The 115,343-nt window shown below is 29.1% G+C and carries 123 protein-coding genes (2 of these 123 running past the window's edge); 50 read left to right on the forward strand and 73 right to left on the reverse strand.

Annotated elements, in window-relative coordinates:
• Both WG950_RS08810 and WG950_RS08815 read left to right on the forward strand, forming a co-directional pair.
• Positions 1-208, forward strand: partial view of a LytTR family DNA-binding domain-containing protein gene (locus tag WG950_RS08810; protein WP_340931727.1) — the end only. It extends 578 nt beyond the left edge of the window; only the last 208 of its 786 coding nucleotides appear in the window; the start codon falls outside the window, past its left edge; the stop codon is at positions 206-208.
• A gap of 103 nt (positions 209-311) precedes the next feature.
• Positions 312-1,526, forward strand: coding sequence for a hypothetical protein (locus WG950_RS08815; protein WP_340931728.1), 1,215 nt, complete (start codon positions 312-314; stop codon positions 1,524-1,526).
• 60 nt (positions 1,527-1,586) lie between these two features.
• On the opposite strand, the gene atpG is transcribed toward WG950_RS08815, so the two are convergent.
• The 18 genes from atpG to trxA all read right to left on the reverse strand — a co-directional run bounded on the left by atpG (position 1,587) and on the right by trxA (position 15,975).
• Positions 1,587-2,453 (reverse strand): ATP synthase F1 subunit gamma, encoded by an 867-nt coding sequence (gene atpG, locus WG950_RS08820; protein WP_079737840.1) that lies wholly within the window; start codon positions 2,451-2,453, stop codon positions 1,587-1,589.
• Positions 2,454-2,502: 49 nt separating this feature from the next.
• Positions 2,503-4,080 (reverse strand): F0F1 ATP synthase subunit alpha, encoded by a 1,578-nt coding sequence (gene atpA, locus WG950_RS08825; protein WP_340931732.1) that lies wholly within the window; start codon positions 4,078-4,080, stop codon positions 2,503-2,505.
• A gap of 21 nt (positions 4,081-4,101) precedes the next feature.
• Positions 4,102-4,659 carry an ATP synthase F1 subunit delta gene (atpH, locus tag WG950_RS08830; RefSeq protein ID WP_077810728.1) on the reverse strand — a complete coding sequence of 186 codons (558 nt, stop codon included), beginning with the start codon at positions 4,657-4,659 and terminating at the stop codon, positions 4,102-4,104.
• A 6-nt stretch (positions 4,660-4,665) separates the two neighbouring features.
• Positions 4,666-5,166 (reverse strand): F0F1 ATP synthase subunit B, encoded by a 501-nt coding sequence (locus tag WG950_RS08835; protein WP_077810727.1) that lies wholly within the window; start codon positions 5,164-5,166, stop codon positions 4,666-4,668.
• Positions 5,167-5,260: 94 nt separating this feature from the next.
• Positions 5,261-5,452 (reverse strand): ATP synthase F0 subunit C, encoded by a 192-nt coding sequence (atpE, locus tag WG950_RS08840; protein ID WP_013620961.1) that lies wholly within the window; start codon positions 5,450-5,452, stop codon positions 5,261-5,263.
• A 74-nt stretch (positions 5,453-5,526) separates the two neighbouring features.
• Positions 5,527-6,660 (reverse strand): F0F1 ATP synthase subunit A, encoded by a 1,134-nt coding sequence (gene atpB, locus WG950_RS08845; protein ID WP_077810726.1) that lies wholly within the window; start codon positions 6,658-6,660, stop codon positions 5,527-5,529.
• A gap of 78 nt (positions 6,661-6,738) precedes the next feature.
• Positions 6,739-7,128 carry a DUF6168 family protein gene (locus WG950_RS08850; RefSeq protein ID WP_340931744.1) on the reverse strand — a complete coding sequence of 130 codons (390 nt, stop codon included), beginning with the start codon at positions 7,126-7,128 and terminating at the stop codon, positions 6,739-6,741.
• Positions 7,121-7,339, reverse strand: coding sequence for an AtpZ/AtpI family protein (locus WG950_RS08855; protein ID WP_077810724.1), 219 nt, complete (start codon positions 7,337-7,339; stop codon positions 7,121-7,123). The genes WG950_RS08850 and WG950_RS08855 overlap by 8 nt, the downstream gene beginning before the upstream one ends.
• Positions 7,305-7,733 carry a bactofilin family protein gene (locus tag WG950_RS08860; protein WP_077810723.1) on the reverse strand — a complete coding sequence of 143 codons (429 nt, stop codon included), beginning with the start codon at positions 7,731-7,733 and terminating at the stop codon, positions 7,305-7,307. Before WG950_RS08860 ends, WG950_RS08855 begins: the two co-directional genes overlap by 35 nt.
• Entirely contained in the window at positions 7,733-9,961 is a 2,229-nt protein-coding gene (locus WG950_RS08865) for a tetratricopeptide repeat protein (protein WP_340931748.1), read from the reverse strand. The genes WG950_RS08860 and WG950_RS08865 overlap by 1 nt, the downstream gene beginning before the upstream one ends.
• Positions 9,962-10,103: 142 nt before the next feature.
• Positions 10,104-10,799 carry an ABC transporter ATP-binding protein gene (locus WG950_RS08870; protein WP_077810721.1) on the reverse strand — a complete coding sequence of 232 codons (696 nt, stop codon included), beginning with the start codon at positions 10,797-10,799 and terminating at the stop codon, positions 10,104-10,106.
• Between the two features lie 22 nt (positions 10,800-10,821).
• Complete coding sequence (locus WG950_RS08875) at positions 10,822-12,288, reverse strand: DUF5687 family protein (RefSeq protein ID WP_340931749.1); 1,467 nt, start codon at positions 12,286-12,288, stop codon at positions 10,822-10,824.
• A 51-nt stretch (positions 12,289-12,339) separates the two neighbouring features.
• On the reverse strand, positions 12,340-13,047 hold the full coding sequence (locus WG950_RS08880; protein WP_340931751.1) for a hypothetical protein: 708 nt from the start codon (positions 13,045-13,047) through the stop codon (positions 12,340-12,342).
• A 12-nt stretch (positions 13,048-13,059) separates the two neighbouring features.
• A complete protein-coding gene (locus WG950_RS08885) occupies positions 13,060-13,761 on the reverse strand; it encodes a hypothetical protein (protein WP_340931753.1) in 702 nt (233 codons plus the stop codon).
• A 3-nt stretch (positions 13,762-13,764) separates the two neighbouring features.
• Positions 13,765-14,439: a hypothetical protein gene (locus tag WG950_RS08890; RefSeq protein ID WP_340931755.1), complete on the reverse strand. Its 675-nt coding sequence runs from the start codon at positions 14,437-14,439 to the stop codon at positions 13,765-13,767.
• A 3-nt stretch (positions 14,440-14,442) separates the two neighbouring features.
• Entirely contained in the window at positions 14,443-15,090 is a 648-nt protein-coding gene (locus WG950_RS08895) for a hypothetical protein (RefSeq protein WP_340931756.1), read from the reverse strand.
• Between the two features lies 1 nt (position 15,091).
• Positions 15,092-15,430 carry a PadR family transcriptional regulator gene (locus WG950_RS08900; protein ID WP_340931758.1) on the reverse strand — a complete coding sequence of 113 codons (339 nt, stop codon included), beginning with the start codon at positions 15,428-15,430 and terminating at the stop codon, positions 15,092-15,094.
• A gap of 185 nt (positions 15,431-15,615) precedes the next feature.
• The gene (trxA, locus tag WG950_RS08905; RefSeq protein WP_077810714.1) at positions 15,616-15,975 is read right to left on the reverse strand and encodes a thioredoxin; all 360 of its coding nucleotides are present in this window, start codon (positions 15,973-15,975) and stop codon (positions 15,616-15,618) included.
• Between the two features lie 182 nt (positions 15,976-16,157).
• Between trxA and WG950_RS08910 the strand changes: the two genes are divergently transcribed.
• From WG950_RS08910 to WG950_RS08920, 3 genes are all read left to right on the forward strand, one after another.
• Positions 16,158-18,257: a prolyl oligopeptidase family serine peptidase gene (locus WG950_RS08910; RefSeq protein ID WP_340931762.1), complete on the forward strand. Its 2,100-nt coding sequence runs from the start codon at positions 16,158-16,160 to the stop codon at positions 18,255-18,257.
• A 135-nt stretch (positions 18,258-18,392) separates the two neighbouring features.
• Entirely contained in the window at positions 18,393-20,468 is a 2,076-nt protein-coding gene (locus WG950_RS08915; RefSeq protein WP_340931764.1) for a M13 family metallopeptidase, read from the forward strand.
• A gap of 240 nt (positions 20,469-20,708) precedes the next feature.
• Positions 20,709-21,635: an ABC transporter ATP-binding protein gene (locus tag WG950_RS08920; protein ID WP_340931766.1), complete on the forward strand. Its 927-nt coding sequence runs from the start codon at positions 20,709-20,711 to the stop codon at positions 21,633-21,635.
• On the opposite strand, the gene WG950_RS08925 is transcribed toward WG950_RS08920, so the two are convergent.
• Genes WG950_RS08925 through WG950_RS08980 form a run of 12 tightly spaced genes read right to left on the reverse strand, consistent with a single transcriptional unit; the run spans position 21,613 to position 31,069 of the window.
• The gene (locus tag WG950_RS08925) at positions 21,613-22,062 is read right to left on the reverse strand and encodes a 3-oxoacyl-ACP synthase (RefSeq protein WP_340931768.1); all 450 of its coding nucleotides are present in this window, start codon (positions 22,060-22,062) and stop codon (positions 21,613-21,615) included. The genes WG950_RS08920 and WG950_RS08925 overlap by 23 nt on opposite strands.
• Positions 22,037-22,624: a 4'-phosphopantetheinyl transferase family protein gene (locus tag WG950_RS08930; RefSeq protein WP_340931771.1), complete on the reverse strand. Its 588-nt coding sequence runs from the start codon at positions 22,622-22,624 to the stop codon at positions 22,037-22,039. The genes WG950_RS08925 and WG950_RS08930 overlap by 26 nt, the downstream gene beginning before the upstream one ends.
• Positions 22,617-22,868: an acyl carrier protein gene (locus WG950_RS08935; protein ID WP_340931773.1), complete on the reverse strand. Its 252-nt coding sequence runs from the start codon at positions 22,866-22,868 to the stop codon at positions 22,617-22,619. The genes WG950_RS08930 and WG950_RS08935 overlap by 8 nt, the downstream gene beginning before the upstream one ends.
• A 3-nt stretch (positions 22,869-22,871) precedes the next feature.
• The gene (locus WG950_RS08940) at positions 22,872-24,146 is read right to left on the reverse strand and encodes a beta-ketoacyl-[acyl-carrier-protein] synthase family protein (RefSeq protein WP_340931775.1); all 1,275 of its coding nucleotides are present in this window, start codon (positions 24,144-24,146) and stop codon (positions 22,872-22,874) included.
• A gap of 3 nt (positions 24,147-24,149) precedes the next feature.
• Complete coding sequence (locus tag WG950_RS08945) at positions 24,150-24,593, reverse strand: hydroxymyristoyl-ACP dehydratase (RefSeq protein ID WP_340931776.1); 444 nt, start codon at positions 24,591-24,593, stop codon at positions 24,150-24,152.
• A 10-nt stretch (positions 24,594-24,603) separates the two neighbouring features.
• Positions 24,604-25,656 carry a type III polyketide synthase gene (locus WG950_RS08950; protein WP_340931777.1) on the reverse strand — a complete coding sequence of 351 codons (1,053 nt, stop codon included), beginning with the start codon at positions 25,654-25,656 and terminating at the stop codon, positions 24,604-24,606.
• The gene (locus WG950_RS08955; RefSeq protein WP_077810704.1) at positions 25,657-26,367 is read right to left on the reverse strand and encodes a methyltransferase domain-containing protein; all 711 of its coding nucleotides are present in this window, start codon (positions 26,365-26,367) and stop codon (positions 25,657-25,659) included.
• On the reverse strand, positions 26,367-27,494 hold the full coding sequence (locus WG950_RS08960; protein WP_340931778.1) for an NAD(P)/FAD-dependent oxidoreductase: 1,128 nt from the start codon (positions 27,492-27,494) through the stop codon (positions 26,367-26,369). The genes WG950_RS08955 and WG950_RS08960 overlap by 1 nt, the downstream gene beginning before the upstream one ends.
• Entirely contained in the window at positions 27,487-28,599 is a 1,113-nt protein-coding gene (locus WG950_RS08965; protein ID WP_340931779.1) for an NAD(P)/FAD-dependent oxidoreductase, read from the reverse strand. The genes WG950_RS08960 and WG950_RS08965 overlap by 8 nt, the downstream gene beginning before the upstream one ends.
• A complete protein-coding gene (locus WG950_RS08970; RefSeq protein ID WP_340931780.1) occupies positions 28,600-29,052 on the reverse strand; it encodes a GNAT family N-acetyltransferase in 453 nt (150 codons plus the stop codon).
• Positions 29,053-29,056: 4 nt separating this feature from the next.
• Positions 29,057-30,169, reverse strand: coding sequence for a DNA polymerase IV (gene dinB, locus WG950_RS08975; RefSeq protein ID WP_340931782.1), 1,113 nt, complete (start codon positions 30,167-30,169; stop codon positions 29,057-29,059).
• A gap of 60 nt (positions 30,170-30,229) precedes the next feature.
• Positions 30,230-31,069: an alpha/beta hydrolase family protein gene (locus tag WG950_RS08980; protein WP_340931783.1), complete on the reverse strand. Its 840-nt coding sequence runs from the start codon at positions 31,067-31,069 to the stop codon at positions 30,230-30,232.
• A gap of 84 nt (positions 31,070-31,153) precedes the next feature.
• Between WG950_RS08980 and WG950_RS08985 the strand changes: the two genes are divergently transcribed.
• Entirely contained in the window at positions 31,154-31,423 is a 270-nt protein-coding gene (locus tag WG950_RS08985; RefSeq protein WP_340931784.1) for a hypothetical protein, read from the forward strand.
• 322 nt (positions 31,424-31,745) lie between these two features.
• Here WG950_RS08985 and WG950_RS08990 read toward each other — a convergent pair whose 3' ends face one another.
• The 3 genes from WG950_RS08990 to gdhA form a co-directional block, all read right to left on the reverse strand.
• Positions 31,746-32,366: a LysE family transporter gene (locus WG950_RS08990; protein ID WP_340931785.1), complete on the reverse strand. Its 621-nt coding sequence runs from the start codon at positions 32,364-32,366 to the stop codon at positions 31,746-31,748.
• Positions 32,367-32,371: 5 nt separating this feature from the next.
• Complete coding sequence (locus WG950_RS08995; RefSeq protein WP_340931787.1) at positions 32,372-32,995, reverse strand: LysE family transporter; 624 nt, start codon at positions 32,993-32,995, stop codon at positions 32,372-32,374.
• A gap of 86 nt (positions 32,996-33,081) precedes the next feature.
• A complete protein-coding gene (gene gdhA / locus WG950_RS09000; protein WP_375240786.1) occupies positions 33,082-34,437 on the reverse strand; it encodes an NADP-specific glutamate dehydrogenase in 1,356 nt (451 codons plus the stop codon).
• Positions 34,438-34,635: 198 nt separating this feature from the next.
• Between gdhA and pheS the strand changes: the two genes are divergently transcribed.
• From pheS to WG950_RS09015, 3 genes are read left to right on the forward strand one after another with little or no spacing between them, the layout of a single operon-like run.
• Complete coding sequence (gene pheS / locus WG950_RS09005; RefSeq protein ID WP_077810696.1) at positions 34,636-35,655, forward strand: phenylalanine--tRNA ligase subunit alpha; 1,020 nt, start codon at positions 34,636-34,638, stop codon at positions 35,653-35,655.
• Positions 35,655-35,915, forward strand: a complete 261-nt coding sequence (locus tag WG950_RS09010) for a hypothetical protein (RefSeq protein ID WP_340931789.1) — start codon at positions 35,655-35,657, stop codon at positions 35,913-35,915. Before pheS ends, WG950_RS09010 begins: the two co-directional genes overlap by 1 nt.
• Positions 35,916-35,940: 25 nt before the next feature.
• Complete coding sequence (locus WG950_RS09015; protein ID WP_079737810.1) at positions 35,941-36,336, forward strand: hypothetical protein; 396 nt, start codon at positions 35,941-35,943, stop codon at positions 36,334-36,336.
• A gap of 98 nt (positions 36,337-36,434) precedes the next feature.
• On the opposite strand, the gene WG950_RS09020 is transcribed toward WG950_RS09015, so the two are convergent.
• Positions 36,435-37,910 (reverse strand): Na+/H+ antiporter NhaC family protein, encoded by a 1,476-nt coding sequence (locus WG950_RS09020; RefSeq protein WP_340931793.1) that lies wholly within the window; start codon positions 37,908-37,910, stop codon positions 36,435-36,437.
• A 143-nt stretch (positions 37,911-38,053) separates the two neighbouring features.
• Between WG950_RS09020 and WG950_RS09025 the strand changes: the two genes are divergently transcribed.
• From WG950_RS09025 to WG950_RS09040, 4 genes are read left to right on the forward strand one after another with little or no spacing between them, the layout of a single operon-like run.
• Positions 38,054-38,710, forward strand: coding sequence for a hypothetical protein (locus WG950_RS09025; RefSeq protein WP_340931794.1), 657 nt, complete (start codon positions 38,054-38,056; stop codon positions 38,708-38,710).
• Entirely contained in the window at positions 38,697-39,752 is a 1,056-nt protein-coding gene (locus tag WG950_RS09030; protein ID WP_340931797.1) for a sensor histidine kinase, read from the forward strand. Before WG950_RS09025 ends, WG950_RS09030 begins: the two co-directional genes overlap by 14 nt.
• Complete coding sequence (locus WG950_RS09035) at positions 39,749-40,420, forward strand: LytR/AlgR family response regulator transcription factor (RefSeq protein WP_340931799.1); 672 nt, start codon at positions 39,749-39,751, stop codon at positions 40,418-40,420. Before WG950_RS09030 ends, WG950_RS09035 begins: the two co-directional genes overlap by 4 nt.
• A 2-nt stretch (positions 40,421-40,422) precedes the next feature.
• Positions 40,423-40,965, forward strand: a complete 543-nt coding sequence (locus WG950_RS09040) for a pyridoxamine 5'-phosphate oxidase family protein (RefSeq protein ID WP_340931801.1) — start codon at positions 40,423-40,425, stop codon at positions 40,963-40,965.
• A gap of 3 nt (positions 40,966-40,968) precedes the next feature.
• Here WG950_RS09040 and WG950_RS09045 read toward each other — a convergent pair whose 3' ends face one another.
• Complete coding sequence (locus WG950_RS09045) at positions 40,969-41,403, reverse strand: TerB family tellurite resistance protein (RefSeq protein WP_340931803.1); 435 nt, start codon at positions 41,401-41,403, stop codon at positions 40,969-40,971.
• Between the two features lie 141 nt (positions 41,404-41,544).
• Between WG950_RS09045 and WG950_RS09050 the strand changes: the two genes are divergently transcribed.
• Together WG950_RS09050 and WG950_RS09055 are read left to right on the forward strand one after the other, a co-directional pair.
• Positions 41,545-43,191, forward strand: coding sequence for a glycerol-3-phosphate dehydrogenase/oxidase (locus tag WG950_RS09050; protein WP_340931805.1), 1,647 nt, complete (start codon positions 41,545-41,547; stop codon positions 43,189-43,191).
• 145 nt (positions 43,192-43,336) lie between these two features.
• Positions 43,337-43,672: a hypothetical protein gene (locus WG950_RS09055; RefSeq protein WP_079737805.1), complete on the forward strand. Its 336-nt coding sequence runs from the start codon at positions 43,337-43,339 to the stop codon at positions 43,670-43,672.
• Between the two features lie 37 nt (positions 43,673-43,709).
• Here the strand turns inward: WG950_RS09055 and WG950_RS09060 are convergent, their stop codons facing one another.
• Positions 43,710-44,414, reverse strand: coding sequence for a TIGR04283 family arsenosugar biosynthesis glycosyltransferase (locus WG950_RS09060; protein WP_340931809.1), 705 nt, complete (start codon positions 44,412-44,414; stop codon positions 43,710-43,712).
• A 22-nt stretch (positions 44,415-44,436) separates the two neighbouring features.
• On the opposite strand from WG950_RS09060, the gene WG950_RS09065 reads away from it, so the two are divergent.
• On the forward strand, positions 44,437-45,198 hold the full coding sequence (locus tag WG950_RS09065) for a DUF547 domain-containing protein (RefSeq protein ID WP_340931811.1): 762 nt from the start codon (positions 44,437-44,439) through the stop codon (positions 45,196-45,198).
• A 59-nt stretch (positions 45,199-45,257) separates the two neighbouring features.
• Here the strand turns inward: WG950_RS09065 and WG950_RS09070 are convergent, their stop codons facing one another.
• A complete protein-coding gene (locus WG950_RS09070; protein WP_340931813.1) occupies positions 45,258-46,526 on the reverse strand; it encodes an MFS transporter in 1,269 nt (422 codons plus the stop codon).
• Positions 46,527-46,701: 175 nt separating this feature from the next.
• Between WG950_RS09070 and WG950_RS09075 the strand changes: the two genes are divergently transcribed.
• Positions 46,702-47,037: a hypothetical protein gene (locus tag WG950_RS09075; protein ID WP_340931815.1), complete on the forward strand. Its 336-nt coding sequence runs from the start codon at positions 46,702-46,704 to the stop codon at positions 47,035-47,037.
• Between the two features lie 299 nt (positions 47,038-47,336).
• Positions 47,337-47,744 (forward strand): hypothetical protein, encoded by a 408-nt coding sequence (locus WG950_RS09080; protein ID WP_079737800.1) that lies wholly within the window; start codon positions 47,337-47,339, stop codon positions 47,742-47,744.
• Between the two features lie 55 nt (positions 47,745-47,799).
• On the opposite strand, the gene WG950_RS09085 is transcribed toward WG950_RS09080, so the two are convergent.
• Both WG950_RS09085 and WG950_RS09090 read right to left on the reverse strand, forming a co-directional pair.
• A complete protein-coding gene (locus WG950_RS09085) occupies positions 47,800-48,459 on the reverse strand; it encodes a hypothetical protein (protein WP_077810683.1) in 660 nt (219 codons plus the stop codon).
• Between the two features lie 43 nt (positions 48,460-48,502).
• Positions 48,503-49,498, reverse strand: coding sequence for an NAD(P)H-dependent glycerol-3-phosphate dehydrogenase (locus WG950_RS09090; RefSeq protein ID WP_340931819.1), 996 nt, complete (start codon positions 49,496-49,498; stop codon positions 48,503-48,505).
• Between the two features lie 96 nt (positions 49,499-49,594).
• Here WG950_RS09090 and WG950_RS09095 point away from each other — a divergent pair, with 96 nt between their 5' ends.
• Genes WG950_RS09095 through WG950_RS09110 form a run of 4 tightly spaced genes read left to right on the forward strand, consistent with a single transcriptional unit; the run spans position 49,595 to position 51,444 of the window.
• Complete coding sequence (locus tag WG950_RS09095) at positions 49,595-50,461, forward strand: alpha/beta hydrolase (RefSeq protein WP_340931820.1); 867 nt, start codon at positions 49,595-49,597, stop codon at positions 50,459-50,461.
• 6 nt (positions 50,462-50,467) lie between these two features.
• Entirely contained in the window at positions 50,468-50,899 is a 432-nt protein-coding gene (gene dut, locus WG950_RS09100; protein ID WP_340931822.1) for a dUTP diphosphatase, read from the forward strand.
• Between the two features lies 1 nt (position 50,900).
• Positions 50,901-51,266 carry a hypothetical protein gene (locus WG950_RS09105; protein WP_340931824.1) on the forward strand — a complete coding sequence of 122 codons (366 nt, stop codon included), beginning with the start codon at positions 50,901-50,903 and terminating at the stop codon, positions 51,264-51,266.
• A 25-nt stretch (positions 51,267-51,291) separates the two neighbouring features.
• On the forward strand, positions 51,292-51,444 hold the full coding sequence (locus WG950_RS09110) for a PspC domain-containing protein (RefSeq protein WP_077810678.1): 153 nt from the start codon (positions 51,292-51,294) through the stop codon (positions 51,442-51,444).
• A gap of 7 nt (positions 51,445-51,451) precedes the next feature.
• Here the strand turns inward: WG950_RS09110 and WG950_RS09115 are convergent, their stop codons facing one another.
• Both WG950_RS09115 and recA read right to left on the reverse strand, forming a co-directional pair.
• The gene (locus WG950_RS09115) at positions 51,452-51,988 is read right to left on the reverse strand and encodes a GNAT family N-acetyltransferase (protein ID WP_340931827.1); all 537 of its coding nucleotides are present in this window, start codon (positions 51,986-51,988) and stop codon (positions 51,452-51,454) included.
• An 80-nt stretch (positions 51,989-52,068) separates the two neighbouring features.
• Positions 52,069-53,076: a recombinase RecA gene (recA, locus tag WG950_RS09120; RefSeq protein ID WP_077810676.1), complete on the reverse strand. Its 1,008-nt coding sequence runs from the start codon at positions 53,074-53,076 to the stop codon at positions 52,069-52,071.
• 114 nt (positions 53,077-53,190) lie between these two features.
• Here recA and WG950_RS09125 point away from each other — a divergent pair, with 114 nt between their 5' ends.
• From WG950_RS09125 to WG950_RS09135, 3 genes are read left to right on the forward strand one after another with little or no spacing between them, the layout of a single operon-like run.
• Positions 53,191-53,982, forward strand: a complete 792-nt coding sequence (locus WG950_RS09125) for an aldose 1-epimerase (protein ID WP_340931828.1) — start codon at positions 53,191-53,193, stop codon at positions 53,980-53,982.
• A gap of 15 nt (positions 53,983-53,997) precedes the next feature.
• On the forward strand, positions 53,998-56,421 hold the full coding sequence (locus WG950_RS09130) for a T9SS type B sorting domain-containing protein (RefSeq protein ID WP_340931829.1): 2,424 nt from the start codon (positions 53,998-54,000) through the stop codon (positions 56,419-56,421).
• Positions 56,422-56,426: 5 nt separating this feature from the next.
• Positions 56,427-57,005, forward strand: coding sequence for a pseudouridine synthase (locus WG950_RS09135; RefSeq protein WP_340931831.1), 579 nt, complete (start codon positions 56,427-56,429; stop codon positions 57,003-57,005).
• A 31-nt stretch (positions 57,006-57,036) separates the two neighbouring features.
• On the opposite strand, the gene WG950_RS09140 is transcribed toward WG950_RS09135, so the two are convergent.
• The 3 genes from WG950_RS09140 to WG950_RS09150 all read right to left on the reverse strand — a co-directional run bounded on the left by WG950_RS09140 (position 57,037) and on the right by WG950_RS09150 (position 59,548).
• Positions 57,037-57,624, reverse strand: coding sequence for a porin family protein (locus WG950_RS09140; protein ID WP_340931833.1), 588 nt, complete (start codon positions 57,622-57,624; stop codon positions 57,037-57,039).
• 16 nt (positions 57,625-57,640) lie between these two features.
• Positions 57,641-58,417 (reverse strand): membrane metalloprotease, encoded by a 777-nt coding sequence (locus WG950_RS09145; RefSeq protein WP_340931834.1) that lies wholly within the window; start codon positions 58,415-58,417, stop codon positions 57,641-57,643.
• A 78-nt stretch (positions 58,418-58,495) separates the two neighbouring features.
• Complete coding sequence (locus WG950_RS09150) at positions 58,496-59,548, reverse strand: hypothetical protein (protein ID WP_340931836.1); 1,053 nt, start codon at positions 59,546-59,548, stop codon at positions 58,496-58,498.
• Positions 59,549-59,728: 180 nt separating this feature from the next.
• Between WG950_RS09150 and WG950_RS09155 the strand changes: the two genes are divergently transcribed.
• The 3 genes from WG950_RS09155 to WG950_RS09165 are packed head-to-tail and all read left to right on the forward strand — an operon-like array spanning position 59,729 to position 63,723.
• Positions 59,729-60,238, forward strand: a complete 510-nt coding sequence (locus WG950_RS09155; protein WP_077810671.1) for an RNA polymerase sigma factor — start codon at positions 59,729-59,731, stop codon at positions 60,236-60,238.
• A 49-nt stretch (positions 60,239-60,287) separates the two neighbouring features.
• Positions 60,288-61,202, forward strand: a complete 915-nt coding sequence (locus WG950_RS09160; protein ID WP_340931839.1) for a FecR family protein — start codon at positions 60,288-60,290, stop codon at positions 61,200-61,202.
• Positions 61,192-63,723: a TonB-dependent receptor gene (locus WG950_RS09165; protein WP_340931840.1), complete on the forward strand. Its 2,532-nt coding sequence runs from the start codon at positions 61,192-61,194 to the stop codon at positions 63,721-63,723. The genes WG950_RS09160 and WG950_RS09165 overlap by 11 nt, the downstream gene beginning before the upstream one ends.
• Positions 63,724-63,725: 2 nt before the next feature.
• Here the strand turns inward: WG950_RS09165 and WG950_RS09170 are convergent, their stop codons facing one another.
• From WG950_RS09170 to WG950_RS09185, 4 genes are all read right to left on the reverse strand, one after another.
• Entirely contained in the window at positions 63,726-64,166 is a 441-nt protein-coding gene (locus WG950_RS09170; RefSeq protein WP_340931841.1) for a GNAT family N-acetyltransferase, read from the reverse strand.
• Positions 64,167-64,244: 78 nt separating this feature from the next.
• Entirely contained in the window at positions 64,245-64,679 is a 435-nt protein-coding gene (gene rpiB / locus WG950_RS09175; RefSeq protein ID WP_077810667.1) for a ribose 5-phosphate isomerase B, read from the reverse strand.
• A 584-nt stretch (positions 64,680-65,263) separates the two neighbouring features.
• On the reverse strand, positions 65,264-65,437 hold the full coding sequence (locus WG950_RS09180; protein ID WP_172830869.1) for a hypothetical protein: 174 nt from the start codon (positions 65,435-65,437) through the stop codon (positions 65,264-65,266).
• 90 nt (positions 65,438-65,527) lie between these two features.
• On the reverse strand, positions 65,528-66,454 hold the full coding sequence (locus tag WG950_RS09185) for a diacylglycerol kinase family protein (RefSeq protein WP_340931842.1): 927 nt from the start codon (positions 66,452-66,454) through the stop codon (positions 65,528-65,530).
• Positions 66,455-66,599: 145 nt separating this feature from the next.
• Between WG950_RS09185 and rnr the strand changes: the two genes are divergently transcribed.
• From rnr to WG950_RS09205, 4 genes are all read left to right on the forward strand, one after another.
• Positions 66,600-68,825: a ribonuclease R gene (rnr, locus tag WG950_RS09190; RefSeq protein ID WP_340931843.1), complete on the forward strand. Its 2,226-nt coding sequence runs from the start codon at positions 66,600-66,602 to the stop codon at positions 68,823-68,825.
• On the forward strand, positions 68,825-69,148 hold the full coding sequence (locus WG950_RS09195; RefSeq protein ID WP_340931845.1) for a YbjQ family protein: 324 nt from the start codon (positions 68,825-68,827) through the stop codon (positions 69,146-69,148). The genes rnr and WG950_RS09195 overlap by 1 nt, the downstream gene beginning before the upstream one ends.
• 88 nt (positions 69,149-69,236) lie before the next feature.
• Complete coding sequence (locus tag WG950_RS09200; RefSeq protein ID WP_340931846.1) at positions 69,237-69,926, forward strand: head GIN domain-containing protein; 690 nt, start codon at positions 69,237-69,239, stop codon at positions 69,924-69,926.
• Between the two features lie 68 nt (positions 69,927-69,994).
• Positions 69,995-70,186 (forward strand): Sec-independent protein translocase subunit TatA/TatB, encoded by a 192-nt coding sequence (locus tag WG950_RS09205; protein ID WP_077810662.1) that lies wholly within the window; start codon positions 69,995-69,997, stop codon positions 70,184-70,186.
• Between the two features lie 200 nt (positions 70,187-70,386).
• On the opposite strand, the gene WG950_RS09210 is transcribed toward WG950_RS09205, so the two are convergent.
• The 4 genes from WG950_RS09210 to WG950_RS09225 form a co-directional block, all read right to left on the reverse strand.
• A complete protein-coding gene (locus WG950_RS09210) occupies positions 70,387-71,262 on the reverse strand; it encodes a LytTR family DNA-binding domain-containing protein (protein WP_340931848.1) in 876 nt (291 codons plus the stop codon).
• 91 nt (positions 71,263-71,353) lie between these two features.
• Entirely contained in the window at positions 71,354-72,283 is a 930-nt protein-coding gene (locus WG950_RS09215; RefSeq protein WP_340931850.1) for an SPFH domain-containing protein, read from the reverse strand.
• A gap of 153 nt (positions 72,284-72,436) precedes the next feature.
• The gene (gene gltX / locus WG950_RS09220; RefSeq protein WP_340931851.1) at positions 72,437-73,957 is read right to left on the reverse strand and encodes a glutamate--tRNA ligase; all 1,521 of its coding nucleotides are present in this window, start codon (positions 73,955-73,957) and stop codon (positions 72,437-72,439) included.
• Between the two features lie 121 nt (positions 73,958-74,078).
• Positions 74,079-74,918 (reverse strand): hypothetical protein, encoded by an 840-nt coding sequence (locus WG950_RS09225; protein WP_340931853.1) that lies wholly within the window; start codon positions 74,916-74,918, stop codon positions 74,079-74,081.
• Positions 74,919-75,031: 113 nt separating this feature from the next.
• On the opposite strand from WG950_RS09225, the gene WG950_RS09230 reads away from it, so the two are divergent.
• From WG950_RS09230 to WG950_RS09245, 4 genes are read left to right on the forward strand one after another with little or no spacing between them, the layout of a single operon-like run.
• Positions 75,032-78,463, forward strand: a complete 3,432-nt coding sequence (locus tag WG950_RS09230) for a DUF4175 family protein (RefSeq protein ID WP_340931855.1) — start codon at positions 75,032-75,034, stop codon at positions 78,461-78,463.
• Complete coding sequence (gene ybeY / locus WG950_RS09235; protein WP_340931857.1) at positions 78,460-78,873, forward strand: rRNA maturation RNase YbeY; 414 nt, start codon at positions 78,460-78,462, stop codon at positions 78,871-78,873. Before WG950_RS09230 ends, ybeY begins: the two co-directional genes overlap by 4 nt.
• 44 nt (positions 78,874-78,917) lie before the next feature.
• Positions 78,918-80,795: a tRNA uridine-5-carboxymethylaminomethyl(34) synthesis enzyme MnmG gene (gene mnmG, locus WG950_RS09240; RefSeq protein WP_340931858.1), complete on the forward strand. Its 1,878-nt coding sequence runs from the start codon at positions 78,918-78,920 to the stop codon at positions 80,793-80,795.
• 54 nt (positions 80,796-80,849) lie between these two features.
• Complete coding sequence (locus WG950_RS09245; protein WP_340931859.1) at positions 80,850-81,707, forward strand: class I SAM-dependent methyltransferase; 858 nt, start codon at positions 80,850-80,852, stop codon at positions 81,705-81,707.
• A 143-nt stretch (positions 81,708-81,850) separates the two neighbouring features.
• Here the strand turns inward: WG950_RS09245 and WG950_RS09250 are convergent, their stop codons facing one another.
• The 6 genes from WG950_RS09250 to panB form a co-directional block, all read right to left on the reverse strand.
• Positions 81,851-82,249: a DoxX family protein gene (locus WG950_RS09250; protein ID WP_340931861.1), complete on the reverse strand. Its 399-nt coding sequence runs from the start codon at positions 82,247-82,249 to the stop codon at positions 81,851-81,853.
• A gap of 4 nt (positions 82,250-82,253) precedes the next feature.
• Complete coding sequence (locus WG950_RS09255) at positions 82,254-82,628, reverse strand: hypothetical protein (protein ID WP_340931862.1); 375 nt, start codon at positions 82,626-82,628, stop codon at positions 82,254-82,256.
• Positions 82,629-82,660: 32 nt separating this feature from the next.
• Entirely contained in the window at positions 82,661-83,050 is a 390-nt protein-coding gene (locus WG950_RS09260; protein ID WP_340931864.1) for a VOC family protein, read from the reverse strand.
• Positions 83,051-83,509 (reverse strand): DUF1801 domain-containing protein, encoded by a 459-nt coding sequence (locus WG950_RS09265; RefSeq protein ID WP_340931865.1) that lies wholly within the window; start codon positions 83,507-83,509, stop codon positions 83,051-83,053.
• 24 nt (positions 83,510-83,533) lie between these two features.
• On the reverse strand, positions 83,534-84,472 hold the full coding sequence (locus WG950_RS09270) for a 2-hydroxyacid dehydrogenase (protein WP_340931866.1): 939 nt from the start codon (positions 84,470-84,472) through the stop codon (positions 83,534-83,536).
• 98 nt (positions 84,473-84,570) lie between these two features.
• Positions 84,571-85,389, reverse strand: a complete 819-nt coding sequence (gene panB / locus WG950_RS09275) for a 3-methyl-2-oxobutanoate hydroxymethyltransferase (RefSeq protein ID WP_079737769.1) — start codon at positions 85,387-85,389, stop codon at positions 84,571-84,573.
• A gap of 127 nt (positions 85,390-85,516) precedes the next feature.
• Here panB and WG950_RS09280 point away from each other — a divergent pair, with 127 nt between their 5' ends.
• The 4 genes from WG950_RS09280 (at position 85,517) to WG950_RS09295 (ending at position 87,583) form a co-directional block, all read left to right on the forward strand.
• On the forward strand, positions 85,517-85,996 hold the full coding sequence (locus WG950_RS09280; RefSeq protein WP_340931867.1) for a nuclear transport factor 2 family protein: 480 nt from the start codon (positions 85,517-85,519) through the stop codon (positions 85,994-85,996).
• 27 nt (positions 85,997-86,023) lie between these two features.
• On the forward strand, positions 86,024-86,590 hold the full coding sequence (locus WG950_RS09285; RefSeq protein WP_079737767.1) for a sigma-70 family RNA polymerase sigma factor: 567 nt from the start codon (positions 86,024-86,026) through the stop codon (positions 86,588-86,590).
• 3 nt (positions 86,591-86,593) lie between these two features.
• Positions 86,594-86,857, forward strand: a complete 264-nt coding sequence (locus WG950_RS09290) for a hypothetical protein (protein WP_340931868.1) — start codon at positions 86,594-86,596, stop codon at positions 86,855-86,857.
• Positions 86,858-86,941: 84 nt separating this feature from the next.
• Positions 86,942-87,583, forward strand: coding sequence for an O-methyltransferase (locus WG950_RS09295; RefSeq protein WP_340931869.1), 642 nt, complete (start codon positions 86,942-86,944; stop codon positions 87,581-87,583).
• A 3-nt stretch (positions 87,584-87,586) separates the two neighbouring features.
• Here WG950_RS09295 and WG950_RS09300 read toward each other — a convergent pair whose 3' ends face one another.
• A complete protein-coding gene (locus WG950_RS09300) occupies positions 87,587-87,868 on the reverse strand; it encodes a Sec-independent protein translocase subunit TatA/TatB (protein WP_077810643.1) in 282 nt (93 codons plus the stop codon).
• A 116-nt stretch (positions 87,869-87,984) separates the two neighbouring features.
• Between WG950_RS09300 and WG950_RS09305 the strand changes: the two genes are divergently transcribed.
• Positions 87,985-88,191, forward strand: a complete 207-nt coding sequence (locus WG950_RS09305; RefSeq protein WP_340931872.1) for a hypothetical protein — start codon at positions 87,985-87,987, stop codon at positions 88,189-88,191.
• A gap of 3 nt (positions 88,192-88,194) precedes the next feature.
• Here WG950_RS09305 and WG950_RS09310 read toward each other — a convergent pair whose 3' ends face one another.
• Positions 88,195-88,653, reverse strand: coding sequence for an RNA methyltransferase (locus WG950_RS09310; protein ID WP_340931873.1), 459 nt, complete (start codon positions 88,651-88,653; stop codon positions 88,195-88,197).
• A gap of 607 nt (positions 88,654-89,260) precedes the next feature.
• Between WG950_RS09310 and WG950_RS09315 the strand changes: the two genes are divergently transcribed.
• A complete protein-coding gene (locus WG950_RS09315; RefSeq protein WP_340931874.1) occupies positions 89,261-90,370 on the forward strand; it encodes a hypothetical protein in 1,110 nt (369 codons plus the stop codon).
• Positions 90,333-91,019 (forward strand): hypothetical protein, encoded by a 687-nt coding sequence (locus WG950_RS09320; protein WP_340931875.1) that lies wholly within the window; start codon positions 90,333-90,335, stop codon positions 91,017-91,019. The genes WG950_RS09315 and WG950_RS09320 overlap by 38 nt, the downstream gene beginning before the upstream one ends.
• Positions 91,020-91,151: 132 nt before the next feature.
• Here WG950_RS09320 and mutS read toward each other — a convergent pair whose 3' ends face one another.
• The gene (gene mutS / locus WG950_RS09325; protein WP_375240315.1) at positions 91,152-93,725 is read right to left on the reverse strand and encodes a DNA mismatch repair protein MutS; all 2,574 of its coding nucleotides are present in this window, start codon (positions 93,723-93,725) and stop codon (positions 91,152-91,154) included.
• 159 nt (positions 93,726-93,884) lie between these two features.
• Here mutS and WG950_RS09330 point away from each other — a divergent pair, with 159 nt between their 5' ends.
• From WG950_RS09330 to WG950_RS09340, 3 genes are all read left to right on the forward strand, one after another.
• Positions 93,885-94,412 (forward strand): RNA methyltransferase, encoded by a 528-nt coding sequence (locus WG950_RS09330; protein ID WP_340931878.1) that lies wholly within the window; start codon positions 93,885-93,887, stop codon positions 94,410-94,412.
• Between the two features lie 76 nt (positions 94,413-94,488).
• On the forward strand, positions 94,489-96,447 hold the full coding sequence (locus WG950_RS09335; RefSeq protein WP_340931880.1) for a tetratricopeptide repeat-containing sensor histidine kinase: 1,959 nt from the start codon (positions 94,489-94,491) through the stop codon (positions 96,445-96,447).
• On the forward strand, positions 96,437-97,114 hold the full coding sequence (locus tag WG950_RS09340; RefSeq protein ID WP_299064472.1) for a response regulator transcription factor: 678 nt from the start codon (positions 96,437-96,439) through the stop codon (positions 97,112-97,114). Before WG950_RS09335 ends, WG950_RS09340 begins: the two co-directional genes overlap by 11 nt.
• 206 nt (positions 97,115-97,320) lie before the next feature.
• On the opposite strand, the gene mgtE is transcribed toward WG950_RS09340, so the two are convergent.
• The 5 genes from mgtE to WG950_RS09365 all read right to left on the reverse strand — a co-directional run bounded on the left by mgtE (position 97,321) and on the right by WG950_RS09365 (position 101,886).
• On the reverse strand, positions 97,321-98,670 hold the full coding sequence (gene mgtE, locus WG950_RS09345) for a magnesium transporter (protein WP_299064474.1): 1,350 nt from the start codon (positions 98,668-98,670) through the stop codon (positions 97,321-97,323).
• Entirely contained in the window at positions 98,660-99,463 is an 804-nt protein-coding gene (rsmA, locus tag WG950_RS09350; RefSeq protein ID WP_077810631.1) for a 16S rRNA (adenine(1518)-N(6)/adenine(1519)-N(6))-dimethyltransferase RsmA, read from the reverse strand. Before rsmA ends, mgtE begins: the two co-directional genes overlap by 11 nt.
• Before the next feature lie 107 nt (positions 99,464-99,570).
• Positions 99,571-99,753, reverse strand: a complete 183-nt coding sequence (locus WG950_RS09355; protein WP_340931887.1) for a hypothetical protein — start codon at positions 99,751-99,753, stop codon at positions 99,571-99,573.
• Positions 99,754-100,083: a DUF4286 family protein gene (locus WG950_RS09360; RefSeq protein ID WP_340931889.1), complete on the reverse strand. Its 330-nt coding sequence runs from the start codon at positions 100,081-100,083 to the stop codon at positions 99,754-99,756.
• A gap of 27 nt (positions 100,084-100,110) precedes the next feature.
• Positions 100,111-101,886, reverse strand: a complete 1,776-nt coding sequence (locus WG950_RS09365; protein WP_340931890.1) for a tetratricopeptide repeat protein — start codon at positions 101,884-101,886, stop codon at positions 100,111-100,113.
• Positions 101,887-102,060: 174 nt separating this feature from the next.
• Here WG950_RS09365 and WG950_RS09370 point away from each other — a divergent pair, with 174 nt between their 5' ends.
• Positions 102,061-102,204, forward strand: a complete 144-nt coding sequence (locus WG950_RS09370) for a hypothetical protein (RefSeq protein ID WP_172830867.1) — start codon at positions 102,061-102,063, stop codon at positions 102,202-102,204.
• Positions 102,205-102,290: 86 nt separating this feature from the next.
• Here the strand turns inward: WG950_RS09370 and serS are convergent, their stop codons facing one another.
• Together serS and WG950_RS09380 are read right to left on the reverse strand one after the other, a co-directional pair.
• Entirely contained in the window at positions 102,291-103,565 is a 1,275-nt protein-coding gene (serS, locus tag WG950_RS09375; protein WP_340931892.1) for a serine--tRNA ligase, read from the reverse strand.
• Between the two features lie 120 nt (positions 103,566-103,685).
• Positions 103,686-104,624: a bifunctional riboflavin kinase/FAD synthetase gene (locus WG950_RS09380; protein WP_340931894.1), complete on the reverse strand. Its 939-nt coding sequence runs from the start codon at positions 104,622-104,624 to the stop codon at positions 103,686-103,688.
• A 192-nt stretch (positions 104,625-104,816) separates the two neighbouring features.
• Here WG950_RS09380 and WG950_RS09385 point away from each other — a divergent pair, with 192 nt between their 5' ends.
• Positions 104,817-107,534, forward strand: coding sequence for a TonB-dependent receptor (locus WG950_RS09385; protein WP_340931896.1), 2,718 nt, complete (start codon positions 104,817-104,819; stop codon positions 107,532-107,534).
• An 18-nt stretch (positions 107,535-107,552) separates the two neighbouring features.
• Positions 107,553-109,139 carry a G-D-S-L family lipolytic protein gene (locus tag WG950_RS09390; protein WP_340931898.1) on the forward strand — a complete coding sequence of 529 codons (1,587 nt, stop codon included), beginning with the start codon at positions 107,553-107,555 and terminating at the stop codon, positions 109,137-109,139.
• A gap of 266 nt (positions 109,140-109,405) precedes the next feature.
• Here the strand turns inward: WG950_RS09390 and WG950_RS09395 are convergent, their stop codons facing one another.
• A complete protein-coding gene (locus WG950_RS09395) occupies positions 109,406-110,479 on the reverse strand; it encodes a zinc metalloprotease (protein WP_340931900.1) in 1,074 nt (357 codons plus the stop codon).
• Positions 110,480-110,696: 217 nt separating this feature from the next.
• Positions 110,697-111,911 (reverse strand): cysteine desulfurase, encoded by a 1,215-nt coding sequence (locus WG950_RS09400; RefSeq protein WP_340931902.1) that lies wholly within the window; start codon positions 111,909-111,911, stop codon positions 110,697-110,699.
• A 244-nt stretch (positions 111,912-112,155) separates the two neighbouring features.
• Between WG950_RS09400 and WG950_RS09405 the strand changes: the two genes are divergently transcribed.
• Positions 112,156-113,466: a serine hydrolase domain-containing protein gene (locus tag WG950_RS09405; RefSeq protein ID WP_375240314.1), complete on the forward strand. Its 1,311-nt coding sequence runs from the start codon at positions 112,156-112,158 to the stop codon at positions 113,464-113,466.
• 49 nt (positions 113,467-113,515) lie between these two features.
• On the opposite strand, the gene WG950_RS09410 is transcribed toward WG950_RS09405, so the two are convergent.
• The 3 genes from WG950_RS09410 to sufC all read right to left on the reverse strand — a co-directional run.
• Positions 113,516-113,719, reverse strand: coding sequence for a hypothetical protein (locus tag WG950_RS09410; RefSeq protein WP_079737747.1), 204 nt, complete (start codon positions 113,717-113,719; stop codon positions 113,516-113,518).
• Between the two features lie 90 nt (positions 113,720-113,809).
• Entirely contained in the window at positions 113,810-115,123 is a 1,314-nt protein-coding gene (sufD, locus tag WG950_RS09415; RefSeq protein WP_340931906.1) for a Fe-S cluster assembly protein SufD, read from the reverse strand.
• Positions 115,124-115,191: 68 nt separating this feature from the next.
• A protein-coding gene (sufC, locus tag WG950_RS09420; RefSeq protein ID WP_077810620.1) for a Fe-S cluster assembly ATPase SufC crosses the window boundary here: on the reverse strand, positions 115,192-115,343 show its final stretch. 598 nt of this gene lie beyond the right edge of the window; only the last 152 of its 750 coding nucleotides appear in the window; its start codon lies off the right edge, out of view; its stop codon occupies positions 115,192-115,194.

Genomic DNA, 115,343 nt, shown 5'->3' on the forward strand with positions numbered 1-115,343 from the left:
ATCTAATATTATAAAACAACTACCTAAAGCTTGGCAAGTGCATCGCTCTTACTTGGTAAATTTAGATTATCTTAAAACTGTAGAAGGCAATGCTAGAAAACGTTTTATAAGAATTACAACAACCGAAGAGACTATACCAATTTCTCAGGTTTACTATAAGGCACTTAATAAAAGACTTTCAAATTCGTCCCAAGAGCTTCAAAAATAGCCCGTGTATTTCAATTTTAACCCAAAAACCTCAGGTTAATCACACTCTTTTTTTTCATTTGTTTTAATGTGTTCTATTTGCTGTGAACTTAAAAAACTAACAAATGAAAACTCTTAATTTTTTTATCGCAGTAATTTTATTACTAATTCTAACAAGTTGTTCTTCTAGTAAATATGTTAACTATTTAGAAGATCATACAGAAGTTGTTAAAATGACAGATTCTCTTCAATTTAATTCACTTGATGATAGCTTCTATAATAACAAACTATTTTTAGTAGGCGAAGTTCATGAAGTTGAAACATCCCCAAGAATAGATTTCGCAATGTTTACACAACTTAACCAGAAAATACATATTAATACATATTTAGCCGAAATGGATATTGCTCAAGGTTATTATCTTCAAGAATATATAAAAGGGTCAAATGAAATTACATTGAAGGAGATATTAAAAAAATGGCCAGTTTACATAGGTAGAATATCTGAACAACATAGAAATAAATGGGTAAAAATGAGAGCTTATTATGCTCAACTTCCTCATGACAAAAAGTTTAATCTAGTAGGAATTGATAGAATTGCAGATTTCGATTTGATTAGAAAACTATTAAAAGAAAAACTACCTGTAGCATATCATAAAGATATTGATAGTGAAAATGAGTATTTAATTTCTTGGTCTAAGAATAAACTAGATATGATTATAGAAAAAGAAAAACCTTATTTGAGTATGAATACGATCAATTTATTAAAAAATATAGCGTACAATTTAAATAATTATAAGGTTACAAGAAGTAGAGATAAATTCATGTTTCATAACTTTAAAAGATTATACACACAAAGGAACTGGGAAAACAAAAATCTATATAGTGGATTGGGTTTTTCACACACATTACAAGCTTATAGATATACTTTTGCTGGTCGAATTAAAAAAGATATGCAATTACCTTATTCTAATAAAATGGTTAGCTTAAATACGTTGTATGTAGATTCTAGGTTAACTGTTGATAGTAAAGCGTTACCAAAGTTTATGCAAGATAAAGGCAAAGCATTTACTCGATTTAAGTATTCTCAAGATAATAGGTTATTTATGTATATTGAAGGTATAGCGGATTATAAAAAAGTTACAGAACCAAACTCGATAAGCTTACTTAAATTAGATGCTACAGATTCTCCTTATCTAAACTCGTCTAGAGGTACTAAAGTTAAAAAGCTTATAACCATTTGGGATGCTTACGATATTATAGATGGCACATCTACAACAGACTATGCACAATATATTTTGTTTGTTAGAAATGCAGATTGGATTAAGCCTGATGAAAACTAGATAAATAAAAAAAGAGCTTATCATAAATGATAAGCTCTTTTTTATTTTACAAAACTAAGATTAGTTGTTTAACGCTTCTGCACCACCAACAATTTCAAGAATTTCATTTGTAATTGCTGCCTGACGTGCTTTGTTATAAGTTAATAACAATTCGTCTCTTAAATCTTTAGCATTGTCTGTTGCTTTATGCATTGCAGTCATTCTTGCTCCGTGTTCAGATGCAAAACTATCTCTTAATGCTTTATACAATTGCGTTTTTAAAGATTTTGGTATTAAAGCCTCTATAATTTCTTCTTTAGAAGGCTCAAAAATATAATCAGAATTTACAGCACTTGCATCACCACCTTCGATTGGTTTAATCGGTAAAAATTGCTCTACCTGTGTAATTTGAGTAGCGGCATTTTTAAATTGATTGTAAACAATTTCAATTTTATCATACGTACCATCAACAAATAACTCCATTAAGTTTTCTGCAAGAGAAGCTACATTACTAAAAGTTAAATCATCATATATATCACTTCTATTAGCTGTAACATTATATCCTTTAGATAAAACATCATTTCCTTTTTTACCTATTGTAAATAAATCTACAGAAGTATTGCTATATTTTTCGTTTATAGTTTTTACTACTTCTTTTGTAATAGAAGAGTTAAAACCACCACATAAACCTCTATTAGAAGTAATAACAACTAATAAAACTTTAGAAACATCTCTTTGTTTAGAATATTCTCCACTAGCATCACTTTCTAATGTTGCGCTTAAATTTTGCAACAATTCTGTAAGTTTAGAAGAATATGGGCGCATAGCCGTAATAGCATCTTGCGCTTTTTTCAACTTTGCAGCAGATACCATTTTCATGGCAGATGTAATCTGCATTGTAGATTTAATAGAAGTAATTCTATTACGTATTTCTTTTAAGTTAGCCATACTATGAGTATTTTATTATTCCCGCTTTCGCGGGAATAATAACTATATGTTATGCAAATTGCTTAGAAATTTCTTTAGCTGCTGCCTCTAAAACATCAGTAGCTTCGCCTGTTAATTTACCAGACTTTAAAACATCTAAAGTATCTCTATGCTTTGCGTTTAAATAATCGATATAATCTTTTTCGAATTTCTTTACTTTTTCTACAGGAACATCTTTTAGTAAGTTCTTAGAACCTGCATAAATAATTGCAATTTGATCTTCTACAGAAAAAGGATCGTTTTGAGCTTGCTTTAAAATTTCAACATTACGTTGTCCTTTAGAAATTACACTCATTGTTGCAGCATCTAAATCTGAACCAAACTTAGCAAAAGCTTCTAATTCTCTAAACTGAGCTTGATCTAATTTTAAAGTACCAGATACTTTTTTCATGGCTTTAATCTGAGCATTACCACCAACACGAGATACAGAAATACCTACGTTAATTGCTGGACGAACACCAGAGTTAAATAAATCTCCATCTAAGAAAATCTGTCCATCAGTAATCGAAATTACGTTTGTTGGAATATATGCAGAAACGTCACCCGCTTGTGTTTCGATAATTGGTAATGCAGTTAAAGAACCTCCACCTTTTACGATTCCTTTTAAAGAATCTGGTAAATCGTTCATTTCACTTGCAATTTTATCATCATTAATAACTTTTGCAGCACGTTCTAATAATCTAGAGTGTAAGTAAAATACATCACCAGGATAAGCTTCACGTCCTGGAGGTCTTCTTAATAATAAAGAAATCTCACGGTAAGCAACAGCTTGTTTAGATAAATCATCATAAATAATTAAAGCTGGTCTTCCAGAATCTCTAAAATACTCTCCAATTGCAGCTCCGGCAAATGGTGCATAAACTTGCATTGCTGCAGGATCTGATGCATTTGCTGCTACAATTGTAGTATAAGCTAAAGCTCCTTTTTCTTCTAACATATTTGCAATTGCAGCAACTGTAGAAGCTTTTTGACCGATAGCAACATAAATACAATAAACTGGCTCACCAGCATCGTAAAATTCCTTCTGATTTAAAATAGTATCTAACGCAACTGTAGATTTACCTGTTTGACGGTCTCCAATAATTAACTCACGTTGACCTCTACCAACAGGAATCATTGCATCAATAGATTTAATACCTGTTTGTAACGGTTCTGTTACTGGTTCTCTATAAATTACACCAGGAGCTCTTCGCTCTAAAGGCATCTGATAAGTAGTACCTTCTATTGGTCCTTTACCATCAATTGGGTTTCCTAAAGTATCTAAAACACGTCCTACAACTCCTTCACCTGCATTTAATGAAGCAATTCTTTCTGTACGTTTAACAGTAGAACCTTCTTTTACTGATGTAGCAGTACCTAACAATACAACACCCGCGTTATCTTCTTCTAAGTTTAATACGATTCCTTCTAGACCTCCTTCGAACTCTACTAATTCACCATATTGAACATTAGATAGACCGTAAACACGTGCGATACCATCACCTACTTGTAAAACAGTTCCTACTTCGTTTAAAGTAGCTTTAGCTTCAAAATTTGTTAACTGTTCTTTTAAAATTGCTGATACTTCAGCTGGTTTAATACTTGCCATCTTTTATGATTTGATGTATAATTAAATTTTTGGAATGAAATGACTGTTGTCAAATTCCTTTCTTAATTCGTTTAAATAATTAGAGATACTTGCATCATACTGCACATCTCCAACGCGTAGAATAAATCCTCCTAAAATATCTGGATTTATAACATTTTCTAGATTTGCTTTGTTACCTGTTAAGGCTACAATTTTATCTAAAACTTGCTTTTCTACTTCTTCTGTTAAAGGTACTGCTGTTGTTACCTTGGCAACCTGCGTACGCTTTAAGTGATCAAAAACAATTGCATATTTTTGTGCAACTGGGCGCAACATTGCAATTCTTTTGTTATCTTTTAACAAATGAAATAAACCTAGTGTAATATTGTTTACTTTACCCTGAAACAATGCCGTTAGAACATTCATTTTGTCTGATGCTTTAACAATAGGGCTGTTTAACATTACCTCTAAATCTTTGTTCTCTGCAATGGTAGCAGCTACTAACGACATGTCGTCATTAACCGCAGCTTCAGACTTGTTGTCTAATGCTAGATTTAAGATTGCTTTAGCGTAACGTAATGCTGCTCTTGCGTCTTTCATTTATACTTAGTTTAAAGTAACTTCTTTTAAAATACCTTCTACTAAATCTAGTTGGTCTTTTTTGTTAGATAATTCTTTTTTAATTACAGATTCTGCTATACCAATAGATAATTCTGCAACATTCTTTTTAATTTCTGCTAAAGCTGCTTGCTTTTCTTGTTGAATAGAAGCGTTTGCCTTTTCTATTAAATTTGCTGTAACTTCTTTTGCATCTTCTTTAGCATCAGAAATAATTTTGTCTTTTATTTCTCTTGCCTCTTTCATCATTGCATCTCTTTCTGCTCTTGCTTCTTTTACAAGCTTTTCGTTATCTGCTTGTAAATTCTGCATTTCTCTACGTGCATTTTCTGCAGCTTGTAAAGCATCTTCGATACCATTCTCTCTATCTTCTAAAGAGTTTAAAATTGGTTTCCAAGCAAATTTTTTCATCAAAAATAATAAAATTATTAAGATGACGATTTGCATAAAGAACAACCCTGGTGAAAAATCGTTTAATAAAGTTTCCATGCTATAAACTAATTATATTGTTTTTTGTTTAATTTAAAAACACTTTCTGTAACCAACCGTTACAGAAGAGTGTTTTTGTTTCTTTTTTAGGAAATTATGCTTTCCCTAAGATTAATGCACCAAATGCTAAACCTTCTAATAGGGCTCCAATGATGATCATTGCAGTTTGAATTTTACCAGCTGCCTCAGGTTGACGAGCAATACCTTCCATTGCTTTTCCACCGATTTGACCTAATCCAATTCCACCACCGATTACGATTAATCCTGCTCCAATTAAATTGTACATACTAATTGATTTTTAAATATATTAATTAAACAAATTCTAATTCTTCTTTTGTACTTGATTATGCATCAAGATTTCTAATGATGATCGTGTTCTTCAACAGCCATCCCAATAAATAACGATGATAACATCGTAAAAATAAACGCTTGTAAAAAGGCTACTAAAATTTCAATAACCATAATAAATAATGCCAACACTAAAGACATACCTGTAGACGCTACTGGCCCAAAAGCTTCTTTCATTGTTACCATTAAAGCAATTAAACTCATTACCACAAAGTGACCTGCTGTAATATTTGCAAATAAACGCACTAACAAAGAGAAAGGCTTAATTAAAATAAAACCTGCCAATTCTATTACTGCTAATATTGGTCTTAAAATTACTGGTACACCTGGCATCCATAATGTGTGTGCCCAAAAATCTTTACTACCGTTTGTAATGTAAATTACCATTGTAAATAAAGCCAAAGCAACTGTAACTGCAATTTGACCTGTTACGTTGAAACCTAACGGAGTTAAACCTAATAAGTTCAAAATCCAAATAAAGAAAAATACCGTTAATAAAAAGCCCATAAACTTTTTATACTTTTTCTCTCCAATATTTGGTCTTGCTATTTCGTCTCTAACATAAATTACCAAAGGCTCTAAAACTCTACCAAATCCTTTTGGTACTTTTCTAGATTTGTATTGTTTTGCTAATGCAGAGAAACCTAAAAACATTAAAAGAGAAGCAAATAAAATACCTACTACACTTTTTGTGATCGAAAAATCTAATGTTTTATGAGCGTTTGTTGCGTGGTGTGTTTCATCAAAAGAAACAGCTGTTGCTCCTTTTTCTAATTCATAAATCTTGCTATGAATTTTTGTGAATTTTAATCCGTTTTTTTCTACAATTACATGTCCATCATCATTATGATGAAATTCTGAAGACATAAAAGTTACTAAACCTTCGCTAGACCATAAAATTACAGGTAAAGGAAAACCAAAATGTTTTCTTTCTCCTTGATCTGTAGAATAAGAGAAAAAAGTAAAGTCGTGAGAATCTTTTAAGTGATGTTTAATATAATCAGTAACTTCTTCTTGTGTATTTACCTGACCACCATCGTTTTCCGAATGGCTTTTCTTACCTGTTTCTGAGGCAAAAGTTGTACTTGTAATAACCGCTATTACTGCTATTGTAAAAAACTTAATTATTTTTTGTGCAATCTTCATTGTAAAAATACGCTTTCTAAATTCGGCGCAAAGGTACGCAATAATTCAAAAGTACAAACCTTTTTTTCAAATTTAAATTTATAGTTTTTTATTTCTAATTTTTGATACGACAATTCCTTCTGTTGATAAAAAAACGAAAGTGGGTAATAAGAATGATAATTTTGCTATAACAGACAAAGAATCTCTTTCTATTATTGATGAATAAAAGGCTACGCAAAAAAACAGTAATTTTAAAAATAAAGCTCCTAAATATATATAACCTAAGTCTTCTGGTTTTTTATTAACACTTTGAAGTAATAATAAATTTACACAAATTAGTATAGAAAAACCGCTATGAAAAAGATATAGTTTTTGCAGGTTAAAAGGTAGTATTTCTTTATAACTCTCTATAATAATTTGATGTAAAAAAAAGCCTGAAAAATGTAAACCAAGAAAAACTACGAGTACAATTACTATTTTTTTAATCATTTATTTTATTTGCTTGTTTAATAAGAGCATATGTTGCTAAAAAAATAGCAACTAAAGTAATTGTTGTTGTTAAAAATGAAGTGTCTAACTTTTTATCTAACCATTCTCCTAAAAGAAAGCCTAAATATATTGTTAACCCCATTTGCAAGCCCGCACCAGATAACTGTATTGCTTTATTAAGCGGTTTTTTCTGAGCGTTTTTTTGTTTCATTACCACTTTTATTAAGTTCTTTTAATGCACCCTTCATTGCACAAGTAGCATTAAAAGTGGCACCTGGTTCTATAGATAGTTTACCTATAACCACATCTCCAGAAATATTTGCTGTACTTTTTATTGTTAACGTATTTGCTACAGATAAATCGCCAGAAAATTTACCTTCTATATCTGCATTAGTAGATTCTACAGTACCTTTTATTACACCTTCAGAACCAATAATTACTCTTCCTTTAGTTATTAAAGTACCTTCTAATATACCGTCTATTCTAAAATCTCCTTCAGAGACAATATCTCCTTTAAATGTAGAGTTTTTGGCTATTACATTTCTTTCCATAGTTCTTGGGTTTGCTTTTTTCTTCTCTTTTTTAGGTTCTTTGCTGCTAAACATTACTCTTTTGTTAATTGTTTTAAAATTTCTTTCGCTTTTTTTCCTTCTTCTGTACTTCCGTAATTAATAGCAACAAATTCTAATGCTCTTTGATAAGTTTCTTTATCTAGGTACTTACCAATTGCATATGCTTTTAAAAGCTCGAATTTTGGTTTTAATTTAGAATTATTAATTGTAGGTAAAACATCGTTTACATTAACAAGAACGTTTTTAAACTCTCCTTTTTTGTAAAGATAATATAGTTTTTTGTAAGTTTTTTCTACCTCGTTTACAACTTCTTTATTTTCTATTTTATTTTCTGGATTTTTTATAATCTGAGCAAAAACCGTGTTGGGATATTCTGATAGAATAACATTTTTATGTGTATTCGATTTTTCTAAATTTCCGTTTTTATTATAAATTTGATACAAATGCCAATTTATTGGTAATACTAACTCGGCTTTCGGATTTAAACTTAGCACTCTTTCTAATCTTCTTATTGCTAAGTTTTCGTTTTTAAATTGTTCTTTATAAATTAATCCTAATTCGTATAAAGCTTGATTTCTATCTATTTTTAAAGTGTCTATTTTTTGTTTATCTGTCGGAATTGTTTCTAAATAACTAGCTAAATCGTACCTAGTATTTATTTTTGAAACATTTACAGAATCGGTATTTCTAGTATTGATGCTTGCATTTGCAGACCAACGCCAATTGTCTTCTAGCTTTCTTTTTCCCCAAATTTTCTGGAATTCTGTTTTACCAAAACTAACTACTTGGCTATTATAAAAATACCATTCGCCTTTACTATTAGTTTGTAACGAACTTGAATTTGCACCAAATGCTATTTGATTTAGTCTTAATTGAGCAGCTTCTTCGTCTTGCTTTTTTAAATTTTCTATATAATTTTTAAAATAAGATTCTTGCTCATTTTTTGGTAAAGATGCAATTCTAATTATACTATCGTTTGTAGCAACTACATTTTCGAAATTAATTAACGACGCTAAGTTTTTATACTTTCTTTTTACTCTTCTAATTCGAAGTGCTAAAGAATCTGTAGAAACATTTAAAACACTATCGTAATAACTACTTGCAAATTGATACTCAGAGTTTTTAAAATATAAATTTCCTAAATTCTCGTATGTAAAACTTTTCTGCTTATCGCCACCATTTTTGGCTCTTAAAGATCTATTGTAATAATCTACAGCCAAAGCAATACTATCGTTTTTTTCGTGTAAAGAGGCAACTTGATAATACAACTGATCTAAATATGGTCTATTATCTCTATCTTTTATCAATTTCTCTAACCTAGACAAAACACTCGATGAAATAGAATCGTTAACAACGTTCTTTGCCAATTCTATATTTGCATGAATTTTATATTTGTATGGTGCTTTTTTAAAGTTTGCAAGTTTGTTAAAAACGGCTGCAGCAGAATCTTTTTTGTTTTCATTGGCATACATTTGCCCTAAAACAAACATATTTCTGGCTGCTTGTGCTTTATTTTCTTGTGTTCGTGTAGCTAAAATTAAATGTTTTTTTGCTTTTTGTAAACTATCAGATTTTACATAAGCCATTGCCAAAGCAGTATTTGCTTGCTCTTTTATATCGTTTGGCAAATCTGCTTCTAGAGTATCTGTAACAACCAATAAAAGTTTCATGGTTTCTATGGCAAACTCTTCATTATCCATTCTAATATTTGCTTTTGCACGCCAAATTTTAGTTTCTGCAATTAAATTTGCATTCGGATAATTTGCAATTACATAATTAAATGCTTCTACAGCAGGTACAAAACGTTGCGAATAATAACGGGCTTTACCAAGTAATAAATAAGCATCGTCTATTTTTCGGTTTCTTTCTAAACCGTTAATATTCATGCCATGTTTTTGTATTGCTTTTACCGCTTTTTCTTCTGCCTTTTCAAAAGGACCAGCAGGTTGTGTAGTTGTTGTTTTTTCTTTTTTGCTGCCAAAACCAGCACCGAGACTATTGTTTTTAAAAGTTGGCGCAACAATTTTACGATCATCAAAAACAATTGGTTCTATTGGTAGTTGCTGAAACCAATCATCTTTATAACCTTGGTTAATACCTTCTATTCCTTTTTTAAATGCTTCTTCACCATTAAATAAAATATTAAAATGAGACGTTAAAGCGTGGTAGTTTCTACTAATAACAGTATCTTTCTTTGTACTACATGCGTAGATTGTTCCTAAAAGAACGGTAAATAGAAGTATTTTGTTTAGTTGTTTCATAAAATTAAAAAACTCTTATCTAAAACTAATTTCTAGTGAAAATAGTATAAATAAGAGTGTAAAAATAGTAATAAATTAAGAATAGACTAAAATGTAAGAAAACATTTATGCTATTGTGGTTATTTGTTTTGTTTTTAATTTGTTACAAAGCAAAATAACTTTCTAATTCTTTTAAGGTTTCTTCGGATGTTTTTATGTCGTTTACCACGGTTCCTTTATCTAAAACCACGATACGTTCGCAAACCTCTGTTACGTGTGTTAAATCATGACTAGAAACTAAAACGGTAATATCTCTATCTTCTGTTAGTTTTTTAATAATTTGCTTTAATCTAATTTGTGTTGTGGGATCTAAGTTTGCAAAAGGCTCATCTAAAATAACCACTTTAGGGTTTCCCATCATTGCAGCAACAATGCCGGCTTTTTTCTGATTTCCTTTACTTAAATCTCTTAAATATTTCTTTTTCCCAACAATTTCCCCATTAAAAAAATCTTCGAACTGTGCTATAAATTTAGCAACATCTTCTTTATTCATACCTCTTAAATCACCAATAAAATCAAAATATTCTTCTGGTGTTAAATAAGATATTAAAAATGATTCGTCTATAAAAGAACCTGTAAAATTTTTCCAATCTTCGCTTTCACTAACAACTATATTATTATTTTTAACAGAACCAGTTGTTGGTCTAATCAAATCTAATAAAATATTAAATAAAGTAGTTTTACCTGCACCGTTATTACCAACCAAACCAAAACTTTGACCTGTTGGAATGTCTATTTTTTCTACGTTTAAAACTTCTGTTTTTCCGTATTTTTTTGAAACTGTATTTATTGTAATCATTGTTTTTTATTTTTAGGTTTAATTATGCTTCTTTTCCGAAAGCATTAATCATCACATATTTGTTTTTTATGTACTGTTTTTCTATCAGGTTTAAAGCATATTTTTTACATAATAAACTTATTATTCCTATAGATGCCACTACGATGTAACCAGAATTACCGCCCACAAATTTGTCGAACAACCAAAAAACCAACATAGGAAAAACCATTAATGGCAGTATAATTAAAAACTGAGTTGCACTTGTACCTTGTGTGTTACCAAATCCGCTTTTATTTAAATCAATTCTTTTTCTATTAAAAGATCCTGCAAATAATAAAAAGAGTGAATTAAAACCGATATTAAAGATTGCACCGGCGGTAATCATTAAAAAAATATCGATTCCGAAATACAAATACGGAAAACTTAATATGTATAAAAAAGAAGTCATAAATACCATTAAAATCCATTTAGATTCTAAAAACTTACGGTATTTAAAACTTTGACTCATTAACATTTTATAATGCGCACTATCCCAAGCAGGAATAAACTGACCGTAATTTAGGGCAAAACCACCTGTTACAAATAAAGAGGCAAACATTAACATTGCTGGCATTTCTCTGTATGTTTTTTGGGTGAAAAATATCAATCCGTAGAACAAAAATAAAAACGACATTAAAAAGACAGTTTTAGTTCTTTTATTTCGCCAAATTAAACGCATATCGTTTTTAATAAATGGCGCAACATCTCCTAATTTATCAGTAAAAGATAAGTCTAAAGATTTTGCTTCTTCTACTTTTTGAGAAACTGCTTCATCTAAATACACAAGGTTTCTTAATTGTTTGTAGTTTAATTGATACAACAAAACCAACACCACTAAAAAAATTAATGCGTAAATTGGGTTTTGATAAATGCCATCAAAAACAGAGCCACCGTACGATGTAACATCAAAAATATTAAACTTTTGTAAACCAATTAAGGTTAATAAAGTAACAGCTATTACACCTAAAGCAACTTTATTTTTATTAATTAAAAAATTTAAAAAATTGGCAGATTGAATAATTAATATCAGCGCAAATAACCAACCTAAAACACCCGAAGTATTGTAACCCTCTTTTATTAAAACTACAGAAAAAGGGATGTAGAAAAATAAACCTAAGATGTTAAAAAACGAAACAGAAGATTTACCTAAAACATAATGTACCAATTTACTTTTTTTAATTGGTAAAATTAACATAGGTTTTATATTCATAACCGGCAATTTCTGCATTAGATATCTAAAAATTAAATCTCCTAAAATTGCATATAACAAATAAGAATTTACCAATTGTAATGGGTCGGATTCTGGAAATTGTTTCTTTAAAATATAATAACCTCCAATACCTATTATTAAAAAAGTAGCTAAAAAATACAGGACAAAAAAGCCCATAATTATTTTAATGGCAATACTTTTTCCGAAAGAAGCTGATCGAAGAAATTGCTTCCATTCTAGTTTTAAAAAGCGTAACATCATAAGTTTAATAATTAGTTAGATTGATAATAAGTAGTTAAGTAATACAATTTGTTACAAATTATTTACAATTTTATACTCGGGATATGTTTCTATTAACAATTGTTCTGCTTTTTCTGGCAACACATAATTAGAAATATAAAACAAAATGCACAACAACGTTAAGACTACAGAAATTGCAAAAAGCCAATAGATATTTAAGTGACTAAAATCGAACCTTGTTAAGTTAGCAATGTTAAATAAGTTTACAAAAGTAAAGCCAGTGTATGTGTTTTTGGTTGTACCAAGCATTGCCTCTAACAAAAAAACTTTCTCTTTTTTAATTTCTTTTTCTTTATGCTTTTTTCTAATTTTATAAGCGCTGATTCCTTCTAAGCTTATTAAAATCAATAAGGTTCCTAAAAAAATATATTCTGAAAACTTTACTTGTAAAACAGTAAAAAATGCTAAAAAAACAGTAATTGTAATTACAATTTTTGGAAGTGTAAACCACTCTTTGGCAAAGTTTAGAATAATGTTCCAGTAGCGTTTATTCATTTGTTTTTGCTTTTCTTCTACAACATCCATAAAACCAAAAATGCCAAATTTTTTAAAAGATTTATCTCGAGCGTCTTCAAATGATAAATTCGGATTTTCAATCCAAATTTCTTCAATATCGTTTGCCAAATGGTCTACCAATTCGCTTTGTACATCGTAATGATAAACGTAATGTTTTCGTGTAAATTTAAAAAGTTGCGCTATATGGTTTTGAGTAAGTTTCATTATCAAAATAAATTATGAAAATTTATATTCTGGATACGTTTCTTGTAATAATTCTTCTGCTTTTTTAGGAATAACAATTAGAGATACATAACCAAAAAGAATTAGTAAAGTAATTATAGCAGCAGACAAGGCTTTTCTAAAATCGCCCATCAACAAAAAATCTTTAGCATTATCTGGAAATAAAAAATCGAAAGCGTACAATAAAATTAAAGCAGAATTACCAATACCATTAATAGCTATAATGTTTTCGAACATCCATTTTTTACCTGTTTTATCGGTTTTCTTTTTTAATTTTCTACTATTTTTAATTATTGTATAGCACTCTAAAAGAATTACAACAATAAAAACGGCGATATACATATTGTATGCATTTGGTAATTTTTGTAATTGATAAAAACCTAAAAAAAGCAATGCTGTAAGCACTATTTTAGGCAATCGAAACCATTCTTTTATAAATTTTAGAATAATTTTAAAATACCTTTTTGTCATTTGAGTTTGTTTTTGCTCTACAACATTCATAAAGCCAAAAACACCAAATTTTTTAAATGATTTATCTCGTGCATCTTCAAATGATAAATTCGGATTTTCAATCCAAATTTCTTCAATATCGTTTGCCAAATGGTCTACCAATTCGCTTTGTACATCGTAATATTCTACATAATGTTTTCTAGTGAATTTGTAAAGTTCTTGTATGTGGTTTTGGGTCAGTTTCATAGCTTATACAATTACATTAGGGTAATATGTTTTTACAAATTGCCTATTCTTATTATACACAAATTCACCAGACCAATAAAAGAGTAAAAGCAACACAAATACCGCTAATTGAATATTGTTATATATCGGATTTAAAAAACTTTCATCGGTTCTAAAATCTACAGAATAATAAAATAATTGAAACAATTGCATTATCAACATATTAAAATTGTTAGATCTTTCTAATGCTAAAAACTTAGTTTTCTTCTTATTTCTGTAGAAAAATAATATTAAAAAAACGAAACAACTAAAAAGAGCAACTAAAGAAAAGGTTTCAAAAAATTGCTTTTTATCTTCAAAAAGGTTCATCAATAAAAACAAAGCATAAAATATACCCGCTGATATTAAAATTCTAGGAAGTTTAAAAAATGTAATTAAGTGCTTTAAAGTTGCCTTATAGAATTTCTTTTGAACTGCTTTTGTTTTATCCTTTAAAAGGTTACTAAAACCTCTATCAGAAAAATTTCTGTGGATATTTTGTATTTCCTTTTTGAAATTTATATCAGGATTTTTAGCTAACTTTTGCTCTAAAATATTGGCAAAATGATCTACAATTTCTGTTCTAACATCGTAGTATTTTATTCCGCAAGAAAACACGTAATTGTCTATTTGCAAAAGTTGTTCTTTTGTTAATTCCATAGCTTATGAAATTTTATATTGTTGAATTGCTTCTTTGTGTTTTTTATAAAAGTGGAAATAACTGAAAGTCATCCAAAGGAAAGAACAGAGCATTCCAATATTAATTCCATTCAATTCATTCACACGTGTGAAAAAAATTGCTAAAACAATTAAACCTGTAAACGCTCCTAAACTTTTAGATTTCAAAATAAAACCATAAGTAGTTTCGATTTTATGATTATTACTAAATAACATGTATACAAATGATATTAAAGTTAAAACTATAACTCCTTTTAAAGTATTGAATAAACCGTATTCTTGTGGGTTTTCTATTTTAAAATTAAAATGAGTTAATAATAAAAAAGGCAAAAAATAAGAGGTTAATAAAAGCACATATTGTTTCCAATAAACTTTTTTAGCTTTCTGAATCACAATTTTTGGTGCAGTAAAACCAAGTCCAAAAAACATGCTGGAAGTTTCTTTAAATTGAGGATTCCATTTTTGTTTAGAAGTTGCAAAAGCATTGTGAAAAGTTACTTTTTCTTCTTCCATTTTTGCTTCAATATCAGAAATAATATGATCTAAAATTTCTAATCGAATATCGATATAATCAATCTGTTTTATATCTAAATAATGTTCTACTCTTTGTATTTGTTCTTTTGTTAATTTCATCCTACTCCAAACTTAATTTAGGATTCACCAATTGCTGCATTGTTCTTAAAAACTCTTGCATTTCATTTAACTTGTTGGCAGTTTCTTTGGTACCAGACTCTGTTAACTTGTAATATTTACGCAATCTATTACCCACTTTTGCAACCTCTACATCTAGCAAACCATCGGCTTCTAATTTATGTAAAGCTGGGTACAAGGCACCTTCGGTAATTTTAAGTTCGCCTTTGGTTAATTCTTTTACTTTTTGTGTAATTTCATAACCGTACATTTTATCATTACTTTCTAATAATTTTAAAATAATGGTTTGCAAAGAGCCTTTGTATAATTTCTGATTTCCCATTTTTATAATGTGTTTTTGTCACTTCAATTTAAAAATCATCTAAATTGACAACTTTTGAATATCGATGGTCAAATATACATAATTTTCTTATACATAGAATTCTTATGTATTGTTTTTTTGACAAAAAAATCCTGAGTTTTTTAAAACTCAGGATTTAATTTAAATACTTCTTTTAAGAATCGTTATTACTTTTCTACTTTTAAAACCTCTTTAATTATGCGTTCTAAATCTGCTTTTGGTAAAGCTCCGTTTGCCATTTGTGGTTCTCCTTCTGCAGGACAAAATAACATAGATGGTATGCTTCTAATACCAAAAGCGGCAGATAATTCTTGTTCTGCTTCGGTATCAATTTTATAAATATCTATTTTACCTTCGTATTCTTTAGACAATTCTTCTAAAATTGGCGCAATCATTTTACAAGGGCCACACCAATCTGCATAAAAGTCTATTAATGCTGGTCTTTTACCTTCAAATTTCCACTCTTTATTTTTTTCAAAATTAAATACTTTTTCTAAAAATGTTGCTTTTGTTAAATTTTCTGTCATATGAATGTTTTTAATTCAACTTTGTTGAATTTTAATTTTATAATTATTTTACTACAAAATTAGTCGTAAAAACCTCTAAAGTATTACAAATAGCTATCGATAACAAACATCGTAAAGTTAAAAACAGTTAAATCATTCTTTAATAAAACGATTATAATTTAATTTTGATAAAACAATTAACTTTGTTTGGTATACTAAACATCATAAACACACTTACATTGATTTACCCAAAAACAGAAAAAAAACCAGTTGTAGACACCTTTTTTAATACAACCGTTATCGATAATTACAGATGGTTAGAAGATGATAGAAGCGTAGAAACAGAATCTTGGGTAAAAGCACAAAATAAGGTTACTTTTAACTATCTAAATCAAATTTATTACAGAGATCAATTAAAAAATCGATTGGCTAATTTATGGAACTATGAAAAAATAGGTACGCCTTTTATAGAAGGCGATTACACATATTTTTCTCAAAATAATGGTTTACAAAATCAGAGCGTAATTTATAGAACCATAGATAATTCTGAACCAGAAATATTTTTAGATCCAAATACTTTTTCTAAAGACGGTACAACTTCTTTAGGCGCATTAAGTTTTTCTAAAGATGGTAAAACCGCCGCATACTCTATTTCTGAAGGTGGTTCTGATTGGCGAAAAATAATTATTATTGATGTTGTTTCTAAAAAACAAAAAGAACCGGTTATTGTTGATGTAAAATTCTCTGGAATTTCTTGGTACAAAAACGAAGGTTTTTACTACTCTAGTTACGATAAACCAACCGGAAGTGAGTTGTCTGCTAAAACAGATCAGCATAAATTATATTATCATAAGCTAGGAACTTCGCAAGAAGATGATGTTGTAGTATTTGGCGAAAAAAAATCAGAAAAACACAGATATATTGGTGGCTATGTTACAGAAGATAATCGTTTTTTAGTAATTACTGCACAAATTTCTACTTCTGGTAACAAATTATTTATCAAAGATTTATCCGAAGAAAAAAGCACACTAAAACCAATTATAGAAACGCTAGAGAGTGATACTTATGTAATTACTAACAAAGCTTCTACACTTTTTTTAGCGACCAATTTAAATGCTCCCAATAAAAAAGTTGTTACTGTAGATTTTTCGAACCCTACACCAAAAAATTGGCAAGATTTTATACCAGAAACAGAACATGTTTTAGCTATTTCTAAAGGTGCAAATTATTTGTTTGCAAATTATATGGTAGATGCGGTTTCTAAAGTTTTTCAATTCAATTTTAATGGCGAACTTATAAGAGAAATTTCTCTACCAGGTATTGGTTCTGTTGCGGGTTTCGGTGGAAAAATAAGAGCTAAAGAATTGTATTTTTCTTTTACGAATTACAACACTCCGAATTCGTCTTATAAATTCAATCCAGAAGATGGCTCTTACCAAACATATTGGAAACCAAAAGTGGCTTTTAATACTGATGATTATATAAGCAAACAAGTTTTTTATCCGTCTAAAGATGGCACTAAAATTCCGATGATTATTACACACAAAAAAGGAATTGAGTTAAATGGGAAAAATCCTACTATTTTGTATGGTTATGGCGGTTTTAATGTAAGTTTAACGCCTAGTTTTAGTATTGCAAATTTAGTTTGGATGGAGCAAGGTGGTGTGTATGCTGTTGCGAACTTGAGAGGTGGCGGAGAATATGGTAAAAAATGGCACAACGCGGGTATAAAACTTAAAAAGCAAAATGTTTTTGATGATTTTATTGCGGCGGCAGAGTTTTTAATTGATAATAAATATACTTCATCAGAATTTTTAGCAATTCGTGGTGGCTCTAATGGCGGACTTTTAGTTGGCGCAATTCTTACACAAAAACCAACTTTGGCAAAAGTTGCATTACCTGCTGTTGGGGTTTTAGACATGTTGCGTTATCATACATTTACTGCAGGCGCAGGTTGGGCATACGATTACGGTACTGCAAATGACAACAAAGAGATGTTTGACTATTTAAAAGGATATTCGCCTGTACATAATGTAAAAAAAGGAACTGCATATCCTGCAACATTAATTACTACCGGAGATCATGATGATAGAGTTGTACCAGCGCATAGTTTTAAATTTGCGGCAGAATTACAAGAAAAACATACGGGTAAAAATCCTACATTAATAAGAATAGAAACCAATGCTGGCCACGGAGCCGGAACACCTATTGCAAAGACAATAGAACAATATGCAGATATTTTTGGTTTTACTTTATTTAATATGGGCTTTAAAAAACTGCCTAAAAACCTACAAAACAGCTGATAAATTTAAAATAAAACTTTTTTAATTATTTAATTACCTTTGGTAATAATCAATAAGGTAATTACAAAAGTTAAAAAGATGTAACATTATATTTTTTAAGACACTAATTATCATAACACTCAAATTACACAAATAATGAAAACATTTAACAAGGTTCTTTTTACAACTGCAATTGCATCTTTTGCTTTTGTTGCTTGTAAAGAAGAAAAGCCAGAAGAAAGATCTGCCGGTATTATTATTGAAAACATGGATACTTCTGTAAAAGCATCTGACGATTTTTTTAGACACGTAAACGGTACTTGGATCGATAAAACAGAAATTCCAGAAGACAGAACATCTTGGGGTGGTTTTGGTGAGCTACGTAAAAAAACAGATGAAGATGTTTTAACTATTTTAAATGATGCCATAGCGCAAAAAGATTTTCCGAAGATAAAAGATGCACAAGGAAATGAAATAGATTCAGATCAAGAAAAAGCAGTAAACTATTACCAAACAATAATGGATACTGTTGCTAGAAACAAACAAGGTAAAGCACCTGTTATGCCTTTTTTAGCTAAAATAGAAGAAATAAAAACAAAGAAAGATGTACAAAACTACATTACCAATATGGCGCCTTATGGTGGTGCTGGTTTTTATGGTTTTGGCGTTTATAACGATTTAAAAAACAGCAGCCAATATGCAGGGTACATGGGTGGTGGTTCTTTAGGTTTATCTAGAGATTACTACGTAGATGCAAAAGTTGCAGATAAATTGACTAAATACGAAATATTTGTTGCTAAAATGCTTCAAGAATTTGGTGATGATGAAGCTACAGCTAAGAAGAATGCTGCTACAATTGTTGCTTTTGAAACTAGCTTAGCAGAACCAATGATGACAAAGGAAGAACGTAGAGATACACGTAAAATCTACAATCCAATGTCTGTTGCAGAGTTAACAAAATTAGCACCAGCTATCGATTGGAAAGCTCATTTAGAAGGAATTGGTGTTACAGACTTAGAAACAATTATTGTTACAGATCCTGCTTATTTTAAAGCTATGAGTAAAATTTTTACACAAAGATCTGTAGAAGACATGAAATTATTATTCCGTTGGAACACTATAAACAGTTCTTTAAGCTCTTTATCTACAGACTTAGAAACTGCAAATTGGGAGTTTTATAGCAAAGAAATGCGTGGTGCTAAAAAACAACGTGCAAGAAACGAGCGTGCTTTAGGTAACTTAAACGGTGCCGTTGGTGAAGCTTTAGGTAAATTATACGTAGAAAAAATGTTTCCGCCAGAAGCAAAAGCAAAAGCAAAAGAAATGATAGACAATGTAATGTTAGGTTTCGAAAAAAGAATTGCTGGTTTAGAGTGGATGAGTGCAGAAACTAAAGAAAAAGCTTTAGAAAAATTAAATAAATTAACTGTAAAAATTGCGTATCCAGATGTTTGGAAAGACTACTCAGAATTACAAGTTAAAGGTTTAGACGAAGGCGGTTCTTATTTTGAAAACAGTATTAATGTTACAAAATGGAACTACAATAAAAACATGGCTAAACTAGGTAAAGAAGTAGACAGAACAGAATGGGGTATGTCTCCGCAAACTGTAAATGCTTATTTTAATCCTACAAATAACGAAATTGTATTTCCGGCAGCAATTCTACAGCCTCCGTTTTACGATTACAAAGCAGATGAAGCTGTAAATTATGGTGGAATCGGAGCAGTTATTGGTCATGAAATTTCTCACAGTTTCGACGATTCTGGATCACGTTTTGACGGTGACGGAAACCTTAAAAACTGGTGGACAGAATCAGATTCAGAAAAATTTGCAGTAATTGGTAAGCAATTGGTAAAACAATACTCAGATATTATTGCTATTGATTCTATGCACTTAAATGGCGAATATACGTTAGGTGAAAACATTGGCGATTTAGGTGGTGTACAAGCAGCTTACGAAGGTTTACAAATCTTCTTAGAAAAAAGCGGTAGACCAGAAAAAATTGATGGTTATACACCAGAACAACGTTTTTTCCTTTCTTGGGGAACCATCTGGAGAACTAAAATGCGTGATGAAGCTCTTAAAAACTTAATCATGACAAATACACATGCACCAGGAATGTACAGAGCATACATGCCACTTAAAAACGTAGACGCTTTTTACGAAGCTTTCGATGTTAAAGAAGGTGATAAAATGTATCTAAAACCAGAAGAAAGAGTAAGAATCTGGTAAGTTCGCAGAACTTTTTGGTATAATTTTCTTTTTAAAATTTATACATTAAAATTCAAAACCGATACGAAAGTGTCGGTTTTTTTATGTTTTTTTGGGCGTTACCTAAAGGTCGCGCTTTTCGCACTCGCTTTTTATTCGTTCCTCATAAAAGAGCTCAAACAAATGCTACAATCGCTAACGCAGGCGTACTTGCTATCTAAATTACAACAACAAATCAAATAGAAACCTTATTTTTGTAAGATGCTAAAAGTCCAAAATATCTCTTTCGGGTACACTAAAAACAAAATGGTTTTAGACAACTTTAACTTCAATATAAAAGAAGGAGAACATTTGTGCGTTATGGGAGAAAGTGGCTGCGGAAAATCTACACTTTTAAAAGCAATTTACGGCTTATTAGATATAAATAAAGGAACAATTTTCTGGAAAGATCATCAAGTTCTAGGTCCAGAATTTCATCTAGTTCCTGGTATGGATTTCTTTAAATATGTAGCACAAGATTTCGATTTAATGCCTTACATTTCTGTATCAGAAAATATTAAAAAATTTCTATCTCGTTTTTATCCAGAAGAAAGCGAAAAAAGAACACAAGAATTATTAGAAGTTATAGAAATGACCGCTTTTGCAAACACAAAAGTTAAAAATTTAAGTGGCGGACAAAAACAACGTGTAGCAATTGCTAGAGCCTTGGCAAAAGAACCAGAATTACTATTATTAGACGAACCTTTTGGCCAAATAGACAACTTTAAAAAAAACTCTTTAAGAAGAAAACTTTTTGCCTATTTAAAAGAAAAAAATATTGCGTGTATTGTTGCTACACACGATAAAAATGATGCACTTTCTTTTGCAGACACTTTGCTAATTATTCGCAATCATAAAATAGTAGTTCACAATGCACCAAAAGAAATTTACAACAACCCAAAAAGCAAGTATGTAGCAGCTTTATTTGATGATGTAAATGAAATTGTAGTAAACGGTAAACATGTATTATTATATCCGCATCAGATAAAAATTATCGAGAATTCTAATAGCATTGCTATCGTAAAAAACGCTTATTTTAAAGGCTCTTTTTGGTTAATAGAAGCTGATTTTGAAAATCAAATTGTGTTTTTAAATCATAAAGATTTTATAGAAACCAATACTAAAATTAAGCTATCTCTAGAATTTTAAACACATTTCCGTTAAAAGAAATTGTTTCGCCTTTTTGCTTTCCTAAAAGCAATTTCCCTATTGGTGATGAAACGGAAACTGCAAAATAATTTGTATTTTCTATAGTTAAATGACCCGCAGAAATACTCAAGAAATAATTAGCCTTATCCGTATAAACAATACTGCCTAAATGTGCATTTTTAGAAGTTTTAGAAATATCAATTTTTGCTAAAATTTCTTTCATTTGTGTAATTCCCGCCAATTGTTGGCCAGCTTTCTCCATTTCTAATTGCAACATTGCTCTACCGGTTTCGTGCTTATCGCCTGCAGAACTTTTAGTTTCTGTTTGTAGTGCTTTTTGGTTAGAAGAAATAACTTCTTCTACATTTTGCAAACGTTTCTCTACAAATTCTTTACAATTATTATAAAGTGCTTCTTTCAAATTCATTGTTTAGTGTAAATGCAAATGCTCCGTAATTTCCATGATGAGAAATAGAACAAGATTGTGTTATTTTTTTCTCTCGATAATAATATAAAGGCGCACCAACAGAAGATTTTCTTTTTGTAATTTCTTCTAATTTCAAACTAACTATTGATGCTAGCTCCGTTTTTAAATCTTTATCTACATTATCTGATTTTCCTATTTTCGAAAAAATAGAAGTTGTAGTTGCGTTTTGTTTTGCAATAGTAGAAACATAAAAAGGATTAAAAGTTGTAGTTGTATAAAAAATTTTGTCTTCAAAAAAAACAGTTCCTTGGTCTTTAGAGATTAAAGTACATTCAAATTTTAAAGGTGCAAAAAAGCGCTTTTCTACTTGTTGTGTATAACATTTATAGGCAGCTTCTTTCATAGACCAAAATTGCCAAACTTGTAAAAACGGATTTTTAGAATTGTAAATTTCTTGCTGTTCTTTTTGGGAAAATTGTTTGTCTAAAAAACCATTTCTTTGCCAATTGCTTTGAGTTTTAGCAAGGTTTAAATCAACAATATCATTCCCAATACTATGCATTGATTTTTTCTTGAATAATTGCTACGGTTGCTTTTACAGAAAGCATTTTCTCCATAGAATCGTTATCTATCTCTATGTTAAATTCATCTTCAACATCCAAAATAATATCTACTAAATTTGCAGAATTTATTTCTAAATCGTTTATAAAATCGGTGTTTTCAGAGATATTTTTAAAACCATCTTCATTTTGAACATAAGGTTTTACAATAACTGTTAACTTGCTTATAATTTCTTCTTTTGTCATTTTTTATTCTGAATATTTTTTAAAGATAACACAAGCATTTACATCACCAAAACCAAAGCTTGCTTTTGCTAAAATAGTAATATCTTTCTCTATTATTTTTGTAGGAATTTTATCCGTAGAAATTAGTGTTGCAATTCCTGATTGTACATCTTCGCAATTGATATTTGGAAACACAAATTGTTCTTTAATTTGCAAAACTGCTGCTACAGACTCGATTGCGCCAGAAGCTGCCAAACAATGCCCAACCATAGATTTTAAAGAGTTTATATACGGAAAATTAACTCCTTTTCGATTTAAAGCCTTTGCCCAATTTTCTATTTCTAAACTATCTTTAGAGGTTGCTGTTAAATGACCATTAATTACATCTATTTCATCCGCAGATATTCTAGCATCAGAGATTGCGGCAGTAATACATTTTTGCACCGCCTCTGCATTTGGTGCCGTTAACGTTCCGCCATTTCTTTGTCCGCCAGAATTTATATTTCCGCCTAAAACCTCTGCATAAATAGTTGCGTTTCTGGCTAAAGCACTTTCTAAAGACTCTAAAACCAAAGCCCCAGCACCACTTCCCGGAACAAAACCAGACGCCGTTGCACTCATTGGTCTAGAACCTTTTTTTGGCGTTTGGTTATGCTTGTAAGACATTACGCGCATCGCATCAAAACCACCCCAAGTGTATAAACTACTATCACTAGAACTACCAACTAACATTCGTTTTGCTTTGCCGCTTTGTATTCTATCAAAACCCATTAAAAGCGCTTCTGTACCCGTTGTACAAGCAGATGAATTTGTAGTAACCTGATTTCCTAAACCAAGAATTCCGCCTAAATAAGCAGAAATTCCGCTTGCCATGGTTTGTACTACAGAAGTACTTCCTAAACGTCTTACGTTTTGATCATCAATTTTATAAATTGCTTCTCTAAATTTTTCGATTCCAGAAGTTCCTGTTCCAAAAATTAAACCCGAATCGTAGTCTAAACCTGAAGTATCATCAACAGAAAAACCAGCATTTTTCCAAGCATCAATACCAGCCATACAACCATATAAAATAGAAGTAGAATTAAAACCACGTAATTGTAAAGGCGATAAATATGTTTGTTTTTTTTGTTCGGTAACCGTTGGAATACCGCCAATACAACAAGAAAAACCTTTGTCTTTTAAATTCTGATGATAAGTAATGCCAGATTTACCTGTTTTTATTGCATTTGTAAATTCTTGCAAACCAACTCCGTTTGGGGCAACAACTCCTAAACCAGTAATTACAACTCTATTTTTCATTTTTTATTTTGCGATTATCATTCCAGCAATAGTACCTCTACAAACCAACTCATCATTGGCGTTTAGCATCTTTACTTTACATTTTAGTTTATTAAATCTAAAATATTCTTTTTCTGAAATTACAGTTACTTTCTCGTTAGGTAAAACCGGTAAAAAGAAGTCTACTTCATTAGAAGTTAATGCAATTTGTGGTTTTTTTTCTTCGGATGAAATTTGATCTTCCAAAAGAAAAACTCCTAAACAAACAACACCAATTTGCGCCATTGTTTCCGTTAAAATAACACCAGGCGTAATTGGGTTGTTTTTAAAATGTCCTTCGTAAAAAAACTCATCTTCTCTATAAGTATATTTTCCTTTAACGCCTTTTTCTGAAATTTCTGTAAGTTCATCAACAAACAAAAAGGGTCTTTTGTAAGGTAAACTTTTTATGATTTTAGTTGAATTCATCTTATTGTTTTTACCACTCTAACAAAATTCTTTGTGCAGAAAAACCAGGGCCAAAACTTAACATAATTCCTCTTTCTCCTTTTGCAGGATTTCTATCCATAAAACGTTCTAAAACGTATAAAACAGTGGCGCTAGACATATTGCCGTACAAACGTAAAACTTCTTTTGTATCGTCTATATTTTTACCTAAAACACCAAATAAAGCTTCTACAGTTTGTACAATTTTCTTTCCTCCGGGATGAAAAATTAAATGGTCGATATCATCAATCTTTAAATTATTTTTTTCTAAAAAAGGATGTATTATTGCCGGAAAATGATCTGATATTGTCTGTGGTACTTCTTTGTCTAAAATCATTTGTAAACCAGTATTTACCAATTTAAAACCCATCATTTTAGTAGCGTTATAAAAATGATACATGGCTTCGTCTATAATTTTAGGGCCTTTATCTTCATCAAACGAAGACAAAATAACAGCAGAAGCTCCGTCGCCAAAAATAGCTGCAGAAACAATATTTGTCATCGAATAATCTTCTAACTGAAACGTTGCCGTTGGCGCCTCTACGGCAATAACAGCTGCTCTTTTATTCGGATTCGCTTTTAAAAAATTTTTAGCATAAATAATACCAGAAACACCTGCAGCACAACCCATTTCTGTAACTGGCAAACGCACAATATCTTGTTTCATTTCTAGCGAATTTATTAAATACGCATCTACAGACGGAATCATGATTCCGGTACAACTTACCGTAATTATATAATCGATATCTGTAGGTTTTAAATTGGCTTTATCTAAAGATTTTTTAAGAGATTTTTCTGCCAATTGCACAACTTCTCTTGTGTAAATATCATTCTTTTCTTCAAAAGAAGTTGCTGTAAAAACCTCTTCCGGATCCATGATAGAATAGCGTTTATCTACGCCTGCACCTTCAAAAAGCTTGATAACTTTTCTTTGAAAACGAGTTTCTTGATCTTGCATCCATAATTTTACAAACGGAATAATATCTTTTGTTTCTTTATAATATTTTGGTAATTGCTTTGCTACCGAAGTTATTTTAACTGCCATTTATTTTGTAATTATCCATTGAAAACGAAACGCCCATTTCCAAGAAATTTGTGGTTTTCTATTTAATTTATTAGACATTCTAATTAAATCTTCTCTTTTAAAACTTCTTAAAACAGAAATCAAACCATCATGAATAATCATTTTATTTTTTATAAAAACAGACAATAATTTAAACAAGTAATAGGCTAATTTATGTCTGTGTAAATCGTTTACAATAATTGCTTTTTTAGTATGTTGTAATGTATCTTTTAAGAAAGAAACCAAAGGTTTTTCTTTAAAATGATGAAAAAACAAGGTGGCTAAAACAATATCAAACTCTCTGTTTTTAAAAGCATCAGAAAAAATATCTTCAACAATAAAAGTTAACTCTGTAAATTCTGTAGATAGTTCTTTTGCGTACTCTATAGCTGTTGGGTTTGCATCTATACCTAGTAACTTAAATCTATATCCATTTTTTCTTCCGAATTTGGCTACATCACGTAAAATATCTCCGTGCCCACAACCAATATCTGCAATTACTAATTCTTTAGATTTATCGTGATTTTTTAATACCTTTTTTAAGGAATTTACGGTAACCAAATTGCCACCTAACCATCTATTAATATTTTCTAATTTATCTAAAACATCTCTTAAATAATCGCCACCAATAGAAAAATCATCCATCAATTCTTCTTGATCAGATCTTTTTGATGTATCTACTAATAAAGCCATTATATTTTAATTAATTTACCGTGAGTTTGTTTAATTATTATGGATAATAAAAAAGGAAATTTTCTTAAAACTCTTAATAAAAATGCTGCAATTTTATCTTTTCTAAACAACATCGCTATAAAATGACCTGTTTTTAATCGCCATTTAAATTCTTTGTTCCATTGTTTAATATACTCTTTTTCTAGCTCGTTTCTAGACAAGACAACACCGTCTAGATAATTTAGAATCAATTTAGATGCTATTTGTGCAGATTGTATTGCCATACTCATTCCGTTACCACAAAGTGGATGAATCATTCCGGCAGCATCACCACACATTATTAAATGATTTTCTATTGGCTTTTTGGTTTCAAACGAAATCTGACTAATAGAAAGTGGCTTGTTCCAAACTGGTTTAGAATTTTTAAAAATCTCTTTTAAAAACTTATTTTTAAAAACTACATTTTCTTGAAAATCGTCAATATTTTTATACTTTTTAAATGCTGAAAAACTCGTGATATAACACAAGTTAATTGCATTATTTTCTACTTTAGAAACCCCACAATAACCGCCTTTAAAATTATGCAACGCAACTAAATTTTCTTGAAAATTACCTTTTACATGTATTTTTACACCTAAATAAGGAGATTTCTTTTTGATAAAATCTCTATTTAGCTTTACATCTATTAAAGATCTTTTTCCATAAGCACCAATACAAATTTTAGATTGAAAACACTTATTTTCTTTAGTTTTAACGGTAAAAACATCATCTTTATATTTAACATCTACAACAGTTTCTTGTAAAATAACCACACCATTTTCTTTGGCTTTTTCTGATAAAATAAAATCTAATTTGTAACGAGAAATACCAAATCCGCCTAAAGGTAACTTTGCGGTAATCATCTTACTTTCTGTGGTTGATAATTTAAAATTATCGATTTTTATAGCTCCATAATCAAACGGATTGATATTTAAAAACTGTAAATAAGGAAAAACTTCATTAGAAATATACTCACCACAAACTTTATGTTTTGGGTATTCATTTTTTTCTATCAGTAAAACTTTTTTGCCAAACTTAGACAAGTGAATTGCATTGCACAAACCTGCCAAACCTCCGCCAATTACTACAATTTCATAATTCTTATTCATCTAATAAATCTGCCAATTCTTTACCAATTAAACTACCAATTGCAACGCCCATTCCGCCCAAGCGAACACCACAAAAAACATGATTAGAAATTTGTTTTACAATTGCTTTTTTCTGATTACCAACTCCCATAATTCCGCTCCAACGATGGTCGATTTCAAAATTTGTATTTGGTAAAATCGTTTCTTTTAAAATACTTTCTAATGTATTCTGAATAATATCTGTTTGACCAAATAGAGTTGTTTCTTCGGTTGTAAAATCTAGATTTCTACCGCCACCAAACAAAATTCTATCATGTATATTTCTAAAATAATAATAACCTTTATCTAAATGAAATGTACCTTTAATGTGTAAGTTTTTAATAGGTTTTGTTATTAAAACTTGCGCTCTTGCAGGTTGCACTTTTTCTTTTATTAAATTATTTGCAAAACCATTTGTAGCAATAAGCAAGTTATTGGTTTTAAAATTGATTTTATCGGTTTTTACTTCAACCCAACTTTCTGTTTCAGTAAAAGCATCAACATATATATTATTTAAAATTTTAACTCCTAATTTTTGAACTTCTAAGAGCAATTGATACATCATTTTACCTGTATCTACTTGCCCTTCAAAATTATTAACGATATAATCTTGATGTATATTTTGAAAACTAAAAGTATTGTGTGATGTTGTAAAAACATCCTCTTTAAAAATAGGTTTTAAAAGCTGATTTATTTCATCTTTTTTAGAAATACATTCTTCAAAAAAACTGCTGTTATTACATAATTCAAAACCTTTATTTTGCTGAAAATCGATGTTTTTATCTCCTAAATTACTTCTTAATAATTGTAAACCTTCCCAACGCTTGTTAACTAAATTGAAAACCTCTTCTGTTGTATGAGTATTTAAATCATCTATAATTTCAGATAAACTTCCAAAACAAGCAAAACCTGCATTTTTAGTACTTGCGCCTTGTGGTAGCATTCCTTTTTCTAAAATTAAAACCTTTGCTTTTGGGTGTTGTTTTTTTAATTGTAAAGCACAATTTAAACCTACAATTCCGCTACCAACAATAGTAAAATCTATGTTGGTAAACCATTCTTTTAACTCCCAATAACTGTAATTCATTTACACGTTTTTTTCGAAACAAATACTATTTTTCATTCCAATATATTGTCCGTAATTGTCAATAATATTATACTTACTTTTTTTATAAAATTTTACTGCTGCTTTTTGTCTTTTGCCAGTTTCTAAAATACATTTAGAAAAACCCAATTCTTTTGTCCAGTTTTCTAATTCTTCTATTATTTTTTGTGCTAAACCTTTGCTTCTATAATTGCTAGAAACATACATCCTTTTAATTTCCATAGTAGAATTGTCAAACTTTTTAATAGCGCCACAACCTACCGCAATTTTATCAACATACAATATAACTACATGCTTTATTACATCAATATGATTAAATTGATTGTAAAATTCATGTTCATCTTGGTCTGTAATTTTAAGAAATGCGTCTAATTCTTTTACTAAAATCTTAAAATCTGGATGTGTTGCATTGGTTCTAAAAACTTCTATATTCATGCTACTATTCTTCTTCGTTAAAAAAATCTGACTCTTTAAATTTTAACTTTAATTGCACCCAAACTGGTTCTTTAATTTCGGTGTTTAAATTACCAAATGACAACCCCAATAATCTAACTGAATTTGGCAATTCATCTTGAAATAACAACTCTTTTACCATAGGAAAAAATTCTTCCTTTTTCTGCATAAAATGGCCTTTTGTTTTACTTCTAGTTTGTTGTGTAAAATCAGAATATTTTATTTTTAAAGTAATTGTTTTGCCTTTGGTGTCTGCCTTTAGCATGCGTTTTTCTAACTCGTCTGCAATTTTGTCTAAACGTTCTAGCATAAAGATTTCCGAAGAAATGTTTTCGCTAAAAGTTCTTTCTGCAGCTAACGATTTTCTAATTCTGTTTGGCTTAACCGCACTATTATGAATGCCTCTAACAATATTAAAATAATGCACGCCAGATTTACCAAAAAGTTTTACTAGTTCTTCTAGAGATTTCTTTTTTAAATCGTTGCCAACAAAAATACCGTTATTGTACATTTTTGCTGCAGTTACTTTACCAACACCATAAAATTTATTTACCGGTAATTCTTCTAAAAACTGAATTACCTCATCTGGATGCACGGTTTTTTGACCGTTTGGTTTGTTAATATCAGAAGCAACTTTTGCAATAAATTTATTTATAGAAATTCCTGCGGATGCTCTTAAACCTGTTTCTTCGAAAATTTTTTGACGAATTTCTCTTGCTATTTCATTTGCAGACGGATTTCCTTTTTTATTTTCTGTTACGTCTAAATACGCCTCGTCTAAAGAAAGAGGTTCTACTAAATCTGTGTACTCAAAAAATATTTCTCTTACTTTCGCAGAGATTTCTTTATAACGCGGAAAATCTGATTTAACAAATATTAAATGCGGGCATTTTTGTCTTGCTAAACTACCGCTCATAGCAGATCTTACACCAAATTTTCTTGCCTCGTAACTTGCCGCAGAAATAACACCTCTTCTACCTTCGCCACCAACAGCAATGGCTTTTCCTTTTAATTCTGGATTGTCTAATTCTGCAACAGATGCATAAAAGGCATCCATATCTACATGAATTATTTTTCTAAAAGGCGGTTGCAATTCCATAGGTCTAAATTACGAAGTTAGACAGGAATATCATTAATTATTTCAATAGAAAACTACCTTTTAATCTAAAAAATGAATACATAAATTTTTAACTTCTTCTAACTCTTTTGATAAACTTTCTTGTAACCAAGGATGCGAGACATTAAAAACATGATCGGCATTTTCTATAATTTCTAATTTACTGTTAGAACACCAAGAATCTATTTTTTTTCCTTCATCTAAAGAAATTGATGTATCATTATCTCCGTGGATAATTAATAACGGAATCTTTAAATTTTTTACTGAATTTTCAATAAATAATCGATTTTCGTTTTCTTTAAAATTGGTGTAAAATTGATAAAAATGTGGCATATTTTGCTTTGTTCGTCCATTTACAACATATTTTACACCGTTTTTTCGCCAGTTTTCTAAATCGCCTACTGTAGAACTTCTACTACCAAAATCTGAAACCGCGGCCAATGTAATTACCTTTTTTATTCTCGAATCTTCATTAGCTTTAAGCAATACGATTCCGCCACCTCGACTATGACCAATTAAAGTAATATGATTCAAATCAACATCATTTTTAAAATTTTCTTCGGATGAAACCCAATCTAATACACTTTCTAAATCGTCTAATTCTTTGGTATAATTATTATTACCAAAAGCCTCTAAATCTGGAAAATCTATTGGTTGTTCTGCTGTACCACCGTTATGAGAAAAGTTAAATTTTATAAAGAAAAAATCGGCTTTTGCAAATGCATTTGCCATAATATTCCATGCTCCCCAATCTTTAAAACCTTTGTAACCATGACAAAAAATTACTACTTTTTTGGGTGTTTTATTCTCTTTATAAAAAACATCTGTTACAATTGGTTTTTTATGTTTTCCTGGTACTAGAATATTCTGTATAACTTTCATTTTAAACAATTTTAAAGAACAAATTTTAAAAGTGTACATAACGCAAAAATCGCAGTTAAAACACATAAAAATAAGTTGATCTGATTGGTAAATTTACCTGTTTTTTGTTTAATTACAAGTGCAAATTTTCCGTATAATAATAATATAGAATATGTACCAAGTACAGATCCTAAAACAAAAAACAAGACAAAAATTATATCGAAATTAAAAGAATTAAATGCAATAAGTATGGCTACAATTGTACAGAAAAACGGAATTGCAAACATGTTTAACAAGGATAAAATTATGCCTGTAAAAAAAGAATTTCGTGTTTTAATTTCAATTTTCTTTTGTTCTTTTTTATGCTGTTTATAAAAGTAAATCGATAACAATACAAGAACCAAAATACCCGTTTTTTCTAAAAACGCTATTAAAACTGTGTTCGTTGAAAAATATTCTATAATGTAAACAGAAATACAAACCTGCATAAAAACCACCAGCAAAACGCCTAAGGTAAATTTTGTAAATTCTATTTTGGTAGCGTTTAATCTAATTTTTAAAGCAGTCATATTTAGTACGCTTGGTAGCGTAAAACCTAAAAAAGAACCTAAAAAACCATAAAGAAATAAAGAAAACATAAACACTATCTTGTATAAGAAATCAGTCGGTTTACAAACTTATTAATTACTTTTTTAAATTAAAAAAACAATTTTACTATTGAAAATAACGCTACAAAACCAGTTAAAATTGATAAAATTAAGTTTATATCTTTTGTAAGCTTTCCTGTTTTTTGTTGAATAAATTGTGCAAATTTTCCGTAGACAAAGAGAATATAAAAGGTTCCTAAAACAGAACTTATTGTAAAAATAAACGTATCTAAAGTTGAATAATTATACATATCGTAAGCATTTAATAAAATGATTACGCCACAGTAAAATGGTATAGAAAACATGTTTAAAATAGAAAGAATTATACCTGTTAAAAACGGGTTTTCTTTTTTGGTTTTCATTTTAGCTATTTTAATTTTACTTTTTTGAGATTCTTTATAGTAATAGTAACTTAAAAATATAAAAATAACTGTTGCAATTTTTTCTAGAGTTGCTAAAATAGAAGGGTTATCTGCTAAAAACTTGGTTAAAGTAACTGCAATAATTATTTGAGGTATAACTATAACCGCTACTGCAAAAGCATATTTGTACGCTGCTTTCTTTCCGTTAGTTAAACTAACTTTTAAGGCTGTCATATTTAATAAGCTAGGTGTAATAGAACCAGCAAAAGAAAATAAAAACCCAAAGAAAAATAGAAATAAAAGTTTCACATATTTTATTTATATAACAAATATAATAGATTTCCTAGTGCAACAACGCCTGTTAATGCACCTAAAATAAAATCCATTTTTGTAGCTATATATGTTAACTTGTGTTCTATGTTTTTTGCAACTATTGCATATAAAGAATACAAGGTAAAAGAACCAATTGTAGAACCAATTGAAAAATAAAATCCGGTTAAATAAGAATATTCAAAATAATTTAAACCAATTAAAAGTGAAATTGTAGTAAAGTAAAACGGAATTGCAATTGTGTTTAAAGAAGACATTATTATTCCGTGTAAATAAGCTTTCGATTTTGGTATTTCTTCTTTTACTTTTTTCTCTTTTGATGAAAAGTGTAATCGGAAAAAATTAATCGATAATAAGAATAAAAGTCCTGTTCCTATTTTTTGAAGTAAGGTTATATATTCTGAGTTTTTCATCAAAATACTAGACAAATATGCACCAATATTTGCTTGAAAAAATAATACGGTTGCGTAACCACCAATAAGATAAAAAGCTGCTTTTTTTCCGTTTCTAAGGCTAAACTTTACAACAGTTAAATTTAAAAAACTTGGTGTAATACTACCAGATGCAGCAATTACAAAACCTAAGATTACACAGATAAAGAAGTCCATATTTATATTTTATATCTGCAAAAAAACAAAAAAACGCGTTAAATAATTAACGCGTTTCAATTTTATAATAACTTAAAAGAGTTCTATTACACAACCCCTTGTGCTAACATTGCATCTGCAACTTTTACAAAACCAGCAATATTTGCTCCTTTTATATAGTCTATAGATCCATCGTCGTTTTTACCATATTCTACACAAGAGTCATGAATATCTTCCATAATATCTTTCAATCTTTCGTCTACTTCTTTACGAGACCAGCTTAAACGTAACGAGTTTTGGCTCATTTCTAGTCCAGAAGTTGCTACACCACCTGCGTTAGATGCTTTACCTGGCGCAAATAAGATTTTCCCTTTTTGAAACTCGTGAATTGCTTCTGGTGTAGAAGGCATATTTGCTCCTTCAGAAACACACATACAACCGTTTGCTATTAATGTTTTTGCTTCTTCTCCGTTTAACTCATTTTGAGTTGCACATGGTAAAGCTACATCACATTTAACAGACCAAGGTCTTTCTCCTGCAACATATTTTGCATTCGGATATTTCTCTAAGTATTCGCTAATTCTACCACGTTTTTCGTTTTTAATGTACATAACGTGTTGTAACTTTTCTGTATCGATACCTTCTTCGTCTAAAATATATCCTCCAGAATCTGATAAAGTTAAAATTGTAGCACCTAATTCTAATGCTTTTTCTGCTGCATATTGTGCAACGTTACCAGAACCAGAAATAACTACTTTTTTACCTTCAAAAGAATCTCCTTTGCGTTTTAACATATTGTCTGCAAAGTATACGTTACCGTAACCTGTAGCTTCTGGTCTAATTAAAGAACCACCCCAAGATTGCCCTTTACCAGTTAAAACACCTGTAAATTCGTTGTTTAGTTTTTTATACATACCAAACATAAAACCAATCTCTCTAGCACCAACACCAATATCTCCTGCAGGTACATCTGTATTAGAACCAATGTGTCTAAATAATTCGCTCATAAATGCATGACAAAAACGCATAATTTCATTGTCTGATTTTCCTTTAGGATCAAAATCAGAACCTCCTTTACCTCCACCCATTGGTAAAGTTGTTAAAGAGTTTTTAAATACTTGCTCAAAAGCTAAAAACTTTAAAATGCTTGCATTTACAGTTGGGTGAAAACGTAAACCACCTTTATAAGGCCCAATTGCAGAATTCATTTGAACTCTATAACCTCTGTTTACTTGAATTTCTCCATTATCATCTACCCAAGAAACTCTAAAAGAGATCAATCTTTCTGGCTCTACCATTCTTAATAGAATGTTTTTACCATGGTAAATATCATGATTAATAATATACGGTATTACAGTTTCTGCAACTTCTTGTACAGCTTGTAAGAATTCTGGCTCATGGTTATTTCTTGTTTTAACCATTTCCATAAACTCATTTATTTTTAACTCTATACTTTCAGCCATAATTTTTTATGAATTTAATAAAAATTTAATGGGACAAAGATAGTTAATTTCTGAATTCGCAAATAAAAAAAGTATTTTTATTTATTTCTAAGATATCCTTATTTCAATCGATTTCGAAAGCTCTTGTTGTTTTCTTAACTTTAGATTGATAAAACTCTATAAAAAACACTAAATTTGTCGCATAATTTTACGCAAGAAATGTTAGACAAAGTAAAAGAACTTATTGGCGAGGTACAAGCGTTTAAAGCTACAACCAAAGATGAAGTAGAAACTTTTAGAATTAAATATTTAGGAAGCAAAGGTTTACTAAAAGACCTTTTTGCCGAATTTAAAAATGTAGATGCAGAATTACGTAAAGATTTTGGGCAAGCTCTAAATAATTTAAAAAAATCTGCAGAAGGTAAAGTTGCAGAATTAACAGATGCCTTAGAAAGCAATACAACAGAAAAATCTTTTTATGGAGATTTAACAAGACCGTCAGAACCAATAGAATTAGGTTCTAGACATCCTATTTCTTTAGTAAGAAACCAAATTATAGAAGTTTTTAATAGAATTGGTTTTACTGTTTCTGAAGGACCAGAAATAGAAGACGATTGGCATAATTTTACTGCCTTAAACTTGCCAGAATATCATCCGGCAAGAGATATGCAAGACACGTTCTTTATTGAGCAAGATCCAGATATTTTATTAAGAACACACACTTCTTCTGTACAAGTGCGTTATATGGAAGAAAACGAACCGCCAATTAGAACAATTTCTCCTGGTAGAGTTTTTAGAAACGAAGATATTTCTGCAAGAGCGCACTGTATTTTTCATCAAGTAGAAGGTTTGTATATTGATACTGATGTTTCGTTTGCAGATTTAAAACAAACCCTTTTATACTTTACAAAAGAGATGTTTGGTAAATCTAAAATTAGATTAAGACCTTCTTATTTTCCGTTTACAGAGCCAAGTGCAGAAGTAGATATTTATTGGGGATTAGAAACTGAAACTGATTACAGAATAACAAAAGGTACTGGTTGGTTAGAAATTATGGGTTGTGGTATGGTAGATCCTAATGTTCTTAAAAACGCCAATATCGATCCAACTAAATATTCTGGTTACGCATTTGGTATGGGTATAGAGCGTATTGCAATGTTATTATATCAAATACCAGATATTAGAATGTTTTACGAAAATGATAAACGTTTCTTAGAACAATTTAAATCTATTATTTAATGAATTATTTTACACAGTTTTGGGATGAAAACAGAGATGATGAATATGCAGATTGGGGTAACTCTGTTTGGTATTTTGAAACGAATGATGCAGACCAAGTAATAAAACAAGTTACTATTTATGACAATGGTAAACTTGTAAAATATAGTGAAGATAATATAGAAGATAAATTTGGTGGTTTGTGCGAAGGCGCATTAACTATTGATGATTGCGACGGAGAAGAAATTACAAAAGAAGACTTTTACAAAGTTTGGTCTTAATTGGCACAATAAACTTTTAGATTTCATGAAAAAAGACATTCAAATACCAGAAGTTACAGGCGTAGAAATGGCTGTAGTTTATGAATTTAATGATATTTACAACACCAATGATTGGAACATTTATATTATCAATAATAAAAATGTAGATTTAGAAATGATGGTGATTGTGTCTCAAGGTTTTTCTGATACAAAAACAACTTCTTTATTACGTAAAAAATTAGAAAAACTTCCTGCAAATTCTTTTGCTAAGATCGAGTTTATTCAACCAGAATTATTTAAGTTAAACAACCGTTTTCAGGTTACTTTTTTTGAAGGAAACACTTTGTACGAAAAAACGTTTATCTTTAAAGAAAACACTATTAAAGAAGGTGCTTTGCGTATGATAGACGAAATTAAAAAACGTGGTATTTTAGCGAATTAGTTTCTATTTTTAGAAAGAATTTTATTATTGCGAGTTTACGAAGTAATCTCTTCTAAAAACTGATTACTTCGTCATTCTTCCTTGTAAGGACAGTAAATCTATCCTAAAAACCCGATTGCTAAATACAATAAAACGGTTATTGCACCACCAATTAACGCATAAGGTAATTGTGTTTTTACATGGTCTATATGATCACTTGCAGACGACATCGAAGAAATGATAGATGTATCGGAAATTGGCGAACAATGGTCTCCAAAAATTCCTCCTCCTAAAGTTGCAGCAACAACAATTGTAATATCTGCACCATGAATATTTGCCATTGGTATAGAAATAGCCAACATAATTGCAAAAGTTCCCCAAGAGGTTCCTGTAGAAAATGCAATAAAAGAACTTATAATAAAAACTACTGCAGGTAATAATTCTGGAGACAACCAATCTTTAGTGGCATTTGCTACGTAAACTCCGGTTTCTAATTCTTTACAAGCATCACCAATTGCAAATGCTAATAGCATTAATAAAGCCAAAGGCATTAGCTCACTTATTCCTTTTAAAGTTAAGTTTACTGCTTCTTTTGGTTTTAAAAATCCTTGAATCATATACATTACAATTGCTACTAAAAGAGCCGTAATTACTGCATATAAAACAGAAGAAGAACCAGAACCTTCTCCGATTGCTTGTGAAGCATGATTTAAAAATGATGTAGATTCTTTTACTGCATCCCAACCAGTGTAAATTAGGTTAATTGGCATCATAAAAACCATTACCAAAAGTGGCACAATCATATTATATGCCTTTGCTTGAATTCCTTCTTTTGGCGGAAAAGAAGTTACCTCATCAGAAACCATTGGTTTAGAACCTTCGTTCATTAATTTACCTGTTTCTTTGGTTCTTTGTTCTGCTTTTTTCATCAAACCAATATCTTTTTTTGATAAAATGGTAAAAATCAAAATAACGATTGCTAATAACGGATAGAAGTTATACTTAATTGCAGCAATCATTACAGAAAAGGGTTTATCGATTCCTTGTGTTAATAACAAACCCATTATAAAAGCTCCCCAAGCATTAAAAGGAATTAATATTGATGACGGCGCAGAACTAGAGTCTGCGATGTAAGCTAATTTTTCTCTGGGGATTTTTAATTTATCAAAAATTGGTCTGTACAAAGTACCAACCGTTAAAGAGCTAATACTAGTTTCTACAAATAACAACAAACCTGTAAATGTTGCTAAAAGTTGCACCATTACTCTACTGTATCCTGTTTTTTTAGTTTCTAATTTGGTAAGTTTTCTGTTGATAATATTTATAAACCCTTCTACTCCTCTAGAATATTGAATAAATATTAGCAATGCGCCAACCAAAGCACTAAATATTATGGTTCTTGTATTTCCTTTAGATTGAAAAACGTTTACCATGCCTTCTATCATTGAAAGCGTTCCTTTTAATGGATTAAAACCTTCTATTATCAACCAGGAAAACCAAATACCAAATAACAAAGCAATGTAAACTTGCTTGGTTCTTAAAGCCAAAATAATGGCTACAATTGGCGGTATTACTGATAAAAATCCATATTCCATATAAAAGTGTTTAAGATTGCTAAAGGTAATAATTAAAACAAAAATTGACGTGTTTAACGAGAAAATTGACGTGTTTATCTAAAATAATTTTATTTTATTCAACTTACTTCTTCATTGGTTTCATAATCTTTAAATTTAAAAACATGAAAATTAGAAACCTATTTTTAGCAACTTGTTTACTATTTTTAAGCTCTTGTGTGGTAAAATCCTTGCATCCTTTTTATACAAAGGAAACAATTTCTTTTGATAAAGGTTTTATTGGAAATTGGCAAGATTCTAAAAAAGGAACTTGGACCATTGTTTCTTTTAAAGAAGAAATACTAAAAGAAAATCCTATAGAAAAAATGAAAAGTGAGGATTTACAATTGTATAAAGAGTTTAAAAACAGTTATTACATTAAAAGAGATTACAAAGACAAAGAGGTTTTGTTTATTGCAACTCCGTTTGTAATAAATAACCAAAGGTATTTAGATTTTTTTCCTTTTGGTCGTCAAGAAAACATCGATAATTTATTAGAAAGTCATTCCATTTATACGCACAGTTTGGTTAAATATGATGTTTTAAAAAATGGCGAAATTGAAATAAGATGGTTAGATGAAGGCAAAATTGAAGACCTTTTTAAACAGAAAAAAATAAAAATTAAACACGAAACATTTGGCGTTTTAAACGATAAATATTTGTTAACTGCAAGCTCTAAAGAACTACAAAAATTTATTAAAAAGTACATGGCTTCTAACGATACCGAAAAATGGGAAACCTCAACAAAATTTACATTAAGTAAAACAGATGCAAAAGAATAAATCTCTTATCAAAAGAAAAAAACCGCATAATATTTGGGTGTTTAACACATTATTATGGGGTTGTTCTTTTATTATACTTTTGTTTCTGTTTTCTGGAAATTCATCACCATCAAAAATTGATTATATTTATACATCTAGTTTTATTTTTACATTGATAATTCCGGTTTGTATCAATATTTATTGGTTGCTTCCTACTTTTCTAAAAAAAGGAAAGCACCTACTTTTTTATGTATTTATAATTGTAAATCTTATTTTGTTTGCTCAAATAAATATGTGGTTTTTTGATAATCTTATCAATATATTTTTTAATGATTATTTCTTTATTTCTTATCACAATTCATTAGAAATTTATTTTATCTTTTTTGTCTTCTTCTTACTAACCATCTTAATAAAATTAGCCGAAGAATGGAGCTATTTAAATCAACTAGAAAAAGAAACCTTAAAAGCAGAAAAGCAACAAATACAAAACCAATTATCAATATTAAAAGCACAAATAAATCCACATTTTTTATTCAATTCTTTAAACGTTTTATATGCACTTGCTATTGATGAGAAAAAAGAAATAACCAATGCCATTCTACAATTATCAGATATTTTAAGATATGTAATTTACAATGAAAAAACAGATACAATTTCTCTCGAGAAAGAAATTAATTTGATTAAAAATTACATCAATTTCGAAAAAAATAGACATATTAAAAATGCTAAAATTTCTTTTCAACACAAAGTTGATAAAGGCTTAAAAATTTACCCGATGTTGCTACTTCCTTTGTTAGAAAACAGTTTTAAACATGGATTAAAAAGTGACGTAAAAAATCCGTATATTGATGTTCATTTATCAACCAAAAACAAAAAATTAGAGTTTATAATTGCTAATAATTTTAAAGAAATTACAAACAATGTTTTTAAAGAAAAGAAAGGAATTGGTTTACAAAACATCAAAGAAAATTTAGCAATTATTTATCCAGAAAAACACCACTTTACAATAAAAAATAAAGAAAATATCTTTACAATACACCTAACTGTAGATTTAGAAAAATGAATATAAGTTGTTTAATTATTGATGATGAACCTTCGTCTCAAAACGTATTAAAATCATTTATAAATAAGATTGATTATTTAGATTTACTGCACGTTTGTAACAATGCCATTGAAGCTTTAGCGTATTTAAAAAATAACACTGTAGATTTGCTTTTTTTAGATATAAATATGCCACAACTTTCTGGAGTTTCGTTTTATAAATCGTTACAAAATCCACCAAAAGTTATCTTTACAACCGCTTATTCAGAATACGCTTTAGATGGTTTTAACTTAGATGCTACAGACTATTTATTAAAACCTTTTTCTTTTGAACGTTTTATAAAAGCAGTTTCTAAATTAAAAAAATTAAACGATCATCCAACAGAAAACATTATTGTAAAAGCAGATAAAAAGTTGCATCAAATAAAAATTGATGATATTTATTTTGTAGAAAGTTTAGGGGATTATATAAAAGTTCATTTAGAAAATACAACTTTAGTTACTTACAAAACGTTGACTAAAATGTATAGCGAATTGCCAAAATCTAGCTTTATACAAGTGCATAAATCGTTTATCATCAATAAAAAGAAAATCAATTATATTGAGGGAAATTTAGTAATTATTAATTCAAATAAAATACCTTTAGGGGTGAAATATAAGAAAGCTTTTCTCGAATTTTTTAACTCATAATTATGTCAAAATTCTATACAAAAATCACCTCTAGACTTCAAAAATTTATTGAAACTCAAAAAATTTTCTTTGTAGCAACTGCGCCAACTTCTGGCAGAATTAACTTATCTCCAAAAGGTATGGATTCTTTTAGAGTTGTATCTGAAAATAGAGTATTATGGTTAAATGTTACCGGAAGCGGTAACGAAACTGCTGCACATTTATTAGAAAACAATAGAATTACTATTATGTTTTGTGCTTTTGAAGGCGCACCAAATATTTTACGTTTATACGGAAAAGGAAAAGAAATTAAAGAAGGAGATACTTCTTGGAATGATTTAATTAATCTATTTCCAGAAACTCCAGGAACGCGTCAGATATTTGATATTACTGTAGAATCTGCTCAAACTTCTTGCGGTATGTCAATTCCGTTTTTTGAATATAAAAGCGAAAGAAATGAGTTAAATGATTGGGCAGCTGAACAAGGTAAAGAAGGAATTTCTAAATACTGGAAAGAAAAAAATCAAACAAGTATAGACGGCTTACCAACACATCTACTAGATTAATTTTTAATCTTTATCTACTTTTTTAATAGCGTTAATAAAATCGTTTAAATTGTTATTATTGGCAACTAAATGTATTGCTTCATCACAAATTTTTTCTGCTCTTTTTATTGAAAAATGTAGACCAACAGCTATTTTTCGCATTAATGCAACTTCTATCAATTTAGCTTCACCATCTATCAAAATCATTTTTGTTAAACGATACAAACGCTCTATTCTTTCATCGTAATTAATTGGCGGATTTATCGGGTATTTTTCTGGGTTGTTTAAGATTAAAGAAAACTCTTCTAAAGTTATATTTAAATTTTTTCCTGCTCTTATTAACAACTCTTTTTCTCCGTCTGTAATTTTACCATCTGCTCTTGCAATTTTTACAATATTAGCAAAATGACCAATTTCTTGTTTGTGTTGTCCGCTAGAATATAAATCTGATATTGCCATTTAATTTTTTCTATAAAAATAAATAAAAACAAGTAAAAAGACTATTAAAAAAAAGCTAAAACATAAATCTAATGAATCGCTTTTTCGTATTTTGCTGTATCATATCGTTATTAAATTTTAATCTAAAACTTAACTTTAGTTATGACCAATTTTTCTTACTTAAACAGAAATAATAATATCAAAGAATTAAAAGAAACTGAATTTGATATTTTGATAATTGGCGGCGGAATTACAGGTGCAGGAATTGCTTTAGACGCAGCTTCTAGAGGAATGAAAGTTGCTTTAATAGAAAAAAACGACTTTGCCTCTGGTACAAGTAGTAAATCTACCAAACTTATTCATGGTGGCTTACGTTACTTAAAACAATTTGATTTTTGGTTGGTAAAAGAAGTGGGTACAGAACGTGCAATTGTGCACAAACTAGCACCACATTTAGTTGTACCAGAAAAAATGATTTTACCTTTAATAGATGGCGGCACTTATGGTTCTTGGTTAACTTCTATCGGATTAAAAGTTTACGATATTTTAGCTTCTGTAGAAGGTGAAGATAAACGTAAAATGCTCGATAAAGAAGAAGCTTTAGAAAAAGAACCTCTTTTACCAGAAAGTATATTAAATGGTGCTGGTTATTATGCAGAATACAGAACCGACGACGCTCGTTTAACTTTAGAAGTCTTAAAAACAGCTCTAAATTACAATGCAAAAATTGTTAATTATACAGAAGCGACAGAGTTTATATATAAAGACGATAAAGTTGTTGGCGCAAAAGTAAAAGATATTTTCACCAATGAAGATTACGAAATTAAAGCAAAATATGTAGTAAATGCAACAGGACCTTGGGTAGATACTTTAAGACAAACCAACCATTCTAAAACAGGCAAACGCTTGCACTTAACAAAGGGCGTACATTTAGTTGTTGCTCATGATAAATTACCTGTAAAACAATCTGTTTATTTTGATGTGCCAGATGGCAGAATGATGTTTGCTATTCCAAGAGGTAAAGTAACTTATTTTGGCACCACAGATACTAATTATCAAGAAGATAAAGACAACGTAGAAACAAGTTTAGTAGATGCAACTTATTTAATCTCTGCGGTAAATAATATGTTTCCAGATATAGATATTTCTTTAGAAGATATACAATCTTCTTGGGCTGGTTTAAGACCTTTAATTCATGAAGAAGGAAAATCTGCATCAGAATTGTCTAGAAAAGATGAAATTTTTGTTTCTGATACAGAACTAATTTCTATTGCTGGTGGTAAATTAACTGGTTACAGAAAAATGGCAGAACGTATTGTAGATTTAGTTGCCAAAAAATACAAAAGAAGATATGATAAAGAGTTTGATGAAATTAAAACCAAAGAGATTGTTCTTAATGGTGGCGATTTTAAAGATTCTAGCGAAGTACAAAGTTATACAGATGCAATTTATAACAGAATCGCAGAAGTAGATTTTAACCAAAAAGATGCTGAATATTTAGTGCATAATTACGGAAAACAAACAGATATTATCTTGCAAAAATTTGACGATTTAATGCACGATAATATGCAAGAAAAAATGATAAAAGCAGAAGTTTGGTTTGCTATAAATTACGAAATGGCTTGCACACCAACAGACTTTTTTATGCGTAGAACGGGTCGTTTATTTTTTGATGCTAATAGTGTTTATACACACAAAGATTTAGTAATTCAACTATTTGAAAATCAATTTAATTGGACAGAAAATCAGAAAGAAAAAAGTAGCAAAGAATTAGATGAAAAATTAACATCAATTTTAAATTTCAATTAATAAAAAAGATATATTTGTTATATAAAAATTTAATTTTTAAGGCTTATGAACATATAGTTAGTTATACCTCAGCAAAAGCAGGTTCTTTTAAGAAAAAAGAACAGCTACTATATTATTAATAAGAACAAACTTAAATTTTATAAAAATGAAAAAAATACACAGTGTAGCATTCGTGCTATTTATAGCTACGGCTTTATCTTTTACAACTAAATTTTCTGATATTCAAAATACAATAACTGCTACATTTATTGAAATTACAAACGATGATTTTTTTAAATTTATAGATGCTGATAAAAAAGAAATCCTTTTTTATGATGTAATCGAAGAAGTAGAAATAAGTTTATATGATGATGAAAATCTAAACAAGAAATTTACAATTACTTGGGTAGAAAAAGAAATCGAATTAATGGACGAAGAAGGAGATTTAACCGGAGAAAAAAAGAAAGTAAAATCGATAACTTCACTTACTTTAGTAAACTAATTTAAAATAGAAACCGCTTTACAAATAAGCGGTTTTTTTATACATTTTCTCTTAAAAGGCTTTTATACGTTTTTCGAAGCTTTACAGGTGATACACCTAACTTATATTGTAAAAACACATAACCGTTTATTAAATTTACTTTTAACCAAGAGTTATGTTCGTATTTTCTAGCGCTAACCGTAGCCTTAGATTGTATAATTTTAAATTTTATTTTTTGTTTTCGAACTCTACCAATCATTTCAAAATCTTCCATAATACAAAACTGTTCGTTAAAACCATTTAGATTATGAAATGTTTCTTTGGTAAAAAATTGGCATTGATCTCCGCCACCCGCAAATAAGCCATCTTTGGTTGTAAACTTGCTGTTAAAGTTTAAAAATGCAGAATCTTTATCAAATTTATAAGCAAAAAAACCTGCTTTATTTCCTTGGTTTACTGCTGTAATTATTTCTGAATAAAAATTAGTTGGTAATGCAACATCTGCATGTAAAAAAAGTAAAATATCACCGTTTGCCTTTTTTGCGCCAAAATTCATTTGTGCTGCTCTTCCTTTTTTATCGCTTGTAAAATATGTAACTTTAGAAAAAGTTTTACAAACTTCCGGACTTTCATCTGTAGTTTCTGGAGAGTTAGAAACAATAATTTCTAAAGGAAATTTGTTAGCTTGCTCACATAAAAACGACAACCTCTTTAGAAGGTTTTCTTTCTCATTATATACCGGAATAATAATACTTAATAACATATTTAAACGTACGTAAATTTATATGAAACAGTTTTTTTTAATACTTGCTTTTGCTTTTAGTTTTAACCTTGTTGCACAAGATAACATAAATTATAATGAGGTTTCTCAAGATTTATTACAAAATATTATGGATGGAAAATCGTATGCAAAAGAAGTTAAAATCTTAGAAGAAAGTACTTTAGAAAATTTGGTGACACAATTAAAAACCGACAAGCATAAAATTGCTTTTTGGGTTAATGTTTACAATTCTTTTATTCAAATATCTTTAACAGAAAACCCTAAAGAATACGAAGATAGAGGCGCATATTTTAAAAAAGAACGTGTAAAAATTGCTGGTGAAATTTTATCTTTTGATGATATAGAACACGATATTTTAAGAAGATCTAGAATAAAACTAAGTTGGGGTTATTTAAGAAAGTATTTTAGACCAAAATGGGAACGTAAATTACGTGTAAAAAATATTGATTGGAGAATTCATTTTGCTCTAAATTGTGGTGCTAAAAGTTGTCCGCCAGTAGCAAAGTTTACAGCAGAAGGTTTAGATAAAGAGTTCGATTTTATGACAACGGAATACTTAAAAGAACAAACTACATATAATAAAGATACAAGAACAGCCAAATCAGTTTCTTTGTTCTCTTGGTTTAGAGCAGATTTTGGTGGTTTGTGTGGCGCAAGACAAATTTTAGCCGATTACAAGATTACATCAGAAAAACCTAAAAAATTAGAATTTAATAATTACGATTGGACATTAAGTTTAGGTAATTTCAGAAAAATTCCTAACTAGTTTACCAATATTTATTTTTAGAAAAAAGCCTTCTATTTTAGTAAATAGAAGGCTTTTTTTTAAACTTCTTTTTGATTGTTTTCTATTTCTTCTGTTAAATCTAAATCTCTTAAAACTGGGTTTTTTAAAGCGGTTACACCAACAGTTAATAAAGTCATTGTTCCACCAAAAACTACGGCCGCCACTGGGCCAATAAGTTTTGCAGCTAAACCACTCTCAAAAGCACCTAATTCGTTCGATGAACCAACAAACATAGAGTTTACAGAAGAAACTCTACCTCGCATATCGTCTGGTGTTTTTAACTGTAAAATGGTTTGTCTAATAACCATCGATATTCCGTCTGCAGCACCACTTATAAACAACGCCAGAATACTTACCCAAAATATAGAAGATAATCCGAAGGCAATTATACTAAGTCCAAAAATAAAGACAGATACTAACATTTTTTTACCTGTATTTTTATTAATGGGAATATATGTTGTTAAAAACATTGTTACGATACTTCCCATAGAAATAGAAGCATTTAAAATACCAAAACCTTCTGGACCAACTTTTAAAACATCTTGTGCAAATACAGATAAAATAGCAACTGTACCTCCAAATAAAACAGCAATCATGTCTAGAGTTAAAACGCCTAAAATTGCTTTGTTTTTAAAGACAAAACTAATTCCTGCCTTTAAACTTTCTTTCATTGGTTCACCTATTTTTTTATTTAAAATCGGTTTCTTTTTAATTAAAAAGGTAAAAATTAAAGATAAAATTACTAAAATAAAAACTAAGCAAAGAGTTTTGTCTACACCAATCCAACTTATTAAAAATCCTGCGGCTAAAGCACCAGAAACGGAAGCAGTTTTCCAGGTACTTGTGCTCCAGGTTGCTGCATTATGATAAATATTTTTTGGAACAAGTAAGGCAACTAAAGAAAATATAGTTGGTCCGAAAAAAGATCTTAAAAATCCACCGAAAAAAACCAAACCATATATAGAATACAGTATCGAGTTGGTAGACCAGCTATTTATTACACTGTCTGTAGTTAGTAAAAATAACCCTAAACTAATTAAAGAAAATGCTGCTGTGCATAAGGCTAATAGATTTCTTTTTTCTTTTTGATCTACAATATGACCCGCAAATAATGCCATTGTAAATGCCGGTATAATTTCCATTAAACCAATAATACCCAAAGATAACGGATCTTTTGTAATCGAATATACTTGCCATTCGATAACAATAAATTGCATAGACCAACCAAAAACCAATAAAAATCTTACAAATAAGAAAATATTAAATTCTCTAATTCTTAATGCTGCGTATGGATCGAGCTTATTCATTTTGATAAATTTTAAATATTGAACTTTTTAAAAAACCAATTCTTAATTAAAATCGTAAGTCTTTTGAGTTCTTTTTGTTTTCAACTTAAAATAATTTAAAACAAAAGTAGGGTAATTCTAAATAGAGTTGTCTTATTAATGAACAAGAATAAAATTAACCTTAAAAAACATACAGATGAAAAAAATTACATTATTAACAGTATTTATTATTACAAGCTTATTTAGTATGAGCTCTAATGCACAATCAAACGAAAAATCTTTAACTGCAATTTATAAAGGAATGACGGTTTCAGATAATTTTAAGTTTGAAGACAGCAAGGGAAACCCTATTGTTTTTCATGATGAAGACCAATCTTTTAAAGGTTCTATTACCCTTTGGGATGAAGGTTTAATAGGTAAAAGAATTAAAGTTTCTTATAAATGGGTAGATGTGCATTTATTTAATGACCAAGGTTTAGCTACAGGAGAAACTATGAAAGTTAAAAGAATTTTTAATTATAGTTTACTATAATTATTAGAATTTGAACTATTTTGAATTAATTATGAAAAGCCGGCTTTATGCTGGTTTTTTTTATGTTCATTTAAAAGATAACATTTTTAAATACTGATATACAGTTGTATAATCTGTTAAAATTGTTGAATGTATTTTCTATTTGGGTTAACGTTTTTTACATATGGGTTAATCTAAAATATAATTAGGCCGTTACTTTGTATCAGAATTAAAGGATACATTTTAAAACCTTAATCTATAAAGAAAGACAATAATTAAAATTGTCATCAATCAATAAAAACTTTAAAATATTAGAAATTATGAAAAAATTATTTACTCAAACAGTTGCCTTTTTATTTGTTGCCATTTTATCTTTTAATGCACAAAGTACAAATGCACAAGAAACTACAAAAACAAGTAACGAAAAAACTTTAACTGCTACTTTTAAAGGTTTAAACGTTAGTGATAACTTTAAATTTGAATTTAATAACGGAGAAGCAATTGTATTTCACGATGAAGCGAAATCATCACCAAGTAAAATTAGTTTATTTGACGAAGGATTAATTGGAGATAGATTTACAATTTTTTACAAGTGGGTAGATGTAATGTTATTTGATAACGGAGTGCCTACTGGTGAGACTATGAAGGTGAAAAGAATTTATAACATTATGCCAGCAAATAATTCTTACCAAAGACCAGATGTTTTGGTTACTTCTAACGAACAATAGAAAGAAAGAAAAAAATATAAAAAAAGGCTTAAGGTTTACACTTTAAGCCTTTTTTTTAGTTCAATTTCATGTCCATTAAAATGGCAAAAGTTTGATTGATATCTTGCTCTTTTACAACAATTGTCATTTCATTAGTAGTAGAAATAATTTCTTGTAACGGAATATCTGCCCAAGCTAATTGTTTTAAAATGAAGTAATAAATACCCGATTGTTCTAAGTTTTCTTTTGGCAACTTGATTGTAATTGAAGCCAAATCTAATACGTTAGATATTAACGTTTCTTTTTCGAATATTTCGTTTACAAATGGTTGTAAATTTTTACTTGTAACAATATTTGTCTCGAAAATTCCTTGAGAAACCGTTAAGAAATAATCTGAATTTTCTGATGATTTCGTTAGAATTTTTGCAATTTCTTTTAAAAGAGATGGTGTGTTTTTAAAAGTAAAATCACATAAATCTGATCTTACAATTACATCACCCAAATCTAAAGCTAACTTTTTTATATTCTTTCTAATACGAAGTTCGCTAGCAGGAGAAAGCCTGTTAATTGCCATCATTACTGCACCAACCTTAACATCTTTTTTTAGTAAAGTAGATACTTCTGGTAAAATAATTCTAGCCAAAGAAGAAACATTTATTAATTTTTCATGCAACGCCTCTTCAATAAATGGTGTTTTTCTAATGGTACTTTCTACAACTTCTTGTATTGTTTTCATACTTATTGTTTAATATAACATACTAATGTTCAAAATTAAACAATTAATCTAATTTATTAGTCAACTTTTTAAATTCTTTTTTAGCGTCTTTATTATTGTATAAAACGTTGTAAACTGCATTAATGATTGGTGTGTTTGCTCCATTTTGAGCTGTCATTTTAAAAGCACTTTTTGTAGCATAAAAACCCTCTGCAACCATACTCATTTCCATTTGTGCAGATTTTACAGTGTAACCTTTACCAACCATATTACCAAATTGTCTGTTTCTACTAAAAATAGAATAACCTGTAACTAATAAATCACCTAAATAAGCAGAGTTATTAATGTTTCGCTTCATTTTATGAACTTTTTTAATAAAGCGTTTCATTTCTCTAATCGCATTACTCATTAACACAGATTGAAAGTTGTCTCCGTAACCCAAACCATGTGCAATACCAGCAGCAACTGCATAAATATTCTTTAACATTGCGGCATATTCTGTACCAATAATGTCATCAGAAATTTTAGTTTTTATATACCAACTTTTAAGAGATTTGCTCATTAACTTCGCATTTTCTTGGTTTTGACATGCAATTGTTAAGTAAGACAAGCGTTCCATAGCAACTTCTTCTGCGTGACAAGGCCCTGTAATAACTCCAATTTTTTCATAAGGAATATCATAAACATTATGAAAATGCTCGCCAACAATTAAACCTGTCTCTGGAACGATACCTTTTATTGCAGAAAAAATTATTTTTCCTTTTAACGATTTCTTCAATTTTTCTAACTCACCAACTAAAAATGCAGACGGAATAGCGAAAATTAAAACATCGTAGTTTTCTACCATTTTATTAATATCGCTAGATAAATCTAACTGACTTGCATATACATCTGCAGATCTTAAATAATTAGGATTATGATTGTTCTTTTTTATATGATCTATGGCTGATTTGCTTCGCATATACCAACCAACAGTTTCTAAATTTTCTGAAAGCATCTTCACAATTGCAGTTGCCCAACTTCCTCCACCTATAACCGCTATTTTTTTCTGATTATTCATTTATTTATAAATTTTATGCCCCAAAAGTAAGAAATTTACTATCTAATGATGAATGCTAGTATGAATTATTATATTTGTAAGACTTCAAACTTTATTATGAAAATACAAATCTCTATTCTTTTTAGTGTTTTTTTATTGATAACATCTTGTAAAGTTGCATCACAATCCAAAGAAAAATCTAACATTAAATTTGTAAAACAAACCGAAACTAAAGGTACTGTTACTATTTTAGAGAAAGAATTTGTTATTAAAAATCTAAATACAATTTCACATAAAGTTTGGGTGTATTTGCCACCAAATTATACAACTTCAAAAAATAAATATCCTGTAATTTACATGCACGATGCTCAAAATCTATTTGATGCAAAAACCTCTTTTGCTGGCGAGTGGGAAGTTGATGAAACTTTAGATAATTTATATAATAAAACTAAAAAGGGTTTTATTGTTGTGGGTATAGAAAATGGCGGAGAAAAAAGGATTGAAGAATACACACCTTGGTCTAACACAAAATATGGTGGCGGTAAAGGAGATGTTTATTCAGATTTCTTGGTAAATACATTAAAACCATACATAGATAAAAATTATAAAACTAAAACCACTGCAGAAAACACGGCTATTATTGGTAGTTCTTTAGGCGGTTTAATTTCTTTTTATGCTGGTTTAAAACATTCAAAAGTATTTGGTAAAATTGGTGCACTTTCTACTTCTTTTTGGTTTTCTAACAAAGTAAATTCTTTTGCAGAACAACACGCAAACCTAAAAAACACAAAATTGTATTTATTAGTTGGCGATAAAGAAGGTGGTTCTATGGTGCCAGATACAGAAAATATGGCCGAGAGATTAATAGATAATGGTTTTAATCAAAATAATATAAAAACTAAAGTTGCTGCAAACGGTAAGCATACAGAATCGTTTTGGAAATCAGAATTTTTAGAAACAATAACTTACTTATTCAATTTATAAATAAAAATGAACGTACAAATTATAAATAAATCTAAACACGCTACACCAAATTACGAAACAAATGGTGCTGCTGGTATGGATTTAAAAGCTAATATAGAAGAAGCAATAACACTAAAACCTTTAGAAAGAGCCATTATTAAAACGGGCTTATTTATAGCCTTACCAATCGGTTTTGAAGCACAAGTTAGACCTAGAAGTGGTTTGGCTGCAAAAAAGGGAATTACCGTATTAAATTCTCCTGGTACTGTAGATGCAGATTACAGGGGAGAAATCGGTGTAATTTTAGTAAATCTTTCTAATGAAGATTTTATTGTAAATGATGGTGAAAGAATTGCTCAATTAGTAATTGCAAAACATGAAAGAGTTGTTTGGCAAGAAGTAGATATACTTAGCGAAACAGAAAGAGGTTCTGGAGGTTTTGGAAGCACAGGCGTTTAAAATGGATGAAATAGATTTACAGCCTTTAAGAATTACAAATAGTTGGCATGTAGAGTGGAATTTATTTTATGAAATTGATCCTTCTATAGAAACCATGCATTACCTAGATTCTAGCTCTTTATTACATCTAAATAATTACAGTTTAAAGCGTGCTATAAATTTAGATTATAGGCCAGAAAATGATGTAAACGGATACTTTTATTTAAGAGTTCTTAATTTAAAAGAAATCATCAACTCTAAATCTAAAGAAGTTTCTTTTGATGCAGATTGGGAAAATTTACATTTCGAATTAAAATCTAAAAGTAGAATTGAAATTGTTAAAGAAATAGAACGATTAGTTCGAGAAATCCCTCCTTTTAAAGGATAATAAATAAACTAAATAAATTTAAATTATGATTTTAGGTGTATGCGAATGGTTAAGTACAAAAACGCAATTTTCAGCAAAAAACATTAGAATTCTATTTGTACTTCTTGTTTTATTTGCAGGTTTAGGTATTGGTGCTTACTTTATTTTATGGTTGGTAAAAATTCTTTCTAAAGAATAAATTAAGATTATAAAAGCTTATAAACTTGGCTCATTTTTCTTACCTCGTCGTGTAATAATTCGAAAGGTAAAAAAGTATGTGAATGGTATTTATAATCTAATTTTTTATAAAACTGAAATGCTTGTTCTTGCATATTCATAGCGTCTAGCCATAAAACACTATAATCTTTTTGTTTTGCTAAATTTTCTAACCAATTTACTATTTTTTTACCAAAACCTTTGCCTTGAGTTTTTTTATGAAGATATAATCTATGTAATTTTAATTGTTTTTCTTCGGATAAACCTTCTAAGTTTTCATCCCAAATAATTCTTATATTTCCAACTACTTCATTCTTACAACAGATAAAGTAATAAGAAGAATTCTCTTGTAAAAGCTCTTGTTCTAGGTTTTCTTTAGAATATTGATAGTTAACATACCAATCTCCTTTATCTTTCCAAAAATGACTGTATGCAGACAGATATACTGTTTTCATTAAGGTATGTAAAATCTCTGCATCAGAAAGTAAAATATTTTTTAATGTAAGATCTTCTGTAATTTTAATCATAACAATTAAATATAATAAAAAACTGCCATAGATTGATTAATTCTATGGCAGTTTATAATAGTTAGAACTTTTAAATAAACTTATTCTTGATTTTCGATAGCAACTTTTATTTTACCTTCAAGTTCTTCTGCTAATTCAGGATTGTCTTTAATTAAACCTTTAACGGCATCTCTACCTTGACCTAATTTTGTCTCTCCGTAACTAAACCAAGATCCACTTTTCTTAACAATACCTAAATCTACACCAATATCTAAAATTTCACCAACTTTAGATATTCCTTGCCCATACATAATATCAAACTCTGTAATTTGAAAAGGTGGTGCAACTTTATTTTTAACAATTTTAACCTTTGTACTGTTACCAATAACTCGGTCTCCGTCTTTAATTTGTGTTCTTCTTCTAATATCTAATCTAACAGAAGCATAAAACTTTAATGCATTACCACCCGTTGTTGTTTCTGGGTTACCAAACATTACACCAATTTTTTCTCTTAATTGGTTAATAAATATAACTGTACATTTTGTTTTAGAAATAGTACCTGTTAATTTACGTAATGCTTGCGACATTAAACGTGCATGAAGACCCATTTTAGAATCTCCCATTTCTCCTTCTATTTCAGATTTTGGTGTTAATGCTGCTACAGAATCAATAACAACAATATCAATTGCACCAGAACGAATTAAGTTTTCTGCAATTTCTAATGCTTGCTCACCATGGTCTGGTTGAGAAATTATTAAATTATCTATATCTACACCTAAGTTTTCTGCATAAAATTTATCGAATGCATGTTCTGCATCAATAAAAGCTGCAATACCACCTGCTTTTTGTGCTTCTGCAATTGCGTGTAACGTTAAAGTTGTTTTACCAGAAGATTCTGGACCGTAAATTTCTATAACTCTACCTCTTGGATAACCACCTACTCCTAAAGCCAAATCTAAACCTAAAGAACCAGATGAAATTGCATCTATATCTTCTGTAACTACATCACCTAATTTCATTACAGAACCTTTACCATATGTCTTATCTAGCTTATCTAGAGTAAGTTGAAGTGCTTTAAGTTTTGCTGCTTTTTCTTTATCTGCCGCCATAAATCTTGCTTGTTTTATTTTTAAATAAGTGCCACAAGTTACAAAAAACTAAGATGAATTCACTAAAAAAAAAGAGTCAAATTTATACTATTTTTACACAAATTATTTATGCAAATGAAAACCAAGGTAATCTTACAAAACAATTTTTCTACTGTTGTAATAGAAAAAGGAGAGTTAATCAGTTTTATAAAAAACAACCAAGAATTTATACATCAAAAAGGAAATAAAGGTTGGCGAAATTCTGATGATGAAATGTTTCCGGTAATTGGTCCTACGGTTAAAAATAATTTTAGAGTACATACAAAAAATGGCGACGCTATTTTAGATCAGCATGGTTTGTTACGAGAATTAGATTATAATTTAATTTCTTCGGATGAAACTTCTGCAAAATTTAAAAAAGAATACATTAAAAATACTTTAGTTACAAATAGTAAGTTTCCTGTTAAATCAAAAGAAGAACACCTTAATTGGCCTTTTAATTTTACGTTTGAAAAACATTTTACTTTAGAAAATGATATTCTAAAAATAGATTTTATTATACATTCTGAAGAAGGAATGCCGTTTATGTTAGGTTATCATCCGGCTTTTTTATTATCTAATACTGGTAAAGAAATATTAGAAGCAGGTAAAGAAAAAATTACATTAAAAGATGTTTATAAAGCTGGCTCAAACGCTTTTCCGGTATTAGGTACAGAAAAAATTACGTTAAAAAACATCAATAAAAACGACTTAGAAATTACCACAATTGGTTTTAACAACTTTATGCTATGGACAGAAGTTGACAACATGCTTTGTATAGAACCAATAACGCAATATACTTCTTATACAGATCAAAAATTTTCGGAAGAAAACATGAGTTTGTCTAAGGGTAAAAATGAATTTTCTGTAATTTTAAATGTATTATAATTGCTTATGAAAAAAATGAAGTTTCTTTTCATTTTAATTTTTATTAGTATAAATATCTGTTCACAAAACACATATGTACCTGATGATAATTTTGAACAATTACTTATTGATTTTGGATACGATTCTGGACCTTTAGATGATTATGTTCCCACAAATAATGTAAATTCCGTGACAGAAATATTTATAAATGATTCTTCTATTAAAGATTTCACTGGATTAGATGGCTTTACTTCACTTACTCGTTTAGGTATAGAAGTAAATGATGTTACAGAATTAGATATTTCTAAAAATATAAAATTAAAAGACCTATTTATTTCTAATGGTTCACTTAAAAGTATAGATGTTTCTAAAAATACAGAACTAGAAACGCTACGTTTAATTGTAGTAAATGTTTCTACAATTAACTTAAAAAATAATACGAAATTAAAAGATTTAACAATAGGAAATACCAGTATTACAAATTTAGATTTAAGTTCAAATTCTCAGCTTTTAAATATAGATTTAAGTCACGGAATTATAGAAAACATCAATTTAAAAAATAGCAACAATACAAATATTAATACTTTCTTTTGTTCTAATAATTCTGAATTAAAATGCTTACAAGTAGATAATAAATCTTATAGTATTACTAATTGGACGGATATTGACGACAATACTGTTTACAGTGATAATTGTAGTGTTTTTAAAAATTTAACATATGTACCAGATGATAATTTTGAACAAAAGCTTATTGACTTAGGCTATGATTCTGGTAGTTTAGATAATTATGTACCTACAGCCAATATTAATACTATTAAAAACCTTAATATTACAAATGAAAACATATCTGATTTAACAGGTATTCAAGACTTTATTTCTTTAGAGGATTTACAATTTACTCAAAACAATGTCTCTAATATAGATTTGTCATCTTTAATAAATTTGAAAACACTTTATTCAAACAATAACAATATTCTATCTATTGATGTTTCTAACAACATTAATTTAATAGATTTATTTACAGGATCCAATCCTCTTACAAAAATAGGTGTATCTAAAAATTTAAATTTAAAACAACTAGATGTTTCTAATACTAATGTTTCAACTATAGACCTTTCTAAAAATAAAAAGCTTACTTTATTCGGCTCTTCAAACACCAATATTTCAGCATTAAATACTTCAAATAATCTAAATTTAACATACTTGCATTTAAGTTTTAATAAAATATCAGAATTAGATTTAACTATAAACGATAAATTATTCGAATTGAATTGTTCAAATAATCCCTTGACAAAGTTATCTCTTCCACCAAATAATATTTTAGATGGTTTACATGTTAATAGTACACTAATTTCTGAACTTGATTTAAGAAATCAAGCTAACTTAATATCTAATGTAGCCTCTTTTTTAGAAATACAAGATAATGTAAATTTAAAATGCGTTTATGTAGATGACGTTAGTTATTACAATTCAGATCCAATGGGTTCAATAACAAAAGATGCACAAAGCACCTTTGTTTTAAATGAAGCAGAATGTGCTAAGTTAGATTGTAAAATTGATGTAGATACGTTAAATGATGTTAATGAGTGTAATAGTTTTGAACTTCCAAATTTAACTAATGGTAGTTTTTACACACAATCTAACGGAAAGGGAACAAAGTTAAATGCAGGTGATTTTTTATATCATTCACAAACAATTTACATTTATAACGAAGATCCTTCTAATAATGCTTGTTTTAATGAAACTAGTTTTAAAGTTAAAATAACACAAAAGCCTACGGTAGATACGTTAAATGATGTTAATGAGTGTAATAGTTATGAACTTCCAAATTTAACTAATGGTAGTTTTTATACACAATCTAATGGAAATGGCACAAAGTTAAATGCAGGTGATTTTTTATATAATTCCCAAACAATTTATATTTATAACGAAGATCCTTCTAACAATGCTTGTTTTAATGAAACTAGTTTTAAAGTTATAATAACACAAAAACCTTTAGTAGATAATTTAAGCGATGTTTCAATAAATAATAATTATCTACTACCAGAACTAACCAATGGCAATTATTATACACAATCTAATGGAAATGGTACAAAGCTAAATGCAGGAGATTTCTTATATACATCGCAAACAGTTTATATTTACAATGAAGATTCTTCTAATGCTGCTTGTTCTAATGAAACTAGTTTTAAAATTAATATCAATTCAGATTTAGAAATTCCAAATTATTTTACACCAAATAACGATGGTTTAAATGACTATTGGGCAATACAAAATAACTCTCAAATTAGTGAAATTTTAATCTATGATAGATTTGGTAAATTAATAGCAAAACCTAATATAAGTATTGGTTGGAATGGAAACATTAATGGTAAACTATCAATACCAAATTCATATTGGTATTTAATAATTTTAAAAAATGGTAAAAAATATAAAGGTTCTTTTTCTTTAATAAAATAATATACATGAGTAATCATCATCATTTTATGATTCATAAACCTTGGGGAATGATTTCTCAGTTTATAAATCCCGCGAAGCGGAAAAAAAAATTATTAGGAGATTTGTACGATTTTCCTGAAGGAACGATGGCAATTGGTCGTTTAGATGTGCCTTCTGAAGGTTTATTACTTTTAACTACAGATGGTAAAGTATCCGCAGAAATTAGATCTAGAAAATACGAAAAAGAATATTATGTACAAGTAGATGGTGTTATAACTGAAAAGGAAGTTGAGCAATTAAGAAATGGTGTAGAAATAGGTTTTAATGGTAAGAAATATACCACAAAACCCGGAAAAGCTTTTATAATTGATGATCCTAAATTTCCGTTAAGAAGTCAGAAAATAAGAGATGAAAGACATGGCCCAACAAGTTGGGTTTCTATAATAATTAGAGAAGGTAAATTTAGGCAAGTTCGAAAAATGACTGCTGCTGTTGGGTTACCAACTTTGCGCTTAATTAGAGTAAGAATTGGCGATATACTTTTAGGAGATTTAGAAGTAGGCGGCGTTAAAGAAATAACTAATTTAATAGAAAAAGAGAAGTAAAATTACTTCTCTTTTTTATTTTTGGTTCTAACTAAAATTCAAATCCTAAATAGATTTGTACTACTCTATTTTTTGGTTTGTCTTGGTCATAAATATCACTTTGACCAATATGATATCTGGCACCTAAACTAACACCTGCATCACTTTTAAAACCAGCACCAACATTTACACCCCAATCAAAATTACTTGGTTCAAACTCTTGTTCTGTATCATATAAAACAAAACCAGCATCAAAAGTTTCTTTGTGTGAAATCGAAAATCCTATTTGCGGACCAGCTTCTATAAAAAAGCTTTTAACTGGATACATTTTTAACATTAAAGGCACATTTATATATTCTAATTTTTGTGTGTAAGTACCGTTATCATCAATTATTTTATAACCTTGTTGTGAATATAAAATCTCTGGCTGAATTGCAATGTGTTTACCAATGTAAGATTCGCCATAAATACCAACATGAAATCCGTGTAAATTAGAAGTTTCAGATGTTCCGTCGAAACTTACAGAAGATAAATTGTAACCACCTTTAATACCAGCCGAAGCTGAGTTTTTTCTGTCTTGAGCGTTTAATGTAATACTTGTAATAAACATTAAAGCTATTGTAAAATATAATGTTTTCATTTTTTAAAATTTTAAATTATTTACCGCCATTTGCCCTTAAATCTGCTAAACATTGTGCATCTAAAGTTGGTAAACTTCCGCCAGAAACCATATTGCCAATTCCTTGGCTAGATTCTGCGGCCCAATACATTAAACAATCTTGTTCGATGCAATGTTTTGGATGTTCTTCATCTTCATGATCACTTTGTAAATCGGTTCCATGATTTGTTAAACCTAAAATATGACCAAATTCGTGATGAATAACAGAGCTTTCTAAAAGACTTCTATTTGGCTCGAATGTGCTATCGCTTAAACCTTGTATTGTTTCTTGGTAAATAACAAAAGAAGTGTTCCAATAAGCGGTTCCTAAAATTGCACCTTGGTTGGTGTCTTTAGATGATTTACCATCAATAAATAACACCCAAACTGCAATTGTATTATTTGTGTTGTATTGTGTTCTGTTTACTTTTTCAATTTCTACAACCTCATCTAAAGTATAAGTTGTTTTGCCTGTGTTTTCTATTGATTTTTCTACAAAAGTTACACCTTCTGGTTTAAAAGTTCTATCGTTTATAAAATTTTTAAAGTTATTTAAAGCTGTTTCTGTTGGTTTAAAACCTTCTATGTAAGCAACTTCAACAATCATTTTTTTAAAAGCAGAAGCAGAAAGTAAATCGTTAGCAGAAGAACCTGTTTGTTGTCTATTTAAATTAACATTTATAGGTGTTTCTGATTCTGTAATTATATCTGTTTCTGATGAACAAGATGTAATTATTAAACAAACTAAAAATACTTTTAATAAAAATTTTATCATTATTTATTGTTCTTTAAAACTTTACAATTGCTATTAATTACATAACAATTGTAAAGTAATTCTATTATTTTTTTACTATTAAAGTTTCTGAAAAGTTAATGTAATGCTAGCATCTGTTTTACTTTGTAAAGCAACCATTGTATCGCTGTAAGTAGCAATAACCCAATCGTTATTTAAAGCACTAACAGTATTATTGCTACCAAATGCAATGTTTAAAAATACTGATGTATCTGAACTTACAGCATAGGTACCCTCTATTTCTGATAATGTAGCGTTTACATTATTTTTAGCAACTAATTTAAGATCGTTTGTGAACTCTATCGACCAATCTGCAAAATCTGCTGCAGTATTAACACCTGCGTTTACAAAACTTTGTACTTTAAATTGTGTGTTTGTTAAAGTTGCTTCTACTTCTGCAGCCATTGTTGCAGCCTCATCTTCTTCTTCTTCAAATTGAACACAATCTGAAATTGAATCTCTAAACTCTGCATCAGAATTTAATTGAACAGTTGTACCATTGCTTAATGTTGCACTTACAGGATAATTAACTGTAAAAAATTCATCTGCTTGTAAACCAGTCATAAAAGTATATAATTGCTTTTCAGATTGTAAAACAACTGTACCTGTTTGCTCTAAAGCAATATCGTACGTTAACATTGTAATAGGAAAATTAAAATCTATACAAGAAATAGCATCTCTACCTTCTGCTTCTGCATTTTCACATGCTGCATTTAAAGCGTCTAATTCTTCTTGATTATTAACTGTTACTTCTGTGTAATTACTAGTTCTTACTCTTATAGGAAAGTTAAATGTAACATTATCTGCATCATCATTAAATTCTGCAAAAATTTCTAAAACTGTAGAAAAATCTAACTCAGATATTATTGAAATATTTTGTCCGTTTACGGTTGCTGTTAAAGGAAATAACAACTCTGTACACGCATTACCATCTAAAAAATCATCATCAGAACCATCGTTCATAGATGCTCTTTCAAAATTAGATGCTGTTGGCGATGTAGAAGAGTTTGCGTTTGGGTTAGCACCAACTTCTGTATTTTCTTCTGATTGACAAGATGTAAATCCTAAAACTGCTGTTAATGCAAATACTGTAATTAATTTTAATGTTTTCATTTTAATACGTTTTAATAATAAATGTTTATTGTTTCTGTTAGTAAGACAACTCAATTTTATTTTACCCTACTTTTTTTTGAAAGACTATTTTTTTGCCCTTCTGTTAATAAAACAACTACACATTTATTTACCCTACCTTTGTATTCTATTTTTTTTATTTTTATAATTTAAAACCCTACAATGACTAATAAATCTCTTTGCGACGAAATTTATTTTAATGAGTTTTACACATCTCATATACAGTCTGCTAGTAACTTTGCTTACTACAAATCTGGCAATAAAAATACGTCTTTAGATTTAGCGCAAGAAGCTTTTATAAAAATATGGGAAAATTGTGCAAAAATAGATTTTTCTAAAGCTAAATCTTACTTATTTACAGTTGTTAACAATCTATTTTTAAATAAAGTTAAGCACGAAAAGGTTGTTTTCGAGTATGCAAAAAATAGTCCGTATTTAGATGTTAACAATCAAAGTCCAGAGTATTTATTAGAAGAAGAAGAATTTAAAAATAAACTTAAAAATGCCATAGAAAACTTAACCGAAGGTGAAAGAGAAGTTTTTCTGATGAATAGAATAGACGGCAAAAAATACAGAGAAATAGCAGAAATGCTAGAAATATCGCAAAAAGCAGTAGAAAAAAGAATGTCTTCTGCCCTTAAAAAATTAAGAAGTAAAATAGATGGAATTTAAAAGTAGGGTAAATAAACATTTAGTTGTTATATATATAGAAGTCTAAAAAATGGAAAATAACAAAGACATATTAAAATGGCTAAACAGAGATATTTCTGATGAAGAATTACTGCGTTTAAAAGAAAATGAAGGTTTTGATACTTTAGAAAAAATTGCGCATTACACATCGCAAATAGAAACACCTAAAGTTAATGTAGAAAATGCATTGGCAGACTTAAAATTAAAAACTCAAAACAAAACCAAAAAACAAAAAGTTATTGCTTTTAGTTTTAATAAAGTCTTTAAATACGCGGCAGTTATTGCAGTATTGTTAACAACTAGTTACTTTTTACTTTATAGTAACGATACCAATTATACTACAGAATTTGCAGAAACTAAAACCTTTAATTTACCCGATAATTCAGAAGTTATTTTAAATGCAAATTCTAACGTTTCTTATGTTAAAAAAGAGTGGGAAAATAATAGAAATTTAACCCTAGACGGAGAAGCATTTTTTAAAGTACAAAAAGGTGAGAAATTTACTGTAAATACAGAAATAGGTAATGTTACCGTTCTTGGTACGCAATTTAATGTTAAAGAAAGAGCCAATTATTTCGAAGTAAAAACATACGAAGGTTTGGTAAGCGTAGCTTATAAAGACACACTTGTAAAATTACCTAAAGGAACAATTTTTAAAGTTGTAAACGGTATTATAGATACTAATACTACTTTTGATACAACAGAAAAATCTTGGTTACAAAAAGAATCTAATTTTAAAAGTACACAGTTAAAATTTGTACTTAAAGAAATAGAAAATCAATTTGGTTATACAATTACAACTAACAACATTAATTTAGAAACTTTATATTCTGGTGGCTTTACACATTTAGATATTAATGTTGCATTACAATCGGTAACAATACCGTTGCAGTTGTCTTATAAGATTGATGGTAAAACAATTACGATCTTTACATATGATCAATAAAATAGCTATAATTTTATTAGGTTTTTTACTTACTACAAGTATAAATTATGCTCAGAAATCGTCTTCTAAAGTTGGGCTTTCTTCTTTGCTAATTTCCTTAGAAAAAACATACGATATTAAGTTTTCTTATTCTGATGATGACATCGAAAACATAAAAATTATAGCACCACAAACAGGTATTTCTTTAGAATCTCTTTTAAGTTATCTAAACGATAAAACTTATTTACAATTTAAAACATTAGACAACAAATATGTAACAGTTTCGTTTTTAAATAAAACTATAAATATCTGCGGAAACGTATTAGAAAGTCAAAATCTTATGCCTTTAGCTTTAGCATCTATAAAAGTAAATGGTTATAATTTAGGAACAACATCAAATACAAACGGATCTTTTTATTTGCAAAATGTGCCGGTAAAATCTGTAATAAATATATCATATATCGGTTTTAAAAACTTAGAAATTTCTGCTAAAGAATTATTTCTAAATGCTAATTGTAAACAGCTGTATTTAGAAGAATCTTCAGAAATTTTATCAGAAATTACAATGCAAAAGTTTTTAACTTCTGGCTTGCAAAAAAGTGCCGATGGAAGCACAATTTTAAACACAGAAAAATTCGGAATTTTACCAGGATTAATAGAACCCGATATTTTAAAAACTATTAAAATTTTACCTGGCGTAGAAAGTGTAAACGAAAGTATTTCTAATATAAATGTAAGAGGTGGTACAAACGACCAGAATTTAATGCTTTGGGACGGAATTAAAATGTACCATGCAGGTCATTTTTTTGGTTTAATTTCTGCTTACAATCCGTATTTAACTAAAAAAGTTACGGTTACTAAAAATGGTACAAGTAGTGTTTTTTCCGACGGAGTTTCATCAACAATTAATATGGAAACCTCGAATAGAATAACGAATAAATTTTCTGGCGGTGCAGGTTTTAATTTGATAAGTGCAGATGCTTTTGTACAAATACCAATTAAAGATAATTTAGAATTACATGTTTCTGGTAGAAGATCTTTTACAGATTTTTTAAACACACCAACTTATACCAATTATTTTAATAGAAGTTTTCAAGATAATTCTATTGCTTCTAACAGTGTTAACAACGCAGAATCTAAATTTTTCTTCTACGACTATTCGTTTAAAATTTTATACGATCTTAATTACAATCATGCAATTAGAGCCAACTTTATTCACATAAAAAATAATTTAGATTATCTAGAACAATACACAAACAATAACAATTCTATTGAAGAAAATAGTAATTTAAAACAAGAAAATTTAGGTGCCAGAATTAATTGGGAAGCCAACTGGAACTCTAAATTTACAACCAATCTTTCGGCATTTATTTCTGATTATAGAATCAATTCTTCAGATTATAATAAAGATACAGATCAGTTTCAAACACAATTTAACAATGTTTTAGAAACAGCGGTAAAACTAAATACTGTGTATGAATTTTCTGATTTTTTTTATTTAACAAACGGTTTTGTTTTTAACGAAATAGGCGTTAAAAATACCACAAGTATTAACGCACCAACTTTTTCTAAAACAATAAAAGAAGTGTTGTTAAAAAGTGCTTTTTATTCAGAAATTGAATATAAGAAAAACAATACTTACGCTAGAGTTGGTTTTAGAGCTAATTATTTTGATAAGTTTCAAAAATTTATTTTCGAGCCTAGAATAAACATAAGACAAAAACTAAATGAAACGTATTCTTTAAAGTTAGAAGGAGAGTTTAAAAATCAAACAACAGCTCAAAAAATAGATTTTGAAGATAATTTTTTAGGTATCGAAAAACGTAGATGGATTTTATCTGATAATGATAGAACGCCAATAATAACAAGCAAACAAGCTTCTTTTGGTATTTCTTATACCAAAAATAAATTATACGCAGATATTACAGGTTTTTATAAAGTAGTTAACGGTATTTCTACTGCAAATCAAGGTTTTTACAACAACACTCAGAATTTTAGTTCTATTGGTAATTATAAAACTAAAGGAATTGAATTTTTAATTAACAAACAAACTAATACAATTAGTACTTGGTTAAGTTATACGTTGGCAGAAAACAACTACACATTTGGTGTTTTTAATCCAAAGAAATTTGCAAATAGCTTAGATATTACACACTCTTTAAGTACTGCTTTTAATTATAATTTTACCAAAAATTTAAAAGCATCTATTGGCGGAATTTTACGTTCTGGTAGGCCTTATACAAAACCTGTAGATGGTAACGAAACCTTACAAAATGGCGATAAAACTATTGTAAATTATGATAACCCTAATACAGAAAATTTAGACAATTTTTTTAGAATTGATGTTTCTGGAAGTTATAATTTTACATTTTCTGAAGCTATAAAAGCCACAATTAGACTTGGTTTTACTAACATTACAGATAGAAAAAACACCATAGACTCTTACTATATTGTAGATGAATCGCAAGAAAATAATGTGAGAAGAATAGATAATTACTCGTTGCCTTTTACACCTAATTTAAGTTTTAGAGTACGTTTTTAGTTCTAAATTCTATCCATTCTTATATGCGGAATACCATCTTCTAAGTACTCCTCTCCTACTTTTGTAAAATTATGAGATTCATAAAATTTTTGTAAATATTTTTGAGCAGAAATGGTAATTGTATCGCTTTTAAAATTTTCTTTAATTGCGTTTATAGAAGCTTTCATTAAATTGTGCCCGTAACTATGTTTTCTTTCTAAAGCTGCTACTACTACTCTACCAATGCTAGCATTTTTAAAATAATCACCAGGTTTAAAAATACGCGTGTAAGCAATAATTTTATCATCTTTAAAACCAATTACATGTAAAGATTTTTGATCTTTAAAATCTATATCTTGATACACACAATTTTGTTCTACCACAAAAACTTCCGATCGTAATTGTAAAATTGCATACAATTCGTTTACTGTCAATTTGTTAAAAGATTTTACTTTGATATTCATAATTAATATAAACTACTAGATATTAAAAAAATCACTCAAACTAAATTTTATAGCAGTTTAAGTGATTTTTTTAAAAGATTATCCTGCGCAAGAAATTTTACTTACTCTATTAGCATGTCTACCACCTTCAAATTCTGTAGAAAGAAAAATATCTACAAAACCTATAGCTTGTTGTAAAGAAACAAAACGTGCCGGAATTGTAAGAATATTTGCATCGTTATGTTGTCTTGTTAATGCAACTAACTCATTGTTCCAACACAAAGCAGCTCTTATACCTTGGTGTTTATTTGCTGTCATTTGTGCGCCGTTACCAGAACCGCATAAAATAACTCCTAACGTAGCTTTACCAGTTTCTACTGCTTCTGCCGTTGGATGAATAGCATCTGGATAATCCATAGACGCATTAGAATCTGTACCAAAATTAATAACATTATATCCTTTCTCTTCTAAATGTTTTATAATTTCGAACTTGTATTCTGTACCAGCGTGATCGTTACCAATTGCAATTGTCATAATAAATTGATTTTAATTAAGTTGTGTACTACAAAAATACAGAAACTAACGGTTATCAACAGTTATAAACAATCAAAAAAATAGCTTTTTTAATAACTCTTTAGTTTTTAAGTTTTTAGCATTTTAATAGAATATTAAGAAGTTGCAATGAAAAACTGAAAAGTATTTTTGGTGAATTCAATATTTATTACAATACAGCGAGTAGTTTAACATATGCAACTTTTTTTATGAGTTTTTGATAAAAGTTTATCAACATAAAATTTACAATTTGTTTACATAGAAATACAACATAGTTATTCAGAATATTTAGTTAATACCTGTTTATAACTATTGTTAATAACTCTACTTTTTAATTGATTTTAAAGCTTTTAAACTACTAATAACATGTAAACGTTTTTTAATAACTCAAATATTAAAATAAATATTATAAAATTTATAGTAGCTATTCACACACTATTATAACCATCATAGTTTTTTTAAAATTTTATAAAAGAAAAATAATTATAATATAGAATGTTTATAACTGTGAAAAACTCGAAAAAAAATAAATTGAAATTAGAAAGAGAAAATTTTTGAAAAAAAAATTAAACTGTTTTCTTTTCTGCTTTTAGTAGGTAAGTGGTGTCTTTTTGAATTTCTACGCTTTTTTCTTGCGGATCTATTTTGTTAAGAGATTTGTTTACCGTTATAATGGTTACAAAGATGCCTGCAACAAAAATAATTAGAAATAAGCCGATAATTTTACGTAGATTTTTCATCTTAATTTAAAAGTCTCTTTCTATAAAGACGCTTCTTTTTAAGATTCGTTACAAAAAAATTAAGATTTTTTTAACTTTTATACTTGATAACTAATTAATTACAAAATTAATTGCTTTAGGTATAATGCTAATTTGAAGTTTACCAGAAGTTATCAACTCGCCATCTGCTTGTATAAAAGGTTTAGCATTTATAGGCGTTACCGTAATTTTTAATGTTTTGTAAGTATTTACTTTTTTATGATTTACAATTGCACCAGAGTAAAGTTTAGGTAGATTAATTATTAAATCTAAAAAATTTAAGTTTTTAGCAATTGTTATGTCTAATAAGCCATCTGTAGTATTAACATCTTTTGTAAACTGCATTCCGCCACCAGAGTATTTACAAATTCCGCATACAACCATTAAACATTTTTCTTTTAATTCTTTATTGTTTATAAGTATCTTATATGCACTTTTTTTATAAAAAATTAAACCATAAATACCTGCTAATAAATAAGATAAAGCACCAAATTTTTTAAGATATTTTAGTTTATTAACAATATATCCGTCATAACCAATACCGGCTACATTATTATAATAAATAGTATTTTTATCAGTAGTAATAACACCAATATCTTGTAAAATTGTAGTTTTTTTTGATATAATTTCTAAAGCTTTTTCTATAGAATTAGTTTGTTTGTAGGTTTTAATCCAATCGTTGCCAGTTCCTAAAGGTAATACGCCAATAGTTATATTAGAAGTTTTTACATACCTTTGCAGCATTACTCCGTTTACAACATTATTTAATGTTCCGTCTCCGCCCACAGATATAATGTTTCTATAACCCTTTTTAATAGCGTTTTGTACCAAATCTATTTCGTGTTTAGAAAACTGAGTAAAAGCAAAAGAATAGTCTAAATTCTTGTTTTTAAGTAATTGCTCAATTTTTTTCCAAATTTTAGAAAAATTTTTATTTCCAGAAGCTGGGTTTGCAATTATAAACCAAGAATTAGTATTGATTTTATCAATAGTAGACATAAATAAATTATTATAAACAAGCCAAATTACAAAATAGATTCATAACAGTTTTTTAATGCTTTATTAAACTTATAATTGTAATTTGCAGAGTACGTTAATTTTTATCAAAAAAACAGAAAGAATTAACGCTAAAACAGAAGTATAAATGACAAAAAAAAAGAAAAAAATATATAAAAAGAAAGGTAAAGTCGTAAAAAATTTAACTAAAAATATATTCAGAATTTTAAATGAAGACAGCGATAAGTTTTACAATTACAAACAAATTGCTGCAAAATTAAGTATTGTAGATACCGATGGTAAAAACCAAGTAATTAAAAAGTTGGCAGAATTAGCATCAACAAAAAAAATTGTAGAAGTAGATAGAGGTAAATTTAAAATAAATGCAGATAGAAAATACTCTGTAGGTACTTTAGATATTACATCTAACGGTAATGGTTACTTTGTTACAGAAGATTATGAAGATGATATTTTTATACCAAATGTAAATTTAGGTAAAGGTTTACACAACGATATTGTAAAAGCTTATGTATATAAAAAACGAAGCGGTAAGAAGTTAGAAGCAGATGTTGTAGAAATTTTAGAACGTGCTAAAACAGAATTTGTTGGTGTTTTACAAAAAAGTAAAAACTTTGGTTTTGTGTTACCAGACAGTAATAAAATGTATGCCGATATTTTTATTTCTGAAAACAAAATGAATGGTGCCGAACACGGAGATAAAGTACAAGCTACAATTTCTGATTGGCCACAAAACTCTAAAAATCCGTTTGGTAAAATAACCAAAGTACTAGGTAAACCAGGAGATCATAATACAGAAATGCATTCTATTTTACTAGAATATGATTTACCATACGAGTTTCCAGAAGAAGTAGAAAAAGATGCAGAAAGTTTACCGTTAGAAATTACTGAAGAAGAAATTTCTAAACGTAGAGATATGCGTAAAGATTTAACGTTTACCATAGATCCTAAAGATGCAAAAGATTTTGATGATGCTTTGTCTTTTGTAAAATTAGAAAATGGTAATTACGAAGTTGGAATTCATATAGCAGATGTTTCGCATTATTTACAACCAAAAACTATTTTAGATGATGAGGCTTATGACAGAGCAACATCTGTTTATTTGGTAGATAGAGTAGTACCAATGTTACCAGAAATGTTAAGTAATGGTGTTTGTTCTTTAAGACCACACGAAGAAAAATTAACGTTTTCTGCAGTTTTTGAAATTAATCAAAAAGCGCAAGTAGTAGGAGAGTGGTTTGGTAGAACTGTAACATATTCAGACCAACGTTTTGCTTATGAAGAAGCACAATCTATTATAGAAAATTGCGAATTATCTGATGATGTACAACCTTATACAATGCCATTAGAAACTTCTATCATAGACAAAGAATACGAAGTTACACCAGAAATTGTAGAAGCAACTTTACAGCTAGATAAATTAGCAAAAGTATTGCGTAAAAAGAGAATGAAACAAGGTGCAATTTCTTTTGATAGAGTAGAAGTGAAGTTTAATTTAGATGAAGAAGCAAATCCAGTTGGTGTTTTCTTTAAAAAATCTAAAGATGCTAATAAATTAATTGAAGAATTTATGTTATTAGCTAACAGAAAAGTAGCAGAATTTATTGGTCGTAAAAAAGGAAAACCTTCTAACGATACTTTTATTTACAGAGTTCATGATGAGCCAGATTTAGAAAAATTAGCCTCTTTACAAAACATCATTAGTAAATTTGGTTACAAGATAAATACAGAAACTAAAGAAAGTACATCTGCAACTTTAAATCAGTTATTAAATGATGTAAATGGTAAAGCAGAATCTAATATGATAGAAACTTTGGCAATCAGATCGATGTCTAAAGCAGTTTATACCACACAAAATATTGGTCATTATGGTTTAGCTTTCGATTATTACAGCCACTTTACATCGCCTATAAGACGTTATCCTGATGTAATGACACATAGATTACTGCAACATTATTTAGATGGCGGAAAATCGCCAAAAGCAGAATTGTACGAAGAAAAATGTAAACATTCTTCTAAAAGAGAAGAATTAGCATCAAAAGCAGAAAGAGATTCTATAAAATACATGCAGGTAAAATACATGCAAGATCACAAAGATGAAGTTTTTGATGGTGTAATTACAGGTGTAACAGAATGGGGTATTTATGTAGAAATTTCTACTAATAAATGCGAAGGAATGGTAAGAATTAGAGATATAAAAAGCGATTATTATATTTTTGATGAAAAACAATATGCTATTGTTGGGCAATCTACAAAAAACATGTATCAATTAGGTGATGATGTAAAAGTACAAGTTAAAAAAACAGATTTAGAGCGTAAACATTTAGATTTTAATTTAATTGAAGATTACTTATAATGATTTTAACAACTACAAACAACATAGAAAATTTTAAAATAGTAGATTATTTAGGTATTGTAACGGGTACAGCTTACGATTCTAGTTATTCTGCTAACGGATCTAAACTATCTTTTAAAGATATGTTTAGTATGTCTAAATATTACGAAAAATATAGTTTAGCATTAGAAGGTATTAAAGAAAAAGCATTTCAGAATTTAAAAAACAATGCGACAAAGTTAGGTGCAAATGCAGTTGTTGGTATACAATTAGATGTAGAACCGCTTGCAAACTCGTCTACATTATTGGTTTCTATCACTGGTACAGCTGTTAAAGTAAAATAAACACGTATAGATTTATAATATTTTTAATAATTTTCCTTTATTATAATGGTATAATTGTTGTTTTATATTAAATATCAAACTTATAAAAATGAAAAATTTAATCTTAGTATGTGCTTTTATTGTTGGTTTATCAACATACGCACAAAATACAATTAAACAAGATCTAGGAGACTTTAACACGCTTAAAGTATATAATGGTATAGAATTAGAATTGATTAAAGCTTCTAACCAAAAAATAGAAATTACAGGTGAGAAGGCAAATCTTGTAAAAATCAAAAATGTAAATAATACATTAAAACTTTCTTTACCTTTTTCTTTAAAACCATCAGATAATTCTGCAGAAGGTAAAATACTTATTAAATTATATTACAATAAAAATATAGATTTAATTGATGTAAATGAAGGTGCAACTATTACTAGTAAAGATTTTAACCAAGATAAAGTATCTTTAAATGCACAAGAAAGAGGTTTTATTAACTTAACTACAAAAACAAAGTATTTAAGTATTAGAGCAACTTCTGGCGGTATTATTAAAGTTTCTGGTGCATCTAAAAACCAAGAAGTAGATTTAGATTTGTATGGTATTTACCATGGTTTTAATTTAAAATCTACAGGTAATTCTAATGTTAAAGCTGGTACAGGTGCAAAAGCAGAAATAAATGCTGGCGAAACTTTAAATGCTAAAGTAAGTTTTGGTGGTACAATATTTTATAAAGGAAACCCAGAAGTTGTAAAAGACAAAAAGGTTATTGGTGGTATTATCGAGAAAAGAAATTAATACAGAAACAGATTAGATTGCTTTAACAACCTTTTTTGTATCTTTGTAACTTATAAAATTATATAATGATGAATAATTTATCTATTTTTTTTGGATTTGTTAGCGGACCTCAAATTGCAATTATACTTGTAGTTGTTTTATTATTATTTGGTGGAAAAAAAATACCAGAATTAATGAAAGGTTTAGGTAGCGGAATTAAGGAATTTAAAAACGCTTCTAAAGAAGAAAATCCAGAAGAAAAACTAGAAGAAAAAAAGTAGATATTAATCACTTTTTTAACAAAATAAGAAAGCTCAATTTGTATAAATACAAGTTGAGCTTTTTAGTTATCAAATTAAAATATTCCCCCAAATATTTAATCTAAATTTCTTCGAGACAAATATAGTTATCATTATAATATCTTTAACTTATTTGTTGTAAAAAGGAAGATTTATTGGGTTTTTGGGATAAATGGGAACGTTTAACTAATTAATCTTAATAATGATTGCTTAGAAAAACTTCTAGATACAGGTATATCTATTTCAATAACCTTAGATTTTAATAAATAACCTCTTGCATTTCCAGAAATATCTGTAATATAATTGGTGTTTACAATATAACTTTTATGACATCTAATAATAGTAGGATATTTTTCTAATTTTGCAATAATTTTTGCAAGTGTAACTCGTAATATTTTCTCATTAATTTTGTCATCTTTTTTAATAAAAAAACTTGCATAATTTCCTTGCGAAGTTACATACACTAAATTGTCGATACAAAAACTAATTTTCTCTTTACCATTTTCTGATGTTATACTAACTTCTTTAGTTAATTTTTCTGTGTTATTTAGTTCTTGTACTTTTTTTAATTCTCTAATTTCTTTAACCTTTTTTTCTCTTCGTAATCTTATATTTTTTTCATTTAGAAATACAAAAAATGTTAAGGGTATAAGGCTAACTAAAAAAGTATATGATAAGAATTGTAAAAGGTTTATTTTTCTTAGGTTATAGGGTTCTTTATAAATTTCACCAAAATACCATAAAGCAACTCCTATAAAGGTTACACCAACAAACATTAATAATAAATTTCTGCCTATAGTCCAATTATCTTCACTAAAATAATCTTTAAAAATAAGTGCTGGTAAGTATAAAATTAAAAAAGTGGCAACAAAAGCTGTAATACCAATACCTATGGTATATGGTAATATAATTTCATCAAATTCGTGTAGATAAAAAGGTCTAAAAATATATAAAAAAAGAAAAATAAATAAACCATGATAAATACTTATCTTTAACTTATACAGAGGTTTAGGATTAAAATAATACGGTTTATTTAACCATGAAAAAATAGCTTTCATTAAAATTTTTTAGTAAAAATAAAAAAAATTAATAAAAAAAGACAGTAATTTATATTACTGTCTTTTTAGTTTTGTTATCGAGAACAATTAATTATTCTTCTAATTTTTTAGTTTTAGCATTTTTCATTGCTTCGCCAATTTGGTTACTTGCTGTAAAACTTGCAACCATATCGTTTAGCATTTGGCTACCTGCTTGTGGCGAGTTTGGTAATAAAATTAAATTACTATTTGTTTCTTGTCCTATAGATTGTAAAGTATCATAATGTTGTGTTACAACAATTAAAGCAGATGCTTCTTGCGAGTTGATACCAACTTTGTTTAAAACTTCTACAGATTCTTCTAAACCACGTGCAATTTCTCTTCTTTGGTCTGCAATACCTTGTCCTTGTAAACGCTTGCTTTCTGCTTCTGCTTTAGCTCTTTCTACAATTAAAATACGTTGTGCATCTCCTTCAAATTGTGCTGCTGTTTTTTCTCTATCTGCAGCGTTAATTCTATTCATGGCAGCTTTTACTTGGGCATCTGGATCTATATCTGTTACTAAAGTTTTAATAATATCATAACCATAATCTGTCATGTATTCTTGTAATTCTCTTTTTACTGCAATTGCAATATCATCTTTTTTAACAAAAACGTCATCTAATTTCATTTTTGGTACTTCTGCTCTTACAACATCAAAAACAAAAGAAGTAATTTGATCGTGAGGATAATCTAATTTATAAAACGCATCATAAACTTTATCTCTTATAACTTTGTATTGTACAGAAACTTTTAATTTTACAAATACATCATCTAAAGTTTTTGTTTCTATAATTACATCTAACTGCTGAATTTTTAAACTTAACTTACCAGAAACTTTATCTATTAAAGGTATTTTAAATTGAAGACCAGATTGTCTTATGCTTTGAAATTTTCCGAAACGTTCTATAATAGCTGCGCTTTGCTGTTTTACAATAAAAAATGATGCAAAAATTATTAATCCGATTATAACAATAAAAATAATAAATGGTGGTGATATCATAACAAGGTTTTTAATAGTTAATAAATAGTTGAATTGTAAATATACTTCTTTTAAGCATTTAATTATTTGACGCAGATTTGTTTATAATGTTACATTTTAAAATAAAAAAAACCTCTCGAAATTAACGAGAGGCTTTTTATTTAGTTGTAATAATTATAATTTTTCTATGGCGTTTTTAAGTCTTAATAAAGTTTCTTCTTTACCAATCATAGCAATAATATCAAACAAATGTGGGCCAGCTAATTTACCAACCAAACTTAATCTTAATGGTTGCATAACTTTACCAAAACCAACTTCTTTCGCAGTTATCCATTCTTTTATTTCTTTTTCTGTATTTTCTGATGAAAAATCTTCGATTGATGAAATTACGGTAATTAATTCATTCATTAAATCAGCAGTTCCTTCTTTCCAGTTTTTCTTAGAAGCTTTGGCATCGTATTCTGTTGGTGTTTCAAAAAAGAAATTAGATAAATCCCAAAAATCATTTACAAAAACAGCTCTTTCTTTAATAGCAGAAACAACTTTTAAAACGTATTCTTTGTCTTTTGTGATTCCCTTATCTGCTAAAATTGGTAAAAATAGTTCTGTTAATTCAGTATCAGACTTTGTTTGCATGTATTGCTGATTGAACCACTTTGTTTTATCTGGACTAAATTTAGCACCAGATTTACTAACTCTTTTTAAATCGAAAGCTGCAATTAATTCTTCTAAAGAGAAGATTTCTTGTTCTGTACCAGGATTCCATCCTAAGAAAGCTAACATGTTTATAAAAGCATCATTAAAATATCCATCTTCTTTATAACCACGTGAAACATCACCAGTTTTTTCGTTGGTATATTCTAACGGAAATACAGGAAATCCTAATTTATCACCGTCTCTTTTACTTAATTTACCTTTACCAACTGGTTTTAAAATTAATGGTAAATGAGCAAATTTTGGTGCTTCCCAGCCAAATGCTTTATATAATAAAACGTGCAATGGCATAGACGGTAACCATTCTTCCCCTCTAATTACATGCGTAATTTCCATTAAATGATCATCAACAATATTTGCTAAATGATAAGTTGGCATACCATCTCCTTTAAATAAAATTTTATCATCTAAAGTATTGGTATCAATTTTAATATTTCCACGAATTTCGTCTTCCATTCTTAAAAGTTCGTCTTGCGGTGTTTTAAAACGGATTACATAATTTTCGCCAGCATTTATTTTTGCTTGCACTTCATCATCAGTTAATACCAAAGAATTTACCAATTTGCCTTTTTCTCTATTATGCCAATTGTAAATAAACGTTTTTCCTTCTGCTTCGTGTCCTTTTCTATGTGCATCTAATTGTTCTGATGTATCAAAAGCATAATAAGCCCAACCAGTTTTTATTAAAATATCTGCGTATTCTTTATAAAGATTTTTACGTTCAGATTGTCTGTATGGTCCAAATTTTTCATTTTTATTTGGTCCTTCATCAAAAGGAATATTACACCATTCTAAAGCGTCTATAATATATTGTTCGGCATTTGCAACGTAACGAGTTTGGTCTGTATCTTCTATACGTAATACAAAAGTACCGTTGTATTTTTTTGCAAATAAATAATTATATAAAGCTGTTCTTACACCACCAATATGTAAAGGTCCTGTAGGACTTGGTGCAAAACGCACACGAACATTAGATTCCATTTTTTTCTGTTTTTTAATGCTGCAAAGATAGTTTTTAAAAGAGAAAATAGAAATTAGAGACCAAAAAAAAGACTTTAGAATATTATTTTCTAAAGTCTGTATTATTTAATAATATTTTGGCTTAAAATGTATTAAAAATTCCGATTGAAAAAGCTGTTTTTTTAGGAACGTTATTACCAAAAAAAGCATTACCAAAACTTGTTGTAATACCTAAATTACACAACTGTAAAATTCCTTTTAATCCGTAAGCACCATATTCTTGATCTGTTACATACAAACCATTTCTTGGTGTTAATGTTTGCGGATTAATTTCACCTGGTTTGTATACACCATTATCTAAATTCTTTACAATATCTACAAAGCCAATTAACCAAATATTTTTTGATATTTTACCACCAAATTCTCCACCAATTTTAAAATTGTTACTGTAATCGTTTGTTCTTATATCTGCACCAATTTGTGTTTGTAAAAATGTTTTACCAAAACTTTTACCAATTAGCAATTGAGGTGTAAAGGTAAAAGCATCGTAGCCAGTTCTAATTTTTGTATTTTCATCAAAAGAACTTGTATTTAATTCTGTAACCAATTGCCCAGAAATAACCCAATTTTTATTATAAAATTGATGTTTTAAACCCAAAGATATATTACCAAAAGCAGTTTTAGAACCAGAATCTAAGCTAGATATTAAATTGTTAGTATCTTCTGTTTTTATAGATTTTAAAGGGATATTAAAAACAAATGCTGTTTTATTTGTTAACCCATATTCACCGTAAATTTGATACGTTTTATCTGTAATATTTTTCTCGGTTTTATAATATGGATCGCCAAATAATTCGTTGTAATTTGCTATTGAAGTGTAAGATAAATTTAGAAACAAATCTTTCTTTTCTTTTGTCCACGGACTTTGAGAAAATGCTGATAAACTTGCTATAAAAAATACTATTTTAAGGCTATTTTTCATGATCTTTTTTTTATTTAAATTTAGTTGCAAACTTTTTTAAAAACTTACAAAAAGCTTTTAACATTTAATTTCATTGTAAATCCTATCAAAAATACTATTTTTATTAGTTGATTATGAGCGCATTTAAAATAATTGAGCAAAAGCTACATCAGTTTACAAGAAAATATTACGTAAACGAATTAATTAAAGGAGTAATTTTATTTCTTTCTTTAGGATGTTTATATTTCTTTTTTACTCTTTTTTTAGAGTATTTTTTATGGTTAAAACCAACGGCAAGAACATTTTTGTTTTGGCTTTTTATTTTAGTAGAATTATTTCTATTAATTAAGTTTATTGCTATTCCAATTTTTAAATTATTTGGTCTACGAAAAGGGATTTCTTTAAAAGAATCATCAGCAATAATTGGCAATCATTTTCCGGATGTAAAAGATAAATTGTTAAATGTAATTCAGTTACAAGAATCGTCTTTACAATCAGAATTATTATTGGCAAGTATCAATCAAAAATCTAATGATTTACAACCGATTCCTTTTGTTAAAGCAATTGATTTTACTCAGAATAAAAAGTATTTAAAATATGCTATTTTCCCTATTTTAATTTTTGTAACTATCTTATTTACAGATAATAAACAAATTTTTTCTGAAAGTTTAGATAGAGTTGTAAACCATAGAACTGCATATACGCCGCCAGCACCATTTTATTTTGATATTACCAATACTTCTTTAAAAGTAATTCAAGGAAATTCTATTACAATAGATGTAAAAACGATTGGTGAAGTTTATCCATCCGAAGTAAAAATTCATTTTAATAACGAGCAATATTTTCTTAACAATAACAATAATGGTACTTTTTCTTACACTTTTTCTGATGTTTTAAATCCTGTTGATTTCTATTTAGAATCCAACGGAGTTTTATCGAATAATTATAAAATAGACATTGTAAAAACTCCAGTTATTAACAATATAAGTTTAGAATTAAAATATCCTTTTTACACAGGCAAAAAAAATGAAGTTATAAATAATTCTGGTAATTTAATTGTACCAGAAGGCACAAAGATTAATTGGTTAGTTACTGCAGTAAATACTAACCAAGTTTTTTTTATCAATAATAACAAAAGGGAAAAATTTAAAAACGAAGGACAAGATAATTTTACATTTTCTAAAAGAATAAGAAATACTGTTAATTATGAAATTTCTTCTTCTAATGCTAATTTACAAGATTATGAAAATTTACAGTTTTCTGTAAATGTTATAAAAGATGAATTACCAGAAATTGAAGTGAAAACAAATATCGATTCCATTTCTAGAGGTACTGCTTTTTTTGCTGGTCAGATTTCTGACGATTATGGTTTAAAGAAATTGCAATTAATTTATTATGATGAAAATAATCCTGAAGCGATTAAAACAGATCAACTAAAAATTTCTAGTACAAATGTTCAAACTTTTTTTTATGAATTTCCAAATAATTTAAACTTACAAAAAGGTATCAATTATGAATTATTTTTTGAAGTTTTTGATAATGATGCTGTAAACGGAAGTAAGAAAGCGCGTACTAAAGTTTTTAAATATCGTCAAAAAACAAATGATGAAGTAGAAGAGGAGCTTTTGCAAGAACAACGTAATACAATTAATAGTTTAGAAAACTCTATTCAGAAACAACAAAAGCAACAGAAAGACTTAGATCAAATAAAAGAACAACTTCAGAATAAGAAAAAGTTAGGTTGGAATGATAAAAAGAAGGTTGAGAGTTTTATAAAAAGACAAGAACAATATAAAAATATGATGCAACGTCAAACTGATATGTTGCAAGAAAATTTAGATGAAAAGAAAGAACAATCTGAAGATTTACAGAATAAAAAAGAAGAATTAAAAAAGCGCATCGAAGAATTAAAGAAAACCGATAAGCAACAAAAACTCTTAGATGAAATTGCAAAACTTGCAGAAAAGTTAAACAAAGAAGACTTGGTTAAAAAGGCTAAACAATTAGCACAACAAAATAAACAACAACAAAGAAGTTTAGAACGTATGTTAGAATTAACAAAGCGTTTTTACGTTGAGCAAAAAACCATGCAAATTGCTAATAAGTTAGATCAATTATCAAAAAAACAGGAAGATTTAGTAAAGCAAGATTCATTAGATTTAAATTCCCAAAAACAAATTAACAAAGAGTTTAACGAATTAAAACAAGAATTAGATGAATTGGCTAAGGATAATGAAAAATTAAAAGAGCCAATGGAACTGCCAGATGTTGAAGATGAAAAAGAGGCTATAGATTCAACTTTAAAAAAGTCTGAAGAAGATATCCAAAAAAAAGATCAAAAATCTGCTAAAGATTCTCAGAAAAAAAGTGCTGCTAAGATGAAAGAAATGAGTTCTAAAATGCAGCAAGCGATGATGGAGATGGAAGGAGAATCCATAGAAGAAAATATGGATGATCTTCGTAAAATTTTAGAAAACTTAGTCACTTTTTCTTTCAAACAAGAAAATTTAATGAATAAGTTTAGTGAAATTTCTACCACACATCCAGATTTTGGTAAAGACTTAAAAAAGCAAAATGACATAAGAACTTATTTTGAACATATAGATGATAGTTTATATGTGCTTTCTATGCGTCTTCCTAAAATTTCGGCTAAAATACAAGACGACTTATCATCTGCACATTATAATTTAGAACAGTCTTTAGAAAATTTTTCAGAAAATAGGTTTAACAACGGTGTTTCTAATCAACGTTATGTCATGACAGCTACAAATAATTTAGCAGATTACTTAAGTAATATGTTAAATAGTATGAAAAATGCTTCAATGAAAATGGGTAAAGGAAAAGGAAAGGGTAAAGGTAATGGATTCAGTTTACCTGATATCATTAAAAAACAGGGTGAACTTTCAGAGAAGATGCAGCAAGGAATGAAAAAAGGATCGAAACCCGGAGAAAGTAAAATGGGTGGTAAAGAAGGTAAGAAACCAGGAAATCAAAAAGGAGAAAAAGGTCAATCTGGAAAAGATAGTAAAGACGGTAAAGACGGAAAAGGAAATAAAAAAGGTAATGGTGAAGGAAATAGTGAGGGTGGAAATGGAAAAAATAATGGACAAGGTAATTCTGATAACTATGATTTAGATGGAGAACTTTATGAAATTTATAAAGAACAAACCCAACTTAGACAACAGCTTCAAGATGCTATAAAAGAATCTGGTGAATCAGGTTCTGGAAACAATTCTAATGCAAAAAAGGTTTTAAAAACCATGGAGCAGTTAGAAAACGAAATATTAGAAAAAGGTTTTAATGCCGGTACAGTTCAGAAAATGCAGCGCCTCAATTACGAATTATTAAAATTAGATAAAGCAGCTTTAGAACAAGGAAAAGATAGTAAGCGTAAATCCAATACTAATAATTTACTTAATAAACGTAATACTATTAAAGCTTTAGAATTTAAAAAGCAGTTTTACAATCAAATAGAAATATTAAACAGACAATCATTACCTTTGCAACAAAATTATAAATTAAAGGTTAGAGAATTTTTTTCTCTACCTAAGAATAAAGCAAAATGATTACGTTTAATTACGAAACCAATTTTAAATTAGATAATGAGAGTTCAACAGAAAATTGGATTCAAACTATTATTGATAAACATAACTGTGAGTTAGGTGAAATTAATTATATTTTTTGTGATGATAATTATCTTCATAAATTAAATGTTCAATTTTTACAACACGATACACTTACAGATATTATTAGTTTCGACAATTCACTTGGTAAACTTATAAATGGTGATATATATATTTCTATTGAAAGGGTAGAGGATAATGCCAAAGATTTTAAAGTTTCATTTACTGAAGAATTGCATAGAGTAATTATTCACGGCGTTTTACATTACATTGGTTTTAAAGATAAAACAGAAGCTGATCAAAATGAGATGACTTTACAAGAAAACCTTGCTTTAAAAGAGTTAAAATATTAAAAATCAATAAGTTAATTTACACGTTTCACGTGGAACTATAAAAAATGAGTTTATTTTCAACAATATTTGATGTTATAGTAGTTGGTGGTGGTCACGCTGGTAGTGAAGCAGCAGCAGCGAGTGCAAATATGGGTGCACATACATTGTTAATTACAATGAATTTGCAAAATATTGCGCAAATGAGTTGTAATCCTGCAATGGGTGGAATTGCAAAAGGACAGATAGTAAGAGAGATTGATGCGTTAGGTGGTTATAGCGGAATTGTGACTGATAAAACAGCAATACAATTTAAAATGCTTAATAAATCTAAAGGACCTGCAATGTGGAGTCCAAGAGCACAATCTGATAGAATGCAATTTGCAGAATGTTGGAGAACGATGCTAGAGCAAACAGATAATTTAGATTTTTATCAAGATTCTGTAAATGGTTTATTGTTTGATGGTGATAAAATTGTTGGTGTAAAAACTGCTTTAGGTTTAGAGATAAAATCTAAAACTGTTATTGTTACAGCAGGTACTTTTTTAAACGGATTGATTCATATTGGTGATAAAAGTTTTGGTGGTGGTAGAGCAGGTGAAGGTGCGTCAAAAGGAATTACAGAAGATTTAGTTGCGAAAGGTTTTGAATCTGGAAGAATGAAAACTGGAACTCCGCCAAGAGTTGATGGAAGATCTTTAGATTATTCTAAAATGTTAGAACAACCTGGTGATGAAATTACAGAAAAGTTTTCTTATTTACCAACCACAAAAGCATTACAAAAACAACGTTCTTGTTGGTTGACGTATACAAATCTTGATGTTCATGATTTACTTCGTGAAGGTTTTGATCGTTCGCCAATGTTTAATGGTAGAATACAATCTACGGGCCCGAGATATTGTCCTTCTATAGAAGATAAAATAGATCGTTTTGCAACCAAAGATAGACATCAAATTTTTGTTGAACCAGAAGGTTGGTCTACGGTAGAAATGTATGTAAATGGTTTTTCTACTTCTTTGCCAGAAGATATTCAAGATAAAGCAATACGTTCTATAGATGGTTTTGAAAACGTAAAGTTTTTAAGATATGGTTATGCGATAGAGTATGATTATTTTCCGCCTACACAATTAACACATACTTTAGAAACAAAGTTAATAGAGAACTTATATTTTGCTGGTCAAATTAACGGAACAACTGGTTATGAAGAAGCTGCTTCGCAAGGTCTAATGGCTGGTGTAAATGCTGCTTTAAAAGTACAAGATAAAGAACCTTTTATTTTAAAAAGGAATGAAGCTTATATTGGTGTTTTAATTGATGATTTAATCACTAAGGGTACAGAAGAACCATATAGAATGTTTACTTCTCGTGCAGAATATAGAACTTTGTTAAGACAAGATAATGCAGATCTAAGATTAACACCAAGAGGTTTTGAAATTGGTTTAGCATCTAAAGAACGTATGGATCGTGTTTTAGAAAAGCAAGAAAAGACAGAAATGTTGATTCAGTTTTTGCATAAAACTAGTGTAAAACAAGAAGAGGTAAATCCTATTTTAGAGGCTAAAAATTTAGCATTAGTGAATCAATCTATGAAATTGTTTAAAATTGCTGCAAGACCTCAATTGTCTTTTGATGATTTTAAATCTATAAAAAAATTAAATGATTTTATAATTGAAAATAACATTCAACAAGATGTGATAGAGCAAGCTGAAATTCATTTAAAATATTCGGGATATATTGATAAAGAAAAGAACAATGCAGATAAATTAAATAGGTTAGAAAATGTTGTAATACCTTCTAATTTTAAATATGAAAAAGTAAAATCTCTTTCTTTTGAAGCTAGAGAAAAATTAAATAAAATTAAACCAGTATCTATTTCGCAAGCAAGTAGAATTAGCGGTGTATCACCTAGTGATATTTCTGTGCTTTTGGTTTATATGGGAAGATAAAAAAAAGAAAAATTGCAAATGTTCCTCGTGGAACAAATTTAAAAATTGAGTAATATGGAGAATGAAAAAGAACTCTATACAAATTTAATCCCTCTTTTAAATTGTAAAGATTATACTGTTTCTGGTGATACTTTTGAAGTAATGCAGAACCAAGATTATGAAATGCTGGTTACGTCTCCTGTGCCAGCAGATTTAGAAAACTACTATAAAAGTGAAAACTACATTTCACATACAGATAGTAAAAAATCACTGTTCGATAAAGTTTATCAAAAAGTAAAAAACCATACTTTAAAACAAAAGTTAAGTTTACTTAATTCTTTTAAAACAGAAACTAAATCTGTTTTAGATGTTGGTGCAGGAACCGGAGATTTTTTAAAAGTTTGTAAAAATAATAGTTGGGAAACTTTTGGAGTAGAACCAAGTTTAGATGCTAAAAAAATTGCAGAAACTAAAGGTATCTTTTTAGAAAGTGATTTGTTTGAAATTTCAAATAAGAAATTTGATGTTATTACTCTTTGGCATGTTTTAGAACATGTAGAGAGTTTAAAGAAAACTATTAAAACTTTAAAAAAATTATTAAAGCCAAATGGTAGGGTAGTGGTTGCTGTACCTAATTATAAAAGTTACGATGCAAAGTATTATAAAGAATATTGGGCTGCTTATGATGTACCAAGACATCTTTGGCATTTTAGTCAATGTTCTATTCATAAATTATTTTCTGAAGTAGAAATGATAGTAGAAAATACTTTACCTATGAAATTTGATAGTTATTATGTTTCATTATTAAGCGAAAAATACAAATCAGGTAAATCGAAACCTTTAAAAGCAAGTTACGTTGGTTTTGTATCAAATTTTAAAGCAAGATCAACTTCTGAGTATTCCTCACTGATTTATGTTCTTAAAAACTACTAAAAACAGATTTTTAAAGGTTTTAATTGTGTTTTTATTACGAAAACGTATAAATACTATCTAATAATTAAAAAAGGTCTTAAAACGCATGTTTTAAGACCTTTTTTAATAGTTTTTAATTATTTTAAATTTATATTTAATAGTTTTTAATTATTTAGAAGATAAACACCAATTACTGTTAAGATAAAATAGACGGTTAAAGACATCGCTCCTGCATAATCTTTTGCAAGACGTTGACCAACTAATAAAAAAAGTAAAGTAATCGCAGAGAGCTCAATTCCTAACAAAGCAATTTCTTTGGCTTCTGATGTGTAAATTTCATAAACTCCAATAATCATTAATATTGATGCGAAAATTTCTAAAACTAAAACTACAGCAAGTAAAACCGGAACGTAATTTTTTAATGGAGAGTTTTTAAAATGATCTTTTATAAATGCAATATTTCCTTTCCAGTCTGTTATTTTATCTATGCTAGATTGTACATAAGTAATTATTAAAAAGAAAAGAATTAAAATTTCTGCAGGATAATTAGATAATAATTTCATGTTTTTATTTTCCGAATAATCGTTTAAAAAATCCTTTTGTTTTAGTTGTAGCTTCTTCTATTCCTTCTTTAGCATCTTCTGCTAAATCTGCTAAATTTTCTACTGCATCACTGGCTTTTTCAGAGACATCTTCTAAAACTTCTTTGGCATCATCTGTATATTCATCTAACTTCTCTTTTACTTTGTCAATATTTTCTTCAGAAAAAGTTTCATTCATTTTTTCTTTTACTGTTTCAAAAGCTTCTTTAGATTCTTCTTTTAACTCTGTTGCTTTATCTTTTACCTCCTTTTTAAGCTCTTTTGCTTGTTGTTTTATATTTTCTAAAGCATTTTTATCAGTGTTTTTTACACTTTTATTTGGTGTTAAATCTTTATTCATTTTTATTAATTATATGATTATCAGTGTTCTATTTATTTAAAAGCTTCATCTACTGGCTCCCAAAGTTCTATTTTATTGTTTTCGTTGTCTAAAATCCATCCAAATTTACCATATTCAAATTCCTGAATTTCACCAACAACAGTTACACCTTCTTCTTTTAGTTGTGCTAATAATTCAACTAAATTTTCTACCCTATAATTAAACATAAAGTCTTTTTTAGAAGGTTCAAAATAATCTGTATCGCTGCTAAAAGGACTCCATTGTGTGGTAGCGTCTTTACCGTCTTTATCTTTCCACCAAAAAGTAGCACCCCAATCGTCTGTATTAAAACCTAAATGTTTTTGATACCAATCTTTTGCATTTTGTGGATTATCAGATTTAAAAAATACACCACCAATTCCTATTACTTTTCCTTTTTTCATCTATTTGTTATTAATTGAAGATTCATACAAAGAAATCCAATCTTCTACAGTTACTTTTTTACACAATGCTGCAATTAACTCAAACGGAATTTCTTCTATTTTTTTGAATCGGATACAACTTTTACCCATATCTAATTTTCTTTTGCAATGTTTTGGATATTCATTTACAAACCAATTCTTCAATTTTTCATTTGCATAAATACCGCTATGATATAAATTTATAGAGTTTTTTTGTGATGCAAAACTCATAAAAGGCAATGGTTCTTTTGGATTGCAATGATAACCGTTTGGATAAATTGAATGTGGTACATAAAAGCTAATAAAATTGTATTGCATACCTTCTTCAAATCCTTTTGGTAGATTTTCTTTGATAATTTTACGCAGTTTTTTAAGCGTTTCTTGTCGCTCTTTCGGAACCTGATTTATATAATCTTCTGGTGAATTTGCCTTGTATTGCATTTGTATAAATTTAGTGCTAACAAGTTAACAAAATTTAGATTTAATTTTATTTACAATAGTTTGAGCTAACCTTTCTTTGCTTTCAATTGTCCATCCGGCAACATGTGGCGATAAGATAACTCTATCAGAATTTATTAAATATTCGAAAGCTTCTGGCATTTTATTATCTGAAAATAGGTTTTCGAAAGATGATTTTTCGTATTCTAAAACATCCAAACCTGCGCCTAAAATTTTACCAAATTTTAGAGCTTCAACCAAATCTTTAGTAACTACAGATGTTCCACGTGCGGTATTTATCAGCCAAAAATTCTTTTTAAAATTATTGATAAACGCTGCATTGATCATATTTTTAGTTAAAGGTGTTTGTGGTGTATGTAAACTTAAAACATCTGCTTTTTCTTGCAATTCTTTTAAAGAAACTTGCTTGCAGTTTTTGTCGCCAACATTTGGTTTTAAATCATAACAAAATACTTCTACATCAAAACCGCGTAATTTTTTTGCAAAAGATTTTCCCATGTTACCATAACCAATTAAACCTACTGTTCTACCGTCTAATTCTATGCCTCTATTATCTTCTCGAAGCCATTTACCATTTCTAACCTCTTTATCGGCTTTATTTAGCTTGTTAAACAAAGAAAGCAGCATTGCTAAAGAATGTTCGCCTACAGCGTTTCTATTGCCTTCTGGTGCAGCAATTAGAGTTATTCCTTTGCTTTCGGCATAATCGCAATCTATATTTTCTAAACCAGCGCCAACTCTACCAATAAATTTTAAATTTTTGGCTTTATCTAAGAATGCTTTATCAATAGAAAAACGACTTCTAATGATAAAACCATCATACAAATGAATTTTTTCTTCTACAGTTTTTTTCGAAGAAGTATAATCTTCATCATTAGTAAAACCTAAAGCATTTAATTGATTTATTAACAATGGATGGTTAGAATCTAAATGTAAAATTTTCATGTTTTTTACTTTAATTTATTGGATAAAAATAAAGGCAGAAATCTAAAAAATGTCTCTAGATTTCTGCCTTTATATAAAATTATAAGTTTTAATTTTTATTAGTATTGTTCTTTTTCGCTTGGGAAATCTCCGCTTTTAACATCAGAAATATAATTCTCGAAAGCGCCTGTCATGTCTTTGTATAAATCTAAATATCTACGTAAAAAACGAGGGTTAAATTCATGTGTCATTCCAATCATATCATGCGTAACCAAAACTTGTCCGTCTACGCCGTTACCAGCACCAATACCAATTACCGGAATTGTTAATGCATCTGCTACTTTTTTAGCTAAAGAAGCCGGTACTTTTTCTAGAACCAATGCAAAACAACCAATTCTCTCTAACATTAATGCATCTTCCATTAATTTTTCTGCTTCTTCTTCTTCTTTTGCTCTTACGGTATACGTACCAAATTTATAGATAGATTGTGGTGTTAAACCCAAGTGACCCATTACCGGAATACCGGCATTTAATATTCTTTTTATAGATTCTTTAACCTCTTTACCACCTTCTAATTTTATAGAATGTCCGCCAGATTCTTTCATAATTCTAATAGCAGAACGCAGTGCTTCTTTTGGGTCAGATTGATAACTACCAAAAGGTAAATCTACCACAACCAAACAACGTTCTATTGCTCTAACTACAGAACTTGCATGATAAATCATTTGATCTAAAGTAATTGGCAATGTTGTTTCGTGACCCGCCATAACGTTAGATGCAGAATCTCCTACAAGTAAAACATCGATTCCAGAACCATCTAAAATTTTTGCCATTGTAAAATCGTAAGCAGTTAACATGGATATTTTTTCTCCATTTGCTTTCATTTCTACCAAAGATTTTACGGTAACACGTTTATATTGCTTCTTAGCTACAGACATATTTTTATCATTTTATTAGGTTGTAAAAGTAAGGAATATCAATAGATATTTTGGTATTTAAAATTCTAGGGATAAAAAATTATTATTTTAAAATTAGTAGTTTTATGTTTTTAAAAATCAAAACAGTATGTTACAAAAGTTCGTTTTTATTATTTTAGTTTTAGGATTTAATGTGTTATTTGCCCAAAATAAATCAGAAGAAATAGCAATTAAAAATGTTATTCATACTTTTTTTGAAGGATTACACAAAGGTGATAGTACAATTATGAAAAAGACTTTGCATAAAAATATTAAAATACAAACCACAAGTACAAATAAAAAAGGTTTACCTATTCTAAAAACAGAAACTAGAAATCAATTATTAACAAGTATTGCTAAAAAAAATCCGGAGTATGTTTATTTAGAAAAATTACTGTCTTACACAATTAAGATTGATGGAAACTTAGCTTCTGTTTGGACACCTTATGAGTTTTATTTTAATGAGAAGTTTAGTCATTGTGGTGCAAACTCTTTTCAGTTGTTTAATGATAACGGAACCTGGAAAATTATTTATTTAGTTGATATGAGACGAAGAGAAGATTGTAACTATTTAAAAGAAAAAAATTAACGTTATCTTTGAGGCTTTAAATTATCAATGGCAGAAAAAATACACACAATAAATACAAATAAATGGATAGATAATTATGCCGATTATTTGTATAATTACGCTATTTCTCGTGTTAATAACAGTGATTTGGCCAAAGATCTTGTGCAAGAAACTTTTTTTGCAGGATTAAAATCTGCAAAGAATTTTAAAGGAAAAGCTTCTGAAAGAACTTGGTTGGTTTCTATTTTAAAAAGAAAAATTATAGATCATTATAGAAAAATAAATTCTAAAAAAGGACAGGCAGAAGTTCGAATGAATTTTTATAATGATGGCGAAAATGAAGGAGATTGGTTAGAAGAAAGAGTACCACAAAAGTGGGATAATACTTCTGAAACTTCTATAGAAAATGAAGAATTAAAAGACCAATTAGAAGCTTGTATAGACAATTTGCCAGAAAAATATGCAATGGTTTTTAGAATGAAAACTGTGCAAGAATTTGAAACGGAAGAAATTTGTAAGGAGTTAGATATTACAGCGTCAAACTTATGGGTTATTATACACAGAGCTAGAACTCAGCTTAGAAAATGTATGGAAGATAACTGGTTTAATAATTAAGAAATGTTTAAGAGTTTAAAAATTACCTGCGACGAAGCCACAGCAATTTGTGATAAAAACCAATATGGCGAAGCTTCTATTAAAGAGCTAATAAAGTTAAATATTCACTTTATTAAATGTAGAATTTGTGCAAAATATACCAAACAAAACATGGCTTTAAGTAAACTTTACAAAGGCTATTCTAAAAATTGTAAGAGTATAAAACATTGTTTGTCATCCGAAGAAAAAGACGCTTTAAAAAATGCTTTAGAAGAAAGCAACCAATAAAACAAATAACAATATTAAAAAACGGAACTTATAATTTATAAGTTCCGTTTTTTTGTATTTTTGAACTTTCTTAATCGTTATAAAATGCACTTTTTACCAGAAAAATTAGACAATTACGTTGTTGCACATTCGCAAATAGAACCTAAAATTTTACAAGAACTTACTAAAGAAACTTGGCAAAAAGTTTTAAATCCTAGAATGTTAAGTGGTGCTTTTCAGGGTAGAATATTATCGATGATTACAAAATTGATTCAGCCAAAATCTATCTTAGAAATTGGAACTTACACAGGTTATTCTGCTTTGTGTTTGGCAGAAGGTTTGCATAAAGATGGTGAGATAATCACTTTAGACAAAAATGAAGAATTAGAAACACTTCAAAATAAATATTTCGAAAAGTCTGGATTTAGAAATAAAATTACGCAACATGTTGGTAACGCAATAGAAATTATACCAACTTTAGATAAAAAGTTCGATTTGGTGTTTATAGATGCAGACAAATCTAACTACATAAATTACTTTCATTTAATTATCGATAAAATGAATTCTGGCGGAATAATTTTATCTGATAATGTACTTTGGAGTGGTAAAGTTGTCGAAGAATTAGACTTAAAAGACAAAGACACTAAAGTACTTTTAGAATATAATAGGTTGTTAAATGAAGATGAAAGAATAGAAACTGTATTGTTGCCAATACGAGATGGTTTAACAATAAGTAGAGTAAAATAAACGTTAAAATTGCCTTTTAATTGGGCCTGTAAAATCGTCTATATCATCCTTAACTGCATTAATTTCTTTATTAATGTCTTTAGCGATATTTGTATCTAAACCAGTTTTTTCTGAACTGTCTTTAATTTCCCTTTTAATATCATTGGTGGCATCTTTTACTTGCCTAATACCTTTACCCAAACCTCTAGCAATTTCGGGTATTTTATCTGCACCAAAAACCATTACAACGATTAACATAATCACCATAATCTCTGGACCACTAATAAATAAGAATACTGTATTCATAGTACAAAGATAGTCAGTTATTTTTATAAAAAGAATAAACTATAATTGTTTAACGCAATTTTCTGGTTTTCTATATCAAATAACCACATAATTCTGTATTTTTACTAAAAAAAAAGATGCTTTTTATTACTTCTTTTGGTGTAACAGTTATTGTTGGTCTTTTATTAATTTTGATTATTACAGCACTTGTACTTGCTGCAAAAAGTGAAAGTAATTTACGTTTTTTAATTTGGGGTGCAATTATTTTGTTTGTTCCGTTTTTAGGCGCAATTGCATGTATAATTAATTACTACGCTTCTAAAAATAAGGTAAAATCTGCTTAAAGATTATTTGAAGTTTAATTTTGCTTGTCTATCGTACATAATAATACTTCCGGCAACAGAAACATTCAAACTCAATTCCGATTTAAATTTTACCAAATGATGCGATTTCTCTATCGCAACTTTAGACATTCCATGATCTTCTGCGCCCAATAAATAGACACAACGTTTAGGGTGTTTAAAGGTTTCTAATTGCACTGCTTTTTCATCTAATTCGACACCAACTAACATTGCACCTTTTGGTAGGTTTTCAAAAAAATCATCAAAAGTTTCATAATGAAAATAAGGCATTGCACCCACAGCTTTATGTGTATCGCAAGCTTGTTTTGCATATCTATTGCCAATTGTAAAAATAAAACTTGCGCCCATATTCTGTGCCGAACGCCATAAAACGCCTAAGTTTTCTGGTGTTTTTCCATTCTGAATTCCGATACCGAAAAAACCTTGTTCTAAATTGTTTACCATTATTTTTTAAGAGGTTTTATTTATTGGGTATAAAAGTAAATTAATTTAGTTAAAATTTATTTTTTTTAAGTTTTTTTAAATTTAAATGAAAATAAATATTCATTTACTTTTAAAATATAAAAACCTTTAAATTAAGGTGTTATATTTTTTATCCCTGAATTCAGGGATATGAATTTATACCATTTTCAGGGATTGACAAATAGGTTTTTATCTTTTATGTTTGGTGAAAAAATTACTAAAATTAAATACTATGAAAAAGAAAAAAAACAAATTAATTAAACTTTTAAAAACTGGAATTCTATTCTTTGGAATTTCGTTATTACTATGAAATTGTGAAAAAGAGGAAGAAAATCAGTTAATAGAGTCTAATACTTCTCTTAAAACTGTTACTAAAAAAGAGTCTATTAATTTTCTTAATAGCAATACGAATTTTTCTAAAGGTAATTCTTCTTATTTAACATATGATGTTTCTAAAATTACCTTTGAAAACATATCGAATACTGACTCTAAATTAGCTATTATACCTGCAAAATTAGTTGATAGTGACTTTTATAGTAGGATTCTATTACTTAATATTAACAATTCAATTAAAAGTATTGTTTATAATATGTATTCTTACCCAAATCAAGAAACTACAAATTTTTCTGGTGAAGTAACTTTGAATACTTTAGACGGAAAACTAATAAAGGCATTTAGATTTTTAGATGGTGTAATAACAAATGCTTATTTACCAAAGGAAATCAATTATCAATATAAAAACTCATTAAATGATGATGCTGCAGAATGCAGAATTGCATATGGTTGCAATCATACATCTTCAGATAAAGACTGTATTTGTAATAATGAGTTTTTAAATGAAATTGAAATAAAATCTCCACCTAGAAGAGACAGTGCTGCTTACATATCTGTTTCTGATTTATACGGTAGTGGTGGACCTGAAGATTTTAGCCCTTATGGTTGTGAAGTAGGTTGTAACGGATGGGATAGTGGTGCTGGAAGTAGCTCTACAAGCGACCAAATAAAAAATAAACTCACAAATAAATGTGCAAAAGATATTTTCACAGAATTAGAAAATGGTATATTTGAAAATCACCCTTTAAAACCCGAAATTCAAATACCTATCAGTAACCAACTAACTTTAAATTTTTCTGAATCAATTTTAAAATTATTCAATGATAGTAGTAATATCAATTTAACAATTCAAAATGGTACAACCAATGGTTCTAATGCTAGTACAAATGGTGCAACAATTACTGTAAATGATAATTATTTAGCAAATGCTACTCGATTATCTATAGCTAGAACCATTATTCATGAATCAGTTCATGCATATATAAATGCATTATATTCAAATGTTGTTTCTTTTAATAGTTTTTCTTTTGCAGATAAAATTGAAAAATATTCAGAAGATAAAGGTTATGTTATAGGTACAAATAACTTTCATCATAATTTTATGGGTCAATATATAGATGCTATGGCTTATTCTTTATACGAATGGGATAAAACATATGGTACAGGAGGTAATTTAGGTTGGAAATATTATCAAACAATGGCATATTCTGGAATGTTTCAAGTAAATTCAAATGGTACTATTGTTACAGAAAATGATACATTTAAAGAATTAGTACCAAACGCAAATGATAGACAAGCAATAGCAGATATAATATTAAATGAACAAAATGGAAATAACGATGCACAAGGAACAAAATGTTATTAAATCTTTATTAATAGTAGTTATTATTTGTTTATCAAATAATCTTTACTGCCAAAAAAAAATTATTGGTAACTATAGTAGTTTGAAGGCTTACCAAGAACATTACAAATACTATAAATTTAATGAGAATGGTATATTTGAATATCATTCAGGAGCAAGTTTAGGTGATGATGAGTATGGCAAGGGGCATTATCAAATAAAAAATGACAGCTTAATTTTAAATTATGATTTGACAGAATTAAAGCTGAAAAGCTATCATAAAATAAAAGAATATTATAATACTAAAAATATTGTAACCATAAAGGTTATTGTAAAAGATTTTAAAGGGAATATTAATACTAACACCAATGTTTATATTCAAAAAGATAAAATAGGTTATACTATAAGAGAGAAAGGTTTCGTAAATATTAATCTTAAAAAAGAAAAAAAAGATTATTTTCTTGGTGTTTCTAATTTAGGGTATGATTCTTATAAATTAAAACTATCGAAATTAAAAAATTATGAAATAGAGATTTTTTTAAAAAAAGCATCTACTGTTTCGAAAGCAATAAAAAATGACATCAAAAAATTTAAAATAGTTGAATATAAGGACGATTATATGAAGCTTGAAAATAATAAAGAGGTTATAAAATTAATTAAACAAACTGAATAAAATACAAACAACAACAACAAATAAAAGATAGTAGTTAAGTGTAAATTTCAATGTTTTTACTTAACTGCTATTTTAATTTACAGACTGAAAATAATAGCAATTTTACTCTGCTACTTTTCATATTTACAAACGTTACTTTTTAATCAACATTCGTTTAATTTCATTCAACTTCATTAAGGCTTCAATAGGCGTTAGAGCATCTATATTTGTTGCTAAAATTTCTTCTTTAATATTTTCTAATAAAGGATCATCTAGTTGAAAGAAACTCAATTGCATTTCTTCTTCTTGTGTTTGTTTTAAAACGTCTTTTACTTCAGAATTCTTGTTGTTTTTTTCTAATTTTTCTAGAATTTTATTTGCTCTATGAATCACCATATTTGGCATTCCAGCAAGTTTAGCAACATGAATACCAAAACTATGATTAGAGCCACCAGAAACCAATTTACGTAAGAAAATAATGTTGTCTTCCAACTCTTTTACAGACACATTAAAGTTTTTTATACGCTCGAATGTTGTGGTCATTTCATTCAATTCGTGGTAATGCGTAGCAAAAAGTGTTTTTGCTTTGGTTGGGTGTTCGTGTAAGAACTCAGAAATGGCCCAAGCAATCGAAATTCCGTCATAAGTAGAAGTTCCTCTACCAATTTCATCTAATAAAATTAAACTACGCTCAGAAACGTTATTTAAGATCGATGCAGTTTCATTCATTTCTACCATAAAGGTAGATTCGCCCATAGAAATATTATCACTTGCGCCAACTCTTGTAAAAATTTTATCTACAATACCTATTTTTGCGTTTTGAGCAGGAACATAACTTCCCATTTGTGCTAATAAAACAATGAGTGCTGTTTGTCTTAAAATAGCCGACTTACCAGACATGTTTGGTCCGGTAATCATAATAATTTGTTGCTGATTTCTGTTTAAAACAACATCGTTTGCAATATAGGTTTGATCTATTGGTAATTGTTTTTCTATAACCGGATGACGACCATTTTTTATCTCTAAATCTGTGCTTTCATCCATAATTGGGCGCACATAATTATTATCAATTGCTAAAACAGAGAATGACAATAAACAATCTATTTTTGCAATAATTTGTGCATTTTCTTGCACAATTTGTACATATTGAATGATGTATTGCAGTAATTTAGAAAATATTTCTTGTTCTAATTTTGCTATTTTTTCTTCAGCACCTAAAATTTTAGTTTCGTATTCTTTTAACTCTTCAGTAATATATCTTTCTGCCGAAACTAAGGTTTGTTTTCGAATCCATTCTTCAGGCACTTTATCTTTATGCGTATTTCTAACTTCAATATAATACCCAAACACGTTGTTAAACGCAATTTTTAAACTTGTAATTCCGGTACGCTCGGTTTCACGCGCCAACATATTATCTAAATACTCTTTACCAGAGTTCGAAATTGCACGTAAATCATCTAATTCTTGATGTACTCCGTTAGCAATCGCATTTCCTTTATTGATGTTTACCGGAGCTTCATCAAACAAGGTTTCAGAAATTTTATCAATTAAATCTTGGCAAGTATGTAACTGATTTCCTAAAGATTTTACAGCGTTGTTTTTGCTGCTTTCTGCGGATGATTTTATCGGTAAAATTGCTTTTAAAGAATCTTTTAAAAGTACAATTTCTCTTGGCGATGCTTTGCCAGTTGCAACTTTAGAAATTAAACGTTCTATATCAGAAACTTGTTTTAATTGATACGTTACAGTCTGAGAAAAATCATCAGAATCTATAAAAAACTTTACCAATTCATGACGATTTTTAATCTCGTCGATATTTTTTAAAGGAAGTGCCAACCAACGTTTTAACAAACGTCCGCCCATTGGCGAAATAGTTTTATCTATTACATCTAAAAGTGTTACTGCATTTATAGAGTTAGGATTGTACAATTCTAAATTTCGAACAGTAAATCGGTCCATCCAAACATAATTATCCTCTGCAATTCTGCTGATATGTTGAATATGTTTTAACTGATTGTGTTGTGTTTCCGATAGATAATACAACACTGCACCAGCAGCAATAATTCCGTTTTTAACATCTTGTACACCAAAACCTTTTAAGCTTTTTACCTCAAAATGATTTTGTAAAGTTTCGTTGGCATATTCCTTTTGAAAAACCCAATCATCTAAATAAAAAGTATAATATCGGTTTTCAAAAAGTTCTAAAAATTGTTGTTTGTTTTGTTTTTGAACTAAAACTTCACTCGGATTAAAGTTTTGCAACAATTTATCGATGTATTCTGCAGTTCCTTGCGCAACTAAATATTCACCTGTAGAAACATCTAAAAATGAAATTCCGAGTTGTTTTTTATCAAAATGAACGGCAGCTAAAAAGTTGTTGGTTTTGGTTTGTAAAACTTCGTCGTTTAAAGAAACTCCAGGAGTTACTAATTCTGTAACACCACGTTTTACAATGGTTTTGGTCATTTTAGGATCTTCTAATTGATCGCAAATAGCAACTCGCATACCCGCTTTTACCAATTTTGGTAAATAGGTATTTAAAGAATGATGCGGAAAACCTGCCAAAGCAGTTTCAGAATCTGAACCAGCGCCACGTTTAGTTAACGTAATTCCTAAAACTTCTGCAGCCTTTTTAGCATCTTCACCAAAAGTTTCGTAAAAATCGCCAACTCTAAAAAGCAACATCGCATCAGGATATTTATTCTTGATTGCATTGTATTGTTTCATTAAAGGGGTAACCTTTTTAGCTTTTGATTTTGCCAAGTTTTAGAAATTTTCTGTTAGTTTTGCGAAGATAGAAAAAAGTCTTTAGCCTTTAGCTCTTAGCCATTAGTTTTCATACCAAACTAGCTAAAAGTAGAAAGCTAAAAGCTAAAAGTTTAAAACATGAGGAAATTAAAAAATAACGAATTAGGTAGAATAACTGTTGATGAGTTTAAAACAGTAAAAAAAACGCCAATTATTGTAGTTTTAGACAATATTAGAAGCTTAAATAATATTGGTTCTGTGTTTAGAACTAGCGATGCTTTTTTAGTTGAAAAAATATATTTGTGTGGTATTTGTGCTACGCCACCAAATAAAGAAATTCATAAAACGGCTTTAGGTGCAACAGAATCTGTTGATTGGGAATATGTAGAAGATACGTTAACTTTAGTTGAAAAACTAAAAACAGAAAATGTAAAAGTTTTAGCGATAGAACAAGCAGAAAACTCAACAAAACTAGATGCTTTTCATCCGAAGAAAACAGAAAAGTACGCAATTGTAATGGGTAACGAGGTAAAAGGTGTACAACAAGAAGTTGTAAATGCTTCCGATATGTGTATCGAAATTCCGCAATTAGGCACCAAACATTCGCTAAATATTTCGGTTACTACAGGTGTTGTTATTTGGGATTTGTTTCAGAAATTACAATAGAAACTTTTTTATTATAAATGAAAGGACTAATTTTATGGTGCTATAAATTTAAGAAGTAAACACTTCTTTTTGAACTATGAAAAAAGAGAATTCTCTAATACTTTTATTTACCGTATTTGCAGTTTTTAATGCATTTACACAAACACCAAAAGACTCACTAAATTTTTATTTAGACAATGCTAAAGGATCTAATAAAGTTAGATATCTTAAAAAAGCAATTACGTTATTAGAAGATTTAAAAATAGATTCTTTAATACAACAAACTAGCATAGAATATGCCAAAGAAAGTTATTTTGCGAAAGATACTTTAGGTTTAACTTTTTCTAAGAATAAATTACAAAATCATTTTAAACGCAGTAAAGATTCTTTTTCATTAGCAAAAGCATACCATTTTGCCGCTTTAAATCATAAAATAAAAAATAATTTAGATAGTAGTTTTTATTATTATCAAGAATCTAAAAAAATTTTTATTGGCTTAAAAGATTCTGTAGAAACCGGACGAAGATTGCTTTCTATGGCAATCCTACAAGTTAAAGAACTCGATTATTTAGGTTGCGAAACAACTGCTGTAGAAGGTTTAAAATATATAGAACCTGCTCAAGATAAAGAATATAGAACTCTAATTTCTTTATATCAAACCTTAGGAAATGCTTTAGGACATTTAAATAGACCTAAAGAATCTAGAGCTTATTATCTTAAGGCAAGAGAGCTGGCAAAATTTAATACGGTAACTTCTAGACGAGAAGTAAATTACCTAAACTTATACAATAATATTGGTGCAACTTATGTAGATGAAGGTAATTTTGATAAAGCAATTACTTTATTTAAAGAAGGTTTACGTTTTGATAGTATTGCGATAAAATACCCAAGACAATACCAAAACTTATTAGGTAGCTTATCTTCTGCATATTTTAGACAAGGTAAAATAGATAAAGCAATTTCTGGTTACAAAACAGTTTTAGAAGGTAGAAAAAAATCTAAATTTGTTTATGCTGAAAGTGTTTCTCATAGTTTATTAGCAGAAGCTTACATGAAAAATAAACAATATAATTTGGCAAAAAAACATGCTTATATTGGTTTAGAGTTGGGTAAAAAAACAAGAAATAACGAGCAAGTTTTAGATTGTTTGCAATTTTTAACTGAGCTAACTTTTGGAGAAACAGCCAAAAAGCATTTTAAAGAATATGTTCAGTTAAAAGACAGTTTATTTACTAGAGAAAGAACTCGAAAAAATCAATTTGCAAAGGTTATTTACGAAACAGAAAAAAAAGAAAAAGAAAACACCAGTTTAAAATTAGAAAATCAACGTAAAGAATTACTCATAAAAAGTGAAAAACAACAAAAAACGATTGGTTTTTTAATTGCAGGTGCTGGTATTCTTTTTATTGGTTTTGGTGCAAACATAGTTGCTAGTAGAAGAAAAAAAATACTTTTTGAAGCTAAATTAGCTCAAGTAGAAGCTAGAGAAAAAGAAAGGCAACAAATTGCTAAATCTCTTCATGATGAGGTTGCTGGCGATATTAGAATGTTGCATTTAAAATTAGAAAAGTCTAACCAATTAGAAGAAGCAAAAAGCTTACATATTATTAAAGAGAACGTTCGTAATTTATCGCACCAATTAAGTAGCGAGAGCTTTAATAAAGTATCATTTAAAGACCAAATTATAAACTTAGTATCAGATTACTTTGAACCTGATTTTAAAATTAAAGTAGAAAATATTAATACTATTTCTTGGACAGAAATTAACAATTCTATCAAAAGAACTTTGTTTTTAGCTGTTAGAGAAAGTATACAGAATGCCAAGAAATACGCAGAAGCAACAAAATTAATTGTTAGGTTTTCTGAAAATAAAAAAACAATAACTTTAGAAATTTCTGATAATGGAATAGGTTTTGATGCTGAAGTTAAGAAAACCGGAATAGGTTTAAAAAATATTAGAGAAAGAGTAGAAGATTTAAACGGTGTTTTTAGTATTGATAGCGAGCTAGAAAAAGGAACAACCATTAAAATTGATGTTTCAAAAAATGGAAAATAAAATAAAAATTTTAGTTGTTGATGATCATCAATTGGTTATTCAAGGAATTCTATGTTCGTTAAAAGAAATAGGAGATTTTGAAGTGGTAACAACTAATAGTTGTGATGAAGCTTTTTTGCTGATAAAACAAAATCAAGACACCCAACCTTTTCAGCTTTTATTTACCGATTTAAGTTTCGATAACACAACCGAAGATACTAATTTAGATGGCGGAGAAGAATTAATTAAAGCCATAAGAAATAACGATTTTAACATAAAAATTGCAGTAATAACTGGGCATACAGAAACAAATAGAGTGTATAATGTTATTAGTAATTTAAACCCGAACGCATATTTATTAAAAAGTAAATGTGATGCATCAGAAATTAGTTTTGCGCTAACTAAAATGTTAGCCAATGATTACTATTATACGCATGAAATTCATCAGAAAATAATGCGTAGAAACATCGTTCAAATACAAATGGATGATATTGCTATACAAGTCTTAAAAGAGTTGCCAAATCAGCCTAAAATAAGCAATTTAGAAGGTGTTATTAAAAAGAACGATGGTTCTATTGTAAAATTGAGATCTATAGAAACAAAATTGGCAAATCTTAGAACAGATTTAAACGCAAATAACAATACAGACTTAATTTTAAAAGCGAAAGAGTTAGGTGTAATCGACTAAATATTGCTTTTGCGGAAAATAACATTTCAAATTACGGATTTCCACAATGTTAGTTTTTTTACTAATATTATATTTGTCTTGTAGATAATTATAACTCAATCATCTATAAAGAATGGGATTAATTGCGAAGAATAAGATTAGGGGCTTATTTTTAAACAATTATGAAGAAAAAGGAGAAAGCCTTTCTGTTAATTCAGGAAGGCTTTTTAAATACCTAAAATCATTTTTGCAATCATAAAATAAATTAAGATTCCAAATATATCGTTACTCGTAGTAATAAACGGACCTGTTGCAATTGCCGGATCGATACCTCTTTTATGTAGAAATAATGGTACAAATGTTCCTATAAGTCCAGCAATAATAATAACAACTACTAGAGATACAGAAATTGCAAGAGAAAGATTCACTTCTCCTTTATAAATCCAAACAAAAATAAATAGAAATAAGGCCAAAATAACACCATTTAAAGCCGCTAAAAGCATTTCTTTAAGTAATCTGCCATAAATACTTCCTTTTACATCATCGTTAGCTAAACCTTGTACAATAATTGCTGATGATTGTACACCAACATTACCAGCCATGGCGGCAATTAATGGTGTAAAAAAGAAAAGTGTACCGTATTTAGAAAATATATCATGAAAACCTTCCATAATAATAAATGCTCCAACTCCACCAACTAAACCCAAAAATAACCAAGGTAAACGAGCTTTGGTTAGTTCGAAAATACTGTCATCAGAATCTACATCTTGCGTTAAACCAGCAGCCATTTGATAATCTTTATCTGCTTCTTCTTTTAAAACATCTACAATATCATCAATTGTAATTCTACCTAATAATACATTATTGTCGTCTACAACAGGTATGGCTTCTAAATCGTATTTTGCCATAATTTTAGCAACTTCCTCATCATTTTCGTTAACGTTTACAGCGTCTACTTTTGTTTTAGAAATTTCGGCAATTTTTTGTTCTGCTTTGGCAATTATTAAGTCTTTTAAAGACAATCTACCAACTAGTTTATCTTGTTTGTCTACAACGTAAATAGAGTGTACTCTGGTTACTTCTTTTGCTTGTCCTCTAATTCTACGCATACAACCAGCAACCGTCCAAGTTTCATAAACCTTTACCAATTCTTTAGCCATTAAAGCACCTGCAGTATTGTCTTCGTAAGATAAAAGTTCTTTAATATCTGCAGCTAATTCATCGTCTTCTAAAGCATCTATTACGCGTTCTTGGCGTTCTTCTGATAGTTCACCAATAATATCTGCGGCGTCATCAGAATCCATTTCTCCAACTTCATCTGCAATTTCTTTAGCAGATAAGTTTTCTAAAATCTTTTCTCTGGTATCTTCATCTAACTCAGTAAGAATTTCTGATGTTTTTTCGCTATCTAAAAGTTTTATAATATAAATAGCTTCATCAAAATTTACTTCATCTAAAACCTCTGCAATATCTGCAAAATGCACCTCTTCAAAAAGTACTTTAATTGCAGTATCATCATTTTTATAGATTAAGCCAATTAAATTCTCTAGAAATTCATCAGTAATTTCAAATGCCATTTTCTATTAATTTTTGTGTTAGAGAAATAAAGTCTTTAACAGATAATTGTTCTGGTCGTTTCGCAAATATAGGGTCTTCTTTTAAAGAATCCGAAAGTTGAAAAGACTTTAAACTAGAGCGCAACATTTTTCTACGTTGATTAAAAGCTGTTTTTACAACTCTAAAAAATATTTTTTCGTCTACAGGTAAAGAATAATCTTTTTTTCTGATTAATCTTATAACGCCAGAATCTACTTTTGGTGGCGGATTAAATACTGTTGGCGGTACCGTAAATAAGTATTCTACATCAAAAAAAGCTTGCGTTAAAACAGATAGGATTCCGTAAATTTTACTTCCTTCTTTTTCTGCCACCCTCATAGCAACTTCTTTTTGAAACATACCTGCAAATTCTGGTACGAATTCTTTATTTTCTATTGCTTTAAAAACAATTTGGGTAGAAATATTGTACGGGAAGTTTCCAATAATTGCTACTTGCTTTTTTTGAAATATTTCTTGAATATTTTTCTTTAAAAAATCGCCTTCGATTATAGAAAAATGCTCTTTAGATGTGTCTAAGTTTATATGTTCTAAAGGAAAAGTGTCGTGTAAATATGCAACAGACTCTCTGTCTAATTCCATTACAGTAACTTTTGCTTTCTTTTCTAATAAATACTTGGTTAAAACACCCATTCCTGGTCCTATTTCTAAGACATCGTCATAACCGTTTTCTGTTAAAGCATCTGCAATATCTTTTGCGATACTTTCATCCGTTAAAAAATGTTGACCTAAATGTTTTTTTGCTTTTACAGACACAATCTTTGTTTTTATCTTTCTAAGGCAAAGGTACAGTTTAAAAGGCGTAATTTTTATATAGTTATAAAATTATACAAACGCTCTTTTCGCTTTAAATAATACTTGTTTTATTCTTTTTTAAGATTGAAAGAAAGTAGAAGTATACCAAAACCTAAACCAACTAGAAAACCAGCAATAGTCTCTTCTGGTTCTATACCCCAATTTAGAAAAGCAAGAATTGCGCCTAATAGCAATAATAAAATACTAAAAGCTCGTATCTTTTTTCTGTTATTATAAAAAAATAAATTCATCTAATTGCTTACACTTGTTGGAAAAAACTCTTTTACAATCTTTAATTCTGTTCTAAAAGCTAACATTTTATCTGCAAACTTTCTTAAAGCTTCTACACGTAAACTATCGGCATCTTCTTTATAATAAGATTCTAAATCTTCTCTAGACGCTGCAGTATATTGTATAGAATATGTTTTACCGCCCATTTCTTCTTCTATTAAAACTTCTGTAAGTTTTGCTGATGTAAATTTACCCGTGTCTAAAACTTTTACGACATGAGATTCTATCCAAGTTAACCACTCTTTATGTACAGTGTTATCTATGTTTACTGTTACGTTATATATATACATTTTAAACTTTTTATTGTTATTGATTTTTTATTGCGAAACATTATCGCCTCTTAATTTTCTAAACTTCTTTCTGGAATCTACTAAATAGATACTAGAGGTGTGATCGAAAATTATTTTTTGATAATATTCTTGTGCTTTTTCTGAGTTTTTAAGATGATTGTTATAGGTTTCTGCCATCATAAAATAAACATCATCTGTTAAAAAACCTTGATTATCTGCTGCTATAATTTTATTTAAAGCTGTTATTGCTTCTTCATATTTTTTTTGTTTGATAAGAAGTTTTGCCTTAAAAAACAGTACATCATCATAGATTACTTCGCTAGGAATAAATCCATTTATAAAAATATCTTTTCTTGTAAATAACGAGTTTAATTCTGATAATGCGGCTTTGTCTTTATTTTGAAAAGCAAGTAATTCTGCTTTTGCCAATTGCTTTAATCCAGACGGTATAGAATCTACAGGTTCATTGTCTGATATTTTTAAAAATAGGTTTACGGCATCATTGGCAATTAATTGTGTTGTAGAACCTTTTAAAACTTTTAATTGTGCTTTTGCCCATTCGAAATCACCTTTAAAATAGCTAGTTTGTGCTACTTTAAACCTTGCTTCTTGTGCTAATTCGTGATTTTTTAGTTGTGTTTGAATCTGAGAAAAATAAATTAGTGCTTTATTAAATTTGTTAGTAAACACAAGAACGTCGCCAAGTTTTAGTTTAATTCTTGCTTTATCAAATTTTGAGTTTGCATAACTTAACGCTTCTTCTAAAACTGTATTTGCTTGCTGAGGTTCGTTTTTTGAAAACGTTAAATAATCTGCATAAGCAACTTGTAATTTTATAGTTGCACTGTTTTTACCAAAAACTAAAAACAACTTTTTGAAAAGGTTTTCTGTTTCTGGATTCTTAGTTTCTATGGCAATTTTCATCAAAAATAAATGTGCATTAATAGTTTCGCTTTTGGTAGATGATTTTTCTACTATAAAATCGAAACACTGTTTAGCAGCTTCAAAAGAATTATTTTCGAATGCAATTTTACCTAATGTAAAAATTGCCCCTAGATCTTGTGTATTTCTTTGGTAAAGCGCATTTTCTTGTATAAAGGCTTTGTTATAGTCTTTTTGTTGTGTAAAAAGCCAACTTAACAAAACATTCCAAACATCTTTTGGGTTACTAGCAGATTTTCTTAAAAGTGTTTTTCTAAATAAAATGTTTGCCTCATTTTCTGCGTCATCTGTAATGTATTTGCTAGTATATCTTTGTACAAGGTCGAAATATTGTTCATTTTTATCAACTAAATCTATGTACGATTCAAACATTTTTTTAAAATCGCCTTTTTCACCATAAATTTGAGCTATTTGAAAATTATAATTTGCGTTTTTGTTAGCTTCCATGGCTTTCTCATATGCCAAAATTGCATTATCAAGTAGATTATAATCTTTAAACAAGCGTCCTATTATTCCGCCATAAGAAGGCATTTTATCCAAAGAATTTAACGCTAGTTTATAATTTTCTGAAGCTTTTTCTGCTTGTTGTTGTCTTTGATAATTGTAGCCTAAATAAACGTATAAATATGCCTGACTTTTGTTCGCTTTAATTCTGCTTTTTAATAAGTTTTCAGCTAAAATAAATTGATCTGTTTCTTGGTAACAAGAAATTAATCTACTTAAATACGTAGTATTAAAAGGGCTAGAAGTATAAAGTTTCTTATAAATTTGTGTAGCTTTTTCATAAGCACCTTCTCGATAATAATTTTCTGCTAAGAGGTAATTATTTTTAGCATTTGTTTGCACTTTGTTTTGTGACACTGCTAAGGTATTAATTGCTAGAAAAATAAGTAGAAATATTCTCTTCATCAAAATCAAAGATACTTAAGATTTATGTTAATTTTTTATTAAACCAAACGTATTTTACATCTTCTTTGTAACATTTTGGCACAAAACTTGTCTGTAGGATGTAATAACTAATTAAAACTTAAAATTATGAAAACTTTTTCTACCCAATACGAAGCTGCAAAAAGAAACTCTATAGAATTTATGCAAAAAGGACAAATAAGTGCTTACTTAAATGCCTTAGTAGAAATGAATAAATATAAAAGACTAATGGTAGCTGTTATTGCTAACTAGGTTCGTTTTCAGTATCAGTTTACAGTTAAATTTTATCTAAAGATGATTAAGAACTGCAAACCGAAACTGAATACGTTGTATTAAAATTAATTTATCATATCAAAACCACAATAAGGTACTAAAACATCTGGTATTTTAATTCCGTCTGCAGTTTGGTAATTTTCTAAAATACCTGCTAAAACTCTAGGTAAAGCTAAAGAACTACCGTTAAGAGTGTGTGCTAATTCGCTTTTACCTTCTTTATTTTTAAAACGTAGCTTTAATCTATTTGCTTGAAAAGTTTCGAAATTAGAAGCAGAACTAATTTCTAACCAACGGTCTTGTGCTGTAGAAAACAATTCAAAATCAAAAGTTAATGCAGATGTAAAACCTGTATCGCCACCACACAAGCGTAAGATTCTGTAAGGTAATTTTAGTTCTCTTAAAATATCTTTAATATGCTCTACCATTCCGTTTAAAGCATTGTAAGAATTCTCTGGATGTTCTATGCGTACAATTTCTACTTTATCAAATTGGTGCAATCTGTTTAAACCACGTACATGTGCGCCATAACTACCAGCTTCTCTTCTAAAACAAGGTGTATACCCTGTTACAGTTATAGGAAAATCTGTTTCTTGTAATAAATTACCACGAAACATATTGGTAATTGGCACTTCTGCAGTTGGTATTAAATATAAATCATCAACTGTAGAATGATACATTTGTCCGTCTTTATCTGGTAATTGCCCAGTTGCAGTTGCAGAATCTGTATTTACCAAATGTGGTACTTGTACTTCTTTATAACCCGCTTTAACATTTTTGTCTAAAAAATAGTTAATTAAAGCACGCTGTAATCTTGCCCCTTTACCTTTGTAAACAGGAAAACCAGCACCAGCAATTTTAGTTCCTAATTCAAAATCTATAATATCATATTTTTTAGCTAACTCCCAATGTGGTAAAGCATTTTCGCCTAAATTTGGTATTGTGCCTTCGCTAAAAATATTTTCATTGTCTTCTTCAGAATTTCCTGCTTTTACAGAAGCGTGAGGTACGTTTGGTATTTGATATAACAAACCTTGTAATTCATCAGAAAAAGTAGCTAATTTTTCTGTTAATTCTTTAGATTGTTCTTTTAACTGACTAGTTTTTTCTTTTAAAACATTTGCTTTATCAACTTCACCAGACTTAAAAAGACCACCAATTTCTTTGGATAATTTATTAGATTCGGCCAAAGTGTTATCAAGAGAAACTTGCGCTGCTCTTCTGTTTTCATCTGCCGATAAAACTTGTTCTACAATTGTTTCTGCGTTTGCAAAATTACGTTTTGCTAAACCCTTTAAAACAGTTTCTTTGTTGTCTCTAATAAATTGTACTTGTAACATATTTTCTATGAATTATGAAATGCAAATATATAATTTGTGCTGCAGTTTTACCACGAATTCGTAAATAAATAAGTAAGCTTAAAAAGGAGAATTATTTTAGAATAAATAAATTGATAATTACTACAATTCACAATTATTTTTGATGTAATCTCGGGCAGTTTCTTCGTCTTTTTTTAGTTGAAGAATTAAGTTTTCTATCGAATCGAATTTGTGTTCATCTCTTAGAAAATAAATCAAGGCTACTGTTAAATTCTTGTCATACAAATCTTCGTTAAAATCAAAAAAATGTACTTCGATTGTTTGATGGTTTCCGTTAACAGTTGGCCTGTTACCAATATTCATCATACCAAAAATTGTTTTAGAGTTTATAATTGACTTTACAACATAAACACCTGTTTTTGGAATTAATTTATACGTCTCTTTAACGTCTAAATTTGCCGTAGGAAAACCAATTTTACCCCCTAATTTTTTGCCATTTACAACTTTACCATTCAATAAAAAATTATAGCCTAAATAGTTATTGGCTGTTTTTAAATTACCAGCATGTAAAGCGCGTCTAATTTTTGTAGAACTTACAGAAACATCATCTATATCTTGAGCCGGAATTTCTTCTACCGTAAAATCATATAAATGGCTATATTCTGTTAATTGCTCTATATTACCTTCTCTATTTTTACCAAAATGATGATCGTATCCAATAATTAATTTAGAAATATTAAAAGTGTTCACTAAAATATCTCTTACAAACTCTAAAGCTGTAGTTCTAGAAAATTTTTTACTAAAAGGATGAATAATTAAGTAGTCTAAACCTGTTTTTTCTAACAATTTTGCACGTTCGTCAATAGTATTTATCAACTCTATGGTTGCATCTTTTTGTAAAACCATTCTTGGATGCGGAAAAAAAGTAAGTAAAACAGATTTTTTTCCAGCATTTTTTGCTTCAGATACTAGTTTTTCTAATATTTTCTGATGCCCAAAATGAACACCATCAAAAGTACCAATTGTTACAAAAGTTTTTTCGTTTGTAGAGAAATTTGCAATATCATTAACTACCTTCAAGCGGATCTAATTTTAATAGTAACAAATGTACAATTTCTGAATGTTTAAATTCATAGAAAAATAATTTTTTCGAATGTTAGATACCTTATTTTTATGCCTATTTTTTATTGATTACATAAAATTGACACCCAAATAATAAATAATTCAAAAAAAATTGTATTTTGCATATTAGTTAACAAATTAATTCAAATTATGATAAAAAAGATTTTACTAATTGCATTTATAGCTTTTAGCAGTATTACTATGGTTGCACAAACCACAGTAACTGGTACAGTTAAAGATGCAAAAACAGGAGAGACACTTCCAGGTGCAAATATTAAAATTGAAAATAAAGCTGTAGGTACTAATACAGATTTTGATGGAAATTTTGTGCTAAAAGTTTCAGATAATCCGCCGTTTACTTTAGAAGTTTCTGTATTAGGTTACAAAATGGAAAAGATAGAGGTAACAAAAAACAATCAAAAAGTTACTGTTTCTTTAACAGAAAATGAAACATCTTTAGATGAAATTGTAGTGTCTGCTTCTAGAACTCCAGAACGTATTATGGAGTCTCCGGTTACTGTAGAAAGACTAGATGCAAGAGCTATTAAAAATACTTCTGCACCATCTTTTTACGATGGGTTAGAAAACTTAAAAGGTGTAGATGTTAATACAAACAGTTTAACATTTAAATCTGTAAACACTAGAGGTTTTGCAACATTTGCAAATACACGTTTTATGCAATTAGTAGATGGTATGGATAATTCTTCGCCAGCATTAAATTTTGCAATCGGTAACCTTTTAGGAATGTCTGAGTTAGACGTAAATACAGTTGAATTATTACCAGGAGCTTCTTCTGCATTATATGGTGCAAATGCATTTAACGGTATTATGTTCATGACAAGTAGAAGCCCTTTTAACGATCAAGGAATCAGTTTTTCTTATAAATACGGTTTAACAAGCCAAAAAGCAGCAGGAGACAATAGTTTTCATGATGTTAGTATTAGAATGGCATATGCTTTTTCTGATAAATTGGCAGCAAAAGCGTCTCTTTCTTATTTAAAAGGAACAGAATGGTATGCAACAGATTATAGAAATACAGCAAACGGTAAATACGCTGCAGGAGATAGATCTATTAACGATTATGATGGTTTAAATATTTATGGTGACGAGGTTGCTATTGATTTAGGTGGTGCTGTTGGTAGAGTTAGTAGAACTGGTTACCAAGAAGTAGATTTAATGAAAGATTATGAAGCAAAAAGTGTTAAATTAAATACAGCTTTACATTACCGTCCTTTTGGAGATGATAGATTAGAATTAATTTTTAACTCTAAGTTTGGTGTAGGTAACACAATTTATCAAGGTGCAAACAGATATAATATTAGAGACTTTTATTTAGCGCAACAAAAATTAGAGTTAAAAGGGAAAAACTTTTTTGTGAGAGGTTATGTTACAACAGAAGACGCAGGTAACTCTTACGATTCTCGTTTTGCTGCAATTAACGTTAACAGAAAATGGAAATCAGATCAAGATTGGTTTACACAATATGCAGGTACTTATTTGGTAACTGGTTCTCATGCGGCAGCAAGAGCGGCGGCAGATACTGGGCGTTTAATTCCTGGTACTAGCGAGTTTCAATCTGCATTCGACCAAGTTACTGCAGATCCTAACTTAGTTACAGGTGCTAGATTTCAAGATCAAACTAAATTATACCACAGTGATTTAAACTACAATTTTCAAGATCTAATCGATTGGGCAGAATTTCAAGTTGGTGGTTCTTACAGAAGATATTCTTTAAATTCTAATGGTAGTATTTTTACAGATTATGATGGTGCTATAGATTATGATGAATTTGGTGTTTACACTCAAATGCAGAAAAAGTTTTTAGAAGAAGATCGTTTAAAGTTTACAGCTTCTATTCGTTATGATAAAGCACAAAACTTCGACGGAAACTTTTCTCCAAGAATATCTTTAGCATATGCTGCCGGAGAGAATAAGAATGATAACTTTAGAGCTTCTTTTCAAAAAGGATTTAGAAATCCAACAACTCAAGATCAATATATTGGTTTAGATGCAGGTGCTGCAATTTTAGTAGGTTCTGCACCAGATAATTTAGATAGATATACAAGTTCTCCTTTAAATGTAAGTACTGCAGGACAACCATTAGTTGGTGGTTCTACAACTACACTTTCTGGTAGATTAGCATACGAAAATTCTTTTTCTGCTAGTTCAGTTCAAAATGGGGCGCCTGCAGCTTCTGCAGCACCATTAGTAAAGCCAGAAGAAGTTACTGCTTTCGAATTAGGATATAGAGGTTTAGTAAATACTGGCGAATCTAGAATTACTGTAGATTTAAGTGCATACTACAACAGTTATAATAATTTTATCTCTGGTAAAAATGTTTTAGTTCCTTTTTACGGTACAGTAGGAGATAACAGTTTGTCTTTATTAGCGCTTCAAAACGGAGATTTTAAAGCTTTTCAAGTATATACAAATACAACAGCAGATATTAGTTCTTATGGTGCTTCTTTAGGGTTAAATACTAAAATTTTAAATGGTTTCGATTTAGGTGTAAATTATACTTATGCTAAGTTCGATTTTGATCAATCTTCAGATCCAGATTTCGAGGCAGGTTTTAATACACCAGAGCACAAAGTAAAATTACAGTTTGGAAATCCAAATTTATTTGAAAACTTTGGTTTTAATATTAATGCAAGATGGCAAGGAGATTACTTATGGGAATCTACTTTCTTAGACGCTACTATCGAGTCTAGAACTTTAATAGATGCTCAAATTAACTATTCTGTACCAAGTATTAAATCTGTATTTAAGTTAGGTGGTGCTAACTTAGGTGGTAAAGAATATTTTAGTGCGCCAGGAGTTGGAGCCATCGGTTCTCAATACTACATTTCTTGGACAATTAATAACTAATAAAAAATACGATATTATATGAAGAATTATAAATATATAGGATTATTACTTTTATCAATTGGTATTACATCTTGTGATGTAAATAACGATTTAGATCCAATTGTAGAAGAAACAGGACCAGTTGTGCAAATTGATGCTAATGGTGTAGATTTTTCTAACTATGTAGCAGTAGGAGCTTCTTTTACTGCAGGTTTTACAGACGGTGCACTTTTTATAAAAGCACAAGAAAATTCATTTCCGAACACATTAGCCTCAAAATTTAGTGTAGTTGGTGGTGGTGATTTTAACCAACCATTAATGGAAGATAATATTGGAGGTTTTGTTTTAGGAGGAACTGCGGTACAACCACCAAGATTATATTTTAACGGTGTAGGACCAACAAGATTAACAGATACACCAACAACTAGTTTAGGTATTAGAGCAAACGGAACTTCATTTCATAATTTCGGAATTCCTGGTGCAAAAAGTTTTCATTTAACTTTTCCTGGTTATGGTGCTGCAAATCCATATTTTGGAAGAATGGCTTCTAGCGCTTCAGCTTCTGTTTTAAGTGATGCAGTTGCTGCAAATCCAACATTTTTTACACTATCTGAAGTTGGAGGAAATGATGTTTTAGGTTATGCAACTTCTGGTGGTGATGGATCGGATATGATTACACCAGCGGCAACTTTTGATGCTGCTTTTAACGGAATGGTAAATGCTTTAACGGCAAATGGAGCTAAAGGTGTTTTAGCAACAGTACCAGATATTACTTTATTACCTCATTTTACAACAGTTCCTTACAATCCTTTAGATCCTTCGGATGCTACTTTAAAGGCTCAAATACCTTTATTAAACTCTGTTTATGGTGCAGTTAACCAAATTTATGTTGGTGCAGGAGAACCAGAACGTGCAATTGTATTTTCTGAAACAGAAACGAATGCAGTTGTAATTTTTGATGAAGATGCAACAGATTTATCTGCTGCAATTACAGCTACTTTAGCAGCAAGCCCAACTTTTGTACCTTTTGTACAGTCTCTTGGCTTACCAGAGCAAGCAGCTCCTTTAGTTGCTTCATTATTAGGACAGCAATACGGACAAGCTAGAGCTGCAACATCTGCAGATTTATTTGTATTACCAAGTAGTTTTGTAATTGGTACAGTTAATATGACTGCTGCTGGTGCTTTAATAGCTCAAAGTAACGGTCTTTTACCAGCTACTTTAGCCGGTCAATTTTCTGCAGAAGGTGTTACACTTCCTTTAGGTGATAAATGGGTGTTAACTCCGCAAGAACAATTAGAAATAAAAACAGCTGCAGACGGTTATAATGCTACAATTACAAGTGTTGCTTCTGCAAAAGGTTTAGGTTTAGTAGACTTAAATGCAATTTTAAGTGAAGCAGCTGGTGGTATTAAGTTTGATAGATATACACTAACACCTTCTTTAGTTACAGGTGGTTTAGTTAGTTTAGATGGTATTCATTTAACTGGTAGAGGTTATGCTTTAATGGCTAATAAAGTTTTAGCGGCAATAGATGCTACTTATGGTAGTAATTTTACTGTTGCTACAGATGGTTTAGCAAAAGCAGATGATTTCCCAACAAACTATTCTCCTGCTTTAAAATAAATAGCAGAATAGATAATATAAAAAAGGCTGAGAATTAAAATTCTCAGCCTTTTTTAATATCCGAAAGTTTTAGGTTCAATTATTCATTAGTTTTCTACAGAGTGATTTTATTTAGTTTATAATAGCCTTTTTAGGCTTTATTTAAATAGTTTTACACAAGATGGCGAATAAATAATGATGGCTTTTGTTTTAGGTTGCTTAATAAAGTTTATTTAATAAAAAAAGACGACTATGAAGCCGTCTTTTTTATGATATTAAAGTTTGTATTAGTTACCGATTAAAGAAGCTCTAGCACCACCATTATTAAATAATGCTCTCATTCTATTTCTTTGACCATCTGTAAACATGTACATACAAGCATCATCAGTATAATCCATGTAGTTCATTGTCATATCTGTTGTTTTACAGTTTACAGTAGGAAAGGTTGGACACCCATAATTTGGTCCATCAGAACTAGGTGTATCTACAACAAAATCATCTTGGCGACATCTACCGTCTCCCCAAATATGACGTAAGTTTAAGTAATGACCAACTTCATGTGTACCTGTTCTACCTTTATTAAAAGGAGCAGAAACATATCCTGTTGTACCGAAGTATTGAGGTGAAATTACAACACCATCTGTAGCAGAGTTTCCTCCAGGAAATTGAGCATATCCTAAGATACCACCACCAATTTCTGCTACCCAAATGTTTAAATGTGTGTTTGGTGTAATAGGAGGGTAAGCACTTTTTACAGCATTATTTGTACCCCAAGCAGTGTTAGAGTTAGCATATCTAAATGTTCCTGCTAAAGTAAATTCTATTCCAGCATCTGTTGCATCATTTTCAAATGTAGATCCAGAAGGTAAATTTAAATCAGAATTTGCTTTTCTAAAATCTTGATTTAAAACATTAATTTGAGAAGTAACTTGAGCATTACTTATATTTTGATTTGAGTTACTGTAAACAATATGAACATACACAGGAATGTTTATAATGCCCAAATTATCATTGATAGGTGTAACATCTACATCTGAAGAATTTCCACCGCCACCATTAGACCCGCCCCCTTTTACAGGTTTACCTTTTGCGTTTATAAACTTTCTTGTTGCGTATTCTACATCATACATTTTTTTGTATAGACCAGGTATTTCATTTAATTGCCTGTTTAATACTTGCATAGAGTAGCATTGTTTTTGTTTTTTTGAAGTACCTTTTGCTTCATATTCGTCTGTATGAACATAAAAGTCACTCATGTCTACTTTTGATTGTTGGTCTAAAGCTACTTCTGGGTCATTTTCTTGGCATCCCATAAAAGTACCTGCTGCAATTAATAATCCTAATAATCCTTTTTTAATCATTTCTCTAATTTTTGGAGGTTTTAATAATTGTTAAAATATGTTAATAAATTATGCTATTTTTATTTTAATTTAAAAAAAATTATCAAATTTTTATAAAATAAGTTAATTTATTAACATTGCTAATATAGGTTTATTAATTGGATAACAAAATTTTTAAATTAAAAAGGCTGAGAATGTAAATTCTCAGCCTTTTTTAATTTTTAATAAATATCCTTTTTTAAGAAAGCATTCTAACCGCTCTTTTTACTCCGTTAACAAAAACATCTATTTCTTCTTTTGTATTGTAAAAAGAAAAAGAAGCTCTAACTGTGCCCGGAATTTTATAAAAATCCATGATAGGTTGTGCACAATGATGGCCAGTTCTTACCGCTATGCCAAGTTTATCTAAAATTGCACCAATATCATAAGGATGAATTTCTTTTACGTTAAAAGAGATTACAGCCGTTTTATTCGAAGTGTTTCCGTAAATTTTTAAACCTTCTATCTTTAACAGTTGTTCTGTTCCGTATTTTAACAGCTCATCTTCGTAATTTGCTATATTTTTAAAACCTACAGAGTTCATGTAATCTATTGCGGTTCCAAAAGCAATACCACCACAAATGTTTGGTGTACCTGCCTCAAATTTATGAGGTAAACCAGCATAAGTAGTTTTTTCAAAAGAAACTGTAGCAATCATTTCTCCGCCACCTTGATACGGAGGTAATTTCTCTAACCATTCTTCTTTACCATACAACATACCAACACCTGTCGGACCACAAAGTTTATGAGCAGATGCTACATAAAAATCAACATCTAAAGCTTGTACATCTGGTTTTATATGCGGTGTTGCTTGTGCACCGTCAATTAAAACAGCTGCATTAAATTGATGTGCTTTGGCAATAATTTCTTCAATAGGATTTACAGTTCCTAAAGCATTAGAAACATGGTTACAAAAAACCAATTTTGTTTTTTGGTTTACTATAGTATGATAAGCTTCTATGTCTAAAGAACCGTCTTCTAACATCGGGATTACCTTTAAGATAGCACCTGTTTTTTCGCATAACATTTGCCATGGCACAATATTAGAATGATGTTCTAAAGCAGAAACGATAATTTCATCATCTTTTTCTAACAATGCAGAAAATCCAGAGGCAATCATATTAATACTGTGTGTTGTACCAGAAGTTAATATAATCTCGTAAGTGTTTTTTGCATTAAAATGTTGCTGAATTTTAACTCTTGCTTCTTCATATTTGTCGGTTGCTTCTTGACTTAAAGTATGCACACCTCTATGAATATTAGCATTATAGTTACTATAGTAATCTACAATAGTATCTATTACAACTTGTGGTGTTTGTGAAGTAGCTGCATTATCAAAATATACTAAAGGTTTTCCGTGTACAGTTCTTTTAAGAATTGGAAAGTCTTCTCGAATTTTATCAACATTTATCATAGAAAATATATTTACTACAAAGATAAAGCATGATTTTTTAAACTTGTAAAAAAGCGAATAAGATTTTCTTATTATACAACTTTAGAAACCAATTTTACTAAAAAACCAACTCCGTTTTGAATATTGGAAATTGCATTTGCCTTTTCATTATTTGATAAAGTAGCATTATTTATTTCTTTTAAAACAGCCAAAGCATTGTTATTTGTTATTTTTACATAATCAAACTTACTTTTTTATGAAATTTCTGAAACGAACCCTACTTTTATTATCAGTAATACTAATTATAGCGGTAATTTATAATTATCCGAAGTTGAATATTTTGGCAGGCTACTCAGCAAAAAATACAGCATCTTCTGTATATCTTGGTGAAAGAACTTTAGAGTTTACAGATACAACAGATAATAATTTTTCTCCTGTAAATTTGGCTACAGATAAAGTAGATCCATCTTTAAAATCTGCTTCGTCATCTGCTTTTGGTTTATTAACTAGAAAAGCAATTTATAGAGAAGGTTTAGGTGCCGTTTTAACATTAAATAGAGAGGATGAAACTGCTACTTATTTAAAACCGGTTCGTTTAAAACCTGATAATACAACTGCATTTCCTTATGGTAATGCAGAGCAAAAAGATACTGTTTTTGAAAATGTAAATTATGATAAAGTAACAAATGCTGTAAATAATATCTTCGGAAAAAACGATAATTCTAGAGCCGTGGTTGTTGTTTATAAAGATCAAATAATAGCAGAAAAATACGCTAATGGTTTTACAAAAGATTCAAGAATTTTAGGTTGGTCTATGACAAAGAGTATTATGAGCACTGTTTACGGTATTTTACAGCATCAAAATAAAATAGATATACAAGACAAAGCACCAATAGATTCTTGGCAAAAAGACGCTAGAAAAGACATTACGATTCATAATTTATTACAAATGAATTCTGGTTTAGAATGGGACGAGAATTATGATGAAATTTCTGATGCAACAAAAATGTTGTTTTTAGAAAGAGACATGACAAAAATGCAAGAAGAAAAACCTTTTGCAGGAAAACCAAATGCAACTTGGAATTATTCTTCTGGAACGTCTAATTTATTATCTAAAATTTTAAGAAAGCAATTTAATACACATCAAGAATATTTAGATTTTTGGTATACAAATTTTATAGATAAAATTGGTATGAATTCTATGATTGTGGAAACAGATTTAGCCGGAAATTACGTAGCTTCTTCATACGCTTGGGCAACAGCAAGAGATTGGGCAAAATTCGGGCTTTTATACCTTAAAAATGGAAATTGGAACGGAGAAGAATTGTTTACTAAAGATTGGGTAGATTATGCTACCACACCAACGCCAACATCAAACGGAATTTATGGTGCTCAATTTTGGTTAAACACAAATGGTGGTTACAAAGATGTGCCAAAAAACATGTATTATGCAGATGGTTATCAAGGGCAAAGAGTTTATATTTTACCAGATGAAGAATTGGTAGTTGTTCGTTTTGGGTTATCAGGATTTCAAGAAAATAAGTTTTTAAGCGAAATTATATCCGCAGTAAAATAAAAAAACCACTTATTTCTAAGTGGTTTTATATCTGTTTTGTAAAAATATTTTACTTTTTTCCTGAAATTAATCCTACCGCCAAGGCAACAATACCAATAGCAATAGTAATATAAGAACTTGTGTTGTCTTGTGCTTCTACCAAATCTAAATCTCCAATAGAAACTTGTGTTTCTGGCTGAATCATTGTGTAGATTCCGTAAATAGTTAAAATAAGCCCAACAATTAGCAATACTGTTTTAATACTTTTATTCATAATAATAATTTTTAGTGATTAGTCTGTAACAAAATTACAAACTAACTTAAGTTATTATGAATGCAAACGATACAGTGTTTGACTTATATACTATAAATCGAAACCTATTTTTACGTTTAATTTATTTGCAATTAATTTTGCAATACGTTGTTTAACTTCTGGTATTTTAACACTTTCTAAAACCGTATTTGCAAATGCAAACATCAATAATGCTTTTCCTTCTTTTTTAGGAATACCACGTTGTTGCATGTAAAATAAAGCCTCGTCATCTAATTGACCAATTGTACAACCATGAGAACACTTAACATCATCTGCAAAAATTTCTAGCTGAGGCTTGGCGTTAATTGTTGCTTTATCACTTACTAAAACATTATTATTTTGTTGATAAGCATTTGTTTTTTGAGCTTCTTTATTAACAATTACTTTTCCGTTGAAAACTCCTGTAGATCTTTCATCATAAATACCTTTGTAATCTTGATGAGACTCGCAATTAGGTTCTATATGATGTACTAAAGTATGATGATCTACGTGTTGTTTACCTTCTAAAATAGTAATTCCTTTTAAGATAGAATCTATATGTTCTCCTCTTTGGAAAAAGTTTAAGTTATTTCTAGTAATATTTCCACCAAAAGAAAATGTATGAACAGAAACAACAGAATTAGATTTTTGTTCTATGTAAGAATTGTCTACTAAAGATGCGTTTAAATCATCATTCTGAATTTTATAAATATCTACAGTTGCATCTTTTGCTGCGTAAACTTCTGTAACAGAATTTGTTAAAACTGGGTTAGAAGTTAAACTTTGATGACGCTCTATAATTTGAACATGTGCATTTTGCTCTGCTACAATTAAATTTCTTGGTTGTAGCATGGTAGCAGCTTCTGTACCTGTTGTAAAATTTATAATTTGAATAGGTTTTTCTACTTCTACATTTTTAGGAATATAGATGTAAGCACCTTCGTTAGCAAAAGCAGTATTTAAAGAAGTTAAATTGTCTTCTTTTGCAATTTTGTTAAAATAATTATCTATTACAGTTTTGTATTTTGGTTTATTTAAAGCCGCAGACATTAAACAAACATCAAAAGTATCGTGTGTAGTTTCAGATAAAAAAGAACTGTATTTACCGTCGATAAAAACAAGTTTGTAAGCATCTATATCGTGAATAAAATACTTCTTAACATCAGCTAATTGAATTGCATTATCTTTATTAGGAAACAAGCTGTAATCTTGCTTTAAAACAGAGTTTAAAGAAGTATATTTCCAAGTTTCTAGTTTTTTTGTAGGAAAACCTAACTCTTCGAATGTTTGAAGCGCTTTAGACCTAATATCATGAATATCTGAATCTGTATCAACTTTATTTTCAAAAGCTACATACGATGATAATAATTTATCTTTTAATTCCATTTTTTCAGTTTTCAGTTTTTAGTTTCAGTATGCAATTTTTAAACTGTATACTGCTACTGTAAACTTATTTACACCAATTCTTGTTTAATCCAATCGTAACCTTTTGCTTCTAGCTCTAACGCTAAAGAAGCATCGCCACTTTTTACAATTTTACCGTCGTGTAAAACGTGTACAAAATCTGGTACGATATAATCTAATAAACGTTGGTAGTGTGTAATAA

This window comes from Polaribacter marinaquae (genome assembly GCF_038019025.1).
GTDB classification, from domain to species: Bacteria; Bacteroidota; Bacteroidia; order Flavobacteriales; family Flavobacteriaceae; genus Polaribacter; species Polaribacter marinaquae.

Coding starts and splice junctions, on each gene's coding strand:
- WG950_RS09265 (WP_340931865.1), bottom strand. CDS start 83,509: ATGCAATACAAGGCAAATTCACCAGAAGATTATATAAATCAGGTTCCG.
- WG950_RS09320 (WP_340931875.1), top strand. CDS start 90,333: ATGGAAATAACGATGCACAAGGAACAAAATGTTATTAAATCTTTATTA.
- WG950_RS09310 (WP_340931873.1), bottom strand. CDS start 88,653: ATGGTAAACAATTTAGAACAAGGTTTTTTCGGTATCGGAATTCAGAAT.
- WG950_RS09130 (WP_340931829.1), top strand. CDS start 53,998: ATGAAGTTTCTTTTCATTTTAATTTTTATTAGTATAAATATCTGTTCA.
- WG950_RS09385 (WP_340931896.1), top strand. CDS start 104,817: ATGATAAAAAAGATTTTACTAATTGCATTTATAGCTTTTAGCAGTATT.
- WG950_RS09335 (WP_340931880.1), top strand. CDS start 94,489: ATGAAAAAAGAGAATTCTCTAATACTTTTATTTACCGTATTTGCAGTT.
- WG950_RS08915 (WP_340931764.1), top strand. CDS start 18,393: ATGAAAACATTTAACAAGGTTCTTTTTACAACTGCAATTGCATCTTTT.
- atpH (WP_077810728.1), bottom strand. CDS start 4,659: ATGAAAGACGCAAGAGCAGCATTACGTTACGCTAAAGCAATCTTAAAT.
- WG950_RS09400 (WP_340931902.1), bottom strand. CDS start 111,911: ATGATAAATGTTGATAAAATTCGAGAAGACTTTCCAATTCTTAAAAGA.
- WG950_RS09285 (WP_079737767.1), top strand. CDS start 86,024: ATGGCAGAAAAAATACACACAATAAATACAAATAAATGGATAGATAAT.
- WG950_RS09300 (WP_077810643.1), bottom strand. CDS start 87,868: ATGAATACAGTATTCTTATTTATTAGTGGTCCAGAGATTATGGTGATT.
- WG950_RS09035 (WP_340931799.1), top strand. CDS start 39,749: ATGAATATAAGTTGTTTAATTATTGATGATGAACCTTCGTCTCAAAAC.
- WG950_RS09060 (WP_340931809.1), bottom strand. CDS start 44,414: ATGTTATTAAGTATTATTATTCCGGTATATAATGAGAAAGAAAACCTT.
- WG950_RS09255 (WP_340931862.1), bottom strand. CDS start 82,628: ATGAATAAAGATTTAACACCAAATAAAAGTGTAAAAAACACTGATAAA.
- WG950_RS09270 (WP_340931866.1), bottom strand. CDS start 84,472: ATGAAAATTTTACATTTAGATTCTAACCATCCATTGTTAATAAATCAA.
- WG950_RS09085 (WP_077810683.1), bottom strand. CDS start 48,459: ATGAAAACAATACAAGAAGTTGTAGAAAGTACCATTAGAAAAACACCA.
- WG950_RS09155 (WP_077810671.1), top strand. CDS start 59,729: ATGACTAATAAATCTCTTTGCGACGAAATTTATTTTAATGAGTTTTAC.
- WG950_RS09340 (WP_299064472.1), top strand. CDS start 96,437: ATGGAAAATAAAATAAAAATTTTAGTTGTTGATGATCATCAATTGGTT.
- WG950_RS09355 (WP_340931887.1), bottom strand. CDS start 99,753: ATGAATTTATTTTTTTATAATAACAGAAAAAAGATACGAGCTTTTAGT.
- WG950_RS09410 (WP_079737747.1), bottom strand. CDS start 113,719: ATGAATAAAAGTATTAAAACAGTATTGCTAATTGTTGGGCTTATTTTA.
- mutS (WP_375240315.1), bottom strand. CDS start 93,725: ATGAAACAATACAATGCAATCAAGAATAAATATCCTGATGCGATGTTG.
- WG950_RS08940 (WP_340931775.1), bottom strand. CDS start 24,146: ATGAAAAATAGAGTTGTAATTACTGGTTTAGGAGTTGTTGCCCCAAAC.
- WG950_RS09295 (WP_340931869.1), top strand. CDS start 86,942: ATGCACTTTTTACCAGAAAAATTAGACAATTACGTTGTTGCACATTCG.
- WG950_RS08870 (WP_077810721.1), bottom strand. CDS start 10,799: ATGATTACAATAAATACAGTTTCAAAAAAATACGGAAAAACAGAAGTT.
- WG950_RS09065 (WP_340931811.1), top strand. CDS start 44,437: ATGAAACAGTTTTTTTTAATACTTGCTTTTGCTTTTAGTTTTAACCTT.
- gdhA (WP_375240786.1), bottom strand. CDS start 34,437: ATGGCTGAAAGTATAGAGTTAAAAATAAATGAGTTTATGGAAATGGTT.
- WG950_RS09395 (WP_340931900.1), bottom strand. CDS start 110,479: ATGATTAAAAAAGGATTATTAGGATTATTAATTGCAGCAGGTACTTTT.
- WG950_RS09140 (WP_340931833.1), bottom strand. CDS start 57,624: ATGAAAACATTATATTTTACAATAGCTTTAATGTTTATTACAAGTATT.
- rnr (WP_340931843.1), top strand. CDS start 66,600: ATGACAAAAAAAAAGAAAAAAATATATAAAAAGAAAGGTAAAGTCGTA.
- WG950_RS09360 (WP_340931889.1), bottom strand. CDS start 100,083: ATGTATATATATAACGTAACAGTAAACATAGATAACACTGTACATAAA.
- WG950_RS08960 (WP_340931778.1), bottom strand. CDS start 27,494: ATGAATAAGAATTATGAAATTGTAGTAATTGGCGGAGGTTTGGCAGGT.
- WG950_RS08920 (WP_340931766.1), top strand. CDS start 20,709: ATGCTAAAAGTCCAAAATATCTCTTTCGGGTACACTAAAAACAAAATG.
- WG950_RS08885 (WP_340931753.1), bottom strand. CDS start 13,761: ATGAAACTGACCCAAAACCACATACAAGAACTTTACAAATTCACTAGA.
- WG950_RS09110 (WP_077810678.1), top strand. CDS start 51,292: ATGATTTTAGGTGTATGCGAATGGTTAAGTACAAAAACGCAATTTTCA.
- WG950_RS09055 (WP_079737805.1), top strand. CDS start 43,337: ATGAAAAAAATACACAGTGTAGCATTCGTGCTATTTATAGCTACGGCT.
- WG950_RS09280 (WP_340931867.1), top strand. CDS start 85,517: ATGTTACAAAAGTTCGTTTTTATTATTTTAGTTTTAGGATTTAATGTG.
- WG950_RS09105 (WP_340931824.1), top strand. CDS start 50,901: ATGGATGAAATAGATTTACAGCCTTTAAGAATTACAAATAGTTGGCAT.
- WG950_RS08955 (WP_077810704.1), bottom strand. CDS start 26,367: ATGGCTTTATTAGTAGATACATCAAAAAGATCTGATCAAGAAGAATTG.
- WG950_RS08855 (WP_077810724.1), bottom strand. CDS start 7,339: ATGAAACAAAAAAACGCTCAGAAAAAACCGCTTAATAAAGCAATACAG.
- WG950_RS09200 (WP_340931846.1), top strand. CDS start 69,237: ATGAAAAATTTAATCTTAGTATGTGCTTTTATTGTTGGTTTATCAACA.
- WG950_RS09305 (WP_340931872.1), top strand. CDS start 87,985: ATGCTTTTTATTACTTCTTTTGGTGTAACAGTTATTGTTGGTCTTTTA.
- recA (WP_077810676.1), bottom strand. CDS start 53,076: ATGGCGGCAGATAAAGAAAAAGCAGCAAAACTTAAAGCACTTCAACTT.
- WG950_RS08880 (WP_340931751.1), bottom strand. CDS start 13,047: ATGAAACTTACTCAAAACCATATAGCGCAACTTTTTAAATTTACACGA.
- WG950_RS09010 (WP_340931789.1), top strand. CDS start 35,655: ATGAATTATTTTACACAGTTTTGGGATGAAAACAGAGATGATGAATAT.
- WG950_RS09020 (WP_340931793.1), bottom strand. CDS start 37,910: ATGGAATATGGATTTTTATCAGTAATACCGCCAATTGTAGCCATTATT.
- WG950_RS09125 (WP_340931828.1), top strand. CDS start 53,191: ATGAAAACCAAGGTAATCTTACAAAACAATTTTTCTACTGTTGTAATA.
- WG950_RS09095 (WP_340931820.1), top strand. CDS start 49,595: ATGAAAATACAAATCTCTATTCTTTTTAGTGTTTTTTTATTGATAACA.
- WG950_RS09315 (WP_340931874.1), top strand. CDS start 89,261: ATGTATTCTTACCCAAATCAAGAAACTACAAATTTTTCTGGTGAAGTA.
- WG950_RS09080 (WP_079737800.1), top strand. CDS start 47,337: ATGAAAAAATTATTTACTCAAACAGTTGCCTTTTTATTTGTTGCCATT.
- pheS (WP_077810696.1), top strand. CDS start 34,636: ATGTTAGACAAAGTAAAAGAACTTATTGGCGAGGTACAAGCGTTTAAA.
- WG950_RS09210 (WP_340931848.1), bottom strand. CDS start 71,262: ATGAAAGCTATTTTTTCATGGTTAAATAAACCGTATTATTTTAATCCT.
- WG950_RS08815 (WP_340931728.1), top strand. CDS start 312: ATGAAAACTCTTAATTTTTTTATCGCAGTAATTTTATTACTAATTCTA.
- WG950_RS08970 (WP_340931780.1), bottom strand. CDS start 29,052: ATGAATATAGAAGTTTTTAGAACCAATGCAACACATCCAGATTTTAAG.
- trxA (WP_077810714.1), bottom strand. CDS start 15,975: ATGACAGAAAATTTAACAAAAGCAACATTTTTAGAAAAAGTATTTAAT.
- WG950_RS09245 (WP_340931859.1), top strand. CDS start 80,850: ATGGAGAATGAAAAAGAACTCTATACAAATTTAATCCCTCTTTTAAAT.
- sufD (WP_340931906.1), bottom strand. CDS start 115,123: ATGGAATTAAAAGATAAATTATTATCATCGTATGTAGCTTTTGAAAAT.
- dut (WP_340931822.1), top strand. CDS start 50,468: ATGAACGTACAAATTATAAATAAATCTAAACACGCTACACCAAATTAC.
- atpA (WP_340931732.1), bottom strand. CDS start 4,080: ATGGCAAGTATTAAACCAGCTGAAGTATCAGCAATTTTAAAAGAACAG.
- WG950_RS09145 (WP_340931834.1), bottom strand. CDS start 58,417: ATGATAAAATTTTTATTAAAAGTATTTTTAGTTTGTTTAATAATTACA.
- WG950_RS09390 (WP_340931898.1), top strand. CDS start 107,553: ATGAAGAATTATAAATATATAGGATTATTACTTTTATCAATTGGTATT.
- WG950_RS08945 (WP_340931776.1), bottom strand. CDS start 24,593: ATGAATTCAACTAAAATCATAAAAAGTTTACCTTACAAAAGACCCTTT.
- WG950_RS09330 (WP_340931878.1), top strand. CDS start 93,885: ATGAGGAAATTAAAAAATAACGAATTAGGTAGAATAACTGTTGATGAG.
- WG950_RS09225 (WP_340931853.1), bottom strand. CDS start 74,918: ATGAAAAATAGCCTTAAAATAGTATTTTTTATAGCAAGTTTATCAGCA.
- atpB (WP_077810726.1), bottom strand. CDS start 6,660: ATGAAGATTGCACAAAAAATAATTAAGTTTTTTACAATAGCAGTAATA.
- gltX (WP_340931851.1), bottom strand. CDS start 73,957: ATGGAATCTAATGTTCGTGTGCGTTTTGCACCAAGTCCTACAGGACCT.
- WG950_RS08950 (WP_340931777.1), bottom strand. CDS start 25,656: ATGGCAGTTAAAATAACTTCGGTAGCAAAGCAATTACCAAAATATTAT.
- WG950_RS09290 (WP_340931868.1), top strand. CDS start 86,594: ATGTTTAAGAGTTTAAAAATTACCTGCGACGAAGCCACAGCAATTTGT.
- WG950_RS09160 (WP_340931839.1), top strand. CDS start 60,288: ATGGAAAATAACAAAGACATATTAAAATGGCTAAACAGAGATATTTCT.
- WG950_RS09195 (WP_340931845.1), top strand. CDS start 68,825: ATGATTTTAACAACTACAAACAACATAGAAAATTTTAAAATAGTAGAT.
- WG950_RS09075 (WP_340931815.1), top strand. CDS start 46,702: ATGAAAAAAATTACATTATTAACAGTATTTATTATTACAAGCTTATTT.
- serS (WP_340931892.1), bottom strand. CDS start 103,565: ATGTTACAAGTACAATTTATTAGAGACAACAAAGAAACTGTTTTAAAG.
- panB (WP_079737769.1), bottom strand. CDS start 85,389: ATGTCTGTAGCTAAGAAGCAATATAAACGTGTTACCGTAAAATCTTTG.
- WG950_RS09215 (WP_340931850.1), bottom strand. CDS start 72,283: ATGATATCACCACCATTTATTATTTTTATTGTTATAATCGGATTAATA.
- WG950_RS08875 (WP_340931749.1), bottom strand. CDS start 12,288: ATGATGTTACGCTTTTTAAAACTAGAATGGAAGCAATTTCTTCGATCA.
- WG950_RS08890 (WP_340931755.1), bottom strand. CDS start 14,439: ATGGAATTAACAAAAGAACAACTTTTGCAAATAGACAATTACGTGTTT.
- atpE (WP_013620961.1), bottom strand. CDS start 5,452: ATGTACAATTTAATTGGAGCAGGATTAATCGTAATCGGTGGTGGAATT.
- WG950_RS09115 (WP_340931827.1), bottom strand. CDS start 51,988: ATGATTAAAATTACAGAAGATCTTACATTAAAAAATATTTTACTTTCT.
- mnmG (WP_340931858.1), top strand. CDS start 78,918: ATGAGTTTATTTTCAACAATATTTGATGTTATAGTAGTTGGTGGTGGT.
- WG950_RS09090 (WP_340931819.1), bottom strand. CDS start 49,498: ATGAATAATCAGAAAAAAATAGCGGTTATAGGTGGAGGAAGTTGGGCA.
- WG950_RS09040 (WP_340931801.1), top strand. CDS start 40,423: ATGTCAAAATTCTATACAAAAATCACCTCTAGACTTCAAAAATTTATT.
- WG950_RS09205 (WP_077810662.1), top strand. CDS start 69,995: ATGAATAATTTATCTATTTTTTTTGGATTTGTTAGCGGACCTCAAATT.
- WG950_RS09045 (WP_340931803.1), bottom strand. CDS start 41,403: ATGGCAATATCAGATTTATATTCTAGCGGACAACACAAACAAGAAATT.
- WG950_RS09070 (WP_340931813.1), bottom strand. CDS start 46,526: ATGAATAAGCTCGATCCATACGCAGCATTAAGAATTAGAGAATTTAAT.
- atpG (WP_079737840.1), bottom strand. CDS start 2,453: ATGGCTAACTTAAAAGAAATACGTAATAGAATTACTTCTATTAAATCT.
- WG950_RS08930 (WP_340931771.1), bottom strand. CDS start 22,624: ATGCATAGTATTGGGAATGATATTGTTGATTTAAACCTTGCTAAAACT.
- WG950_RS08900 (WP_340931758.1), bottom strand. CDS start 15,430: ATGGGAAATCAGAAATTATACAAAGGCTCTTTGCAAACCATTATTTTA.
- WG950_RS09050 (WP_340931805.1), top strand. CDS start 41,545: ATGACCAATTTTTCTTACTTAAACAGAAATAATAATATCAAAGAATTA.
- ybeY (WP_340931857.1), top strand. CDS start 78,460: ATGATTACGTTTAATTACGAAACCAATTTTAAATTAGATAATGAGAGT.
- WG950_RS08835 (WP_077810727.1), bottom strand. CDS start 5,166: ATGGAAACTTTATTAAACGATTTTTCACCAGGGTTGTTCTTTATGCAA.
- WG950_RS08925 (WP_340931768.1), bottom strand. CDS start 22,062: ATGAATTTGAAAGAAGCACTTTATAATAATTGTAAAGAATTTGTAGAG.
- WG950_RS09025 (WP_340931794.1), top strand. CDS start 38,054: ATGAAAATTAGAAACCTATTTTTAGCAACTTGTTTACTATTTTTAAGC.
- WG950_RS08865 (WP_340931748.1), bottom strand. CDS start 9,961: ATGAAACAACTAAACAAAATACTTCTATTTACCGTTCTTTTAGGAACA.
- WG950_RS09230 (WP_340931855.1), top strand. CDS start 75,032: ATGAGCGCATTTAAAATAATTGAGCAAAAGCTACATCAGTTTACAAGA.
- WG950_RS09370 (WP_172830867.1), top strand. CDS start 102,061: ATGAAAACTTTTTCTACCCAATACGAAGCTGCAAAAAGAAACTCTATA.
- WG950_RS09170 (WP_340931841.1), bottom strand. CDS start 64,166: ATGAATATCAAAGTAAAATCTTTTAACAAATTGACAGTAAACGAATTG.
- rpiB (WP_077810667.1), bottom strand. CDS start 64,679: ATGACAATTGCAATTGGTAACGATCACGCTGGTACAGAATACAAGTTC.
- WG950_RS09150 (WP_340931836.1), bottom strand. CDS start 59,548: ATGAAAACATTAAAATTAATTACAGTATTTGCATTAACAGCAGTTTTA.
- WG950_RS09250 (WP_340931861.1), bottom strand. CDS start 82,249: ATGAAATTATTATCTAATTATCCTGCAGAAATTTTAATTCTTTTCTTT.
- WG950_RS08935 (WP_340931773.1), bottom strand. CDS start 22,868: ATGACAAAAGAAGAAATTATAAGCAAGTTAACAGTTATTGTAAAACCT.
- WG950_RS09015 (WP_079737810.1), top strand. CDS start 35,941: ATGAAAAAAGACATTCAAATACCAGAAGTTACAGGCGTAGAAATGGCT.
- WG950_RS08995 (WP_340931787.1), bottom strand. CDS start 32,995: ATGGACTTCTTTATCTGTGTAATCTTAGGTTTTGTAATTGCTGCATCT.
- WG950_RS09260 (WP_340931864.1), bottom strand. CDS start 83,050: ATGAAAAAAGGAAAAGTAATAGGAATTGGTGGTGTATTTTTTAAATCT.
- dinB (WP_340931782.1), bottom strand. CDS start 30,169: ATGGAATTGCAACCGCCTTTTAGAAAAATAATTCATGTAGATATGGAT.
- WG950_RS09135 (WP_340931831.1), top strand. CDS start 56,427: ATGAGTAATCATCATCATTTTATGATTCATAAACCTTGGGGAATGATT.
- WG950_RS08860 (WP_077810723.1), bottom strand. CDS start 7,733: ATGTTTAGCAGCAAAGAACCTAAAAAAGAGAAGAAAAAAGCAAACCCA.
- WG950_RS08850 (WP_340931744.1), bottom strand. CDS start 7,128: ATGATTAAAAAAATAGTAATTGTACTCGTAGTTTTTCTTGGTTTACAT.
- WG950_RS09165 (WP_340931840.1), top strand. CDS start 61,192: ATGATCAATAAAATAGCTATAATTTTATTAGGTTTTTTACTTACTACA.
- mgtE (WP_299064474.1), bottom strand. CDS start 98,670: ATGGCATTTGAAATTACTGATGAATTTCTAGAGAATTTAATTGGCTTA.
- WG950_RS08980 (WP_340931783.1), bottom strand. CDS start 31,069: ATGAAAGTTATACAGAATATTCTAGTACCAGGAAAACATAAAAAACCA.
- WG950_RS08965 (WP_340931779.1), bottom strand. CDS start 28,599: ATGAATTACAGTTATTGGGAGTTAAAAGAATGGTTTACCAACATAGAT.
- WG950_RS09185 (WP_340931842.1), bottom strand. CDS start 66,454: ATGTCTACTATTGATAAAATCAATACTAATTCTTGGTTTATAATTGCA.
- WG950_RS09180 (WP_172830869.1), bottom strand. CDS start 65,437: ATGAAAAATCTACGTAAAATTATCGGCTTATTTCTAATTATTTTTGTT.
- WG950_RS09030 (WP_340931797.1), top strand. CDS start 38,697: ATGCAAAAGAATAAATCTCTTATCAAAAGAAAAAAACCGCATAATATT.
- WG950_RS08895 (WP_340931756.1), bottom strand. CDS start 15,090: ATGAAATTAACAAAAGAACAAATACAAAGAGTAGAACATTATTTAGAT.